Origin of the sequence: Thiohalocapsa sp. ML1 (assembly GCF_001469165.1) — a bacterium.
Lineage (GTDB): Bacteria > Pseudomonadota > Gammaproteobacteria > Chromatiales > Chromatiaceae > Thiohalocapsa.
The window spans coordinates 1-114,821 of the sequence record NZ_JABX01000012.1 but is presented as its reverse complement, the minus strand read 5'-3'; the positions used below and the strand labels follow the sequence as shown (position 1 = coordinate 114,821).

Sequence of the window (114,821 nt, the reverse complement as noted above, 5' to 3'; positions counted from 1 at the left end):
TCGGCAAGCTGGAAGAGGTCTATCACGACTGCCTGTGCTCGCGTTGCTTAAAGGAGATCGCCGGGAAGGCGCGCGAGGGTGACGTGGTTGTGACGGAGGGCACGCTCTGAGCCGCCGAGTCGGCTCCGGGCGACCCGGCTGCATGCATGTCGCCGCAGTCGGGCAACACGCCCGGCGCTAGGACGCGACGACGCCCCGCCATCGCACCCGCACCGCCTCCTCCCGCTCCAGTTCCTCCAGCGCGTTGTCGATGACATCGATGCGCGCGTCCATCTCCGGCAGCAGCACATCCTCCAGCGCGCGGGCGCGGCGCGAGGTGCGCAAGTATTCCACCCGCAGCCGCTCCAGGTTGCCGGTCAGCACCGCGAGCCGCGCCGCAATCGGCAGCAGCGCCGCGAAGGCCGCGCGGCAAGCGTCGGCCTCCGGGCTCTGATTGGCCGGCGGCGGTGCATCCTGCTGCTGCTCGTCGTCGGTCGGGCGTTCCGGCAAGGGCTCCTCGATACGCACGCCGAGCACGATGCGGCTTCGGGTCGCGAGCCCGCAGTCGATGCGCCCCGGCGGATACAGCCCCAGCTCATCGAGCCCGTGGCGGCCGACGGCGGCGCGCAGGGCCTCGCGGGCGGCGGCCTCGGCCTCCCGCCAGCGGGCGTGGGCCAGCGCGTAGTCCCGCATGTTGGTCATGATCTCGCCGGCCAGGATCAGGCGCTTCTCGTCCAGAAAGCGATAGCCCTCCAGCATGCCGGCACGCTCGGCCTTCGCCTCCAGGAAGGCGCTCATGGTCGGGACCAGCTCGCGGTCGGTCATCGCACTGCCCCCGCGCCGGCGTTAAACCGCGGCGCCGGCCGGCTCGGGCGCCGACGCGGTGTCCGGTGCCACGCTGCTGTAGTCCGCGGCGGGCTTCGCGCTCGGCGCCAGGTGGGCCGCGATCTGCGCATCCGACAGCCGCGTCAGCTCGGTCTGCGGCAGCCCGCGCAGGGCCTGCCAGCCCACTTCCATGCTCTGCGCCAGGGTCCGGCGGCCGTTCTGGGCCACGACCTGCGTCTCGAAGCGCTCGCCGAAGGCGAGATACAGCCGGTCGGTCGGGGACAGCCCCTCCTCGCCGACGACGCTCGCCAGGATGCGCGTCTGCTGCGCCTGTGCGTAGGCCGCGTAGAGCTGCGCGGAGAGCGCCGGGTGGTCGGCGTCGGTCAGGCCCTTGCCGATGCCGTCCTTCATCAGCCGCGACAGGCTCGGCAGCACCTTGATGGGCGGATACAGATCGCGCCGGTGCAGCTCGCGGTCCAGCACCAACTGGCCCTCGGTGATGTAGCCGGTCAGGTCCGGGATCGGGTGCGTGATGTCGTCGTTCGGCATGGTCAAGAGCGGCACCTGCGTCACCGATCCGGGCACGCCGCGGATGCGCCCGGCGCGCTCGTACAGCGTCGCCAGGTCCGAGTACATGTAGCCCGGGTAACCCTTGCGGCTCGGCACCTCGCCGCGGCTCGCCGACACCTCGCGCAGCGCCTCGCAGTAATTGGTCAGGTCGGTCAGGATGACCAGCACATGCTTGCCTTCCTCAAAGGCGAGGTACTCGGCGGCGGTCAGCGCAAAGCGCGGCGTGAGCAACCGCTGCGCGCTGGCATCGGAGGCCAGGTTCAGGAACAGCACGGTGCGCGCGAGCGCCCCGCTCTGCTCCAGCGAGCTTCTAAAGAACTCCGCGCTCGCGTGCGGGATGCCGATGCCGGCAAACACAATGGCGAAGTCGTCGTCGGCCCGCGCGTCCGTGGCGGGGCGCTCCCGCCCGCTGCCGGGCAGGCGCGCGTTGCAGGCGATGTCCACGGCGATGCGATCATGCGGCAGGCCGCCGCCGGAGAAGAGCGGCAGCTTCTGCCCGCGCACCAGCGAGCTCATGAGGTCGATGGCCGTGAAGCCCGTCTCCAACAGCTCGCTCGGTGCCTGCCGTGCCGACGGCTTGAGCGGCAGCCCGTCCACCGGGAACGCGCGCTCCGCCGCCAGCGGCGGCCCGCCGTCGAGCGGCTTGCCGACCCCGTTGAAGATGCGCCCCAGAAGCCCCGGGCCGACGTGGAAGCGCAGCGGCTCACCGAAGAAGCGCACGCGCGCGCCATCGATGCGAAGCCCGGCGGTGTCATCGAGCATCTCCACCGTGACGCTGTCCGGGTCGAGCGCCGCGATGCGCCCGAGCCGCACCGCGCCGCTTACGTCCTCCACCTCCACGGCCTCGTTCAGCCCCACATCCACGGTGCGCCGCAGAAAGAGCAGCGGCCCGTCTACCCGGTTGGCGATGTCCTCGCCGGTCAGTCGTGCATACATCGTTGCCTGCCAAGCCTTGCGGTTGCCGCGCGTGCCGAAGGGGTCGGAAACCCCGCTGCCGGCAAGCAAAGGGTAGTCCATCAGCAAAGACTTATCTTGATGGCGTTCGGCTCCGGCGACATCAGCACGCCGCCGACGCGCCGGCCCCTACATCGCCGCCGACAGGTACAGCCCCATCTTCATGTCCGCGCCGTAGATGTGCTCCACGAGCCAGCGCTCCAGAAACTCGACATCCGTGCTCGCGACCGTCTCCCCGGCCGCGACGAGCCGCTGCTGGAGCGCCTGAGCGTCGGCCATTAGCTCCGCGTGCTCGGCCTTGTGCTCGGCCAGGCCCGGGTAGCCGTGTTTCAGCATCAGCCGCTCCTCGTGGCGGAAGTGCCAGAGGGTGCAGGCGATGAGCTCGTCCGTGACGGCCGCGATGTACTCGGCGGACTCCCCCTCCGCCACCGCGTGGCTCAGGATGTTGTACAGGTCCACGAGCCGACGATGGTCCTCGTCGATCTCGGGCACCTCGACGCTCAGGGTTCTGTCCCAAGTCAGCTCTTTCATGGTCGTCTCTCCGGATGCGGCTGGGTGGGCGCCTTGGCTACGCCGCGGCGCGGCGCTTGGCGATGCTTACGATAGCGCACCGCCGCGCGGGCGGTGCCCTCGCCGTGCGCCCAGCCGGCAACACAGACGCACCGGCGCCACGCGAACCCGGCTAGAATCCACCCATCGCACCACAGGCCCGCCCATCGCGGCGCCGGTTCGCGAGCCCGGGGCGCCCAAGGCGAGGCCAGATGCGAGTCTTCATTTCCTGCGTATCCCAAGAGCTCCGCGGCTATCGCACCGAGCTGCCGAGGCCGAGCACCATGGCGACCCTACCCGGCCGTCGGCCCTGAGCCTCAGCCCGGACAACCATCGGGCGACGCGGACAGCCCCGTAACACCGGATTGCTCCACTCCTAGCCTTGCGACCTGGCAACGGCAGACGATATGACCACCACGAGCATCCGCCGCCCGGACGACCTGAAGCAGCGCATGACGCAGGCGGCGGAGCACGCCGGGCAGACTCCGCACGCCTTCATGCTGGAGGCCATCGCGGAGCGCGTCGCGGCGGAGGAGCGGCGGCGCGACTTTCATGCACTCGCCGAGCAGCGCTACGCGCGCATCGTCAACTCCGGCGAGACCATCCCCTGGCCCGCCCTGCGGGACTACCTCAAGCGGCGGCTCGCGGGCGAGACGCTCGCCCGCGCCAAGCCCGCGCGGCGTGCCTCCGACTAGATTGCTTGACGGCGCCAATTGCTTGCAGATGAGTCAAGTTTCACGACGACACGGCGCTTGCAGGCAAAAGGGCCGAGGGCCAAGGGCCAAGGGAGCCCGCCTCGGCCCTTGGCCCTTGGCCCAATGCGCCGACGAGCGGGCTGCGCAAGACGAGGCGCCGTGCCCTGGTCGGTCTGAGGCTCTGCCTCGCTAGTGCTGCGCTGCCGAAATCCCGAGACCGTGGTTTCGTCGTTGTCGTTGTCGTTGTCCTAATGGTAGTCGCCATCGAACGTGCGCGGCGTTGACCGGCGTTGACTGGAGTGTTGACCTCCAGGTCAACACGACCGACAGAGCGGGATGCACTGATATCGCGAGTGCGGAGCCGACCGGGAGGTCGGCTCTCCGGCCTGGCTCTGGCTCGGCTAAGGACGGGCTAGTGGTTCGCTGCCGTGCCGAGTACTCGCCCTTCCCGCGCCCACCTGTCCCGCGGCGCAGAGCGACCTTCGCGGCACCCCACCGCTGGAGCGGTAGCGCGAGTGGACCCGCCCGCGACGACCCGAACCATTGAGACTTCCGCGCCGCTCCATCAACCCGCCGCGCGCCCGCGCGCGCTCATCGCCCGCGCCGCTGCGGCCGACCCGCCGGCAAGCGCAGGCGCACCTCAAGGCCCGGCGCGGCGTCGGCCAGCTCGACGCTGCCGCCCATGGCGCGCATCAGCCGCTCCACCAGCGCGAGGCCGATGCCGGTGCCCCGGGTCGCGCGGGTGGCCTCGTTTTCCAGCCGCTGAAACAACGCCAGCGCGCGCCGGCGCTGCCGCTTCGGGATGCCGGGGCCGTGGTCGCGGACGCGGATGATGGCGCCCGGCCCGGCCGCGGCGCAGCGGATCTCGATGCGGCGAGCCTGCGCCGGCGCGTCGCGGCCGGTGAACTTGATGGCGTTGTCCACCAGGTTGATCAGCACCTGGGTCACGGCATCCGGGTCCGCGCGGACCTCGCAGTCGCCGTCGGCCTCCGCGTCGCAGTCCAGCACCAGCGCGAAGCCGGCCTGCTCCGCGAGGTTGGCGAGCGTCGGGCGGGCCTGCGCCAGCAGGTCGGACAGCGCGATGGGCCGCGGCTCCACGCGCAGCCCGTCGCGGCTCATGCGCGCGAGCTGGAGCACGTTGCCGACGAGGCGCGAGAGCCGCTCCGCCTCGTCGTGGATGTAGCGGTAGTAGCCGGGGCGCTTGTCCTCTGCCGCCCAGCCCTCGCGCAGCATCTCGCTGTAGAGGCGAATCGCCGTCAGCGGCGTGCGCAGCTCGTGGCTCACGGCGGCGATGAAGTCCCGCTGCTGGCGCGACAGCGCGAGCTGCGCGAGCCCCAGCCGATACAGCAGCCAGCCGCCGGCCGACAGCACCAGCGCCAGCAGGGCGCCGAGCCAATAGATGACGGCGGCACCGGGCGGGCTCGGCAGCCGCGCCGCGTCGAAGCGCAGTTGGAGCGCGCCGAAGGGCTCGGTGAGGCGGGCGCGGTAGACGACGGTGCCGGCGGGCAGATCGTTGACGCGGGCGCGGGACAGGGCCTCGTAGCCGGCGCTCGCTGCGGCGAAGTGCGCGAGCGGCTGCGCCGCGCCGTCCGCCGCGCCCTCGCCCCAGGCGACGTGCAGGCTCACCGCCCGGGCGAGCGCGGAGGCCGCAAAGGGCGCTTCGAGCATCCCGGCGAGGAAGGCCGGCGTGTCCACCAGCGCGCCCTGCACGTAGCGGGCACCGTCGCGCCAGGCCCAACGGTAGAGCACGGCGTGGCCGCTGTTGAGCCGGTCGAAGCGAAAGGGGCCGAGCTCGCTCTCGAAGGTGCGGATGACGGGGCGCGCCTGCTCGGGCTGAGCCGGCTGCGGCAGCGCGGTCTGCGCCATCGGTTCGAGCGCCTCGGGGGCAACGGCAACGGTATCGGCCCGGGCTCGCCGCGTCTCCGCGGCAGCGCCGGCGCCGGCGCCCGCCGCGCTGCGCGACGCCGCGCCCAGGGATGTCTTCGCGGCGGCGACCTTCGGTGCGGGCGCCGGCATGGGCTCCGGCAGCACGGCCTGCTCGCGCCGCACGCCGCGGCGCGCCTCAGCCGCGGGTGCGAGCGCAGTGCGCGCCGACGGCGCGGACTGCGCCAAGCTGCCCGCCGGCGCCGGCGCCGGCGCGCTCGGTGCCTCCCGCACGGCCTGCCGCGCGACCTCGGCGCCACCCGGCCGCGCCGACTCCGCCTGCGGCTGCCCGCGGAAGAAGAGCTGCTCGAAGAGCGCTTGGCCCTCGGCGGCGGCGGACTTGCTGCGGCTGGCCGCGTACTCGGCGGGTGCCGCCGGCGACTCGGCCTCGGGGCGGTCGTCGCGATACTGGGGTGCTGCTGCCGGTGCCGGGCGCTCGGCCAGCGCGTCGGCCGGCGGCGCCTCTGCCCGCTCATCGGCCGGCTCGGCGTCGTCCCGCCCGGCGGGCTCGCCGCGGCCCGCCAGCGCGTTGGTCGCGAGGATGTCGGCGATCTGCTGCGCGAGCCGCTGCCGGCCCGCGAGCTCCGCGGCATCGATGCCGAGCGCCGCGGCATCGGCCCCGGCAGCGGGCAGCAGCGGCGTGCTGAGGCCGCCGTCGGCGTCGATCTGGAACCAGCCGATGAGCCCCGGCAGCACCTGCTCCACCGGATAGGCGGCGAGGGGCGAGCGCTGCAGGAAGCCCGCCGCCGGGTCGCCGGCCACGGTCAGGAACGCAAGCTCGGCGAAGGAGCGCCGGTCCTGCGTGCGGATGAGCGCGCTCAGGTGCTCGTCGATGGCCAGCGTCAGCGCCTCGGCCGCGAGCTGGGTCTGGCGCAGCGCCTCCCATTTGAGCTGATCCAGCGCCTTCTCCAGCAGCAGCCCGGACGGCAGCGCCACGGCGAGCACGAAGGCGCCGATCCGCCAGCGCAGCCGACGGCGCTCGCGCCGTTCCAGCCGGTCGGTCATCGCGGCGCCGGCGCGGCCGGTACCAGCAGCAGCCGGTAGCCGGCGCCGCGCACGGTGAGCAGCAGGGCGGGCTCGGTGCGGTCGGGCTCCAGCTTGCGGCGCAGCTTGGCGATGTGGATGGCCACGGTGCGGGTCTCCGGATTGGCCTGTTTCGGATAGCCCCAGACCTGCTGCAGCAGCTCCTCCGCCGGCACGGGGCGCTCCGCGTGGGCGGCGAGGTATTGCAGCGTCTCCATCTCGCGGCGGGTCAGCTCGGCGACCGGGCCGCCATGCCGGCGGGCGGTGAGATTGGCCGCGTCGATGTCGGTGCCGTCCGCGAGCCGAAAGCGCGCCGGCAGCGCCGCGAGTGGCCGTGCCCGGCGCAGCACCGCCTGCACCCGCAGCACCAGCTCGGCGACGGAGAAGGGCTTGGTCACGTAGTCGTCGGCGCCGAGCTTGAGGCCGCGGATGATGTCCTCATCGGTGCCGCGGGCGGTGAGCATGATGATGGGCTGCTCCGGGTCGCGGGCGCGCACGCGCTCGCAGATCTCGCGGCCGTCCAGGCCGGGCAGCATCAGGTCCAGCAGGAGCAGGTCGAAACCGCCGGTGAGGGCCTGGTGCAGGCCGTCGCGGCCGTCCGCGGCGGCGCCGACGTCGAAGCCGTGAAACACGAGCACGTCGACGAGCCCGACGCGGATCGGCTCCTCGTCCTCGATGACCAGGATGCTGTGCTTGTGGGACATGGGCTCTGCTCTGCTCCGTGGACCCCGGTAACGCTAGCAGCTCGGGGCCGGGGCCGCGGGTAAATTTCGGGTAAATCCTGACGCACGTTGTTTACCACGTCGTGTCTACAGGGCGGCAGCGGGTCTGCCTAGACTGCACCTGCAGTCCACCCACGGAGACCCGACCATGGCACTGATGACCCGTCTGTCCCGCCTGCTGCGGGCCGATCTGCACGCGCTGCTCGATCGGCTGGAGGCACCCGACATCCTGCTCGCCCAGGGCCTGCGCGACATGGAAGACGCGCTCGCCGCGGACGCGGCGACCCTCGCGACCCTGCGCCGCCGCCAGGAGGCGCTTGCCGAGCAGGAGTCCGCCCTCGCCCGCGCCGCCGACGCCGACGCGGACCAACTGGATGTCTGCCTCGACGCGGGCGAGGACGACCTCGCCCGCGGCCTGCTGCGCCGCCGGCTGGAGCGCGAGCGCCTCGCGACCCGCCTCGCGCAGGCGAGCGGCACGCTCACGACCCGCATCCGGGCGCTGGAGGCCGCGCTCGACGAGCGCCGGCAGCGCCTGGAGATGCTGCGCGCCGAGGCCACGCGCTTCGCCGTGCCGGCCGACGACGGCACCGATCGACAGGCGCCATCAGACCCGCTCGGCGGCTGGGACGCGCTCGCGCCGGAGCCCGCGGCGGTGCGCGACGCCGATGTGGAGGTGGCGCTGCTGGCCGCGAAGCGGCGGAGGCCGGCATGAGCACGTCAAGGCGCCTGCCCGGTTTCCTCGAAGGCGTCGGCGTGGCCGCGGCGGCGAGCATCGCCACCGGCGCGCTGGCGGCGCTGCTCGCGCCGCTGCTCGGCCGCGCCGACGCCGCGCTGCTCGCGCTCGCCGGCATCGGCATCGGCTATGGGCTCTATCTCGCCTGGCGCAGCCCGGCGGCGGGCGGCCGGCTGCTGCTGCCGCTGGCGCTGGCGGCGGCGACGTTGCTCGGGCTCCTGCTCGCGCCGCGCTGGGTGCTGCCGGCACAGCTCGCACTGCTCTGGCTCGGCCGCACGCTGCTGTTCCCGTGCGGGCCACTCGCGGCGCTGGCCGACCTCGGCCTCGTGCTGCTCGGGCTCGGCGGCGCGCTCTGGGCCATCGCGGCCACCGGCAGCCCGGCGGCGGCGGTCTGGAGCTTCTTGCTGGTGCAGGCGCTGTTTCCGGCGCTGCCCGCGGGCGTGCGTCGCCTGCAACCGCCCGGGGCCGCGGCCGGCGACGCACCCGACACCGACCCGCGCTTCGAGCCGGCGGCACGCAGCGCCGCGACGAGCCTGCGTCGGCTCGCGGCGAGCCGTTAGCGCCGACGCGTCGCTTTCCATCACCCAACGTCCATCCCCAACGGAGGTCACTCCCATGCACGTCCAGCCACGCAGCAGCATCCTCATCGGTATCGCGCTCTTCGCCGCCACCGCCGGCGCGCTCGCCTTTCTGCCGGGCCAGCAACCGCAGCCCGATCCCAGCGACCATCCCGTCGTCATTGCGCCCAAGCAAGGCCAGCGCCCGGTGGTGGAGGCCGTCTTCGTCCTCGACACCACCGGCAGCATGGGCGGGCTGATCCAGGCCGCGAAGGACAAGGTCTGGTCCATCGCCAGCACGCTGGCGGCGGCGGAGCCAGCGCCGGAGATCCGCATGGGCCTCGTCGCCTACCGCGACCGCGGCGACGCCTATGTCACGCGCGTCACCGACCTGACGCCGGACCTGGACGCGCTGCACGCGGCGCTGTTCCAGCTCGAGGCCCAGGGTGGCGGCGACGCGCCGGAGAGCGTGAACCAGGCCCTGCACGAGGCCGTGGACGACATAAGCTGGGGAAAGGCGCCGAACGCCTATCGCGTCGTGTTCCTGGTCGGCGACGCCCCGCCGCACATGGACTATCAAGACGACGTGCCCTACCCCGAGACGCTGGCCATCGCCCGCGAGCGCGGCATCCGCGTCAACGCCATCCAAGTCGGCAACGGCACGGACACGCGGGGCATCTGGCAGCAGGTCGCGCAGCTCGGCGACGGGGCCTACCTGCACCTCGCCCAAGACGGCAACGCCGTGGCCATCGCGACGCCCTACGACAAGAAGCTCGCCAAGCTCTCCGCCGAGCTCGACGACACCCGCCTCTACTACGGCAGCGCGGCGGAGCGCGAAGCGCGCGCCGAGGGGCTGGCCGCGAGCAAGGCCGTGCGCGATGCCGCCCCGGCGCCGGTGCTGGCGCGGCGGGCGACCTTCGCGGCCAGCGGCAGCGGCAAGGCCGCGCTGCTTGGCGACAAGGAGCTGGTGGACGCCGTGACCACGGGCAGCGTCGCGCTGGAGGAGATCGCCCCGGAGGCGCTGCCGGAGCCGTTGCAGGGCCTCTCGGCGGACGCGCAGCGCAGCGTCATCGCGGAGCAGGCCGGGCGTCGCGAGGCCATCCGGCAGCAGATCGAGGCGACCGCCCGTCGGCGCACCGAGTATCTGCGCGAGAAGGTGGCCGCGGACGCGGGCGCCGCAGATAGCCTGGACCAGAAGCTGTTCGAGACCGTGCGCGAGCAGGCGCGGTCGCTGGGGCTGCGCTACAACGCGGATGCGCCGGCCTATTGACGGCACCGGCGAGCGCGCGGGAGCCATGGGCGCCTTGATGGCGGGACATGCGCGGCGACAGGGCCGAGGGCCGAGGGCCGAGGAGCCCGCCTCGACCCTCGGTTCACTTGCGGTAAACGGCCCAGTCGCGCAAGACTGCGCTGCCTGAGCTTGTCGGTCCGCGGCGGCGGGCCACTGGCCACTCGCTCGCTGGAGGTCCCTATGATCGAGCTGAAGGTCGAAGGCATGAACTGCATGCACTGCGTGAAGGCCGTCACCGCGGCGCTGTCCGGCGTCCCGGGCGTGACGGCGGTCGAGGAGGTCAGCCTGGAGCAGGGAACGGCCAGGGTGGCGGGCTCGCCGGAGCCGGAGGCCTTGGTCGCGGCGTTGCAGGAGGCCGGCTACGCCGCAGAGCTGCGGGCATGACCCGCCCGCTGGCGCCGCGCGCCGCGTACCCGCCTACGCCGCCGTGTACAGAAGCATCCATTCGCTGTCGGCGTCGCTATCGTAAGCGAATGTCCGCGGTGTTGACGGGTGTTGACTGGAGTGTTGACCTCCAGGTCAACACGTCGCCTGAGCGGGATGCACTGCTATCGGGAGTGCGGAGCCGACCTGGAGGTCGGCTCTCCGGCCCGGCCCGGCCCGGCTCGGCTCGGCTCGGCTCGGCGCCGGACTGATGAGTCAAGTTTCGACGGGGCGTCCGACCGGCCAGGCGCGTCCGGATGGGGATCGCTATCGAAATCGAAATCTAACCGAGTGCCAACCGATCCCGATCCGATCCCGATAGCGATTTCGATGAGCACGACTCGTCGGTCTGGGGCGAAGCCTCGTCAGAAGTCCAGCCGCACGCCGGCGTTGACGCTCTGCTCCATGTAGTCGGTGAGCCCGACCGCGGCCTCGTAGCTGATGAAGGCGGTGCGGCCTTGACCGAACTGCGCGCCGAGGCCGAGGCCGACGCGGAAGAAGTCCGAGTCGAAGCGATCGGTGGCCAGCGCGAAGGCGATGCGGTTCGGGTCGTTGGCAAACACGCCCGACACCTCGTCGTCGCCGTCTTCAAACTCGTGCGACCACTCGATCCAGCCCTGCGGCAGCAGTACCGCCCATGGCACGCTGATCGGCCGCGTGTACTGGGCACCGAGCACGCTGCTGAAGGACGTCGAGGTCTGGTCCTCGATGACGAGATCGAGCCCCTCTGCGCCGCGCTCCCGGTAGCCGTCGAGGTCGACGTTGACGTAGTTGAGCCGGCCGTAGAAATCGACGATGTTCGCCCCGCGGGTGATGTCGTAGCCGGCGCCGAGCATGAGCGCATATTGATTGCCGTCGAAGTCCGCCTTGGCCTCGCGCGTGCCGCCGAGGATGCTGTAGTCGATGTTGCGGTTTTGGTCGTAGCTGCCCCAGCCCCAGCTCGCCGAGCCTTCGAGATAGAGGTTGTCGGTGGCGTAGTAGGTGCTGTAGAGCGTCGCGCTCCAGGCGGTGGCGTCGAGGTCGCCGCCGTTGGCATCGATGTCCACATCGCTGCTGCCGTAGCCGAGCGCAAAGCCGACGACCAGGCCCTCCAAGAAGCGGTAATCGACGCCCGCAGTGATGCCGACGCTGTTGAAGTCGAAGCCGTCCTCGTTGCCGGTGCGGTCCTTGCTGCCCCAGTCGACATTGCCGTTGACGAAGACGCCCAGGCGCTCGAATTGGTAACCGTCGTCGGCGCTCGCGGCACCGCCGCGCAGACCGCCGTCGCCGAGCATGGCCGTCAGCAGGTCCGCATTGAGGCGCTGGCCGTCGATGTTGAAGGTGAGCCCGCTCAGGTTCACCCCGCGCGCACCACCACGCAGTCCCGACAGGCGGGCGGCGACGTTGTCCTGCTGCGCACCGGTAAGGCGGTTGGTGAGTCGGCGCGGTGCACTCGCCTGCTCCGGCGTCAGTGCCGCGACGCCCTGCGCGGCGTCGGTTTCACTGGAAGCATTCAGCAGCGCGGTGCATTGCTCGAACAGGTCCTGCTCACCGGGGTTGCGATTCGACCGTCCGTCGAGGCCCTGGCAGACAGTGGTGATGGTGCCGCCCATGGTCCGCTGGTTGCCGGTGAGGCCGGGCAGGCCGGCGAGGTCGAGGGGCTCGGGCTCGGGCTCGGGTGTCGGCTCGGGTCCTTGGATCGTGAGCGCGGCGCTGGCGCCCGGCAGGCACGGCTCCGTAGAGTCCTCTTCCATACAACGGACCACCGTGAGACTGAGCGTTCGCGATTCCCCCGCCGGCACGGCATCCGCAATGGCGGTGATGGTCGCCGTGCCCAGTTGGTCCGCGCCGGATGCGACGAAGACCGTCATGGTGTTGCCGACCCGCTCGGAATCCATTTCCGAACCCGCGAGGTCGGTGATGCTGTAGTCCGCGTCCAGCACGGCGGTGCCGCCGAGCTCGATTGCAATGGTGGCACCGGGGTGCTCACCCGCCACGGACAAGGTCGCGGTGGCGGTCTCGCCGCCGCTGATATTACCGGGCGATATTCCCAAGGTCACGTTGGTGATCTCGGCCTGCCCCATGGCCGGCAGCAATCCCAAGCTCGCGAGCAGCAACGCGAGCCACAGCCCGCCGCCCCGATGCCGCCGCCGGCAGTTCCCTTGCCGCGAGGCGGCGCCCGATGCGCCCTCTCGCCGGGACGGCACGGACGCCGCCGTCGTCATGTCACTGATAGTCGTCATGGCCGCTGCCCCTGTCGCGATGCTGCGTCGAGGATGCTATCCGCACTTGCCGCAAATGGAACCGCGAACCAGCGCGAACCGCGATAACCGGGGCGTCAACTCCGCTGAGCGGCGCCGACCGGGAAGTCGGCGCTCCGGCCTTTCACTCAGTCCAGAGCGCCAGCTCCCGCAGCAGGGACGTGGCATAGCTGCCGGCGGGCAGTGTGAAGCAGAGCCGCAGCTCGTCCGGCGCCAGCCATTCGAGGCACAGGTCTTCCGGGTTCAGCACCAGCGGCCGACGTTCCTGTGCCAAGCCCGCGTCGGCGAGACCCTCGATCCAGGCGGCAAAGGGCGCCGAGACGCCGGCCTCCAGTGCGGCAACCTCGCCGGTGGTGAGCGGCTCACCAGCGCCGAACAGTGGTCCGGTGGGCAGCGCGTCGCCGCTGACCACGCGCTCGTGGATACGCTCGTCGATGACCTCCGCCAGAAAGTGCGAATGGCAGCCGAAGAGCTGCAGCCGCTCGCCCGGCAAGGCCCGGTGCCAATCCTCGCGCTCGACGCGCAGCGCCAGAACCTCGTTGAAGAGCTGCGAGCGCGCCGCGGACAGGTAGAGCCCTTGCAGATGGCGCCCGGCGCGGCGCCCACGGTCGTCCGCGGCGGGCGTGCCGGCGAACATGGCCGCAGCCCGGTGCAGGTTGCCGCCGCCGCGCCCGAAGCGCTGTGGGCCGAAGTAGTTGGGCACGCCGCCGCGGGCGATGGTCTGCATGCGCCGCTCCAGCGCGTCTCGGTCACCGACCACGTCGCGCAGCCGCAGCTCGAAGGCGTTGGCGGCGAGGAGCCCGCGGCGCAGCTTGCGCTTGTGGGCGTGGGATTCGAGCACCTCGATGCCCTCGGCAGCCAGCGGCGCCCAGTCCGGCTCCGGGCGCGGGCCCAGGTGCACCGAGAACCACTGCGTGGTCACCGCATGGCGGTCCTTGAGCCCGGCGTAGCCGACGACCTTGTGCGGCACGCCGGCGAGGGCCGCGATGCGGCGCGCCACCCAGTCGGTGTTGCAGTCGGTCTTCTGCACCCGCAGCAACCGGTGCTCACCGGCGCCGTCTGGGCCGAAGGCAAGGATCTCATCGACCGTGAAGTCCGCGGGCTCGGCGCGCAGCCGGCAGGTGATCGGCGGCTCGCCGAAGGCGCGCGGCAGCGCGTCGAAGCTCCGCCACCCGCCGTCGGGCGCGGTCTCCTCACCGGCTGCCGTTGACGCATTCACGATTCGTCGAGCAGGACCACCGCAAAGGCGGCGATCCCCTCGCCCCGACCCGTGAAGCCCATGCGTTCGGTGGTGGTGGCCTTGACGTTGACCCGGGCCGGCGCGCAGCCCAGATCCGCTGCCAGCACCGCGCGCATGGCGTCGACATGGGGTGCGAGCCTCGGTGCCTGCGCGGCAATCGTCAGGTCCGCATTGCGCACCACGAGCCCGCGCTCGCTGAGCGACGCCATGACCCGCCGCAGCAGGATGCGGCTGTCGATGCCGGCATAGGCCGCATCGGTGTCCGGAAAGTGCCGGCCAATGTCGCCCAGCCCGGCGGCGCCGAGCAGCGCATCGCACAGCGCATGGATCACGACATCGCCGTCCGAATGGGCGGCGAGGCCCTGGTCGTGCGGCACGCTGACGCCGCCCAGCACCAGCGGGCGGCCCGCCCCGAAGCGATGGGCGTCGACGCCCTGTCCAATCAGCATGTTGCCTGGTCCTGTGCCTGTCGGTTCAAGAAGAACGCCGCGAGCGGCAGGTCCTCCGGCCGGGTGATTTTGATGTTGTCGGTGCTGCCCTCGATCAGCGCCGGGCGGTGGCCGAGCAGCTCGACCGCGCTCGCGTCGTCGGTGACGATCAGGTCCTGCTGCTCGGCATGCGCCAGCGCGGAGCGCAGCAGCCCGAGCGGGAAGGCCTGCGGCGTGTAGGCCCGCCACAGGGCACTGCGCGGCAGCGTCGCCGCGACGCGCCCGGCCTGCGCCTGCTTGACGGTGTCGGCGATGGGCACGGCGAGCAGCGCGCCCACCGGCTCATCCGCCAGCGCCGCGAGCAGCCGGTCCAGATCCGAGCGGCGCAGGCACGGCCGCGCCGCATCGTGCACCAGCACCCAGTCGTCGTCGGCGGCCTGCCCCGCGAGGGCGTCCAGGCCGTTGCGCACCGAGTGGCAACGCTCGGCGCCGCCCGGTGCCCGCAGCACACGTGCATTGCCGGCATAGCGGCTCGTCTCGTCCCACCAGCCGTCGTCGCTGCCGAGCACCACGACACAGCCGGCGATGGCCGGATGACCGATGAAGGCGCCGATGGCGTAGTCGATGACCGGGCGCCCGGCAAGCTCTAGGTACTGCTTCGGCACCGCGGCGCCAAAGCGCTTGCCGACGCCGGCGGCCGGGATGAGCACCCAGTGTCTTCTGTGGCTCACGGGCGTGCGGGCGGGGCGCTGCGCCGCCGCTGGTCGGTCATGGCTTGGCCTCCGGCTCGGGTTTCTCGATGACCTGCAGGAAGACCTCGCCGCGCTGGATCATGCCGAGCTCGCTGCGCGCACGGTCCTCGATGGCCTCGAGCCCGATGCGCAGGTCCTCGACCTCCGCGGCCAGCGCTCGGTTGCGCGCCTCCAACTGCGCGAGCTCCTCGCGGTAGCCCGCGATCTGCGCCCGCAGCGCATGTAGCTCGGCGAGGCTGCCCTCGCCGAGCCAGAGGCGGTATTGCAGCAGACCGAGCAACAGCAAGAGCCCCAGAATGATCCAGCGCGTCATGCCTCTGTCCCCGACCCTGCCGCCCGCTGCCCGCGCGTGCCTGTATCAAAGGTGCCGAAATGCGGATCGGCCCGGATACACGGCCGCGTCGCCGAGCTGATCCTCGATGCGCATGAGCTGGTTGTACTTCGCAACGCGGTCGGAGCGGGACAGGGAGCCGGTCTTGATCTGACCGGTGCCGGCGGCGACGACGAGATCGGCAATCGTCGTGTCCTCGGTCTCGCCGGAACGGTGCGAGACCACCGCCGTGTAGCCCGCCTGCTCGGCCATGCGGATGGCCGCGAGCGTCTCGGTGAGGGAGCCGATCTGGTTGACCTTGATCAGGATCGAGTTGGCGATGCCCTTGTCGATGCCTTCCTGCAGGATCTTGGTATTCGTCACGAACAGGTCGTCGCCCACGAGCTGCACCTTGCCGCCGAGGCGCTCGGTGTGGTCCTTCCAGCCGTCCCAGTCGCCCTCGGCGAGGCCGTCCTCGATGCTGATGATGGGGTACTTGCCGCACCAGTCGAGCAAGAGATCGGTCATGCCGGCGCTGTCGAGCGAGCGGCCCTCGCCCTTGAGGTGGTACATGCCGTCCTCGAAGAACTCCGACGCGGCCACGTCCATGCCCAGGAAGATGTCCTGCCCCGCCTTGTAGCCGGCCTTGTGGATAGCCTCCAGGATCACCTCGATGGCGGCCTCGTTGCTCGGCAGGTCCGGCGCGAAGCCGCCCTCGTCGCCCACCGCGGTGGCCAGCCCGCGGGCATGCAGCACCGCCTTGAGCGCGTGAAACACCTCGGCGCCGTAACGCACCGCCTCGCGCAGGCTGGCGGCGCCGACGGGCAGAATCATGAACTCCTGGAAGTCCACGCTGTTATCCGCGTGCTCGCCGCCGTTGATGATGTTCATCATCGGCACCGGCAGCTTCACGGCGTCGTCGCCGAGGTACTGATACAGCGGCAGCGACTGCTCCTGCGCCGCGGCATGCGCCGTGGCCATGGACACGCCCAGGATCGCATTGGCGCCGAGTCGGCCTTTGTTCTCGGTGCCGTCGAGGTCGATCATCTTGCGATCGATGGCCTCCTGGTCGGCCGCGTCCATGCCGAGCACGGCCCCGCGCAGCTCGCCGTTGACGTTGCCGCAGGCGGTGAGCACGCCCTTGCCGCCGTAGCGGGCCTTGTCGCCGTCGCGCAGCTCCAGCGCCTCGCGGGAGCCGGTGGAGGCACCGGACGGCACCGCGGCGCGGCCGATGGCGCCGTCGGCGGTGATGACATCCACCTCGACGGTGGGATTGCCGCGCGAGTCGAGCACCTCGCGGGCGCGGACATCGACGATCTCGGACATGATGGAATCCTCCGGCTTGAAGTCGCGGTTACGGCAGAGCGATGAACAGAGTCGGGACGTGAGTCGGGAAATGCGTCGGGAAGCGAGTCGGCGCGATGACCAACGCGGCGCCGCGCAAGGCGCGCCGGAGCCGTGTCTGTCCGGCGGCACCGCGGCGTGCGTTCAGGCGACGTCGTCCTGCGCCCGGCGCTGCTGTTCGGCCAGCGCCGCCTCGACGAAGCTGCGGAACAGCGGATGGCCATCGCGAGGTGTGGATGTGAACTCCGGGTGGAACTGGCAGCCGACAAACCAGGGATGATCCGGGATTTCGATGATCTCCACCAGCTTGGAATCCAGCGACCAACCGGAAAAGCGCAGGCCCGCGTCCTTCAGCACGTCGCAGTAGCGGTTGTTGAACTCGTAGCGGTGCCGATGGCGCTCGCGAATCTTGTGCTGGCCGTAGACGGCGCGCGCCAGGCTGCCCGGCTCCAGCCGGCAGTTCTGCCCGCCCAAGCGCATGCTGCCGCCCTTGTCGCTGGTGACCGCGCGGGTCTCGACGCGACCGTCCTCGGCCTGCCACTCGGTGATGAGCGCGATGACCGGGTGCGGCGTCTGCGGGTCGAGCTCGGTGCTGTGCGCGCCCTCGAGACCGGCGACGTTGCGCGCGTACTCGACCACGGCTACCTGCATGCCGAGACAGATGCCGAGGTACGGCACCCGGTGCTCGCGGGCGTAGCGCACGGCCGCGATCTTGCCCTCAATGCCGCGCTCGCCGAAGCCGCCGGGGACCAGGATCGCATCCATGCCCTCAAGGCAGCCGGTGCCGGCGCGCTCGATCTCCTCGGAATCCAGGTATTGGATATTGATCCGCGTGCCGGTGTGCACGCCGGCATGGGCCAAGGCCTCTGACAGGGACTTGTACGCCTCAGTGAGGTCCATGTACTTGCCGACCATGCCGATGGTGACCGCGTCATGCGGATGCTCGAAGCCCTCCAGCACCCGCTGCCACTCCGACAGGTCCGCCGCCGGCACGTCGAGGCCGAACTGCTCCACCGCCAGCGCGTCCAGCCCCTGCGCGTGCAGCAGCATCGGGATGCGGTAGATGTTGTCGGCGTCCACCGCGGAGATGACGGCGTTTTCGGGCACGTTGGTGAAGAGCGCGATCTTGCGCCGCTCCTCGTCGGGTAGATGCTGCTCCGCCCGGCACAGCAGCACGTCGGGCTGGATGCCGATCGAGCGCAGCTCCTTGACCGAGTGCTGGGTCGGCTTGGTCTTGATCTCGCCGGCGGTGCGGATGTAGGGCACCAGCGTGAGGTGTATGAACATGGCACTGCGCGGGCCGAGCTCGACGCGCATCTGGCGGATGGCCTCCAGGAACGGCAGCGACTCGATGTCGCCGACGGTGCCGCCGATCTCCACCAGCGCGATGTCGGCGTCGCCGGCGCCGAGTCGGATGCTGTCCTTGATCTGGTCGGTGATGTGCGGGATCACCTGCACGGTGCGGCCCAGATAGTCGCCGCGACGCTCCTTGCGGATCACGCTCTCGTAGATCTGGCCGGTGGTGTAGTTGTTGTTGCGGCCCATGCGCGTGCGCAGGAAGCGCTCGTAGTGGCCGAGGTCGAGGTCGGTCTCGGCGCCGTCGTCGGTGACGTAGACCTCGCCGTGCTGGAACGGGCTCATGGTCCCCGGATCCACGTTGATGTACGGATCCAGCTTGATCATCGTGACCTTGAGACCGCGGGCCTCGAGCAGCGCGCCCAGAGAGGCCGAGGCGATGCCCTTGCCCAGTGAGGACACCACGCCGCCGGTGACGAAAATGAACTTGGTCATGGTTTCCTTGGTAGCGACCGGACTGCGCCGCCGGTGGGCCCGAGCTCGCGCGGAAGGCCGCCGAAGTTAGCAAATTACGGGCCCTGCCTCAATTGGCGCGCGCCCGGGCGGCGCTGGCGGATCGCGCTGAATTGTGCCTAGAAACCGGTTATTAGCGCCCTTCACAACAGGGAATCTGGCACGTATACTCCACCGCGGCCGTATCCCACGGACCACCGGGGGCCACCGTCGGAATCTCCTTCCGCACGCCCCTGCAGTGCTGAAACTCAAATGAAACCCCTTTGGAGCGTCAGATCATGCAAAAGCTTGCCAAGATCTTCGGCATCGCCGCCATCGCCGGCGCCGCGACCTTCTCGATGAGCGCCGCGCAGGCCTGGTGGGGTCCCGGCTACGGTGGCCCCGGCTACGGCGGCCCCGGCTACGGGTCCGGCTGGGGCGACGGCTTCGGCGACATGCTGGGCGACATGTTCGGCGACGGCTACGGCGACTTCAACATGAACATGTCCGGCGGCGGCCGCGGCTACGGGCGCGGCCGCGGCTCCGGCTATGGCCGCGGCTACGGCTACGGCTACGGCCAGCCGTACGGTGGCTACTACGGCTATCCGGGCTACGGCTATCCGGGCTACGGCTACGGCGGTCCGGTCATGCCTTACGGCGCGCCCTACGGCGTACCGGCAGCACCTGCCGCGCCGGCCGCTGAGCAGCAGAAGTAACCCCCGGCCGGCCGAGGCTGACCACCGCCGCCAGGTGGGCGCCCCGGCGCCTCGCCTGGCTGCGATCACGGCGACTGACTGACAGTCGTCCCCTCGGCCAGAAGCCGCGTCCTCGGGCGCGGCTTTTTTTGTCGCCCCGGCCCGCGAGCACCGGCGGTCGCCTGCGGCGCCATGCTCGGACGTTTTGCATTGGGGTGGAGCGAGACCCGGGCCGCACCGGGAAAGCACCGACAGCACCGGTACATAGGGCACCTCGGCCCGCTCGCTGACGGCCCCGACGACAGCCACCGCAGATCCCCGTAACCCTGCCGAACATCGGCGGCATGACCGCATGGCCCTAGCCGCATCGGCAATTTCACCAACAAGGGCGCGTGAAAAGAACAAATTGCGCCTTGATGCATATCAATCGGGGTTGCAGAATAGAGGCGTCAATCAGCCGAGTACATTGCCTTGACTCAACGTAAAGTTATCTCCTTCGAGACCATCCGCGTCGCCTGCAAGAACTGCACGCTGTCGCAGCTGTGCCTTCCCATGGGCATGTCGCCGGAGGACGTGGACCGGCTCGACAGCATCGTCAAGCGCTCCCGACCGCTGCACCGGGGCGACCACCTGTTCCGTAGCGGCGAGCGTTTCCGCTCCCTGTACGTCGTCAAAACGGGCTCGGTGAAGACGTACACACCCAGCGAGGAAGGCGGCGAGCAGGTGCTCGGCTTCCACCTGCCGGGGGAGATCATCGGGCTCGACGCCATCGATCAGGACATGCACGCCTGTTCTGCCAAAGTGCTGGAGACCTCCGCCATCTGCGAGATCCCCTTCCAGCGCTTCGAAGAGCTCTCGTCCAGCATTCCGAGCCTGCAGCACCAGATGTTCCGGCTGTTGAGCAAGGAGATCAGCCACGACGCCGAGATGCTGCTGCTGCTCGGCAAGAAGAACGCCGAGGAGCGCCTCGCGGCCTTCCTGGCCAGCATGTCCAAGCGGCTCAGCAAGCGCGGGCTCTCGCCGACGGACTTCTACCTCAGCATGTCGCGCCACGAGATCGGCAACTACCTGGGCCTCGCGGTGGAAACGGTGAGCCGCCTGTTCACCCGCTTCCAGGACGAGGGGCTCGTCAAGGTGGACCGCAAGCACGTGGAAATCCTGGATCTGCACACGATGGAATCCCTCGCCGGCGTCGCACAGGCAATGGACAGCCGCCAGCACTCCAACTGACGCGCCAGCCAACCCCGTATCCTTGAGCGGCGCGTCTGCTGTTCGCGTGCCGCCGAGGCCGAGACGCGCCCGGCCCCTTCCAGCCGGCTTGGCGTCCCGCTAGCACAACTCCGGGACGGGTATGCAACGCCCGCCTCCGCTCAGCAACACAGGGGGCTGTCTCGGGGCTCGCCCCGGCCGGCACACCGGCGCTTCCCCAAGCCCCGCTCGGCTAAGCGAGCGAAAGCCACTAGAATGGCGCCCTTTGCGATTGCGCCGCGCCCCGGCCGACACCGGTCCAGCGGCGTCATGAGCCAACCCCCGGGGTGGAACTGATCCCCTCCAAGGAGCTTGCATGCATCACTCGGCGGTCAAAGCGGTACTGGCCGTGCTGCTGTTGTTGGTCCCCGCGCTGGCGCTCGCCAGCGACGGCGGCAATCGTCTCGACCTGACCACCGAATGGGTCGGTTACTCGGCACTCCTGATCTTCGTCATCGCCTACGCGCTGGTGATGGCGGAGGAGTTCACGCACCTGCGCAAATCCAAGCCGGTGGTGCTCGCGGCGGGCGTCATCTGGCTCCTGATCGCGTACTACTACACGAGCCACCACGGCGACCCCCACGCCGCCGAAGAGGCGGTGCGGCACAACATCATGGAGTTCGCCGAGCTGTTCCTGTTCCTGCTCGCGGCCATGACCTACATCAACGCGATGGAGGAGCGCCTGGTCTTCGAGCGGCTGCGGGCCTGGCTCGTGGCCAGCGGCTGGAGCTATCGCACGCTGTTCTGGATGACGGGCTTCATCGCCTTCTTCATCTCGCCGGTGGCGGACAACCTCACCACGGCGCTCTTGATGTGTGCGGTGGTGATGGCCGTGGGTGCGGACAGCCCCCGGTTCGTCGCGCTCGGCTGCATCAACATCGTCGTCGCGGCCAACGCCGGCGGCGCCTTCAGCCCCTTCGGCGACATCACCACGCTGATGGTGTGGCAAAAGGGCATCCTGGAGTTCCAGGCCTTCTTCCTGCTCTTCATCCCGGCGCTGGTGAACTATCTCGTCCCCGCCTACTTCATGCACAAGGCAGTCCCGGACGGCACACCGCCGCCGAGCGACGATGTGGTGAAGATGAAGCGCGGCGCCCGGCGCATCGTGCTGCTGTTCCTGTTGACGATCACCACCGCCGTCAGCGCCCACAGCTTCTTCCACCTGCCGCCCGTGCTGGGCATGATGACCGGGCTCGCGTATCTGAAGTTCTTCGCCTACTACCTATTCAAGACCCACGAGGAGCAGACGGTCAAGGTCGGCACGCTGGAGGACAGCATGCCCTTCGACATCTTCAATAAGGTGGCGCGGGCGGAGTGGGACACCCTGCTCTTCTTCTACGGCGTCATCCTGTGCGTCGGCGGCCTGGGCTTCATCGGCTACCTGGAGCTGGTGTCGCAGTTCGCGTACGGGGACGTGGGACCGACCTTCGCCAACACGCTGGTGGGGCTGCTGTCGGCGGTCATCGACAACATTCCGGTGATGTTCGCGGTGCTGACGATGAACCCGGACATGTCCCAGGGCCAGTGGCTGCTCGTCACACTGACGGCCGGTGTTGGTGGCAGCTTGCTGTCCATCGGCTCGGCGGCCGGTGTGGCGCTGATGGGCCAAGCGAAGGGGATCTACACCTTCTTCGAGCACATGAAGTGGTCCAAGTACATCGCGCTCGGCTACATCGCGAGCGTCCTCACCCACTTCATCGTGAACTTCTGGACCTTCTCGAAGCCGGTTGCGGGCTGATCCTTGGGAGCGGCGTCAGGCGACCCCGGCTGCCGGGGCTGTGCCGTCTGCGCCGGCCTCCTCCGCGAGCCAAACACAGCCGCCGCTGGCCTTGTGGATGGCCGCAAGCCGGGCTTCATGGGCGGCGACCTCGGCCGCACTCGCCCGCACGACGCGCAGCGCGCCGCGCGCGATGTTGAGCGGACGCACCGCCTCGCGCGTGAGCCCGGTCTCGACCTGCTCCTCGCCGGCGAGGTGCAGGCTGACCTGCCCGCCGGTCATGGCGAGATACACCTCGGCGAGAATCTGGGCGTCCAGCAACGCGCCGTGCAGCTCGCGCTGAGTGTTGTCGATGCCGTAGCGCTTGCACAACGCATCCAGGCTGTTGCGCTGCCCCGGGTGCATGCGCCGGGCGAGCACAAGGCTGTCCGCCACGGTGCAGATGTGCTCGATGGCGGGCGCGTCATCGCGCCAGCCTTTGAGCTCGTGGTTCAGAAAGCCGACATCGAAGGGGGCGTTGTGGATCACCAGCTCCGCGCCGCGGCAGTAGTCCAGGAGCTCGTCCGCGATGTCCGCAAAGCGCGGCTTGTCCGCGAGAAAAGCGTTGGTGATGCCGTGCACGGCCTCGGCGCCGGCGTCGATCGCACGGTCCGGTTGGATGTAGCGGTGGAAGTCGTTGCCGGTGAGCCCCCGCTCCACCACCTCCACACAGCCGATTTCGATAATGCGATGGCCCTCGGACGGCTCCAGGCCCGTGGTCTCGGTGTCCAGCACGATTTGACGCATGACGGTTCTTGTTCCCCTGCGACCCCAATGTCTAGCCCTGTCGTCGGCGTGGGCCTAGCCGCCGACGAAACGATTTGCTGCGCAAACTGCGTACTTCGCACTTCGCACTTCGCACTCCGCACTCCGCACTCCGCACTCCGCACTTCGCACTCCGCACTTCGTACTTCGCACTCCGCACTCCGCACTTCGCACTCCGCACTCCGCACTTCGCACTCCGCACTTCGTACTTCGCACTCCGCACTCCGCACTTCGCACTCCGCACTTCGCACTTCGCACTTCGCACTTCGCACTTCGCACTTCGCACTTCGCACTTCGCCCCGCAGCTTACCCAACCCACTCCCCCAACGAACAGCCCGGCCCCGCAAAATGACCGCAACCGCCCCCAGCATCGACCTCGTGCTGCCGCCCCTGGCAGACCACGGCCCGCGCCGCGCACGCACGCTGATGATCCAGGGCACGGCCTCCGACGTCGGCAAGAGCCTGCTCGTCGCCGGGCTCTGCCGCGCCTACGCCCGCCGCGGGCTCGTCGTGCGGCCATTCAAGGCGCAGAACATGAGCAACAACGCCGCCGTCACCGCGGACAGCGACGCCCCGCCCGGCGCCGACGGCGAGCAGCCGCGCGGCGAGATCGGCCGCGCGCAGGCCCTGCAGGCCAAGGCCTGCGGCGTGCCGCCGTCCATCCACATGAACCCCGTGCTGCTCAAGCCCCAGACCAACGTGGGCTCCCAGGTGGTGCTGCGCGGGCGCGCGCTCGGCAACTGCCCAGCGCGGGTTTACCACGAGATGCGCCAGGGCATGATGCCGGCCATCCTCGACAGCTTCGAGCGCCTGTGTGCCGAGGCCGACCTGGTGCTGGTGGAGGGCGCCGGCAGCGGCGCCGAGATCTATCTGCGCGCGAGCGACATCACCAACATGTTCTTCGCCGAGCGCGCGGGCGTGCCGGTGGTCATCGTCGGCGACCTCGACAAGGGCGGCACCATGTCACATCTGGTCGGCACCTGGCTGCTGCTGGACCCGGCGGATCGGGAGCGCGTCGTCGGCTACATGGTGAACAAGTTCCGCGGCGACTTCTCGCTGTTCGAGCCCGCCTGCGAGACCATCACCGCCCACACCGGCTGGCCCTTCCTCGGCGTCGTGCGCTGGTTCGAGGGGGCGTCGCGGCTGCCGGCGGAGGACTCGCTAGCGCTGGAGCGCCCGGCCGAGCAGAGCTGGGGCGGCGGCACGCTCAACGTCGCCGTGCCCCGGCTGTCGCGGGTCGCGAACTTCGACGACATGGACCCGCTCGCCGCCGAACCCGCGGTGAATCTCCGCTGGCTCATGCCGGGCCAAGCGCTGCCGGCGGACACCGATGTCGTGATCCTGCCCGGCTCCAAGGCCACGCGGGCGGATCTAGATGTCCTGCGCAAAGAGGGCTGGGACATCGACATCCTCGCCCACGTGCGCCGCGGTGGGCGCGTGGTCGGGCTCTGCGCCGGCTTTCAGATGCTCGGGCGCGTGGTGCGCGATCCCCAAGGCATCGAGGGCGCGCCCGGCGACACGCACGGGCTCGGGCTGCTCGACATCGAGACCGAGATCGGCGGCGACAAACGCCTCGTCGATCTGGCCGCCACCGATGGCCTGAGCGGCTGCCCGGTCACGGGCTACGAGATGCATATGGGCCGCACCACCGGGCTCGGCCTGGCGCAGCCCTGGCTCTTGCTCCAGGGCGCCGACGGCAGCGCGCGCCCGGAAGGCGCCGTCAGCCACCACGGCCGCGTCATGGGCGGCTACCTGCACGGCATCTTCTCAGGCGACGCCTTCCGCGCGCATTGGCTGGAGGAGATGGGCGCCAAGGCCGCCCGGCTCGACTTCGACGCCCGCATCGAGCAGGCGCTCGACGATCTGGCCGACCACATCGAGGCGAATCTGGACCTGGATGCGCTGCTGGCGCTGGCGCGTTGATGGGGGTTGGGGGACGAGGGCGGAGGGCTGAGGAAGGCTCCCGTGGCTCCTGCTGAAAGTTCAGAAATAACCGGTACACTCGTCGCAGCGGAACCAACGCCGGCTATCGCGAGACACCGCTTGAGCCGAATGCGGTTAGGGGCTGAGGTGTCCCCACAAATCGGCCTGGACAGCGAGCCGTCACGCACTGGGATCGCCGGCTTTCAGCCGGCTTCCCGCGCCGGGGGCTCGATGCCCCCGGCGCGCGATCGACTGCGCTGGAGCAGGGCTACTGCCCATGCCGCGCCGCCGGGCGGGCGACTGCGCTTGTGCCCTTGTGCCAGTCCGGGCGACGCCGACGCGGCATCGAGCCGCGACGGCGCCGAGCCGGCTGGAAAGCCGGCGCTCCCAGTCAGCCGCGCGTCGGCGAGACGGCTGGGATTCCGGTCCCGATTGCAGGTCGGAAGGATGCACTAAGCCGCTGCTTTTTGGTTCTAGAATCGGGGGATAGCCCAGGGTTAGGGGTAGAATTTCGATGTCGATTTCGATTTCGATGCCGATTCCGACGAACGGCGGGCGGAACATAGGTGTCGGAGATGAGGGTATATCCGTTGTTTTTGACCGGTTCGTCGGAGCCTGGCCCTTGGACCTCGGCCCTTCCCCCTAGCATCATCCCCGGCAGCGCATGCAGCATCATGGAGGCTGACCCAGCAACCGACATGGCCACGCACAATCCGCAGTTGGAGCTGGCGCACGAGTTCGTCCGCGCCACCGGCCACAGCATCTTCCTCACCGGCAAGGCCGGCACCGGCAAGACCACGTTTCTGCACGCGCTGAAGGCGGACAGCCCCAAGCGCATGATAGTCACCGCGCCCACCGGCGTGGCGGCGATCAACGCCGGCGGCGTCACGCTGCACTCGTTCTTTCAGCTCCCGTTCGGCCCCTTCGTGCCCGGCGGCGACTCGGAGCACCAGGCTGCGGCGCACCGGCTGAACCGGCAGAAGCGCGACATCATCCGGAGCCTCGATCTGCTCGTCATCGACGAGATCAGCATGGTCCGCGCCGATCTGCTCGACGCCGTGGACTTCGTGCTGCGCCGAGAGCGGCGCACGACCCTCCCCTTCGGCGGCGTGCAGCTCCTGATGATCGGCGATCTGCACCAGCTCCCGCCGGTGGTGCGCGACGACGACTGGGCCATCTTGCGGGACTTCTACGACTCCGGCTACTTCTTCAGCAGCCGCGCCTTACAGGCGATGGAGTTGGTGCAGATCGCGCTCGAGCACATCTACCGCCAGTCCGACGCGGACTTCATCGAGCTGCTGAACCGCGTGCGCGACAACCGGCTGGACGAGGCCGCGCTCACGGAGCTCAACTCCCGCCACCTACCCGGCTTCCGGCCGGATGATGCAGACGGCTGGATCACGCTGACCACGCACAACCGCAGCGCCGATCGGATCAACGACGCCCGCCTGCGCGCGCTCGGCACCAAGCCGCAGCAGTTCACGGCGCGCATTGAGCGCGACTACCCCGCGCACAGCTATCCCACCGCCGAGACGCTGACCCTCAAGCAGGGCGCGCAGGTCATGTTCGTGCGCAACGACGGCTCCGCCGACAAGCGCTGGTTCAACGGCAAGATCGGCACCGTCACGGCGCTCGCGCGCGATCGCATCGTGGTGCGTTGCCCGGGCGACGACGCCGACATCGAGGTCGAGCCCGCCACCTGGGAGAACATCCAGTACAGCATCAATAAAGACACCAAGGCGATCAGCGAGGAGGTCATCGGCAGCTTCACCCAGTATCCGCTGCGCCTCGCCTGGGCCATCACCATCCACAAGAGCCAGGGGCTGACCTTCGAGCGCGCCATCATCGATGCCGGCGCGGCCTTCTCCCACGGGCAGGTCTATGTCGCCTTGAGCCGCTGCAAGACCTTCGAGGGCATGGTGCTCTCGAGCCCGATCCCGCGCCGCGCGGTGATGACCGACCAGGTCGTCACGCACTACGTCGGCGAGGCCGCCCGCCACCCGCCCGGTCGCGAGCAGCTCGACCACGCCCGCATCGCCTACCAGCAGCGGCTGCTGCAGGAATGCTGGGACTTCGACGGCCTCGGTGCCCGGCTACGGCGGCTGTTCGGGCTGCTGCGCGAGAACGAGCGGGTCATCGACGCCCGCGGCCTGGACGCCATGGACGCGCTCAGCCGACAGGTCATGGACGAGATCGTGAAGGTCAGCGACAGCTTCCGCCGCCAGCTCCGCACGCTGTACCGCGCAGACGGGGTGCCGGAAGAGGATGCCGCGGTGCAGGAGCGCGTGCAGAAGGCCTCCGCCTACTTTGCCGACAAGCTCACGGCGGGGCTGATGCCGTGGCTCGGCGCCTTCAGCGTAGACGCCGACAACAAGGCGCTGGCCAAGTTACTGCGCCAGGCCGAGGACGATCTGCGCAAGCTGCTCGCCGTCAAGCGCGCCGCCGTCGAGAGCTGCCGGGACGGCTTCTCGTGCAGCGCGTACCTTGGCGCCGTCGCCAAGGCCCAGCTCGACGCCGAACGCCCGCCCCCCGCTCTGCCCGGCGTCGGCAGTGCCGCCAAGCAGGCCGGCGGCGACAGCGCGCATCCGGAGCTGCTTGCGGCGCTGCGGCGCTGGCGCGCCGAGAAAGCAGATGCAGAGGAGCGCAACGGCGAGACCCGCTACCGCATCCTGACCAGAGCCGTGCTGCGCCAGATCGCGGACCTGCTGCCGGACAGCCCGGAGGCGCTGCTCGGCGTCGGGCGCATCGGCAAGCAGACCGTCACGCGCTATGGGGAGGAGATCCTCGCGCTGGTAGCCGAGCACTGCCGGAGCCACGGCATCGACCCGGCCTCGATCCCGCGCCCGGCAAACCCGCCCAAGGCAGCCGGCGACGACATCGACACCAAGCTCGCCAGCTATCGACTGCACCAGCAGGGACTGCGCATTCAGGACATCGCCGAGCGCCGCGGGCTCAAGCCCAGCACCATCGAGGGCCACCTTGCCCACTACATCGGCACCGGCGAGCTCGCCATCGCGGCGCTCATCGACGACGACAAGCGCGCCCGCATCGAGGCCGTGCTCGCCGAGACCGGCACCGAACAGCTCGGCGCTGCCAAGCAGGCCCTAGGCGACGACTGCTCCTACGGCGAGCTCAAGATGGTGCTGGCGCATCTGGGGCGGAATCGGCGATGACGCCGGGATCGAGTCAACGCAGCGAAACTATCGAAATCGCGCCTGGAATCGACGCGACATGACTGGGCAGGTGAACCGAGGGCCAAGGGCCAAGGGCCGAGGAGGGCTCCCTCGGCCCTCGGCCCTCGGCCCGCGGCCCTCGGACTGCACCACTGGTTTTCGAAGCCTGCCTTAGGCCCCGGGTACGCCGACTTCAGTCGGCCGCATCCGACCCGGGCTTGCGCCCCGCAATTGTCGCCGACACCACGTAGTCCTCGACGCCTCGCCCAGGTGCCCAGTCGCGGATGAACGCCCGCGACTCGTCCTTCGGCGCGATGACCACGTCCACAAAGCCCGCCGCGACCAGCATCCGCTCCAGCTCATCCACCAACGACGCCCCGGCGACACAGGCCGAATGCAGGTACGGATCATCGCGGATCTCCGCCGGCAGCTCCGCGCTCGCCACGACATCCGACATCGCGAGCCGCCCGCCCGGCCGCAGCACGCGAAAGGCCTCGCGGAACACCTGCGGCTTGTCCGGGGACAGATTCACCACGCAGTTGGACAGGATCACGTCCACGCTCGCATCCGCCACCGGCAGGTGCTCGATCTCGCCGAGCCGGAATTCCACATTGCCGAAGCCGCCGCGCACCGCGTTCGCCCGCGCCTTGCTCAGCATGTCCGGTGTCATATCGACACCGATGACGCGCCCCGCCGGCCCCACCTCCGCCGCGGCCAGAAAGCAATCGAAGCCGCCGCCGGCGCCCAGGTCCAGCACCACCTCGCCCGGCTTAAGCGACGCAATCGCCCGCGGATTGCCGCAGCCGAGCCCCATGTCCGCGCCCTCCGGCACCGCCAGCAGATCCGCCGCCGTGTAGCCGAGCCGCAGCGAGATCAGCCGGTTGATCTCTTGCTCCTCCGACACGCCGCAGCAGCTCGCCGCCTCGCCGCAGCAATCGCCGCCGTCGCTCGCCTGCGCGACGCGGGCATAGTCGCTGCGCACGCGGCTGCGGGTGGCATCGGCGGATGACGCCGCCGCCGGGCTCGTCGTCCCGGTCGTGACGTGCAGTTCAGGGAAGTCGGTCATGCTCCGGTGCCTATGCAGATGATGTTTGCTGTCAGATGCTATCGTCGCGACGGCTGCCGCGCCAACCGGCGCGGCGCGCCGAGACCGCTGGGTCACACGGCAAGGGACTCGATCAATCGGTCGAAGGTCTGCACTTGGACCCGTTGCACCTGGGCCATAGAGCGGTCCCAGTCCCAGGCGCCAGGCTATATAAAGTCATGGCTGAGCACTGGGCGGCGCGATCCGCCGCCCGCCCGCGGCATAGCAGCCGCCATCTGCTCAAAGCACCCGACCTGTTGCTGTTGGACGCCCATTGCGGGCTGATAGTGGACCATCGCTGCCACGGTGTTCGCGCCAATCGGCTCGCAGCCATGTCCCGTCTGCCGAGCATTGTGGCTGGCACCTGAGTTGCTTACAGCGGTGCAGCAGCCGTTCTGAACCTTCTGTCGGACAGCTATCGGCGATGCTGTGCTCGCTGTCCGCGGCCTTCGTTCTCACACTCGGGCTCGCCCGCCCCACCGAGCCGGACCAGCGAGTCCAGGCCGACTCAGGAGACACCGATTGATTGTGCATCCTGCCCAACAATCGGACGGAGCCGGAAGACGCGGTCTCCCCGCTCCTCCATTTTCAGGGCCTTAACGGCACTGAGAATGGCCGGGCATCCTGCCCGGCGGGAAACGCCGAATACTTCGGCGTTTCCCTTAGCCTTTGATCGAGCGAGCCCTAACCCAGCGAGCGTTACCGATGAGTCATCCCTACCTGCTGTTCCACCTCAGCGACATCCATTTCGGGCTTGAGGACAATCACGCGCTTGATTGGGTGAAGCAGGAAATCGCCGACAAGCGCCCCGATGCCGTGGCCATCACGGGCGATCTGACCATGCGCGCAAGGCAGCACGAATTCGACGCTGCATGCGCCTGGATCCGCTCGCTGGATGCCCCGATCACGGTCGAGGTGGGCAATCACGACTTGCCCTATTTCAATCCGATCGAGCGCATCTTCGATCCTTACAAGCGGATGCGGGCCATCGCCGACAAGGTGGAGGTGGACATCGATCTGCCCGGGCTTGCGATCGTGCCGCTCAAGACCGCGGCCCGCTGGCAGCCGCGCCTGAACTGGTCAAAGGGGTGGGTCACCGATGCGGCGCTTGCGCGATGCCTCCACGGGCTCGACGCGCTGCCCGCGGGCACGCGCGCACTGGTGGCGGCCCACCATCCCCTGCGCGAAGCGGGCACGCGGGGCACAGCGCTGACCAGAAACGGACAGAAGGCGATGATGGAATTGGCCAAGCGGAACGTGCTCGCCGTGCTCTCGGGCCATGTCCACGACGCCTTCGACCTCACGCACGAAACGGTGCATGGATCCGTCCGCATGATCGGCGCCGGAACCCTATCGAAGCGCGTACGCTCAACGCCGCCGAGTTTCAACGAGCTGCGCTGGGACGGCGAGCATCTCGCATTGCGTGTGCGCAACCTCGATGGTTACGCCACGCAGGACATGCTGATCGACGACATTCCCGAGGACGCGACACCCCCGCGCAAGCCTGGCGAGCCAGTCGCTCCAGCCGATCAGGTCCCCCGCACCGATCCGCCCGTGCACTGATCCTTCATCGCCTACCGGGGCCAAGGGGCGCCGTCTCTGCAGGCCGGGGCTGGACATCTCTAGCGAGACAGAGCCTCAGACCGGCCACGGCGCCGAGCGCTTTCTTGCGCAATCCGGTCGTCACCGCAGATGAACCGGGCCGAGGGCCGAGGAGGGCTCCCTTGGCCCTCGGCCCTTTTGCCTGCAAGCGCCGTGTCGTCGTCAACTTGACTCATTTGCAATCCTTCGGCGCCGTCAAGCAATCTAGGCCGGCGTACGCACGATCGTCAGACGCTGGTCCATACTGCTGTTGACACTGTTACCCCGGCGCGGTTGCGGATGGCGCCCCGGCCTTGATCGATCTCCCGACCAACGCCGAGGGTTTCCTGCGCAGTCAGGGCTTCCAGCCCTGCCGGGGTCAGGACGGCATGGCCTGACTACGCGGTCGACAACCGCACTGGTCGCAGTGATGATCAAGTGCCTCAACCCAGGACATCCCCCAACGCGCTTGGAGAACGGTGATGAACGAGTCGCAGCCGAGCCTCAATCCGCTCAACTACGTGAATGTCGGCCCCCATGGAAGCTTCGGCAGCAGCGGAGCCCTCGGCACAACCCCGGACGACATTCGCATACTCTTCAGCCACCTGCGCACTGCGGACGCGGACCGCATGATCGTCCACTTCCACGGCGGGCTCGTCCCCGAAGAGCGCGGCGCCGACAGCGCAGAACGCATCCTGCACGACTATTACGGCACCACGAACGCTCACCCGGTCTTTTTCATCTGGGAGACGGGCGCCCTCGAAACTCTGTGGCGCAATCTGGCGGACATTCACGGCACGAAGCTGTTCCAGCAGATCCTCAGGTTGTTGGTGAAGAAGCTCGCCAAGTACGCGGGCGTCCGCGTCGGCGCCCGCGGCGCGGGCCTGGAGCCCGCCGACGCCGACATCGAGGCCGAGCTGCATAAGAAGCGCCCGTTCGAAGACATGGATGCGACGCCCGCGCAGGGGGCCAAGGGCGGGGCGCTGCCGCCGCAGCGGCAGCTCGAGCAGCAACTGGAGGCCGAGATGGAGGAGGCGCTGAGCGCCGAGCCGGAGCTGCGCGACATGCTCCAGCGTCGCGACCGGGGTGCCGAGCGCTTGCCCGAGGATCTCGCGGAGCGGCCCGTGCCGGGTGCTAAAGGCCCCATCAGCACGCTGACGCTCGCCGCCGCCTTGGCGCGCATCGTCGTCCGCTGCCTGAAGCGCCGTCATCTGGGGCGGGATCACGGCTTCTATCCGACCCTGATAGAAGAAGCCGTGCGCGAGCTCTACCTCGACGATTTCGGCGTCTGGATGTGGGGCAACATGAAGGACGTCGCCCGGCAGATGTGGCTGCCGAACGGCCCGGACCTCGACCCCGACAGTCATCCGGGCCGTCTGTTTTTGGAAGAGCTCGCCGCTTTGCAGCGGGAGCGACCCGGCTTTACGGTGGATCTGGTCGGCCATAGCGCCGGCTCCATCGCGATCTGCCACCTGCTGGAGGCCAATGCCGCGGACGCCATCGGCGTTGCGATTCGCAACCTGATCTTCCTGGCCCCCGCCGTGCGCAGCGATCTCTTCCACGAGACCCTGCTGGCGGCACCCGACCGCTGCGAGCGCCTGCGCGTGCTGACGATGGACGATTCGCACGAGTGCCGGGACACCCTGGTCGATTACGTCTACACCCGCTCGCTCCTGTACCTGATCTCCGGCGTGCTGGAAGCAAACGAGCCGGACTGCCCGATCCTCGGCATGGAACGCTTCCTGACGGCCGCGGCCCCGTTCGACGACGCTCGCCTGGTCGCCATCGCCCAGTGGCTCAAGGCGCCGGGCGCGGACCGGCTGGTGTTGTCGGTGACCAAGCCCGAGGCGGCCCCCGGCATGCGCTCCGAGGCCGTCGAGCATGGCGGCTTCACCGAAGACGACGAGACGATGCGCAGCGTCTGTCGGCTCATCACGGCGTAAAGCGCGGACGGCGAGGCACGGAGCATGAGCGAGCAGCCGAACGACTTCGCCTTGGTCATCGGCATCAACGACTATCCGCAGTACGGGGTCGGCGGTGCCAACCTGCAAGGGGCGGTGGACGACGCCCGCGACTTCGCCGCCTGGCTGACCGCGCCTGACGGGGGCGGCCTGCCGGCTGCGCAGTGCGAGACCATCCTGTCCACCGCCGCGCCGCTGCACCCCGAGCGCGGTGCCGTGGATGCCGCGCTGGAGCGGCTCATGGATGCCGCCGAGCCGGTTGCGGAGCCGCGTCGGTTCTATTTCTACTTCAGCGGCCACGGCCACGCCGACGAGATCGACGACGTATCCCTGTGCATGGCCAATTGGTCCTTCCGACGCCGCCAAGCGGCGCTCAGCAGCGGCGCCTATCGGCGCTTCATCCACAAGTGTCTGCGTTTTCGCGAGGTGGTCGTCATTCTGGACTGCTGCCGGCTGCGGGAGATCGCCGCCACGGGCTTCGGCAGCGAACTCAACTGCCCGCGCCCGGAGTCCGCGGCCGGCAGCAGCCGCTACTTCATCGCCTACGCCACGGAGTTTCAGCAGGCCGCCTTCGAGCATGGTGGCGACGGCGATCGCGTCCGCGGCCACCTGACTCGGGCACTGCTCGAAGGCCTGCGCGGCGCGGCGCCGCGGCAGCCGGGCGGCGGCGTGGCTGCGGCGGACCTGAAGGCCTACCTGGAGCGCCGCGTGCCGGAGATGGCCGGCGACCACGGACAGCGACAGCAAGTCGAGGTCGCCTCCAGCCTGCCGGCGCACCCGCCGGCGCTATTCGGCTCGCAGACGCCGGGGCCGGGAGCGGGACCGACCGCCGAGCGCGAGGCCGTGACCGCTTCCGAGCCCCGCACCGCGTATCCCTTCCGCGTCCAGGTGAAGCTCGGCAACGCCATCGACGGGCTGAGCCGCATCCAGGTCAGCGACGGTTTCGACCGGCCGCTCGACGCGGCGGACGGCAGTTTCCAGCGCGACCTGCCGCCTGGCCTCTACGCGGTGCGCGTCGAGCGCGGCGGCCTCATCGCCGAGGAGCTGCTGCGCCACAGCGCCGAGGCGCCGGTGGACCGGGACATCCCGGCACCGAAACGCCGCTCCGCGCTGCCCAGCAGCGATAGCAGCACCGCCCCGGACTACTACCGCAAGCCCGCCCGCCGCTGGAGCATCGCGGATACCGGCAGCGGACCGCTGGCGATCACCGGCCGCGACGATGATCCGCGGCTCTTCATCTTCGTGCGCGCCGCCTCCCGCAAGGCCGCCGCCGGCGTCTGGGTCGGCAACGGGCTGGAGCTTTGCGACCGCGACGGCGCCATCCTGTCCCTGTTCGGCGAAGAGCACGCCGAGGCGGACGCCGCCGACGGCTGGCTCGCCTTCTCCCGCCGGCTGCCCGCGGGCTTCTACCGGCTGCGCTGGCTGGACCCCGCCGGCAGCCGCGCCATCGCGCTGACCCTGTTCAAGCGCTGGGACACGCAGGTCTTCCTCCCCTTCGACGGCCGGCCCATGGTGGAGCGCGCGAGCATTTTGCTGCCGCGCCGCGGCACGCCCTTCGACCCGAGCAGCCGCGACGCCCAGAGCACCGACATGGGCCTGCTCGGCCTGCGCCTGGGCCGCGATCTGGTGCCCGCCGAGGTGCACCGGGAGCTGCTCTACGGCAAGTTCGACAACCCCATGCTCGGGCTCATCGGCGCGCACCTGCTGCTGATGGCCCGCGAGCCGAACCGCGATACCGTGGACCTGGTGCTCGGCAACCTGCGCGACAACCTGCTCGGCGACGTGCCCGACGTGCGCGCGCTCGCCTGGCGCGCCTGGCAGCGTCTGGGCGGCGACCGGCCGGCGCCGACGCCCTTCGACGCGCCGCCGATGCTGCGCGCGGGGCTGCGCGCGGTCATCGACGCGGACGCCGAGGTCGGCGGCCTGGTGCCCGCGGACGGCATCCTGAGCTGGATCAGCCGCCATCAGCGCGCCGACACCGCCTGGACCAGTTGGAGCCCGCCCGTGCAGACCCGCGCCCGGCCGCAGCCGGAGCACACCGCGCGGCCCTACCTGCTGCCGGAGCAACAGGACGTGGTGTTCGTGCAGACCGCCGAGGATCTGGACCTGTCGGAGGTTCCGTACGACCTACAGCGTGCAGACCGCTCGCGCAACCGGGAGTTGGATCTCACGTTCGACGCACTCCGCGGCACCGATGCCTTCGCCGGGCTCGGCGCGTCCATCGCCCACCCCGCCGTCGAGCGCCCGCTGGACGCACTGCGCGACCGACTGGACCGGCTGAACCTGGACCCGCTCATCACCAAGTCCTTGTCGCGACCGCCCGCGACCGTCCATGCGCCGCCTGCTCCGCCCGCGGCCCAAGCCGGGACGCCGACGCCGCCGTCCGGCCCCGCGCTCGGGCCCAGCCTCTCCGTCGCCGTCGCGCAAGACAACGCCTCCCCGGCCGAGGACAGCGCCCCCGTCTGGATCGACAACCTGGTCAAGGACGCCCTGGACAGCGCCCGCCGCGCCGGACGCGACCTCGACGTGCCGGCGCTCGCGCGTGCGGCGAATCTGCCGCGGGCGGTGATCGAAGAGCGGGCGGCGGCGCTGAGCGAGCTGGTGCGGTAGGTGGAGCGGCCGAGAAACCCATCACGCTTGACCCGTCGGCGACCCCACTCCTATGCTTCTTGCCCATGGCTGCGATCACCTTCGACACCCACAGGTTCATCCGCAGACTGGAAGCGGCCGGTTTCGATCCGAAGCAGGCCGAGGCCGTCGCCGATGCCTTCATGGAGGCCCAAGGCGAAGCGGAGCTCGTAACCAAGCGCGATCTGGAACGTCTGGAAGCCAAGCTGGAAACCCGGTTTGAGCGCGTGGACGGCGAGCTGCGCCTCAGCCGCTGGATGCTTGGGCTCATGCTGGCCAGCATCGTTTCCCTGATCCTCAAGGCATTCTTCTAGCGCGGCGGAGCCTTCAGACCGGCAAGGGCCGGTGGACCGCCTTGCGCAACCCGCTCGTTGGGGCAAGTAAACCCAAAGCTCCCGAACAAAGACACGAGCCGCGTTGTCGAGAACTGGCGACGAACCGAGAGGCACGAATCATGACCGGCTTCCTGGAGCGCTGGGCAAACGAGAGCCCGGAAAATGCAAGACGCGTTGCGCAAGAACTGCTCATCACAGAGGTGACGGAATCTCTTTGGGAGGCGATGGAGCAAGCTGGTGTCAAGAAGTCCGAGCTTGCCAATCGTATGGGCGCTACCAAGGGGTACGTTTCGCGACCCCTCCACAAGAGCGGAACCGCCGGAGATTGCTCTGCGGCCGGACCAGCGACAGCAAACGGCCCGCCGCATCCTGGGCAGGCGGACTGAAGTCGCTTGCGCCGGGGCCGGATGAATCCGGCGCACTCGGGATCGGGCCGCGGCAACGAGCTGTTCTCGGCGAGCACTGCCGACCTACGCCTCACAGAAATCCAAGAAGCGTAGGCACTCCTCCACGTCGATGCCGACGGCTTGCAACAGCGCCAGCGGCGCGCGGAAGTCGCCGGGGTCTCTGTTGCACTCGACGCAGCAGCTTGCCAACCACCAGGGGTCCAGCCGGTTGATGTGCCGCACCCAGCGGCTGCGCGATGCGCTGACGCAGCCGCGTGGCGGGGTTGTCCTTCAGCATCAGCGCGAGCGGGTCGCCGCCGCGGCCGGTGCATTGCAGCTCGCCTTGGGTCGCGCTCTGGTGCTTGGCCAGGGGCCGCAGCGCCGCGTCCAGGCGTGTCTGCACGGCATCGCGCAGCTCGCCGAGGGTGCTCAGCTCGTCGTCCGCGGTCAGTGCCTCGCACAGCGCGCGGGTGAAGCAGCTCATGGCCTCCTCGCCGTCGGTGGCGTGGCTGACCTCGCCCGCAGCGCAGCTAAACAGGAAGGCGATGCTCGGCGTCTCGGCGTCCGGACCAGGCCCCGCGGGCGATGGCGACGGCGCGGCCTTGGCGAGCAAGCTTGGCGCCGGCGGTGCGTCGTTCCGGCAGGCGTCGATGATGAAGATAACCGCGTCGGCCCGGCATGCCTCGGACCGGGCGAGCTGGTAGAGCTCCGTGTCCTGGATCAGTTGTGTCGGGTCCGCGGGCTGGCTTGCGTCGAAGTCCTGCGGCAGCAGCAAGCGCCGCCCCGACTGCTCGATGCCGTGCCCGGAGAAATAGATGACCAGCTCGTCGCCGCGCCGGGCATCGTCGAGCACGGCCTTGATGCGCTTGCGCAGATTCGCGGTGCTGAGATAAGCGCCCGGGCCGCCGACGACTGCCTGCACCTCGGCCGGTGCGAATCCCGCGAGCACGAGCGCCTTCTCAAGCTCCCGAACGTCCGCGGTTGCAGCGCTCAGCCGAAGCTGGTCCTCTTCGTAAGCATCAATGCCGAGCAGCAGGGCCTTGCGCGTCATGATCGGGTGCTCCCGCTTTGTGTGCGCGGTGGATTCTGCGCCCATGCGCCGCTGGACTCAAGGCAGCCGGCAGTCCCTGCTCGACAACTTACCGAACAACGCGCTCGGGATCGCGCGCGGCGGCGCCGATTCGCTCGACCCGGTAGTCCACCCGCGTTGCTCACCAAACGTCATTGGACGTACCGGCAACGGGGGCAGCATCGGCGGTCACGATGGGCCGGAATACGCAGGGCAGCATTCCGATCCCGATGCCGATCCCGCGGCGGCGGCTGAACGGGCGCGTCGGGAGATGGGTACGTCGCAACTGTGCTTGAGCGGTTACCTCGCGCAGCACATGAGCCGATAGGTGCCCGCCGCGAGCAGCCCGCAGAGGGCCATGCCGAGCAGGAGCGGCAGCGCCGAGCCGTCGTGCAGCAGGCTCGCCACGGAGCCCGCGAGCGCGCCGAAGCCGAAGCGCCCGGCCCCGGCCAGTGCGGAGGCGGTGCCCGCCATGCGCGGAAAGTAGGCCATGTAGCCCGCCATGGCGTTGCCCATGACGACACCGGCCATCGCGATGTAGCAGCCGGCGCCGAGCGCGATGAGCCAGAGCGGTGGTGCCGTGCCCAGCATCAGCAGCACCGCCACCGCGAGCAGCCCGAGCGCAGCAGCGCCCTGCACCAAGAGCCCGACGCGCAACAGCCGCTCCACCCCGAACCGCGGTACCAGCCGCGCGTTGAGTGACGAGAACAGCATGGCCGCCGCGATGTTGATGCCGAAGAGCGGGCCGAACCAGCCCTCCGGCACGTCGTGCAGCGTGATGTAGATGAAGGGCGAGGTGACGATGAACACCATCATGCCGCCGAAGCTCGCCATGCCCGTGAGCAGATACCCGAGCGCCTCCCGGTGGCGGAGCAGCGCGCCATAGTTGCCGAGCACCTGCCCGAGGTGCGGCCGGTGCCGACGCTCGGGCGGCAGCGTTTCCGGCAGAAGCCGCAGGAACGACAGCGCCGTCACCGCCGAGATCACCAGCAGCACCGCAAACACCCAGCGCCAGCTCGCGTAGAGCACGATGAGCCCGCCGACGGTGGGCGCGAGCAGCGGCGCCAGGCCCATCACCAGCATCACCAGGCCCATGACACGGGCGTAGTCTTCCCGCTCGAACAGATCGCGCACCAGCGCCGGCACCGTTACTGCCACCGCAGCACCGCCGAGGGCCTGCACGGCCCGGGCCGCGAGCATCGCGTCCATGCTCGGCGCCAGCGCGCAGGCCACATCCGCGAGCGCGAACACCATCAGCCCCGCCGCCACCGGCAGCCGCCGCCCGAGCACGTCCGACAGCGGCCCGAGCAGGAGCTGTGCCGCCGCGAACACGCCGATGTAGACCGTCACGCTCAACTGCACCAGCGCCACCGGCGCATCCAGATCCCGCGCGATGGCCGGGATGCTCGGCAGGTACATGTCGATCGCGAACGGCGTCAGCGCGGACAAAAGCCCGAGCGTCAGCAGGAGCGAGGGGGTAATGGGCATTGTGAATTTACGGAGACAAACGGTTGCAGGGCGCCATCCTGACGGCCACGGCCAGCCGCGTTCGCATCCGCAGCGGTCATCAAGTCTGAATCGACTCGGTTTGGTCCGCATACCGGCCAGGCGACGACGGTCCCGCCTCCTCCCGCTCGCGCTGCTGCAGCTCCCACATCGCCGCGTAGATGCCGCCGTCGGCCAGCAGCCGGGCGTGGCTGCCCTGCTCCAGCACGCGCCCGGCGTCCATGACCAGAATCCGGTCGGCGTCGACGATGGTGGACAGCCGATGCGCGATGGCGAGCGTGGTGTGGTGCTCCGCCACCTCGGCGAGGGTCTGCTGGATGGCCTGCTCGGTGTGACTGTCCAGCGACGACGTGGCCTCATCGAAGACCATGATGCGCGGGCGCTTAACAATGGCCCGGGCGATGGCGACGCGCTGCTTCTCGCCGCCGGAGAGCTTCAAGCCCCGTTCGCCGACGACGGTGTCCCAGCCATCCGGCAGGCCCTCGATGAAGCTCAGGATGTGCGCCTGGGCGGCGGCGCGCTCCAACTCCTCGAAGCCCGCCCCCGGCCGACCATAGGCGAGGTTGTAGCGGATGCTGTCGTTGAACAGCACCGTGTCCTGCGGGACGATGCCGATGGCCGCACGCAGGCTCTGCTGGGCCACGTCGCGGATATCCTGCCCGTCGATGAGAATCCGGCCCGCCGTCACGTCGTAGGAGCGGAACAGGAGCCGCGCGAGCGTGGACTTGCCCGCGCCGCTGTGGCCGACCACGGCGACCTTCTCGCCGGGCTCGACGGCGAAATCCACGTCGCGCAGGATCTCGCGCTCCGGCTGGTAATGAAAGCCGACCCGCTCGAAGCGCACGGCGCCGCGCTTGAGCTTGAGCGCCGGCGCGCCGGGCTTGTCTTGGATCTCGGGCTCGCGCTCTAGGAGCTTGAACACGAGGTCCATGTCCGCCAGCGCGTACTTGATCTGCCGATAGACGATGCCGAGAAAACCAAGCGGAATAAACAATTGCAGCATGAAGGCGTTGACGAGCACGAGATCGCCGATGCTCATGTCGCCCGCGACAACGCCCCGGGCCGCGAAGAACATGATCAGCGTGACGCCGAGGGCGATGATGCTGCCTTGGCCGAAGTTCAACACGGACATGGAGCTCTGGCTCTTCGTAGCCATGTCCTCCCATTCGCTCAGCGTGTTGTCGTAGCGGTCGAGCTCCATTTGCTCGTTGCCGAAGTATTTGACCGTCTCATAGTTCAGCAGGCTGTCGAAGGCCTGGGAATTTGCCTGGCTATCGAGCACGTTCATCTGCCGGCGATAGTCCATGCGCCATTCGGTGATGGCGAAGGTGAAGGCGACGTAAATGGCCACGGTGCCGAAGGTCACCAGCGTGAACACGAGCGCGTATTTGGTCAGCAGCACCAGCGCGACGAGCGTGAACTCCACCAGCACCGGGATGACGCTGAAGACCAGATAGTTGAGAATCGTGGACACCGAGCGCGTCCCCCGCTCCAGGTCCCGGCTCACGGCGCCGCTCTGGCGCTCCAGGTGATAGCGCAACGACAACCGATGCAGATGCTCCAACACGCGCGTGGACAGCCGACGCATGGCGCGAAAGCGCACCCGCGCAAAGATCACGTCCCGCAGCTCATTGAACAGCGAGCCGGAGAGCTTGAGCGCGCCGTAGGCCAAGAGCAGCGACCCCGGCAGCACCAGCATCTGCGCATTGGCGTTCTCGAAGGCATCGACGATGTCTTTTAGCACCAGCGGCACGCCGACGTTGGCCAGCTTGGCCAGCACCAGGCAGCCCAGCGCAAACAGCGCCCGCCCGCGGAATTCCCACAGGTACGGCAGCATGCCGCGCAGGTTGCGCCAATCGCGGCGGTCGTTGTGGATGGCTTCGGTGGCGTGGATGCGCGGGATCATAGGTTGGCTGGCTCGTACGGCTGGCTCGGAGGCTGGCGCTGGTTGCGCGGCGTGCCGGCTAGTATCGAGTGTCACAGCGCAAGTTTCGAGCACCTAGCGGTTGGCGCCGCCAAGACGCCCCCATGCCGACGGGCGCAATTATCCCGCGCTCTACCCGCGAGCTGCCGCGCCCAGGCGTACCGGCGACCGCAAGCTGCCGGCGATTGACACCCCCGCCCGCCAACCCAAACTCTGCGGACCATCGCAAGACCGAGCAGACATCATGGCCAGAGACACCCAAGAACCCACGCCCGACGGCGGCGGCTGCGCGCTGCAGGAGCCCTTTGCGCTGCAGGTGCTCGGGCCGGACATGGAGCCCGAGTTCCCGGACAAATGCATCGTCATCGTCGAGCCAACGGGCTTCTGCCGCAGCGGCATGTACGTGTTCGCGGAGGTGGAAGGCGTGCGCTGGTTTCGGCAGTACCTCCGCGACGAGCAGGGCCGCGAATGGCTGCACTCCCTGAATGAGCGCTTCCCCGACATCGCGCTGACGGGTCTGGAATGGCAGGTGCTCGGCGTCATCATCCAACGCAACATCCGCCGCCAGATCAAGCACTACGACTACGCGGACGCGCCGGTCGGCGACGTCAACGCCGTCGACATCACCGCGACGTGAGCCCCTCGATCCGCGCTCGCGCGCCGCGACCGACCGATGCGCGAGCCGCAGAGCCGCGGCGCAAGCGTCGCTGCCACGGGCTGCTGTCTCCGGCGCTGGCCTGCGCGGTCCTGCTGCTGCTCGCCGGCTGTCAGCAGCAGCCCGGCAACGGCACTGCGAGCGATGGGGATGCACCGGCGACGCCCCGCCGCGGCCACCTGGTCACCACCTTCCTCACCGAGCGCGAGCCCGTCTCCACCCAACACGAGCGCCCCGGCACGCTGCGCTTGCGCCGGCTCGTGCGCCTGCACGCGCAAGAAGAAGGCCGCATCGAGCAGTTGGACGTCTTTGAAGGGGACGCCGTTGCTGAGGGCCAGCTCCTGGTGCGGATAGCAGACGATGTCCTGCGCGCCGAGCTGGACAAGACCCGCGCGACGCTGGACCAGAAGCGGCTCGATCTCAAACGCTTTCAGGACCTCGCCGCGCGCAACGCCGCCTCCCAGGACGACCTGGCTCAGGCCCGCACCGCCGTCGCGTTGGCCGAGGCGGATCTCAGGCTGCTCGACATCCGCCTCGACGATACCCGCATCACCGCGCCCTTCGCCGGCATCGTCACCGAGCGACTGGCCGAGCCCGGCGATTTCGTCACCAAGAGCACGCACCTGCTCACCGTCGCCGACCCGGCCTCGCTGGTGGCGGAGGCCTACGTGTCGGAGCTGCTGCTGCCGCACATCGCCAAGGGCGAGCCAGCGCGCATCCGCATCGACGCCCTCGGCGGGGAACTGTTCGACGGCCACATCCTGCGCATCCACCCCACCCTGTCCGAGACCAACCGCCAGGCCCGGGTCGAGATCCGCTTCGAGCGCATCCCGGACGCTGCCCGCGCCGGCCAGTTCGTGCGCGCAGAGCTCAGCACCGCCGCCGTCGCCCGGCTGCTGGTGCCCTTCCGCGCGCTGCGGCAGGACCGCGACGGGCAATTCGTCTGGGTCATCCGCGACGGCAACGCGGAGCGCGAGCGCGTGCGCACCGGCCTGCGCATCGCCGATCAGGTGGAGATCCTGGACGGCCTCGAACCCGGCCAACGCATCATCACCCGCGGCTTCCTGGGCCTTGCCGAGGGCACAGCGGTGGAGCGCGTCGATGATGACGCAGGACCATCACTGGCCACACCGGAAGCAACCACGGAGCGGCTGGACAACATGCCCTAGCCGGCCAAGCGGCCCGCGCCGAGCGGCGCCGACGAACCGGGGAGCGCCGGCGACGGCGGCATACCGGGAAGGCTGGCGACACCGCTCCGGCGGTGTCGCCCGTCTGCCGGCGCGCTGCGCCACGGGCCGCCCGGGCGACCGCCGGGCCGGGCCGGAGAGCCGACCTCCTGGTCGGCTCCGAAGTCGCGACACCGGGCATCCCGGTCTGTGGCCGTGTTGACCTGGAGGTCAACACTCCAGTCAACGCCCGTCAACACCGCGCACGTTCGATTACGATCATGATTACGACAACGACAACGACGAACCACACTCGCGGGGTTTCGGCAGCCAAGCACTAGCGAGGCCGAGCCTCAGACCAACCAGGGCACGGAGCCTAGGCTTGCGCCGCCCGCTCGTTGCCGCGATAGACTGAGGGTCCATCCGAAACTCAAGACGCGGAGGCCATCGTGGCAGCGGTACAGATCGAGATCCCCGAGGACGTCTTGGATTCGGCTCGTCTGACGCCGGCTGAGGCGAAACGTGGGGAATTTAGGGACAGACCACGAATACGTGGGGAATTTAGGGACAGACCACGAATACGCATGCTGGCGGGACGATTCGTCAGCCGTCAGCCCTCCGCCGCGCGCATCTCCGCGGCACGCACGCAGCGGAGCACGGGATACGAATAGCGCCCTTCCAGCGCCTCGAACACGGGCTTGAGCGGCATGCCGGGGGCGTCGGCGAGCTGATTGAGCGCGTCGCGGATGCATTTCAGGTCCGCGGGGGCCAGGTCGAGCACGGCGTCTAGGTCCGCTCCGCCGGCCTCGATGCACTGGGCGACGTGGGTCCAGACGGTGCTCTCGGCCATGCGCCGGCGCGCGGCGATCTCGGGCACCTTGAGCCCCTGGCGCAGCAGTGCGAGCGTCGCGAGCAGCGAGTCGCCGAGGCCGTCGTCGTGCGGCACGGCCGACGCCGGCGGCGGCAGGCCCTGGCCGCCGCGCACCGGCAGCGGCGGGACCGCCGCCGGCCTGCCGTGCTCGGCCGCATGGGCGGCCAGCTCGGCGAGGAAGACCTCCGCGTACTGTTCGAGCTTCTTCACGCCGACGCCGGTGAGCGCGCCGAATTCGCCGCTGTTGCGCGGCCGGTACGTGACCATCTCGGCGAGCGTCGCGTCGCCGAAGATGACGTAGGGCGGCACGTTCTGCGCGGCGGCAAGCTCGCGCCGACGTGCGCGCAGGCGCTCCCACAGCGCCAACGCCTCGGGGTCCGTGGGCCGGAGCGCCGCCGGGCGCTCGCCGCGGGGCTGCTTTGCCTGGCGCTCCGGGTCGCGGCGCAGGCGCACCGGCTGCTCGCCGCGCAGCACCGGGCGCGCCTGCTCCGTGAGCTTGAGCCCGCCGTGGCCTTCCACGTCCACCGCCGCATAGCCGGCCGCGACGAGCTGTCGAAACACGGACTTCCACTGGTTCGCATCCAGCTCCTTGCCGATGCCGTAGGTGCTCACCTGCTCATGGCGGAAGCGCTTGATGCGGGCGTTGTCCTTGCCGAGCAGCACGTCGGTGAGGTGCACGGCGCCGAACTTCTGCCCGGTGCGAAAGATGCACGACAGCGCCTTTTGCGCGGCGACGCTGGCGTCCCAGGTGGCCACCGGCGTCAGGCAGGTGTCGCAGTTGCCGCAGGGCTCGGGCTGGCGCTCGCCGAAGTAGGTGAGCAGGATGCGGCGGCGGCACTCGGTGGTCTCGCACAGGCCGATCAGGGCGTCGAGCTTGTGGTGCTCGACGCGCTTGAAGCGCTCCTCCGCCTCGCCTTTGTCGATGAACTGGCGCAGCGTCACGACATCGCCGAGCCCGTAGCAGAGCCAGGCATCCGCCGGCAGGCCGTCGCGGCCGGCGCGGCCCGTCTCCTGGTAGTAGGCCTCGATGCTCTTGGGCAGGTCCAGGTGCGCGACAAAGCGCACGTCCGGCTTGTCGATGCCCATGCCGAAGGCGATGGTCGCAACGACAATGACCTTCTCGCCTTGGATGAACCTGGTCTGCCGCGCTCGGCGCTCCTCCGCCGATAGCCCCGCGTGATAGCCGATGGCATCGAAGCCCTGCGCGCGCAGCACCTCCGCCGTGTCGTCCACCTTGCGCCGCGACAGGCAGTAGACGATGCCACAGTCCTCAGGGTGCTCCTCGCGCAGAAAGGCCAGGAGCTGCCGGCGCGGCTCGGTCTTCTCGACGATGCGATAGCGGATGTTCGGCCGGTCGAAGCTGGAGACGAACTGCGCCGCCCGGCCCAGCTCCAAGCGCGTGACGATCTCGTTGCGGGTCGGTGCGTCGGCGGTCGCCGTCAGTGCGATGCGCGGGATCTCGGGCCAGCGCTGGTGCAGGCGGTCGAGCTGGATGTACTCGGGCCGGAAGTCGTGCCCCCACTGGGACACGCAGTGCGCCTCGTCGATGGCGAACAGCGCCGGCCGCGCGCGCTCCAGCAACGCCATGAAGCGCTCCGTGACCAGCCGCTCCGGCGCCACGTAGAGCAGATCGAGCGCGCCGTCGAGCAGCGCCTGCTCCACCCGCTGCTGCGCGCCCGGCAGCAGCGAGGAGTTCAAGAACGCCGCCCGCACGCCGAGCTGCATCAGCGCGTCCACTTGGTCCTGCATCAGCGCGATGAGCGGCGACACCACGATGCCGGTGCCGGGGCGCAGCAACGCCGGAATCTGATAGCACAGCGACTTGCCGCCGCCGGTGGGCATCAGCACCAGCGCGTCGCCGCCGCCCAACACGTGCTCGATGATCTGCTGCTGCGCGCCGCGGAAGCTCGCGTAGCCGAAGACGCGGTTCAGGATGTCGAGGGGGGTGTCGGGCATGGCTTAAGTCCTTCGCAGCGCTGAGCGAACCCCAAGGATTCCACGCAACGGCGCCACGGTGCAACCGGACGCGCACCCGGTCAGCATCCGCTACTCAACCGACACGCACCCCGTCCATGCTCACCACCGGCTCCTCGCCGACCACCTCCGCCGTGTGCATCACGTGTTTTGGCACCAGCAGCAGGTCGCCTGCCTCCAGCACCGCCTCCTGGCCGCTCATGGTCAGGCGAAGGCGCCCGGACACGACGCCGTCGATCTTGTCGACGCCATGATCGTGCGCCGGGAAGAAGGTGCCGGGCGGATAGACATAGCGGCTGACGGAAAAGCCGCGGCTCGCGATCTTGTCCCGCAACGCCCGCTCCGTGAGGGGACCGTCGCGCTCTTCGTGCCAGTGTTCGACCTGCATCCTGGCCTCCCGTTTTGGCTGTACCTGATCCAATCTTAGCCAAACAGGGGCAGACAGCGGTGCGCGGCGGCACATTCTGGCGCCTCCGGCCGCGTCTCAAGCAAGGTCGGCACAGAAGCCGAGCACCGCCGCCGCCGCGGCGTCCAGGTTCTGCGCCCAAGTGCGCCCCGATGCGACCCGCGGCTTGAAGCTGTGCTCCCCGTCCGGTATCCAGGCCATCTGCACCGCGGCGCAGAGCCCATAGCCCGCGACCTCCGCACGGTGACCAAAGGGGTCCCGCTCGCCCTGGCAGATGAGCGTAGGGGTGCTGAGCGCCGAGAGGGCATCAAGCCTGGTGCGCTCCGGCTTGCCTGGCGGATGAAACGGAAAGCCCAGACAGACGAGCCCCGCCACGCCGAGCTCGTCCGCGAGCGTCGCCGCGACCCGCCCGCCCATGGACTTGCCGCCGATGACGAGCCACGCACCGCTGCCCCGCTCGGCCGCGACCACCTCGCGCAACGCCGCGCACAGCACCGGCAGCCGATCCGGCGGGCGCCGGCGGCCGTCGGCGGCGGACTTGGCCATGTACGGAAACCAGGGCCGCACCACGCGCACACCACCCGCGGCAATCCGCCGTGCCATCTCCGCCATGAACGGCGCATCCGGCCCCTGCCCCGCGCCATGGGCCAAAATCAGCAGCAGACCGGTGTCGGCCGGGCCGTCCAGTAGCGAGGGAGTGGTCTTGCTCTCCCGAGAAATTGCCGTCATGTGTCCGTCTCCGGAATGACAGTTCCGTAGAGTCGTGACACCGCGCCCGTGCAGAGAAGGTTCGTTGACGACGCACGCTCGGACACCTAGACTCCCGGCCAACAACCTGACCAAGTAGGCAACCCGGTCGTGATCCAGCTCAACCTCCACGAGGCCAAGGCCAAGCTCTCCGAGTGCATCGAGGCTGCGCTACGCGGCGAACGCGTGGTCATCGCACGCCGCAACGTGCCCGCCGTCGAGCTGGCGCCGATTCCGCAGCGTACCGCCGGACCGCGCAAACTCGGGCAGGGGCCGACACAAACCGGCTATGCGCTGCCCGACAGCTTCTGGGATCCGCTGCCGGATGAGTTAATCGCCGCCTTCAACGGCGCCTCCCAGGATCAACCCCAAGCCTCCCCGGCCCGCCCAAATACGCCCGACGCAGGCGCATGAAGCTGATCGTCGACACTTGCACCTTCCTGTGGCTCGCCAGCGCGGAACAGAAGCTTTCGGCCAACGCACGAACCCTGTTACAGGACAGCGGCAATATCCTGCTCCTCTCGGCTGCTTCGGTCTGGGAAATCGGCGTCAAGCACGCACTGGGCCGCTTGCCGCTTCCGCACGATCTGACACCCGCGGAATTCGTTCCCGAGGCGCGCTCGCGCAACGGTGTCGACACGCTGCCGATCACCGAGATCGATACCCTTGCGCTCGCCAAGCTGCCCGATCTTCACCAAGACCCCTTCGACCGGATGCTGATCTGCCAGGCGATTGCCAATCAAGCCGTCATCGTCACACCAGATCCGCTGATCGCGCGTTATCCGATCTCCGTCCACTGGTGAGAACCGCCCTGGCCCCGCATGCTGCTGTCGCCGCCATCACAACACCCACCAGGCGCCTGCGATGTGGCAGGCGGCGGCTTCGCGGCGGTCGCGCCGAGGACGGCGCTCCTGCCGCCGTGAACGAAACCATGCGAAATGCCCGCATGCCTCACCACTGAATTGGTGGCACATCCCCTCTTCCAAAGGCCAAGCCTATTCGGCCGATAAGGCAAACGTGGTCTGTCCCGAATGGCGCTGTCCCGAATGGCGCTGTCCCGAATGGCGCTGTCCCGAATGGCGCTGTCCCGAATGGCGCTAACTTCAGCCGCTTATCCTTACCAATCAAATCTTTGCGGGGTAGGGAAACTTGGGCGGCGGGCCGCCTTTGGCGCCGTTCCCGCCCGATTCCTCTCCCTGAGCGTCCTGCAATCTCGCGGTTTCTCGACGCAGGCAATCCTGATGACCAATCACGCTGCGTGTTCCCGAGTCCCTGTTCGCCTATGCCCGCAAGGTCGCGGAAGAGGAGAACGTGTCCATGCACCAGTTCTTTGTCACCGCCATCGCCGAGAAGGTCTCGGCGCTGAAGACCGAGGCGTATTTCCGCGAGCGCCGCGAGCGCGGCCACCTGGCGGAGCTCGATGCCTGGCTCGCCGCGAGTCCGGAGCGGGAGCCGGAGGCGCGGGACGAGCTGCCGTAGTCGGTGGGAGGCCAAGCGCATGACGCTGATCTGCTCCGGAGCGGATCAGCTTGTTCAGGAATGGGCCTCAATGAGTCCGTCCACCGCACCGGGCGCGCCGCCCTCGGCGCGACGGGTGCCGGTTCGCGGCGGAGACGCCGCTCCCACGGGGCACGCGCCTGGTCGGCGTCATGATCAAGCCCGTCTTCGTGGCCGCCGGACACCCAGGCGATGCCCACGGTTGACAAAATCGCCGACCTGCCGCGACTAGATCGCGGCTAGAATTGGCGGACGCCTTCTAAACCTGGTCGAAACGACATCGCACCTTGACGACATCGCACCTTGCTCGCCACCGACGATGCAAGGCGCCCGATGTATTCGCTGACCGTCCGCTGTGTGATGTTGCCATCGCCGATCGATTCCATATCCGGAGCCCGCTCATGAACGCCGTCGATCTGATCGCCCGGGAAGCGAGCGAACTGCCCGAAGCCTTGCAGGCCGAGGTTCTGGACTTCATCGGCTATCTCAAGACGCGCCACCCAAGCCCCGCTGCGGTGACCACCAGCGACGCCAGGCTGGCCGGTTTGATGGCCTTTTTTGCGCCCTACCGAAAGGATTTCGGCGGCTTTGTCTTCGATCGGGACGAAGCCAATGCCCGGTAGCTTCATCGACTCCAACGTCGTCCTTTATAGTTTGAGCAAGGACGAATCCAAGCAGCTCAGGGCACTGGAACTGCTGGCCAGCGGCGGTCTGATCTCCACCCAAGTCTTAGGGGAGGTGGCCAACGTCATGCGCCGCAAGCTCGGCTACGAGCTCCCGGCGATCCGCGATGTCCTCCTGCGGCTCATCGCCGACTGCCGTCTCCATCCGTTGTCACCCGCGACGGTCCTGCGCGCGCTCGATGTCGCAGAGCGTTTCGGCTTCTCGTACTACGACAGTCTGATCGTCGCCGCGGCCCAAGAAGCCGGCTGCGATACCGTCTATTCCGAGGACTTGCAGCACGGGCAGGTCGTCGGCCCCGGCCTGACCGTCGTCAACCCGTTTCTCACGCCAGTCGATCGATGAGCCACCGCGATTTCGGGTAGAGTAGAAAGCAGGCGTCCTGCGCCCTTAGGCCCAGCCTATCTGTTGCCGCCCCTTTCGTCTGGCGGTGCCTCAATAGCCGGACCCTAGCCACAGTAGCCTGCCCTCCCTCATCAAACCGTGCGAGCGGTTCTCCCGCACACGGCTTTCCGATGTGCTTCACGCCGAGGCATGCGCCGAGCGCCAGCCTGCGGTCAAGCGCAATGCCGGCTCTTGCTTGGCCTTGGGCGTAGAGCTTCCTCTGCAACGTCCTGATCTGATTCGGAGTTACTAGCGACATGGTCGCAATCTCCCGATCCTCCGCGCTTTGGTTGCGTGCACAAAGCAGGGTCCCTTCCCTCGGGCCGGGTTATGTTGTCCCAAGCCCTCGAACGGTACTATGGACCCCTCCGACTCCCGCGGCGACCGGCGACGACTTCGGACTGGCCTTATACGTCACCGTTGGCAGCTCTCACCTGCCGTCACAGCGGGTCTCCCGCACTGGGACCGATCAACCTCCACCACATGCCACCCCTGCTACCCCGGAAGACTCGGCGGGACGCTCTCGTTCTCCGATCCCGTCGGCGGCGGCCTTCCCGGACTGTCCACCCGGTCGGCGTCTTCGATTAGTTCACGAGGCTACGTCTAGGTTCGCTTGCGCTGCGGCCTGCGGTTTTGTATCTACGGAACTTACGACCCCCGGTCACCCGGACGCCGCTCCGCAACACTACAAAGGTGTACGAGCAACTCCTTTGACGGGACTCAAACCCGCAAGTTAATCCGCCTGTTACGGCGTACGGACATTTTACTCAATCGCGGCTGGCTCGATGGTGAATTAGGTAAACTGTCGTCGGAAATCAGATCACGCCCGCGCGCGGCCCCCCGGCCTGGGGCGATGCTCCCGAGCCGATGCCGGACTGGGCCCTCCTCCAAACAACGCGAGTCCGATTTCGCGTTTGATCAGCGCATTGCGTGGTAGCCACCGTCTCTCGCAAGTGACGGTGCAGCCCCACCCGTCTCCCGCCGGCACGCTGCACCGCAGTTGCAAGCCCCAGCTCCCTCAACGCGCGCGCCTGCACCGCCCCCGACACCCGTCAGCCCCGCTGCTCGGTGTTGACCACACATCCCGCCCGCGCTAACGTCCTCTCCCGAGCCCACCTGGACGCTCGGGGCGGCTTTGATTTCCTATCCATCTGACTACAAAGACCTTTTTGGAACGAATGGACCTCGAAGACCTAGCAAAGCAATGCCAGAGCTGCGCACAGAAAAACCCGGTGATCGTGCTGGGCAGCGGTGCATCGATTCCGCATGACATTCGCGGCATGGGGGACTTGGCCGTTTGGCTTCGTGATGAAGTGCAGGCCGACGACGGACCGGAAGTCGATGCCTGGACGCTGGTCAGGACCGCCTTGGCGTCGGGAGATCACCTCGAAGCAGCACTAGAAAACAAGGCTTTGCCTGACTCCCTGGTTGTCAAGATTGTCCGCAGTACTTGGGATTTCATTGCTCAGGATGACTACAACTTGCTCAAATCAGCGATCAAAACGGAAACCGTATTTCCGCTCCGCTCCCTATTCGCGGGACTATTCCGCAGCACAAATCGTAACATCCATGTCGTGACCACAAACTATGACCGTGTTGCAGAGTATGCCGCCGACTCTGGCGGCTACATCCACAACACGGGGTTTCTCCCGGGCTATCTACGAAGCGCCGATGGGGCTGAGAATCTGATTTTCAAACAGGGAGCGAATCTGGCGCGGACTGTGACAGTCTGGAAGGTCCACGGATCTCTCGACTGGTTTTTAGACCCAAACGGGGGTGTGATGTCGCTGCCGATGACGAGCGAACTGCCGGATGGCTTGGTTCCGCTGATCGTCACGCCCGGCGTCAGCAAATATCAGCGAACGCATGATGAGCCCTTTCGGAGCGCGATTCAGGGAGCCGATCGTGTATTGAGCGCCGCAAGTGCATTCATATGTATAGGTTACGGCTTCCGCGACAGCCATATTCATCCGAAGTTGATGACTCGGTGCCGTGTGCATAACGCTCCGATCTTGGTTGCAGCGCGCACTCTGACGCCCGAAGCGAAGGATTTTCTGAAGCACAACGCCGGGCGTCACTACCTCGCGCTCGAAAACCACCATGATGGGACCATAGTCTACAACCGTGATAACCCTGACGGCGTTGTGCTTAATGGCGGCAAGTATTGGGAGTTGCCTGCGTTGAACGAATTAATTGGGTTTTAGGAGGATGAAATGGGCATTCTCGATTTCAAAGATGATGAAAGTCTTGGCAAGATCATTGCCGTGGATACTGCCACAGTGACGGTGCGCGTCGATGAACTCGAACGCCTCAAGCGGATTCAGGTCAATCGGCTGACGGCGATCAGAAGCTCGAAAGCCGGGCAGCACCTGATAGGTATTGTCTCGCGCATTACGCGCAAGGCAGGCGACGAAGCGACCATAGACGGAACTGAGGAAGACCCGGAAGCCGCGCTTCCCGAGAACAACCTTGTGCGGGTCGCTCTGATTGGAACGCTCGTAGACAAGGAAGGGCTGAAAGAGAACGTCTTCAAGCGTACCCTAGAGACTGTGCCCGAAATCGATGCGGATTGCTTTTCCCTGGAAGGTCAGCGCCTGACTAACTTTATGCAGGTCATTTCGCAGGTTTCGGGCGATGGCCCGCAGCTCGATCTTGGCCGCTACGCGCTGGATGAGGATGCACGGGCGTTTTTGAACGGCAACCGTCTGTTCCAGCGTCATGCCATCGTGGTTGGTAGCACGGGCAGCGGCAAATCATACACGACCGCGCGGCTTCTGGATCAGATTGCCGAACTTCCGCAAGCAAACGTCATTTTGTTTGATATCCATGGCGAGTATCAGACCCTGGATAGCGATGAGTTCCGGCATCTGCGGATTGCCGGGCCGGGGGACATTGGACAGGATCGCGGACTGGCCAATGGTGTTCTACACCTTCCGTTCTGGCTTCTCGGCTACGAGGCTTTGGTCGCATTGTTTGTTGATCGGTCCGATCAGAATGCCCCGAACCAGGCCATGCTGATGACGCGCTGCATCACCGATGCGAAGCGAGCGATGCTCGATCCGGCACAACACGCCGATATTCTGGCGAACTTCACCATTGATAGCCCGGTGCCGTTCAATATCGAGAATGTTCATGCGGAGCTTGCGAGACTGAACCAGGAAATGGTTCAGGGTGCGCGCAGCGAGAAACAGGGGCCGTACTTCGACAAGCTGAGCCGCTTGATCGCCCGATTTGACGCCAAACGAAATGACCGCCGTCTCGGGTTCATATTTCAGCCGCCAGCGGCGTGCATGGAGATGGCTTGGCTGTCGGAGGTCACGCATTTCCTGATCGACGGGCGCGGGGCGCAAGAAGACGGCAAGGGCGGAATCAAGATCATCAATTTCTCGGAAGTGCCGTCTGATATTCTGCCGCTTATGGTCAGCTTGATCGCTCGTCTCATTTTCACCGTTAGTCAGTGGACGCCGCCGGACAACCGTCACCCCATCGCATTGTTTTGCGATGAGGCGCACTTGTATATCCCAGAGCGTGCATCATCGGCATCAGCTGATGAGATATCGGTTGGGATTTTCGAGCGTATCGCCAAGGAGGGGCGAAAATACGGGGTCGGGCTGGTGGTAATCAGTCAAAGGCCTTCCGAGGTCAACCGCACCGTTCTCAGCCAATGTAACAACGTTATTGCGATGCGGCTGACAAACGGTGACGATCAATCCGTCATCAAGCGGTTGCTGCCTGACAGTCTCGGCGGTTTCGGTGATCTCTTGCCGGTCCTCGACATCGGTGAGGCCCTGGTGGTTGGCGATGCTAGCCTGCTTCCGACTAGGGTTGTCGTGTCGGAGCCGCGATTCAAGCCGAACAGCGCGACGGTCGATTTCTGGGATCGTTGGCGTGATGCAGAGCCTGTGGCCGACACCGCCAACGCCGTGCGCTCATGGCGTCGGCAAAGTAACCAGTGAGCGAAACATGCGCATCCAAGGCCGCTCGCGTTGGTCGGGGTCTTGGGGCAGATCACCCCAAGTCGTGAAAACCGGGGACGCGTGAAAACCGGGGACGTGAAAACCGGGGACGGACCACGAATAAAGCGGATAAGCCAGGAGAGACCACGAGCACCCCAGGCCTTGATCAGTTCTTCCAGGTCGTAGTTGGTCGCCCTGGTGTTCATCGGTGCTTCTGCTGGAAAAGGGGTCAGAGCCCTTTTGGGGTCGGAAAAGGGGTCCGGAAAAGGGGTCAGAGCCCTTTTGACCGGTAGACCCACATCCACGCGGCGCAAATCAGCATGCCCTCCCGCTCACGGCACCGGGGCGCAGAGCGCCCTTGGAGGCGCGGCACCGCTGGAGCGGTGTCGCGAGCGGGCCTCGACCAAGAGCAGACGCGGCGGGCGGAAGATCTCCGCCAAGGCGTCAGAGGGCCATCGCCCGCCGTCGGCGCTTACAATCGCCATGGCAACCTCCGACGGACCTGGCCCATGAAGACCGACCAAGCCATCTACACTTACCTGCGAACGAACCTGCGCAAGGGCGCCGAGGCGTTCCGCATCCTGACCGGGGGCTGCGGCTGTCGGGTCCGTACCGGTTCCGCTCCATCACCTTCAAGGCCATCGAGCGCCGAGCGGATGGCGTCTGCGAGCCCGACGCGGGCAATCCCGGCTCAAGCTACGTCGTCGAATTCCAAGCCCAGCCCAAAGATACGGCCTGGTACAACCTGATGACCAAGGTCGGTCTGATCGGCGAGGAGCTCGGCGGCGGCGAGATCGTCGGCATCTTGGTCTTTCTGCACGAGGGCGACGAGCCCCCGCACCCGACGGGCATCACCACACGAGCGAGGCAGAGCCTCAGTCCGACCAAAGCGCGGAGCGCTTTCTTCCGCAATCCGGTCGTCGCTTAGGTGAACCAAGGGCCAAGGGCCGAGGGCCGAGGGCCGAGGGCCGAGGATGGCTCCCTTGGCCCTCGGCCCTCGGCCCTTTTCCCTGCAACTGATGCTGCATCAGCTCACCCCGCTGGAAGAGACCCGCGCCTACAAGATCATCTTTGGCCGAGGCGAGAGCAAGGGCAAGGCCGAGGGCATAGCCGAGGGCAAGGCCGAAGGCATGGCCGACGGCAAGGCCGACTCCCTGGAGCGCCTCCTGCGCCACCGCTTCGGCCCCTTGCCCGACCGGGCGTCGGCGCGTATCTCAGCCGCCGAGCTGTCGCAGCTCGACGCCTGGCTGGACGCGGTACTGGACATCGACGGCATCGAGGAGCTGCTCGGCCCGGCGCCCTAGGCCGCCTGCGCTCAAGCCGCGGGCCGCATTCGCCGAGGCGCTCGCTGCATCACCGCGCAGGCTTTTCGGCATAGACTGGACGCGACGTGCAAGAGGCCCTGTTATGTCTATGACCAACTACGACCGGGACTTCCATGCATGGAGCCGCGAACAGGCCGAGCTGCTGCGCGAAAGGCAGTTTGCCGCGCTGGATGTCGAGCATCTGGTGGAGGAGCTGGAAAGCATGGGGAGCAGAGAACGACGCGAGCTGACCAGCCGGCTCAAGGTGCTGCTCTCGCACCTGCTCACGTGGCAGTGCCAGCCGGAGCGCCGCTCTCCAAGCTGGAACGCCACGATCAAGGAGCAGCGTTTGTCGCTGGAAGACCTGCTCGACGACAACCCGAGCCTGCGCCCGACGCTGCCGGAGCAGGTGACGAAGGCCTATCGGCTCGCCCGCCTGCTGGCCGTGAAGGAGACGAACCTCCCCGAGAGCGCCTTCCCCGCCGCCTGCCCGTACGCACCGGAGCAGGTGACCAATCCCGACTTCTACCCCGGCTGAGCCGGCCCAGCCGGCGCGCATTGCCGGTTGCAGCCGGGGGTTCGGGAAGCTCGGCCGGCCTTGACCATTAAGTCGCGCGACGCGGGCGCGCCGATGGCGTCGTCAGGCCATCCTGGCCGGACCGAGCCAGGGCTGGAGGCCCTGGCTACGCGACCCGCGCGAGCAAAGTGATTGGGCCTTGTCGACCATGACCTGGGAGGGTGCCCGGAGCCCGTTCTGCTGCGTTGGCGTGATGTCGATTCGAAAAAGCGGGGTGGGACGCAAATCGGTGGTGAGCGGCAGCACGGTCACCGAGGGATGCGTATCGAACAGGTTCGACTGGATGACCAACGCCGGCCTGGGTTTGCCGTAGTCCCGAGACAGCACCACGGTCACAACGTCGAAATCCTGCCGCGGGAGACGGTGCAGCGCAGGGCTTCGTCCCGGTCGCGACGCCGGAAGGGTCATGCGGTCAGTTGGATTCCCACGCTCGCGGGGTTGATGGGTAGCAGCCGCGGAGCTTGCCCCGTTTTCACTTGCATTTTTGCACGTACGGTACTTTTTGTAGCCATCAACCATTCAAGCTGCTAGTTTTTTACCGTACGGTAGCTTCTTGGATACAAGGCCATGACGGAGCACAACATCCCTTACGGCGCGGTTCAGACCGCCGAAGAGATCGGCCGCCTGGCGCGCGCCCATCGCAGGCAGCGGCGCCTGACGCTGGAGACGGTCTCCGGGCTCGGCAACCTGAGCACGCGCTTTCTGTCGGAGCTCGAGCGCGGCAAAGAGACGGCCGAGATCGGCAAGGTCCTAAAGGCGCTGCGCACCCTGGGGCTGGATGTCATCATCCAGCCGCGCGGGCGATCGGTGCCGAGCGGCCGTCCCGGCAACACCGATGACGCAGCCCCGTGAGCCAGCCAGATAGCCTAAATCTCTGGCACGAGCAGCAGCTCGTTGGTCAGCTCTGGCGCAATCCCACCGGGACCATCGGCTTTCGCTACGATCGGGCATGGATCGCTGGCGGCGGCTTTGCCGTGTCACGCTCCCTGCCGCTGGCGGCTGGCGAATTCGCGCCGGAGGCAGGGATCAGCCATCACTTCTTTGCCAACCTGTTGCCCGAGGCGGCGGTGCGCGAACACATCGTCCGCGACCTCAAGCTGCCGAATACGGATTTCGACCTGCTGCGCGCCATCGGTGGCGAATGCGCCGGCGCCCTATCGATCCTGCCCCTGGACCGGCGGCTGTCAGCCCAGCGGCAGTACCGTCCACTGACGGAAATGGACCTGGCCAACCTGGCAGCGCGGCGCGGTCGGATCGATGCGGCCTGGCCGGCGGAGGAGCGTCCGCGGCTGTCGCTCGCCGGCGCACAGGACAAATGCCCGGTTCTGGTGCGCGATGATCGGTACTTCCTGTCGCAAGGTGAAGCACCCTCCAGCCATATCCTGAAGTTCGAGCTGGCGGACTACCGTCATCTGCCCGCCTATGAGACCTTCACCACCCGGCTCGCGGCCGCCATCGGCTTGCCGGTGGTGGACATCACCCTGCGCTCGATCGGCCGGACCCGTTATGCGCAAATCGCCCGCTACGACCGTGTGCAGGATGACCAAGGCGAACCGCGGCGGCTCCATCAGGAGGATTTCTGCCAAGCCCTCGGTTACGGACATGAGAACAAATACCAGGAACACGGCGGACCGTCCTTCGCCCAGTGTTTCCGCTTGGTGCAGGACGCCTCCAGCGAGCCGGCCATCGACACACAACACCTGCTGCGCTGGCAGGTCTTCAACGTGCTGGCGGGCAACTCGGACGGTCACGCCAAGAACCTCGCCCTGTTGCACCTTGGCGATGGCACGACTCGCCTGGCGCCGCTCTATGATCTCGTCTGCACCCGCGCCATCGCGCGCATTGATGTCCATCTCGCCTTCGAGGTCGGCGGCGAGCGCAATCCCAGCCTGGTCGCCCCCAGCCACTGGGAGACGCTTGCCAGGCAATGTGACGTGCGACCGCAATTTCTGCGTCATCTGGTCCAACAGAGCGCGGCTGCCCTGCTGAAGAGGCTCGGCCAGGTGCGCGAGGCATTCGACGCAGACTACGGCGCCTATCCAGCGCTGCAACGCATCGAACAGGTTGTCATCGCACAGTGCCGACGGATCACGCAGCGCTGAGATCGCGTGTAACATCCCCTCGCCCTCCCCCCAAGCAGCGCGGCTGATTTCAGCCACGGCAGTGGTCAAGGACCCTCCGCCGGCGTTACCCGGGAGGCCCCGTCCGCGCGACCCCAGTCAGGATGCCCTGCCCTCTCTTCCGTCCCCGGCCCTGCCAGCAGCATGCCGCCAAGGCTCGCGCCGCTCCTCAAGCCTTCTCCGAGCGCCCCGCCCCCCGCCCGGGCACCGAAGCGCCAATGCTCATAATTCCAAGCTTCAAACTTGACCCTTCACCCTTCACACTTCAAAGCCCTTCAAACTTCAAACGGAGACAGCGATGAAGGCAATCCTGATGCGCCGGCCCGGCGGCCCCGACGTGCTCACCGAGACGGAGCTGGAACGCCCGGCGCTGCGCGGTCCGACGGACGTCCTGGTGCGGCTGCATGCCGCCGGCATCAACCCCGTGGACACCAAGATCCGCAGCAAAGGCCCGCTGTTGCCGGAGACGCTGACGGCCGTGCTCGGCTGCGACGGCGCCGGCACCGTCGAGGCGGTCGGCGATGCGGTGACGCGCTTTCGGCCCGGTGATGCGGTCTGGTACTGCCACGGCGGGCTCGGCGGGCCGCATGGCAGCTATGCCGAGTATGCCGTCGTGGATGAGGCCATTGCGCAACCGAAGCCAGACTCCCTGAGCTTCGTCGAGGCCGCGGCGGCGCCGCTGGTGCTCATCACGGCCTGGGAGGCGCTCCACGACCGCGCCCGCATCCAGCCCGAGCAGACCGTGCTGATCCATGGCGGCGCCGGCGGCGTCGGCCACGTGGCCATCCAGCTCGCCAAGCGCGCCGGCGCCCGCGTCGCCACCACCGTGAGCAGCGCGGACAAGGCGGACTTCGTGCATGTGCTCGGCGCCGAGTTCGCCATCGACTATCGGCAGGAGGACCTGCGCGGGGCCATCGCGGACTGGACCGAGGGCCGCGGCGTGGACGTCTGCTTCGACACCGTCGGACCCGAGGTCTTCGCCCGCAGTATCGAGGTGATGGCGGTGTACGGGGACCTCGTGACCATCCTGGACCCCGGCCCGGTGGACCTAAAGGAGGCGCGCAACAGAAACCTCCGCATCTCGTTCACGCTGATGCTGACCCCGCAACTGAAGGGCCTGCCCGATGCGCTGGCCCATCAGGGCGAGATCCTGCGCCGCTGCGGGGAGCTCTTCGACACCGGCAAGCTCACCATCGACGTCGCGGACACCTATCCGCTCGCCCACGCCGCCGACGCGCACATGCGGCTGGAGGCGGGCGGCATGCGCGGCAAGCTCGTCCTGACCATGCCGGGTGCGTGACGGCGACATGGGCGCTGTCGAGCTCCGGGTCGCGATCCTTTCGGACACCCATGGCCGGCTCGACCCGCGCATCGCCGACATCGTGGCCGATTGCGACATCGCTGTACACGGTGGCGACATCGGCAGCGCCGGCGTGCTGGCGGCGCTGACGCCGCGCTCCGGGCGGGTCGCCGCCGTGCTCGGCAACAACGACGTGCCGCACAAGTGGCCGGCGGGGGAGCAGCACCTGCTCGCGAGTCTGCCGCAGCAATGGTCGGAGGAGCTGCCGGGCGGGCGCCTCGTCGTTTTGCACGGCCATCGCATGCCGGCGAAGGACCGGCACCTGAGGCTGCGCCGCCGCTTTCCTGACGCCCGCGCCATCGTCTACGGCCACAGCCATCGGCTGGTGCTGGACCAGGACGCCGAGCCCTGGGTGCTGAACCCGGGCGCCGCCGGTCGCGAGCGCACGTACGGCGGACCGTCCTGCCTGGTGCTAAGCGCCAGCCGCGAGTGCTGGTCCGTTGCCGTTCATCGATTCCCGTTCGCTGCCGCGCGCGCGGATGCGCGCACAAGACGCAACAGCTCAATCTGATTGACGGCCCTGCTTGAGCGGATTGACGGTGAGCGCCAAGGCTCGGCTACCGCTCGTCGGTTTGTCGGCGGAAACCGCGCAGGATCAGTGCAAAGCCGAGAATCTCTACTAGGCTCTGAACTAACACAGACCTCACGCCAGTGAGACCAACCCGCCCTCATCCAGGGCGTGCGCGCCCGGGGCGCTTCCCCCCGGGACAAGGCCGGCTCCAAGCCGGCCTTTGCTTGTGCGGGCAAACAAAAGGGCCGAGGGCTCAGGGCCGCGGAAGCCCCCTCGGCCCTTCGGTTCACTTGCGCTAACAAGCGGGCTGCGCAAGACGACGCTCCGTGCCCTGGTCGGTCTGAGGCTCTGCCTCGCTAGATCGTGCACGAGTCCGTCCCCGGCGTCGGGCTTCGCGGACTGCGGAGTCCAGCATCGCGCATCCCATCTCCCCCTTCGCGGGCACGCCCGCTACACTCCCGCGCATGGAGACACGCAACCCCGCCCGTGCTGCGGACGCCGTCGGCGCGCAAACCTCGCCGCAGCCGAAACCGCCGAAGTCGCTGCTGCGGGCCGTCGGCCGCGCCATCGTCGAGCACGACATGATCCGCGACGGCGACCGCATCCTGCTCGGCGTGTCGGGCGGCAAGGATTCGCTGTCGCTGCTCGCGATCCTCAGGCATCTGCAGACCTACGCGCCGGTACGCTTCGAGCTCGCCGCCGTCACCGTGGACCCGCAGGTGCCGGGCTTCGAGCCGGCACGGCTTGCCGGTCACATGCAAGCGCTCGGCGTGCGCTGGTTCCTGGAGGCGCAGCCCATCATGGAAGAGGCCAAGACGCGCATGGACGGTGACTCCTACTGCGCCTACTGCGCGCGCATGAAGCGCGGCATCATGTACCGGCTCTGCCGCGAGCACGGCTGCAATGTGCTCGCGCTGGCGCAGCACCTGGACGACCTCGCCGAGAGCCTGCTGATGTCGCTGTTTCGCGGCGGCCAGCTCCGCACCATGAAGGCCCACTACCGCAATGACGCCGGGGATCTGCGCATCATCCGGCCGCTGGTGTACGCCCGCGAGCGCCAGACCGCCGCCTTCGCCGCGGCGGCAGACCTGCCGGTGGTGCCGGACAGTTGCCCCGCCTGCTTCGACATGCCCACGGAGCGCGAGCGCATCAAGCGCCTGCTCGCCGCCGAGGAAGCAGAGAACCCGCACGTTTTCGCGAGCATGCTCCGCGCGATGCAGCCGTTGCTGCGCGCGGGCGATCTTGCGGATTGAATCCGCCGCGCACCACATCCGCGGCGGCAGGGTCGTGCCGCGCGTCGCAATGCCCTGCGTCATCGACATCCCGCAGATGGACTAGGCTTTAGGCATCTAGCCCCGGCGGGCCACAAGCGCGCCGGAACCGAGCGGGTATTGCCGCGCGAAGCCCGATCCCGCGGCGCGCTCGCGGTCTTGCAGCGGATGAGGCAGATGAGCATGCATCGGCGCTGTTGCGTCCTCATGCAGACCACGGGCGGTATCGCGGCCGTGATCCCGGATGGCATCGACACCTGCCTGGCCCTGCCCCGGCTCACGGCGCTGGAGCAGACGGAGCCCTGGGTGCTCGGGGCCTTTGATCTGCGGGGCGAGCTGGTGCCCGTGATCAGTATCGAGATGTTGTGCGGCGAGGGCGCACCGCGGGCCGCCGCGACCGACCTCGTGGTGGTGGCGGCCGCTGGCGGCTTCCCTATGGGCATCCATGCCAGCCGGCCCGTCTGCATCGAGGCGCTGGCGCCCCATCGCGTCGCCGCCCGGGTGCGCCGATGCATTCACCTGAACCGCTTGTGCCTTACGGCCGCCACCAGCGCGGGCGCCGCGGAGGCGCGGCTCGCGCGCTTCGAGTGCCAACTGTCGCAGCAGGCGCTGCGGCGCCTGGAGCTGCGCGCACACCATTACGGCGATTTCACCGGACTGCGGCGCCCCCCGGCACCGGCGGCAGCGCCGGGCCGGTGGTGATGGGCGGGCTCGCGGCCGGATCGCGCGCCGCCGTGGACAGCCGGTGCTCAGGCCGCGTCGCCGGGAGGTTCCGGGTGCGCGAGCGCGGCCTGGGTAATGGCAATGATCTGGGCGCGCTCCAGGGGCTTGCGCAGCAGCTCGAAGGCGAGGCCGTCGCCGCGCGCCGTCACCAGGGCATCGAAATAATCCCGCCGATAGGCCGTCACGATGTAGACCGGCGGCGCCGGCTGCACGGCGCGGAGGCGCCGGAGCGTCTCCACCCCGTCAATACCGGGCATCCGCAGATCGAGGAATACAAGATCGAAGGGCAGCGTCGCGGCCAGCGCTACGCCGCGCTCGCCGTCCTCGGCTTCGATCACTTCGTAGGGCAGGCCGTCGAGGGCGAGCCGGAACGCCTCGCGCACGGCGGCATCGTCGTCGACGACTAGAATTCGCTGCGTCATCCTAGATTGCTTGGCGGCGCCGGCTGTTTGCAGATGAGTCAAGTTTCCCGACGCCACGGCGCTAGCAGGCAAAAGCGCCGAGGGCAAAGGGCAAAGGGAGCCCGCCTCGGCCCTCGGCCCTTGGTTCACCAACGCTGAGCCTCATGCGCGCCAGCCCTCGAGCATGCCGATGCAGATGCGGTTCATCTCGCGGGCGCGCTCGGCCGTGCCGGCCTCGGTGTAGGCGCGCAGCTCCGGGGCATTGCCCGATGGGCGCAGGTGCGCCACCTCGCCGCTCGCGAAGGTGATGCGCACGCCGTCGGTGTGGTCCACCTCTGCCACGGGGCCAAACACGGGCGCGAACACCCGGGCGACCGCAGCCCGGTCCGCTGCCGCATCGCCGGTGGCGAAGGCGGCGAGCCGTGCCTGGCTCAGCTCGGTCGGAAAATCCTTGATGCGGTCGCTGTCGGTGAACCGCGGCGGCAGCTCGCCGGTGAGCTCTGCCACCGGCACCGCGTGCCGGCGCGCGGTGGCGAGAATCGTCACGGCAACGATCACCGCATCCCGGGTCGGCAAGGCGCTGAGCCGGCGGCCATCGCGCAGGATGTCGGTCTCGAGCAGAAAACCACCGTTGGCCTCGTAGCCCACCACGGGCATGATGCCCCGCGCCCGCAGCGACTGCATGCCGGCGATGACGTACGGCGAGCCGATGCGCGTGCGCAGCACGGCGTCGAACCAGCCCGAGCGCTCCAGCGCGGTGTTGGAGCTGACGGGCGTCACGACGCCGACGGCGCCGAGCTCCCGCGCACACAGAATGCCGGCGATGTCGCCGCGCAGCCAACGCCCGGAGCCGTCGGCCACCAGCGGGCGGTCGCCGTCGCCATCGGCAGAGACGAGCGCATCGAAACGGCCGTCCGCCGCCCAGCCCTCGGCGAGCGCCACGTCCTCCGGGCGAATCGCCTCGGTATCCACGGGAACGAAGTGCTCGGAATAGCCGAGCCGAGTGACCTCCGCACCGAGCCCCGTCAGCACGTCATGGAAGGCATCCCGGGCGACACTCGAATGCTCGTACAGCCCCACCCGCACGCCCGCCAGCGCATCGGCCGGAAAGAACCCGAGGTAACGGGCGACATAGGCCTCGTAGGCGGCGCGCTCCTCCGGCGGCAGCGGCGCCGGCGTCGCCAAGCTGCCGTCGGCGGCGAGATCGACGACGGCGAGATCCACGACCTGCGCACGGATTGCGGCCTCGTCGTCCTTCAGAATCTCGCCCGTGGGCAGGTTGAACTTGATACCGTTGCGATCGTCCGGGATGTGCGAGCCGGTCACCATCAGCGTCGGCATGCCCTCTGCGATGCCGAAGGCCGCGAGCGCCGGCGCCGGAATCCTGCCGAAGTTGCGTGGCCGACAGCCCATGGCCGTCACTGCCGCCGCGCAGGCGGCCATGATGCGGGGGCTGCTCGGGCGATAGTCGCCGGCGATGCCGACGTCGCCGCCTGCTTTCAGCACGCCCGCGGCGCGCAGATGTTGCAGGAAGCCCAACGTGTAGGCGCAGCAGACGCGATCGGTCATGTCCACGACCCGCCCGCGTGCGCCGCTGGTGCCGAATTTGACACCGCTCTCGTCCATCAGCTCGTCGATCTTCACCAGGCGATCCCTTATTTCATGGAATGATTTGGCCGCAGGGGCCGCAAGACCGCGATTCTAGCAAGCCGCGCGGCTGCGGCCGGCATCCATGAGCGGCTGACACACGGGCCGAACACAGGGACAATGGCCGCAGGCGCGGCCAACGGTTCGACGGCACCGGCCCGATTCACTCCCCCGAGGCTCGGACCATCGGCATGAGCGAAGCTCCAGGAACACCCATCACCCACCCGGCGCATGCCCCACCGAGCAGCCCGGGCGAGCGCGTGCCCCCATGCATCCTGCTCGTGGACGACATCCCGGCGAACCTCCGCGTGCTCTACGAGAGTCTGAACGGCCGCGACTACCGCCTGCTGGTGGCCAATGGCGGGGCGCAGGCGCTGGACATCGCCCGGCGCGCGCACCCCGACCTGATGTTGCTCGACATCATGATGCCCGACATGGACGGCTTCGAGGTCTGCGGGCGACTGAAGGCGGACTGCGAGACGGCGGACATCGCCGTGATCTTTCTGTCCGCGCTGGACGACGCGACGGACAAGATCCACGGCCTCGAGCTCGGCGCCGTCGACTACGTGACCAAGCCCTTTCACCCCGACGAGGTGGCGGCGCGCGTCGACGCGCACTGTAAGATCCTGCGCCTGGAGCGCGAGCTCGCGCAACGCAACCGCCAACTGGAGCTGGTGCGCGACCGCATCCTGAACTCCATGGTCGAGGGCGTCGTCGGCCTCGATGCCGAGGGGCGCGTCAGCTTCGTGAACCCCGCCGCGGAGCGCATCCTCGGCCTTGATGCGCAGCGCATCCTGACGCGCGAGCTCGGCGACTGGGAGCCCGCCCGGCTGCGCGAGACCGCCGCCCGGGTGCTCGTGGAACAGCGCGAGGCGAGCATGGACGAGCTGGAGCTGCCGCGCGGCGACGGCAGCAGCATTCCGGTGGAGCTGCGTGCCGCGCCCGTGTCCGACCCCGCCTACCCGGCCGGCGTGGTGCTGGTGCTGCGCGATCTCAGCGAGCGCCGGCGCGTCGAGGCCACGCTCAATCGCACCAACGACGAGCTGACACGCTCCCATCGCGAGCTGCGCGTGGCGCAGATGCAGTTGGTGCAGGCAGCGAAGCTCGAATCCGTCGGCCGGCTCGCCGCCGGCGTCGCGCACGAGGTCAAGAACCCGCTCGCCATCGTCCAGCTCGGACTCGACTACCTGGAGCAGGTCACGGCCTTCGATGAGATCTCCCGCGAGGTCTTGCAGGACATGCAGCACGCGCTGTCGCGGGCCGATACCGTTGTGCGCGGGCTGCTCGACTTTTCCCGCGAGCGCGGGCTGGACCTAAAGCCCTGCGCCATCAACGATGCCATTGCGCAAAGCCTCCAACTGGTGCGTCACGAGCTGACCCAACGCAACATCGATGTGCTGACCAATCTCGCCGGCGATATCCCCGAGCGGCCCTTCGACACGGACAAGCTCCAGCAGGTGTTCCTGAACCTGTTCATGAACGCGATGCACGCGATGGAGCGCGACGGCACGCTTGTCATCCGCAGCGACTGCGCCAGCGTTGCCGCGGACCAGATCGGACCCCACGCCGCCGACGCCGGGTTCCTGCCCGGCGACCGGCTGATCCGCATCGCCATCGAGGACACCGGCCCCGGCATTGAGCCCAAGGACTTGGGACGCCTGTTCGACCCCTATTTCACCACCAAGCGCCAGGGCGAAGGGACCGGGCTGGGATTGTCGGTCACCCGCAACATCGTTACGCTCCACGCCGGCAGCATCGACCTCGCGAACCTCCCACAGGGTGGCGCCCGGGCGCTGCTGCTGTTCCAACCGCAGGCGGCGAGCGCAGACAACCCCGCGGGCGCCGCCTCTCCCCTGTTCCGCAACACTGCCCGCCGCCAGGCCTAGCGCCTGGGTGCGTAGGCGACTTCTCGTGCAGACATGAGCAAGAAAAAGATCCTTTTGGTGGATGACGAGCCGGCGCTAACGCGGATGCTCCGACTCAACCTCGAGCAGACCGGGCGCTACGAGGTCCGTGAAGAGAATCGGGGCGCGGACGCGTTGCGCGCCGCGCGTGAGTTCCGCCCCGACCTGATCTTTCTCGACGTCATGATGCCGGACATGGGCGGGGACGAGATTGCGGAGCAGCTCAAGCAGGACCCGGAGCTCAGCAAGATCAAGTACGCCTTCCTGACGGCCATCGTCACCAAGCGCGAGACCGGCGCCGGGGCCGCCCAAATCTCCGGCGAGATCTTTATCGCCAAGCCGGTGAAGCGCGACGAGCTGCTCGCGGCGGTGCAAGAGCTGCTCGGCGAGTGACCGACCCGGCGCCGCACAGTCGCGGAGTCGATGTCCGCGCACCCTCTGGACCGCGCAGCGATATCGATCGGCCGCCGGCTCGGTGCGTTCTTTCCACGCGGCAACCGTGGTATGGTCGGCGTCGCCCGCGGTCGCGGCGAGGCCCCGTGCGGACAGCCTGTCCGCGGGTGCAAGGCATCTCTTAGGTTGCCGCATGGCCCGAGGCATTGCGGACCACTGAAACCACCGACAAGGGAGCGATCCAAATGATTCGAACCAATCGCCAACTCCTCTGCGTATCTGCCGCGGTACTTGGTCTTGCCATCGCGCCCGCGATGGCACAAGACCAGGGCGCGCCGGCAACCCCGCCAGCACCGGCTGCGGCACCCGCACCCGCTGCCGCCCCGGCCGCGGCACCCGCTGCCGCCCCGGCCGAGGCTGCCGCACCAGCCGCGGCTGAGGCCCCCGCCACTGCGGCAGCCCCGGCCGCGGATGCCGGTGCAGATGCCCGCGCCGACATGGAGAAGCGCTTCGAGGCCGCGATGGCCGAGCGCAACAAGCGCTACGAGGAGCTGCGCACGCGCGCCCAAGAGGTCGGCCTCGACCTGCCGGAGACCCCGCCCTGGGCCCAGCCCGAGCCGCCGGCCATGCCGGAGGGCATGAGCCAGCGCGAGCCGATGACACGCGAAGAGTTCGAGGCGATGCGCCTGGAGCGCTGGGAAGCCATGCGTGAGCGCGCCGCCGAGATGGGCAGGGAACTGCCTGAGACCCCGCCGTGGGTGGCCGCCGAGCAGCGCCGCGAAGAGATGTTGAAGAAGTACGAAGAGTACCGCTCCACCATCGAGGCAATGAGCGACGAGCAGAAAGAGGCCATCGCCGCGCTGTTCGGCGGCGGCGCCTCGCGCGAAGCACCGCCCATGCCGCCGCAGGGCATGATGGAAGGCTGTCCGCCCTACTGCGGCCCGCACGGCATGCCCTACGGCAGGGGGCCCATGATGGGACCCGGCATGGGACCGGGCATGATGATGCCGCCGGCACCCGGCGATGACACCGGCGCCGCACCGGCAGAGCCGGCCCCCGAGGGTGGCGCAGAAGCCGCACCGGCAGCGCCCGCCCCGGCGGGTGGCGCAGAAGCCGCACCGCCGGCGCCCGCCCCGGCCGGCTGAGTGATACCGGTGCCCGGCCGCCCTGCGGCCGGGCACCGGCTTGCGTTGTGCCGTCCGCCATCGGGCCGCGACGCGGACGGCGGCCACGGGTGCTGCTCGGCATACCCGACCTCGGCCCTGTGTCAAAGAGCGGCGTCGTTGCGAAGCCGGGCGCGTCCGCGAGGCCTTTGCGGCACCAAGCCTGCTCACCGCGGCAGGCAGCACAAGAACAATAGACACGCACCCCGAACCCCGGGGCCACCGGGAGGCTTGCATGAACCTGATCCGCAACCTGCTGGCCCTGTTCGGGCTGGTGGCCCTCGTCGCGCTGATCATCGGCGCGGCCTGGCTGGGGCCGAAGCTCGCCGGCTTCGACCCGGGCTTTTCAAAAGCCTACGCGACCTTCGCCGGGCGCCTCATCGAGACCGGCGACCCGGGCGTCGCCATGATGTGGTCCGAGCCGGTGCAGGAGGACCTCACCGTCGAGGACGTTGTGACATCGCTGAAGAGCCTCGCGACATCGAGCGGCTTGCTCTTCGTCGGCGAATCTCCCTTCTACACGCAGATCGAGGCCATCACCGGCGAGGACTACCGGTACGTGAACTTCCTGTCGTTCTGCGACGCGCAGGTCGGCAAGCTGATGCTCGAGTACCGGGACCACTACAGCGGCTTCATGCCCTGCCGCATTGCGCTGGTGGAGGACAGGGCCGGCAACCTTGCGCTCTATTCGATGAACCTGGATCTCATGATTCACGGTGGCAAGTCACTGCCGCCGGAGCTGAAAGCCGAGGCCATCAAGGTCCGCGACACGATCCGCAGCATGATGAAGGGCGCCGCGGCCGGCGAGTTCTGACACGATCGGCAAGAGTCCGGCCAGCATTCATCGGGAACCGACATCAAGCTTGAGATCGAAGTGCTGCCCTGAGCTCGCGTCCGCCTCAAGCGACAGTGTCCGGCTGCGATTTCGCGTCAGCGGCCGCTCAAGGCTTGGCTTCCAACTCCCGTGCGGGCAGTGCCAGCCACTCCGCGAGCCGTGTCTGCACGCCCTCGACGCCGAGCCCCGTCTCGGCGGAGAACATCTCCACCGTCACGTCGCCGGGCTCCGCGGCCAACGCCCGGCGCACGTCCGCGAGCTGGCGCATGGCCGGGCCGCGCTTGAGCTTGTCCGCCTTCGTCAGCAACACCAGCATCGGCAGCGCAGCCGCGCGGCCCCAGGTGAGCATGTGCCGGTCGATGTCCGTCAGCGGATGGCGGATGTCCATGACCACGACCAGCGACCGCAGGCATTCGCGACGACGCAGATAATCCTCCATCAGACCCTGCCAGCCGGCCTTGATGGCCAGCGACACCTTTGCAAAGCCGTACCCCGGCAGGTCCACGAGCCGGCGCTCGTCATCGAGGCGGAAGAACACGAGCTGCTGCGTGCGCCCGGGGGTCCGGCTGGTACGTGCGAGGCTCCGCTGGTGGCAAATGCGATTGATGGCGCTGGATTTGCCGGAGTTGGAACGCCCGGCGAAGGCCACCTCGAAGCCCTCGTCCGGCGGTGTGCTGGCACGATTGACCGCGGCGGTGAGGAAGCTCGCGCGCTGAAAGTCGGGATGCATGGCGAGATTAAGTCCGTGGTGAGGGCTGCTCAGCGGCCGAGCAGCCGGTCCCGCCAGCTCGGCGCGTGAGTCGGGATTCAGGTGATGCAAGGGCTGCGGCGTAGGGCATTAAGCTCCGCGGTTAGGACCCCTTGCCGCCTCCATCGAAATCGAAATCGGTATCGACATCGAAATCGCGTCTCTCATCGCCGTACATGATCTGACCCTATCGAACCTGGTATCCGATCGAGAGAAGGTAGACCTCAAGCTTTGCGTGGCTCGGTGTCATATTGTGTCGATCCCGATAGCGATTTCGATTTCGATGCGGCACGGGTCCTATGCTGCGCCCTCCTCCTCGTGGCCGCGGGCCTCAGTGCCGCGGCGCCAGTGCCCGGAACGCCCGCCGGACTTCTCGCAAAGCTGCACGGCGGCGATGACCATGCCCCGGTCCACGGCCTTGCACATGTCATAGATGGTCAGCAGCGCCACCTGCACCGCGCAGAGCGCCTCCATCTCGACGCCGGTGCGCCCGGTGGTCTCCACCCGCGCGGTGCAGCGCACGCCGGGCAGCGCCGCGTCGGGCTCAAGCCCGATCTCGACGCGCGACAGCGGCAACGGATGGCACAGCGGCACCAGATCCGCCGTGCGCTTGGCACCCATGATGGCGGCGATGCGCGCGACGCCGAGCACGTCGCCCTTCGCATGACCGCCGGCGACGATCATCGCGAGGGTGGCGGGCTGCATCCGAATCAGGCCTTCGGCCACGGCGACGCGGTGCGTAACCTCCTTGTGGCCGACATCCACCATGCGGGCGGCGCCGTCGGCGTCGAAATGGGTCAGGTCGGGCATAGCGGTCTCGCAGTTGCGTGTGACGCTGCGGGCGCTGGCGGACTTGAAAGGGCCAAGGGCCTAGGGCCAACAGGCCGCCTCAGCCCTTGGCCCTTGGCCCTTCGCGGTCGAGGCGAAACTTCGCTAGTCCACGTCCTGCTGCCCACTCGGGGCGCGGCGACGGGCCATGTTGCCACGTCCGGCACGCGGCTGTCGCAGTGCTGTGCAGGAGCGGCGCTCACGTCGGCGCCGCGGCCCGGCGCAGCCGGCGCGCGCGCTCGATGGCGTCGTAATCGCCGAGACCCCCGACATAGACCTTCGGCTCCCCGGGCGGGCGACGACGGAAGCGCCGGTAGGCCCACAGGTACTGCTCCGGGCAGACGTCGATGCAGCGCTCGATGCCGAGATTCAACGCCGCGGCGGCGGTGACGTCGTCGTCGCTGTCGATGCCATCGGGTGCCGGCAGGCAGTGGATGCGGTAGCCGCGCGCCCGGGCCAGCCGCTCCGCGAACATGAAGATCACACGCGCGCCGCTTTTCCTGGCCAGGCGGTTCACCAAGACCATGGTCCACGCGGGCACCCCGAACAGCGGCGCAAAGGCCGCGCCCTTATCCGCACGCGGCTCCTGATCGGGCAGGATGCCGGCGTAGCCGCCCGCCGCCAAGGCGTCCACCAGCGCGCGGATGCCGCGGGCGGTGATGGGGGCAAGCGTCGCACCGCTGCGCCGGCGCGCGGCGACGATGACGTCGTCCAGGCGCTTCTGCGGCTTGTAGAAGATCGCCGTCGGCCCCTGCGCCGCCAGGTACAGCCCCGCCAGCTCCCAGGCGCCGAGGTGCGGCGACAGCACGATCAGGCCGCGGCCGTCGTCGCGGCGCAGCAGCTCACCGCCCCGCACCTCGCGGATCAGCCCGAGCACCTCCTCCGGCGGCCCCAGCCACAACCGGCCCATCTCGGCATAGGTGCGCCCGAAGGCGGCGAAGCTCCGGTTGCGCAGGCGGATCTTGGCGCGGGTGTCGAGCTCCGGGCGGTACAGCGCGATGTTGATCAGCGCGTTGCGGCGCTGGCGGTTCGGCGTGTGCGCGATCCACCAGCCCACAAAAGCACCGAGCGCGTGCGCCACGCCGAGCGGAACCCGCGCAAGGAGCCTGAGCAGCGCCCTGAGGTAGGGCTCATCCGCGGTGCCTGCATGGGCCTGCGTCCTGCCGGGCGGCGGCGGCGATAGGCCTGCGATCGGCTGCACCTCCGCAGGCCCCGGAGCCTGGTCCTTCGACGCCATCACCGCCGCCCCACTGCTAAACTCGGACGCCGGCCCGAAGCATTCCAGAGCCCTCGCCACACCGCCCGGAGAGCGCCCGCATGACCGAGCACCACCCCGAAAACCAAAGCGAACCACGCCCGCTGTCGCCGCAGGACGCCTACGATCTGCTGCATGAGAAGCCGCAGGCGGTGCTGGTGGACATCCGCTCGACCATGGAATTCCTGTTCGTCGGCCACCCCAAGGGCGCCGTGCACGTGCCCTGGATCGATGAGCCCGACTGGACCGTGAATCCGCAGTTTGTCACCGAAATCCGCAAGCTCCTGCTCGGCGGCGCCACCTGCGCGCCGGAGGGACCCTGCGCCCCGGTGGTGCTGATCTGTCGCAGCGGCAAGCGCTCGCTGGAAGCGGGCAAGGCACTGCTGGCGGCCGGGCTGGGGAATGTCTTTCACGTGGACGAGGGCTTCGAAGGGGACTTGGACGAGGACCATCACCGCAGCACCCAGGGCGGCTGGCGCTTCCGTGGCCTGCCCTGGGAGCAATGCTGACCCAGGCCGCGCCGGTGCGCCCGCGCGCTCAGGCGGGCTTATCTCAGGACTGGGCGCCGGCAGCGCGTGCGCGGGCGGCGGCAGTCAACGGCACCGTCGCGGCGTCGGCCACTCCGGCGCGGGTCGAGCACTTGCCGGTCTGCTCCGGGCGCCGATCGACCAAGTCCTGGAGGCTGATGTTAGTGAGGTAGCCGTGGATGCGCTCGCTCAGATCCATCCAAAGGTCGTGGGTGAGACAGGGGCCGCCGTCCTTGCAATTGCCGTTGCCGCCGCAGCGGGTGGTGTCCAGATGCTCGTCCACGGCGGTGATGACCTCCGCGACATGGATGGTGCGCGCCTCGCGTGCCAGGTGGTAGCCGCCGCCCGGCCCACGCACGCTGGAGACGACGCCGCACTTGCGGAGCTTCGCGAACAACTGTTCCAGGTACGACAACGAGATGCCCTGGCGCTCGGCGATATCCGCGAGCGCGATGGGGCCGCGGCCCTCGTTGATGGCCAGATCGAGCACCGCGGTGACCGCATAGCGGCCTTTGGTAGTCAAGCGCACGGGTTATCCTCCAGATTCAAGACATGGCGCGAATCCTACGATAACCTAGTTTGACCATCAATTTTTTGTGGCATTGGCGTTCTTCGCGTTGGACCTAGAACGGCGCCTTCGGGGGGCAGGGCCGAGGGCCAAGGACCGAGAGAGCCGCCCTTGGCCCTCGGCCCTTGGTTTCAGTGCGCCGACGACCGGGCTCCCACTCAACGTTCGCCGTCGGCGACGGTGTCGGCAGTAGGCGCCGTCCGAGCGGCCACGGCGGGCGACGGCTGGCGCGGCCCGGAACCGGCGGCGGTCTGTGCCGCCTCCTCGGATGGCGCATCGGGCATCGCCGGGTCTATGGTGCAGCCTTCCAGATCGCTGAGGTGCTCAAAGTGCCGCGTGATGCCGTGCTCCTCCAGCGCCCGCGACATGGCCTCCATGCGCCGGTCCATGATGTGGATGTGGTCCAGCATCCGGTTGATGGCGTTGGCCACCGGGTCCGGTGCATCGCGCACGGCACCATAGGCATCGAAGCCGATGCGCTTGGCCGTGTCGGCGCGGCGCTTGCTTGTCGCATCGCCCACGCGCTCGATGACCCGACCCGGCACGCCAACCACGGTACCGCCGGCCGGCACCGACTTGACCACGACGGCGTTGGAGCCGATGCGCGCGCCGTCGCCGATGTCGATGGGGCCGAGCACCTTGGCGCCCGCCCCCACCACGACGTCGCAACCAAGCGTCGGATGCCGCTTGCCCTTCTGCCAGCTCGTGCCGCCGAGGGTCACGCCGTGGTAGAGCGTGCAGTCGTCGCCGATGACTGCGGTCTCGCCGATGACCACGCCCATGCCGTGGTCGATGAAGAAGCGCCGGCCGATGACCGCACCCGGGTGGATCTCGATGCCGGTGAATAGCCGCGCGACATTGGACAGCAGCCGCGCCGGCCATTTGAAGTCGCGCTGCCACAACTTGTGCCCGAGCCGATGCATCATCACCGCGTGCAGGCCGGGATAGGTGGTCAGGATCTCGAAGGTATTGCGTGCCGCCGGGTCGCGGTCGAACACGCAGTTGATATCTTCCCGAAGCCTGTCGAACATCATGATGCTCCGTTGAGGAACCGCGGCGCTTGCGCATGCGCTGCGAGCGTTTCGCTTTGCAAGCACCAAGCATGCCGGTCAGGCGCAGAGACTAGCGCAAGCCGATACCCGGAGGAGACGATTACGCGCAACCGGCAACGCGTACTCCCGCAAGGCAAACGCGGACGTCACAACAACGATGCGAAGGTCCGAGCACCTGCCAAACTTGCACCGAGCCGATGACGATGACCGAAGAGACCATGCCGAGCCAGCCGCCCTTCCTGCACAAGGGCTTCGACGTGACCCGGCTGCGCACGCGTCAGGCCAAGCTGGAGGCCGAGCGCGCCGCCGAGGCCGCGCGCCTGCGCGCGCAAGTGCTCGCGGTGGTTCCCCCCATCGTCGCCCGCCACGGCGCCGCGGCGGCCTACCTGTTCGGCAGCATCCCGGCGGGCAGCGCCCACGCCCGTTCCGATGTGGACCTGGTCGTGCTCGGCATCGGCCCCGCCGCGTACTGGGAGCTGCGCCGGGAGCTGGAGGAGGCCCTTCGCCGCCCGCTGGACCTGCACACGCAGGATGACGATCCGACCTTTGTCGCCAAAGCCATCGCGCGCGGGGAGTGTATCGAGCTGGGCGGCGCCTCAGACCGACAAGAACAGGGTGAGCCGTGTTGCGAAACCCGCTCGTTGTCGCAAGAGAAGCAAGGGCCGAGAGCCGCGGAGGGCTCCTTTGGCAATCGGCCCTCGGCCCTTGGCCCTCGGCCCTTCGCTCGCGTGCCGTGGCGTAACTCGACTCATCTGCACGCATTTGATGCCGTCAAGGAGTCTGCGGCCAACCCCCCCGGGCTGCTGCTGGCGGACATCCGCGACGAGTTGGCGAAGCTCAAGCGGCTGGAGTCCGCTTTCGCGGCCGTGGAACCGATGCTGAGCCAACCGCCGGAAGCCGTGAGCGACTACGACCGCGGCGCCGTCGGCTACCTGTTGCACAACTTCTACAACGGCTGCGAGAACATCTTCCGTGCCATCGCCGCCTACTTCGAGAACGACATCGGCACCGACACCTGGCACGCGGATCTGCTACGGCGCATGCGCCTGGAGATCCCGAGCCATCGCCCGGCTGTCATCGACGACGAGCTGTACCGCCTGCTGAACGACTTCCGCGGCTTCCGGCACGTCTTCCGCAGCGCCTACTCCTTCGAGCTGGACTGGGAGCGAGAACGGCTCGTGGGCGGGCGGCTGCCCCGGGCCGCGGCGCTGCTGCACCGGCAGGTCAACGCCTTTCTAGCCTGGGTCGAGGGCCTTGAACCCGGCGCCTGATCATCGATCAGCGCCCAGCCCGTCGATGTCATAGCCGTGCGGATAGGTGCGGCTGCGCAGCCGCGTCAGGAGCCGCGGGCGCCGCCGCGGCGGCAGCCGGCGCAGCAGCAGCCGACGCAGGTCCATGCTGCCCAGCACCAGCGTGCGCACCGGTGCCGGCGCCGGGTCGAAGCCCACAGCCTGCAGCATCGGCGCGTCCAGCAGCGCGTGCAGGAAGGGCGCGGCCAGGGGCCACAGTGGCCGCGGCAGGAACCAGCCGAGCATCAGGTTGCGGGTCGCGACGGCCAGCGCGTGGTTGTGCTCCGAGTAGTGGAAGTTGGCCCGCTCGAAGTCGATGTTGAAGCGCTCCAGCTCGGCGTAATCATCGGGGATGTCGCGGATGCCCATGCGCGCGCCGATGCGCCGCCAGACATGAAAGGTCGCGAGCCGCTCGCCCTCGGTCATGCGCCGCCAGCCGAAGCGCGCGTTCCAGCGGATCGGCTCGAAGACGAAGGTGGTCAGCGTGTAGAGGTATTCATCCTGCGGGATCGCGTAACGCCCGTGCTGCTGGTTCATGCGGCGCAACGCCGCTCGCCCGCGCGGATGATCCACGCCGTTCTCCTGGATCTCGGCCAGGATCAGGGCCGTATCGTCGTAGCGCTTCTGGGTGCGGCGGATCAGCTCGCCGGTGTCCACGAGCAGCGGCGTGCCCTTGGCGACGCCGAAGGTGCGCAGGAGCGCCAGCTCCAGCGCGCGCTGCGTGTCCCATGGAAACTCGCAGCTTCCGAGCAGGAAGCCGATCTGCTCGCAATCGCGCTCCGGGTCGAGTGTTTGGATATAGCGGGCGCGGGCGAGACGGTCTTTGGGCGCCAGGATTTCGGGCGGGATCAGCGTCTGCAGGTAGGCTGGCTCGGTCACGGGCATGGCATCTGCGCTGTCTCGGCGCCGGTCAGCGAGGGGAAACCGCCCCAGCCGCCGGCGAATCGCCGGCTATCAGAGCTTGACGGCGGCGACGATCAGTGCGCCGACGGTGCTGATGAAGCCGATGAGCCACAGAAAGTGGCGATCATGGCGGCGGATCATCTCGTCGAAGCGGTCGTCGACGCGCTCGAAGCGCTTGTCCACTTGCTCGAAGCGCTTATCCACCTGCTCGAAGCGCTTATCCACCTGCTCGAAGCGCTTATCCACCTGCTCGAAGCGCGCCATCATGTCCTGGCGCAGCTCCAGGTGGCGCTGATCGGCCTGCTCGAAGCGCTTGTCCACCTGCGCGAAGCGCGCCAGCATGTCCTGGCGCAGCTCTTGGCGGTGCTGATCGGCCTGCTCGAAGCGCGCCATCATGTCCTGGCGCAGCTCCACGTGGCGCTGATCGGCCTGCTCGAAGCGCTTGTCCATCTGCGCGAAGCCCTCGCGCATCAGCTCGAGCTGGTGCTTCAGCGCCTCCTCGACGCGCACCATGCGCTCGCGCAGCTCGATCTCGTACACAGCCGTCGGCCTGCCGAGGCTCTGCTCGATGAGCCAGTCAGCCATGTTGGCCTTGATGAAGTCGATGTCTTCTTGCGTCAGCGTCATGGTGGTGGGCTCGGATGGCCGGTCGCGGGACCAGTCTAGCAGGCGCGAGCACGCGCGCGTCCCAACCGATCGGCGGCTGGCTCGACGCGGCTCACAGCCCGAGCTCCCGCCAACGTGCCTCGATGCGCTTCACCGAGACCGGACCGGCAGTGCCGAGCTGCTGCGCGAACAGCGACACGCGCAGCTCCTCCAGCAGCCAGCGAATCTCATCGAGCCTGGGGTCGTCGCGCGCCGCGGCGCGGGCGGCGGCCTGGCGCTCGCGCAGCTTGCCGAGCAGCGGCGCCAGCTCGGCCAAGCGCTGCTGGTCGCGCCCTGCGGCTTGCGACAGCTTCTCGGCGCGCTGCTCGGCGGCCTTCAGATAGCGCGGATACTCGCGCAGCCGCTCGAAGGGCACCTGCTGCAAAAAGCCCCGGAACACCAGCGCATCGAGCTGCGCGCGCAGATCGAGCACCGACGGCATCCAGTTCACCTGCGTGATGCCGTCGAGGCGCCTGCGCAACTGCTGGTAGGCCTCGAGGATGCGCGCCGCCAGCGCGCAGACCTCGCCCGCCGTCGGCAGGAGCCGGCCCTTGCAGGCGCCGATGCGGGCCTCAAAGCTCGCCTGATCGCGCAGCGGCGGCTGTCCCTCGGTAAAGGTGAGATCCAGGATCAGTGCGACCAGCTCGTCGGCGAGGTCCGGCGGCGTGCCGTCCCGTTCCGCGGCCGGCGCGGGCCTGGGCGCCTTGGCATATTGCAGGCGCATGCGATCGAGCCCCGGCAGATTGCGCCGCAGATAACGCATATCCTGCGCCAGCGTCAGCATGATGAGCCGCCTAAGCCCCGCGCGCATGGCCGCAGCCGCGGTGTGCTCGGCGTCCAGCACGCGGATCGCGACGCACTCGCCCCGGTCCACCAGCGTCGGCCAGCCGCGCAGCCGAATGCCGCCATGCGAGCGGTCCACGTGCTCCGGCAGGCTGCCGAAGTCCCAGCGCGTGATGCCGTCGCGCTCGATGCCATCGCGCTGCTGATCGGCTGCCGCCGGCATTGTCGAGCCCGCACCGCCGTGCCCGCGCTTCAGCGCGACCAGATCCTCGCCCGTCGCGACGGCGCGCCCGTCGGCATCCACCAGCCGTACCTTCATGCGCAGATGCGCGGGCAGCGCGGACAGGTCCCAGGCGTCCTCCGGCACCTGCACGCCGGTCTGCGCCCTCAGCTCCTCGGCGACGGCCTGAATCAGCGGCCGGTCGGAGGGCTTGAGCCGCGCCGCAACGCGCGCCGCCGTCTCCGGGATCGGCACAAAGGCCTTGCGGATGGACTTGGGCAAGCCCCGCAGCATGGCCGTGATGCGCTCGGCCAGCAGCCCCGGCACCAGCCAATCGAGCCGCTCCGGGGCAACTTGATTCACCAGCGCGAGCGGCACCACCAGCGTCACGCCGTCCGCACCCTGACCGGGGTCGAACTGATACTCCAGCGGCAGGTCCGTGGCGCCGACCCGCAGGCTGTCCGGATAGCGCTCCCGGGTCACCTCGGCGGCATCGCGGGCGAGCACGTCCGACAGGCGCATGTGCAGAAGCTTGGGCTCCTGACGGGTCGCCTTGCGCAGCCATTGCTCGAGCTGCGGCTTGGAACAGATGCCGCTCGGCACCCGCGCCGCGTAGAAGGCGTAGATCGCCTCCTCGTCCACCAGAATATCCCGCCGTCGGGACTTGGCCTCCAGCGCATGCACGGACTCGATCAGCTCCCGGTTGTGCCGCCAGAAGGGCGCGCGGGTGTCGAAGTCGCCCGCCACCAGAGCGAAGCGCAGGAACACCTCGCGCGACTCCGCCGGGTTGATGGGCCCGTAGTTGACCCGCCGCCGGCTCGCCAAGGTCACGCCGAACAGCGTCACGGTTTCGAAGGCGCCCACATAGCCGCGCTCGGACTGCCAGTGCGGCTCGGCGTAGCTGCGCTTGATCAGATGCGCGCCGGCCTGCTCGATCCAGCCCGGCTGCACCTTCGCCACCACGCGCCCGTAGTCGCGGGTGGTCTCGACACGCTCGGCGCAGACGATCCACTTCGGGCTGTCCCGGTACAGACCGGAGCTCGGGTGGATGAGGAAGCGCCCGCCACGGGCGCCGAGGTACTCGCGCTGCTCGTCCTTCACGCCGATATTGCCGAGCAAGCCGGTCAAGAGCGCGCGGTGGATCTCCTCCACGGTGCCCTCGGCAGCGTTCTCCTTGAAGCCGAGCTCCTGCATCTGCTCTTTCAACTGCGCATGCACGTCGTGCCACTCCTGCACGCGGGTCCAGGACAGAAAATGCTGCCGGCAAAGCTGCTGGAACTTGCGGCGAGACAGACGCTTGCGCTCTTCCTCCAGGAACCGCCAAAGGTTCAGGAAGGCCAGAAAGTCGGACTCCGGATGGTTGAACGTCGCGTGGATCTCATCGGCGGCCTGGCGCTGCTCCAGCGGGCGCTCGCGCGGGTCCTGCGCGCTCAGTGCGGCGGCGATGACGAGCATCTCCTTGACACACCGGTGCTCCGCCGCCGCGAGCAGCATGCGCCCGATGCGCGGGTCCACCGGCAGCCGCGCGAGCTGGTTGCCCAAGGCCGTCAGCGCGCCGTCGCGGCCGAGCGCGGCCAGTTCCTCCAGCGTGCGATAGCCGTCCGAGATCAGCCTGGGGTCCGGCGGGTCAATGAACGGAAACCGCTCGATATCGCCGAAGCCGAGCAGCTTCATCTGCAGAATCACCGCCGCGAGGTTGGTGCGGCGGATCTCGGGCTCGGTGAATTCCGCGCGGGACGCGAAGCTGTCCTCGTCGTAGAGGCGGATGCAGACGCCGGCGGCGACGCGCCCGCAGCGGCCCTTGCGCTGGTCGGCGCTGGCCTGGCTCACGCGCTCCACCGGCAGGCGCTGGACCTTGCTGCGATGGCTGTAGCGGCTGATGCGGGCAAAGCCCGGATCGACCACGTAGTGGATACCGGGCACCGTCAGCGAGGTCTCGGCCACGTTCGTCGCCAGCACCACGCGCCGCCTGCCGTGCTGCTGGAACACCTGCGCCTGCTCCGCTGGCCCCTGGCGGGCATACAGCGGCAGGATCTCCGTGCTCGGCGGGTGGTGCTTGCGCAGCGTCTCCGCGGTCTCGCGGATCTCGCGCTCGCCGGACAGGAACACCAGCACGTCGCCGCGGCCTGCGCGCGCCAGCTCGGCGACGGCGTCCGAGATGGCGAGCTGCATCGCGTCGTCGCGCTCGCCGGCGGACGGCTCCTCCGGCGGGCGATACCTGACCTCGACGGGATAGGTCCGGCCGCTGATCTCGATGATGGGCGCGGCGACGCCGTTCGCATCCGCAAAGTGCCGGGCAAAGCGCTCCGGGTCGATGGTCGCCGACGTGACGATGAGCTTGAGATCCGGGCGCTTCGGCAGGAGCTGCTTCAGGTAGCCGAGCAGAAAATCGATGTTGAGGCTCCGCTCGTGGGCCTCGTCGATGATCAGCGTGTCGTACTCCGTCAGCAGCCGGTCATGCGCCAGCTCCGCGAGCAGGATGCCGTCGGTCATCAGCTTGATGGACGTCTCCGGGCGCACCCGGTCGTGAAAGCGCACCTTGTAGCCGACCGTGGTGCCCAGCTCCGTGCCAAGCTCCTGCGACACCCGGCTCGCCAGGCTGCGCGCGGCAATGCGCCGCGGCTGGGTGTGGCCGATGCGCCCGAACACGCCGCGCCCGGCGCCGCCCTCGGCCAGTTCCCGACCTAGCCCCCGACCTAGCCCCATCGCCGGGTCCAAGCACAGCTTCGGCAACTGCGTGGACTTGCCGGAGCCGGTCTCGCCGCACAGGATCACGACCTGGTGCGCGCGAATCAGCCGCGCCACGTCGTCCCGGCGCTCGCTCACCGGCAGCTCCGGCGGATACTGCACCGCCGGCACCGCGGCGCGACGGCGCTCCGCCAGCGCGCGGGACTCGGCCATGGTCTCGACCATGCGCGCGAGCCCGCGATCCACCGGCAGCCCCTGCCCCGCCCGGCGCTTGAGTCCGCGCAGCCGCGCGCCCAGCGCGTAGCGCTCGCGCAGCAAGCAGCCGGCCAGGTCGGCGTCGGTGGGCAGCGTCGCTGCGGGCGCCGCGGTCGCGCGCACGGGCGCGGCGGCGGTCTGATCAGTCGTAGTCATACGGTGGAAAGTGGGGATGGCGCGGCGTCTTCCGCAGGCATCCTAACCCGGCAAAGCCGGAACCAAGAATCTTCGAGACGACCGAAGAGGAACTACGAAACACGCGAAAAGCGCGAAAAATGCTCGGCCGACGACCGTTCTTTTCGCGTGTTTCGTGTATTTCGTAGTTGAAAAATTCGCAATTGAAAAAAAACTGTTGAACAACCGTCATCGACGGTTAGTTCGACGCGCTCGCCATACTCCCCGCCAACGAACAAGAGCAGCAAGGCCATGCATATCATCCGCTTCGTGGCGCCGGACGGCCGCACCCTGTGGGGCGAGCCGCTGGACGAGCACGCCGCAACGGTGCTGGCCGGCGCTCCGTTCGGCTCGCTCACCGCCACCGACGAGACGGCCGAGATTAAGCACCTGCTCGCACCGATCACGCCCGTCAACATCTTCTGCATCGGGCTCAACTATCGCGCCCATGCCGCCGAGACTGGCGCACCGATCCCCGCCCACCCGGTGGTCTTCATGAAGCCAACCACGGCCGTCATCGGCCCCGGCGCGCCGATCCCGCTGCCCGCCGCCTGCGAGCATGGGCCGGAGGTGGACTACGAGGCGGAGCTCGCCGTCGTCATCGGCCGCACGGCGCGCAACGTGCCCGCCGCGCGGGCCTTGGAATATGTGCTTGGCTACACCTGCGCCAACGACGTCTCCGCCCGGCGCTGGCAGAAGCAGGGCGGCGGCGGCCAATGGGTGCGCGGCAAGGGCTTCGACGGCTTCTGCCCGCTCGGCCCGGCGCTGGTGACGGCCGACGCGCTGCCGGACCCGCAGCGGCTCGCCGTCCGCTGCACGCTGAACGGGCGCGAGATGCAGCGCGGCAGCACGGCGGACATGATCTTTCCGGTGGCGGAGCTGATCGCCTTCCTGTCGCGCGACACCACGCTCCTGCGCGGCACGCTGATCCTCACCGGCACGCCGCCCGGCGTCGGCTTCGCGCGGCAGCCGCCGGTGTTTCTGGCCAACGGCGACCATGTGGAGGTCGGCATCGAGGGCATCGGCCGGCTTGCGAACCCGGTGCAGGACGCTGCTTGAGGAGGGCCGAGGGCCGAGGGAGCCAACCTCGGCCCTGCCCGCCGCAACGACTGTACCGGTTATTTTTGAAGCTTCCCTCAGCTCGTCTGCGGCCCCGCGCCGCTACAGCGAGCGCTCCGCCGCATCCTCCTCAACCTCGGCGACGAGCCAGTCATCAAGCGCATAACCGGGCGCGAAGCCGCGCGCCTCTGCCATGAAATAGGCCCGCACCTCGATACGCCGATGCCGCTCGGCGGCGAGCCGCGTGGCCATTGTTTTTCCATCCAGCGCCGGCTCCAGCACCATGCCGGGATGCCCGCCGGACGGCTCGGCGTGATTGCGCCCCTCGTGAGATCGGTCCATAGCGTTCTGCCTCCCGAATCTGCCTCCCGAAGCCCGACCGACCGCCGTCGGCGATCGGCCCATGGCCAAAAAATCCACCTTTCGTGTCGGTGGCGATCCCGCAGCGCGACACCGCGGCCCCATGCCGGACGACCGGAACAGGCCGACGGTCAAGACCATCGCGAGCCGTTGGCGCGCCCGTGTCGGACGCCCTGGAGCTCGCAGAGGCAGCGAACCGCGCCTGTACGCCTTTAACCTACATTTAACCTACAACTTCGTCCTTCAAGTATGGTGCGCGGGCGTGCTGTCCGTGATCCGGCGCAGGCGCGCCGCATCATCGGGGCCATACCGAAGCCCTTGTACGGCTTGCCTCTAGGGCGCGTCCAGCCCAATCCGCCCGCGGCGAATTCCGCGCCGTCCGTCAGCAAATAGTGCACAACGGTGAACTTGAACCTTGTCACAATTTCCCGGTTCGGGCTTCATCTGTTCCAACAACGAGGGAGCGGCAATTCCTGACCGTGGGGCCGCACAGGATCGCACAAACGGTCCGGCGCGGATGGGGGCACCGATCGCAACAGACCCGCGGTTGACCCCGTCTCGGCAACACCTGGTCGTCACCCAAGAGACACAAAACGTAGAAAAGGGAATCGCCGGCCCACGCGCCTGACGCCAGCAGCCAATCTGCAGTTCGTGCGGCACTGTTGCCGCAGTGTGACGGGCGCCGAACCGCGCCGTGCAGGACAGGATCAACGCCGTGACGGCAGCGGAGTCCACACGGCTCTGATCAGCAATCAGCCCCCGGGTATCGCCCCGGAGTCAGTCAGAGGAAAGAGGAGCGACGAAGTTCATGGCAAGTCAGAGTCAACCCGCCCGTATTCTCATCGTCGATGATCACCCGCTCGTGCGCGCGGGCCTGCGGAGCCTGTTCGCCGAGGTGCCCGAGCTCAGCATCTGTGCGGAGGTCGGCAACGTCCGCGACGCCATCGACGTCGCGCGCAAGTTGGAGCCCGATCTCGCGCTGATCGACATCTCCCTCGACGACGGCAGCGGCATCGAGCTGATCAAGCGGCTCAAGGTGCACATGCCGCAGCTCAAGATGCTGGTCTGCTCCATGCACGACGAGTCCCTGTTCGCCGAGCGCGCCATCAACGCCGGCGCCCGCGGCTACGTCAACAAGCACCAAGTCACAGAGCAGATCCTCGATGCCATCCAGCAGGTGCTCGCCGGGCGCATCTACCTCAGCGAGAAGATGGTCGAGCGCGTCATCAACGGCTTCGCGAAGAAGAAGGACGCCGGCACCTCCAGCATCGAGGACCTCAGCGACCGCGAGCTTGAGGTCTTCGGCCTCATCGGCCAAGGCATGTCCACGTCCAAGATCGCCGAGCGCCTGCACTTGAGCGTCAAAACCGTCGAGACCCACCGCGAAAAGATCAAGCGCAAGCTCCAGCTCGCCACGGGCGGCGAGCTGGTGCGCCACGCGGTGCAGTGGCACATCGAGCAGGCGTAACCGTCCACGGCCCGGCAGGCGCCGACAGCGGCGCCCTTGTGCCGGGCCTCCCTCCTCACGCCCGTGCGCAGGCGCAAGCATCCTTGCCGCAAACACCAGCCCCGACTCTGACTCCCGACTCTGAGACTTAAGACGCGGCCGTCACGCCACAGGAACTGCAATCTATGCCGCAGCCGCCGACGGATCGCCGAAACACCGAGCCGGCAGCGCCGCAAGCACCCAACCCGGACACGACGCAGGCGGACGCCGGCATCCTTCCGCCGACCGCAGCCACCACCGACGCCGCACTGCCGTCAGCGCATCCGCCCGACGCCCTCGCGCTCGGCGCCGACACCGGCAACGACACGCAGGTGCCGCCGTCGCTGATCGACGACGCAGCGTACACACCGCCGACCGAGCCGCCCCCGCCCGGGCCTGACGTGCCCCCCGTGGTCGGCATCGTCTGCTCCGCCGGCGGCCTCAAGGCGTTGGAGGAGCTCTTCGCCGCCGTGCCGCCGGACAGCGGCCTCGCCTGGCTGGTGATGCCGCACCTGGCCCCGGACCAGCCGAGCCTGCTGGCCGAGCTGCTCCGCAAGCATTCGACCATCCCGGTCGGCGCCGCCATCGACGGCGTTGTTCCCGCCAAGAACCGTGCTTACATCGCACAGCCCGGCGCGCGCGTCACGCTGCGCGGCGGGCGCATCCGCATCGAGCAGTTGCAGGGCACCGCCGGCCGGCGTGCCGCGCTCGATGCCGTACTCGTCTCGCTCGCGGAGGATCTCGGCGCCGCCGCACTCGGTGTGGTGCTGTCGGGCTCCGGCGATGCCGGCGTCAAGGGGCTGCGCGCCATCGTCAACGCCGGCGGCCTGGGCGTCGTGCAGCAGCCGGCGACGGCGGACTACCCCGATATGCCGCAGGCGGCCATCGACGCCGGCCTTGCCGACCTGGCGCTGCCGCCGGCACAGATTCCGATCGCGCTGGTGGAGCACACGCGCCCCGGCGGCGAGGCGGTGCTGAAGGACTTCTCGCCGGAACCCTCGGAGCAGAACGCGCTGCGCCGCCTGCTCGCGCTGCTGCGCGTGCGCACCCGCTACGACTTTCGCGACTATCGCCCCAGCATGGTCAGCCGACGCATCCGCCGGCGCATGGACCAGCTCGGCATCGGCCGTACCGAGGACTACCTGGCGCGCCTGCGCGGCGAGACCGACGAGCTCAAGCATCTGAACCAAGACCTGATGATCGGCGTCACCGGCTTCTTCCGCGACGAGGAGGCCTTCGCGGAGCTGCGGGACCACGTCATCGAGCCCCTGGTACACCGCCACTCCGGCGAGACGCCGCTGCGCATCTGGGTTCCGGGCTGCGCCACCGGGGAGGAGGCCTACAGCATCGCTATGCTGGCCATCGAGACCTTCAGCGCCGGCGGTCGCGCCGCCAACGTGCAGGTGTTCGCCACCGACATCGACGAGACCGCGCTGGAGCGTGCCCGCCACGGCGTCTATACCGAGGCGGCCATGCAGGGGCTGAGCCGGGAGCGGCGCGCGCGCTTCTTCACCAATCTCGGCGGCGGTCGCCAGCAGGTGAGCAAGGCGCTGCGGGAATGCGTGGTGTTCGCGGTGCAGAACCTGCTCCGCGACCCGCCCTTCTCGCGCATTGACCTCGTCAGTTGCCGGAACGTGCTGATTTACCTCAAGCCGGAGGCCCAGGAGCAGGTCATCGCGCGGTTTCACTTTGCGCTGAGCCCGGGCGGGTTTCTGTTCCTCGGCAACGCGGAGGCGGTGGGCAGACACACCGACCTGTTCGAGACCATCTCCAAGCGCTGGCGCATCTTCGTGCGGATCGGCAGCAGCCGCGGCGACATCTTCGGCGCCGCCACGGCCGGCGTGTTGGCGCCCACCCTGCCGCCGGAGCCGCTGAGCGGGACGAATCATGCCCTCGGCCGCTTCAAGGACACCGCGCGCCGGGCGCTGTGCGAGCTGTACGCGCCCGCCGCCGTGCTCATCAACGCCGGCTACGAGATCCTCTACTACCAGGGTCCGACCACGGATTACCTGGAGCTGCCCACCGGCGAGCCGACACGCTCGCTGGTGGAGATGCTGCGCAAGGGGCTGGTGACACCGGTGCGCGGTGCCTGCCAAGCAGCCCTGACCCACGGCAAGGCCAGCCGGGTCCGCGACGCCAAGGTGCTGCGCGGCACCACCCGGGTGCCGGTGGAGGTGCTGGTGCATCCGGTGCGCGAGAGCCGGCTGGCGGAGCGGCTCTTGCTCGTCACCTTCCGCGACCGCGACCCGGCACCGGCGGCGTCGAGCGAGGCGGCCGAAGACGCCGACGGCGCGGAGCTTACCGCCATCGAGCAGTTGGAATTCGAGCTCCGTGCCACCCGCGACGACCTGCACAGCACCATCGAGGAGCTGCAGACCGCCAACGAGCAGCTCAAGGCCGCCAACGAGGAGATGGCCTCCACCAACGAGGAGATGCAGACCGCCAAGGAGGAGCTGCAATCGGTGAACGAGGAGCTCGCGACCGTCAACAGCCAGATGCAGGAGAAGGTCGCGGAGGTCGAGCAGCGCAACGACGACATCACCAATCTGCTCGCCAGCTCCAACACCATCACCGTGTTCCTCGACCGGGAGCTGCGGGTCAAGCTGTTCACGCCCGCCTGCAAGGATCTCCTGAACCTGCGCCCGGGCGACATCGGACGCCCCTTCACCGAGATCAAGTTCCGCATCAACGACGCGGACCTGCTCACGGACTGCGCCGCGGTGCTGGAGACGCTGACCCCCGTCGAGCGCCAGTTGGACGACGGCGCCGGTCGGCGCTGGCTGCGCCGCGTGCTGCCTTACCGCAGCCAGGAGAACCGCATCGACGGTGTTGTGCTGACGCTCGTGGACGTCACCGTGCAGACCGCCGCGGAGCTGGCGGTGCGGGCCAGCGAGCGGCACTACCGACGGCTGTTCGAGGACGCCCCGCTGACCATGCTGGAGCAGGACTGGTCCGCGGTCGCGAAGCTCCTGCGCGGCGCCGGGCCGGGCGCCGCGGACCCGCGCTTCTTCGCCGCGCAACCGGACCTGCTCGCCGCCTGCCGGGACGGGATTCGCATCACGGCCGTCAACGGCGCCGCCAGGGCGCTGCTCGGCATCGCCGACGACGCGGACGCGGGCCAGCTACGCCCGCACCTGTGCTGCACGGACAAGCTCGCCGAGCTGCTCGCGGCCTTCGCCTCCGGCCGGCGCGTCGCGCTGTGCGAGGACCTGGTGAGCACCGCCAACGGCCGCCGGCTGCCCATGCTCTGCCAGTTTGCGCTGATGCCGGGCAATGAGGCAGCCATGGACCGGGTGCTGGTGATGCTGCTCGACCTGACCGCGCAGAAGGCGCTGGAGCAGCAGCTCGCCGACAGCGAGCTCAGGCTGCGCCGGGCGCTGCGCGTGGTGCACGAGGCGGTGTGGGAATACGACTTCACGCACCGCGAGCTCTGGTGGAGCGACGAGTACGAGCGCCAGTTCGGCAAGCCGGCGCCGATGGGCGAGTCCTTGCCGGACTGGTGGGCCGCCGGCATCCACCCGGACGACCGGGCCGGCGCGCTGGCGCGGCTCCAGGGGGCCATCGACGGGGACGCCGACGCATGGCAGGCGGAGTACCGTCGTCAAGACGTCGACAGGCGCTGGGTGCCGGTGCTCGCGCGCGGCGCCATCGACCGCGACAGCAACGGCCAGGTCGTGCGCATGCTGGGCTGCATGCTCGACGTCGGCGACCTCAAGGACGCCCAGCGTGCGCTGGCGGAGCGCGAGCTGCGGCTGCGCTCCATCCTGGAGGCCGCCGCCGAGGCCATCATCACCACCGATGCCGACGGCCGCATCGAGAGCTTCAACCGCGCCGCGGAGGCGATGTTCCGCTGCACCGTCGCGGACGTGGCCGGCCAGCCCATCGACGCCCTCCTCGCCCGCATCGACGGCCGCCCGGCCGATGTGCTCACGGACTCCCGAGACGGCGCGCCGCGGCTGCTGCACGGCCGCCGCGGCCAGGGCGAGTGGTTTCCGCTGGAGCTGTCCGCGCGCTTCGTCGCCGAGCAGAACCTCTGGGTGCTGGTGGGCCGCGACGTGAGCGAGCAGCGCCGCCTGGAGCGCGATGTCATCGAGCTCAGCACGCGCCAGCAAGAGGAGGTCGGCCGCGAGATCCACGACGGCCTGGGCCAAGAGCTGACCGCGCTGGTCATGCTCGCGCACAGCATGCGCCAGCAGCTCAAGCGCAGCGGCGCCGACGCCGCAGGCGATGCCTTCACGCAGATGGAGGACTACCTGCGCCACGCGCTGGACACCTGCCGCAGCATCGCCCGCGGGCTGTCGGCCGAGGTCTCCGCGCCCGGCCTCGAAAACGCCCTCGCCGAGCTCGCCGCCGGCATGGAGCGCGCCGCCGGCATCGACTGCCGGTTCAGCCACACCGGGCACATCGGCGCGCTCGGCGAGCAGCAGGCGGCGCACCTCTACCGCATCGCGCAGGAGGCGCTCAGCAACGCCATGCGCCACGCCCAGCCCACGCGCGTAGACATCAGCCTGGAGGCCGGCGACGACGAGCTGGTGCTGCGCATCCGCGACGACGGCCACGGCATCCCGCCCGGCGCCAAGCGCGGACTCGGACTGCGGCTGATGGTCTATCGCGCGGGCATGCTCGGTGGCACCTGCACCGTCACCCAGCCCGACGGCGGCGGCACGCTGGTGGAATGCCGGGTGCCGAATCCGCGCTGAGCGTCCAGCCCGGCAGTCGCTCTCCCCCGCGGCCAAAGCCTAGGGTCCGCTCCGCGGACCATCCCCCATGCGTAGCGTCCGCTCCGCGGACCATCCGCGCTGCTCGAAGTCATGCTCGAAGCCGGCCGCGAGCCCCGCGTGCCGCGCGCGTTGCCATTCCCCGTGCAATGCACGTCTTGAACCCCGCCTTGCGCCTCCGGAAGCGTCATACAGACCAGCGCACCCGCGCAGTGTCAGGATTCTTTACAGCAACAAACGTCAACTAAAACAAAGCGCTCATTGCTTTTATTGACGTAGTTCCGGGTCCCTCCCCTGACCCGCGCCTCGGTCTTTCACACGCCGGCCTATCGGTTGTCGCCCCTGCATTCACGGGCAACTGTAAAAAACGCAAACACCCGCAGGCACGGCCTGCTCCGCCGGAGCGTCGACAACCGGCCGAAACGCCGCCGCACGGGCACGGCGATGACCCGCTTTTGTTATACAAATCCATGCTTTATTGACACAAGTGCATCCCCTATCCATGTTTCAGGACAAGCCGACGCGCTTACGGCACGAGAACTGTATCAATGAAACTGTTCACTCGTCTGCATCGGCGCGACGCCCCCGGGCGCATGGTCGCTCCCCGAACGCAGGAGCAACACTCCGCAACCCGCAACAAACCGATCGGTTTAGGGAATGTCCACATGAAGATTCAACAGTTGATCGTGCTCGGCGCCCTCTTGAGCGCCGGCGATGCAGCCCTTGCCGGCGTTACGATCAAGATCACCGACTTCGCCGCTCCAGGGACGCCGGAAACCTATGCCTCCCCGAGCAACATCCTGGTCGTGACGACGGGTACCAGCCCCATCCTAGACAAGTATTTCGGGACATCCGTCAACACCGGCAACTCCAACGCTGGCGTAAGCATGGACTTTGCCTCCGCAATCGCCACGACGAGCAACCTGACCGCCACACAAGCGCTGGTGAATGCGACGAACACGTACGGCGCCGGCCTCGAGATCGAGTTTCTTTTCGAGGACTTCATCGGCCCAACGGGTCTGGTTGAATGGTCGTCTCGGGTCAACGCGTCGAGGTTCGAAAACGCCTTCTACAGCGCGCAGTCCCTCGTGAATGGCAACCTCATTCTCCAAACCCTCGGCAACGTCTCCGGCTCCCAAACCACCGAGGGATCGCTAACCTTCGACACGGCACTGCCTATCGAGATCTTGAAGCGCCTGCAAATCGGAGCCACCGCTGTCGGCGGTGCGCTTGCCCTCGACTTCACCACCGACGGCGTGCAGATTCCGATTCCGCTGCCGGGCTCCCTCGCCCTGCTCGGCATCGGGCTTGCCGGCTTGGGAGTCGCGGGTGTGCGCCCGCATCGGAAGGCCGCCCAATAACCGCTGCGGCCGCACGTCGAAGGCACCGCTTCGATCCCGTCTCAACGTCCCGCACCGCTCGCCGGCGGCGGCCCATGGCGCCGCCGGCGACTCGCACCGCCCGCCCGAGCGCGCCAGGCTCGGCGCTGCCGGCGCCATTCCGCTCGGCGCGATGCCGGCTCCCCTCCCCGCCTCATTCTGCGCCACGTCCGGGCAGATCGCTTCGGCTGAGCACGCCCTCCGGCGCTCCAAGGCCTGCACGCCGATGGCGACGTCCATGGCCCCGCCCGCGCGCCATGGAATTCCACCTGTGCTTGGATCGCACGCCTACGAACGCTTCAAACACGAGGGGTACAGTCCGCGGCCTCGCCTACGGTAGGGCTCCATCCCGTCTTCATCGAAATCGAAATCGGTATCGAAATCGGCATCGAAATCGCGCCGCTCATCGCCACAGATGCGCTGACCAACCGATCGAAAGACGGTAGACATCAAGCTTCCCGTAGCCCCGTGTCATGTCGTGTCGATCCCGATAGCGATCCCGATAGCGATTTCGCTGCCCTGGACGCCGGGTTTCGCGGCGCTCACTCGATCCGAATCAAAGGGCCGAGGACCAAAAGCGGGCTCCCTTGGCCGCTCAGCCCTCGGCTCTCTTGCCCTCAAGCGCCTTATCACCAAGAAACTTGGCTCATCTGCAAGCCTTTGGCGCCGTTGCGGCATCACGTAACCGGGAGTCCCTCGGCGCTCGGTGCTTTCCCGATGACCTCGCTCACGAAATGCGGCATTCCCTGAGCGACGCCCGGACCGACCCGCATGTGTCAGCTTTTTTTACAGTCCGAAAACCCTGCCTGTTCAATCCGCTCATTGTCTTACTCAGAGCCGGAGAGGCGTTTCCCCTATGCCGCCTATCTCGCTGTCACTGACAGCTTGCATATATCCAGGGCTTTAGAATGCTCACGAAAGGGGCCGCTGTAAAACGGGCATTACACCTGACTTGCGTTGACGCCCGCGGGTGAGGAGTGATCGACGGATTCAGGCACCTCGCTCGACCCAAACCACGCGCATGAACAGTCTATTTTTCAGGGACATAAGCAATTATCGAGAATCCCCCATGCGCGTTTAGTGGAGACACTCACAGGCGCTGGCACGAGAACTGTATTCCCTTGTGGCGTGCGAGGAATGGGCGTCGCGGGCAGCAGCGGAAGCGCCGCCACGTGAGTCCGGCGCCGAAAGGCGCCGGCAACTGGGTGCTTCCTAAGGAGAGGCTTCAGCGCACGGACGCATCCCCCGCAGGGAGACCGCGCCGACCATGCCCGCATCACCGCCACGCGGCCCGACAGAGCCGGGCGCGTGACAGAAGCATTGGATCTATTTCGAATCTCAATGAGGTAAGACATGAACACGATGACGAAATTCACCGCGCTCGGCATTCTGCTTGCGGGCAGCTTGAGCGGCATGCAGATGGCACACGCCTTCTCGGACCCTAACGACACGGATTGCTATAACGAAGTAAATGGCACCCCAGCGCTTTTCAGCATGTGGGACTGGTTTCAACGTGGTGATAGCGGCTGCCTTGTTAACGACAAGGTATGGACGCTTAAGTCGATCGATAACGATCTTACCCAAGCCGTCGCGGAAGGGATCCAAGTCTCCTTCAACGCGACTGGCCCAGGGCTGCTGACACAGCAGATCAATCTGTCGCCGCCGGTTCAACCGTTCCCCGGTACTGGTTTCTTTACGTTCGACTATACCGGAGTGATCCTCGACGAAGACAAGGTCTTCACGAAGGTAGATTTGGACGTCGACAAACCGGATGCGGACACCGACACATCAGTAACTAAGCGCGTCTACGAGTACGATCCCTTGGGTGACGATGCGCCGGGGGACTTGCTCGCGACGCTGACCTCAAGCGGCGGCGGGGTGGACGCCCCCCTCGTGCCAAATCCGCGCGCGATTTGGGTGAGTGAGGAAGTGAATGTGACTGATGCGGATAGCATCAACAGCGTGACCAATGTTTTCGAGCAAACGCGAATTCCGGAGCCCATCTCGACTACGCTGATCGGGGCGGGCCTGATCGGTCTCGCGGCGCTCCGTCGCCGCCGCAGCACGAAGGCGTAAGCGCTCACGGCGAGTCAGCCGGCAAGCGCTCATGGACGGAGCGGCTGGCGAGCGGGGCAGGATGCCCCGCATTTTTTTTGATTGCGCAGCGCGCGGTGTTTTAGAGGGATTCTTACTCGCTTGCATTCCGACAGTCGCGACGGCGAAGAGCGTCTCGCTTTGGTAATCGCTGTCGTCAGCGGGTGCCGTGCGAGTACGACAGCGACATCAAGCACCAGACAGCCCGGCCAATCGACTAGACCCTATAGACCCTGGAGTCCCGGCATGAAGGCCACAGCAGAGTTCAACACATACCCGCTCTCGGCAACGCCGTCGGCGCGGCGGCGCAGCGCCTTGTCCTGCAGCATCGCCGCCCTGCTGCTGCTGACCGCGACCGCCACCCCGGCAATTGCGGCAGAGCCCGGCACCGGCGCGACTCCCGAAATCATCAAGGCCGAGTCGTATCGCGACAAGGGCAACCTGAACGGCGCGGTGGTGGTGCTGAAGCAGGCGATACAGGAGCGCCCGAATGATCCGGACCTGCGCTATGCACTGGGCCTGCTGTATCTCGACGCCGGGGAGGGCGCGGCGGCCATCTCGGCCCTCGACAGGGCGCTCGCACTCGGCACGGATGGCTTCGAGATCCGACTGGCACAGGCGCGCGCACGGCTGCTGCTCGGTCAGTTCGATGACGTGCTCGCCAATCTGGACTCGGCGCAGGCCCCCGCCGCGGCGGCGAAGGCCGCGGCCGAGACCTTGCGCGCACAGGCGCACCTCGGGCACGGCGAGCCGGAGACGGCGCGGGCAGCATTGGGCGCGGCGCTGACGGCGCAACCCGGGTACGCCCCGGCGCTCGCGAAGCTGGCGCTGCTGAGCCTGAGCGAGCAGGATCTCGATGCCGCCGAGGGCTTCCTGCGCGACGCCGATGCCGGCGGCGTGGCGGCCGATGAGAGCGAGCTGCTCTGGGTGCAGGGACTGGTCCATCTGCAACGGGCGGACACCGCCGCTGCCGTGGCGGCGCTGCAGGCATCGGTGGACCTTGAGCCCTGGCAGACGCGGCGGCGGCTGTACTTGGCGGGAGCCCAGCTCGCGGAGGGCAGCTCGGAGGCCGGCAAAGAGAACCTCCGGCAAGTGCTGCAGGTGCTGCCCGACGACGCCCAGGCGCTGCAGATTCAGAGCATCGTCGCCTACCGCGATGGCGATCTGGCAGCAGCGCAGACGCTCGCCCGCAAGGTCGCCGCGGCCACCGGCAGTGCGCCGGCGCTGCTCGTCGCCGGCGCGGCGAGCCATCGGCTCGGCGCCGACGAGGAGGCGGTTTCGCACCTCACCAAATATGTCAACGCGATGCCGGAGGATCTGGCCGGGCGTGCTTATCTCGCCCGCAGCCTGTTGCGCATGGGCGATGCGGCTGCGGCCTACGCCGCGCTGACCCCCGTCATGGAGCAGGCCGCAGCAGACCCGGCCCTGCTCGCGCTGCTCGGCCAGGCTGCCATGCGGTCCGAGCGGATCGGCGAGGGCGTCGGCTACCTGCGTCAGGCCGTCGACCTGCGCCCGGACAGTGCCGCACTGCGGGCACAGCTCGCGGCCGCGGAGCTGTTCACCGCGGACCGCGCCCAGGCCATCACGGAGCTGGAACGGCTGGCGCAGGAGGCGCCGCAGTTGGGCGAGATTCCCTGGCTCCTGGCTCAGGCCCACATCGCCGCGGGGGACGCGGGCAAGGCCGTCGCCCGGATCGAGCAGGCGCAGGCCGGCGGCAGCCCGCGTACGCCCGATGCGGCGCTGATCGCGGGGCTCGGCTATCTCGGCAATGGCGAGCTGGACGCCGCCGAGCAAGCCTTGCAAGAGGTGCTGGAAGCCCGCCCCGATGATCCGAACGCCCTCACCGGACTCGCCGAGGTGCGCTTGCGCAAGCAGGACGTAGACGGCGCACGCCGCATCATCGAGTCGCTGCGCGAGCGCTACCCCAACGATGCCGTGCGGCTCGCCAACCTGGCCGCGCTGGAGGCGGCGAGCGGCAATCCGTACAAGGCCGTTCACCTGCTGGAAGACGAGCTCAGGAGCAACCCGCAAAACGGGCCGGTGAAGGCGGCGCTGGCCAGGATTCACCTTCAGCTCGCTCAGCCGATGAAGGCGCTCGCCTACCTCGACCCGCTGGCGGCGATGGAGGCGCCTGAGACCATCGCGCTGCGCGGGCAGGCGGAGCTCATGGCCGACCGACCCGCCGCCGCCATCGAGACCTTTCGCCGCCTCGTGGAGCTCCGTCCGGACGCGCCCGACGCACAGGCGGCGCTGGCCAAGGCCTATGAGCGGAACAACGACTACGCCAATGCAGCCAGCGCCATCGAAGCCGCCCTGGTCCTAGCGCCGGAGCGCTTGGACCTGCGCGCAACGCGCAACCGGCTGGCCCTGGTCCGGCCGGGCGCGACCGCCGAGACGGCGCAAGCGGAGATAAAGGACATTCTGAGCCTCATCGAGTCAGACCCTCTCGACCCCCGCGTGGTGGAGCTGCGCGCTTTGCTGGCGTCGCGGCTTGGCAAGCAGCAGGAGGCGATCGAGATGCTCGCAGCAGCGCACGCGGCAGCGGGCAGCGCCGACTCCGCCGCAACGCTCGCACGGCTCCAATGGGATGCAGGAGAGCGCCCGGCGGCGCTCGAAACGCTGTCCGAGTGGTCGCGGCAACATCCGAACGACAACTTCGCGCGGTTCCAACTGGGCACCCTGCAACTGTTCGGCGGCGATATGGAAAGCGCCGCGGCCACGCTGTCCGCGGCGCTGCAGAACGGCGCACAGCGCTCACCGGTGCTGGAAGCCGGCACGGCCTGGAGCCTCGTGCAAACGGGCCGGGTGGCGGAGGCGAAGCGCTACGCGCGCGACGCCTACGCCGTGGCCCCGGACAACCCGAAGATCCAGTACGTCATGGGCCGCGTTCGCCAGGATGAGGGCGACCTCCCGGGCGCTATCGACCTGCTTCGCAAAGCCGCCGAGGCCTTGCCGCAGGACCCCGCCGTGCAGATGGGCTACGCCCGCGCGCTGACGGCCGGCGGGCGGCATGACGAGGCGCGCGTCGTGCTGGATCAGTTGCTCGGCTCCAGCGACGCCTTCGAAGGGCGCACCGAAGCCGCCGGGATGCGGGCCGGCTTGCCACGCTGACGGCAGCTCGTGCGGTGCGCCGCATGGCTGCGGCGCGTCACATCGCGCGCTGCGGGGATGCTCTCCGGCAACCACCCGCCCGGGCATGGACGCCCTCATCATCCACCGCGCGCCGGTGCCGGACGTCAACTGGCCTGGCGGGGAGATCGCCCGGTCCGGCGGCGGACCCGGCGGTTTCTGGTTGGTGAGCGACGCCGGCCTGGAGCCGGCAAGACACCGGTGCCGGCATATCGCGCAGGCGCAATCATGCCGGCACCGCGGCGGCGCAATCGCAGAGGATGCGGGTCCTCGGGGGTATTCCGGGACAGACCATGAATAAGTCAGCGGAAGAACCTCACGTCCGCGACGACCTTTCTCTGGTGACACCGCTCCCGCGGTGTCACCGCCTCCCGGCGCTCCGCGCCCACCCGCCGCGCTCGCTGTTCCAAGGCCGGTGCCGACCTCGTCGCCCCGTCACACCCCGCGGGGCGCAGAGCGCCGAAGAAGGCGTGACACGCAGGAGCGGTGTCACGAGCAGGACCTCGGGTCATGGCGGCCAGAACGATGATCAAGGCCCACGGCGAGACGGACTCCCCTATACGAGAGCATGTCAACCCGCGCTGAACAGAGCGCCGGCCACTGGTCCATCTACCCAGATCAGTTGGAGCAAGCGCAGATCGGGGCGGATCGGCGCCGGCGGCAGTGGAACTGCGCGGGGAGCGGTTTGTGCCGGCGATTGCGCCGAGGCTAATCGTCGTCCCGGGCCGAGCCCCGGCCGGGTCTGCCCTGCGGGCGGCCCCAAAGGTTGCGGCCGCCGGGGGCGCGCTTTCGGCCCGGCAGCGGCGGCAGGCCGGCGATGGCGAGCAGCCCGTCTAGCTCTTCCGGCGTCAGCTCGCGCCATTGTCCGGGCAGGGGGCGGGCACCGAGGATGACGTTGCCGTAGCGCACGCGCTTGAGGCGGCTCACCGTGCAGCCGACGGCCTCCCAGAGCCGGCGCACCTCGCGGTTGCGGCCCTCCAGCAGCAGCACGTGGTACCAGCGGTTTTGGCCGCTGCCGCCGGATTCGACGATCTCCTCGAAGCGCGCCGGGCCGTCGTCCAGCTCCACGCCCTGCACCAGGCGCTCCAGGGCATGGTCGGGCACGTCGCCATGGATGCGCACGGCGTACTCGCGCTCCACCTGGCGGGCGGGGTGCATGAGGCGGTTCGCGAGCTCGCCGTGGTTGGTGACGAGCAGGAGCCCGGCGGTGTTGAGGTCGAGCCGGCCGACGGTGATCCAGCGCCCGTCGCGGATGCCGGGCAGGCTGCGGAAGATGGTGGGGCGACCGTCCGGATCGCGGCGGGTGACGACCTCGCCCTCGGGCTTGTGGTAGGCGAGCACGCGAATCTCCGCCCGGCGCGGGGAGCGGCGCTTCAACGGCTCTCCGTCTACGCTGATGCGGTCGCTGGGCAGCACGCGGTCGCCGAGCTTGGCGACGTGGCCGTTGACGCGCACGCGCCCGTCGCTGATCCAGACCTCCAGCGTGCGCCGGCTGCCGAGGCCGGCCTCGGCGAGCACCTTCTGCAGGCGCACGGGCTCCGCGGGCGCGGGCCGCTGATTGCCCGAGCGTGGCGCGGGGCGCTCCGGCGGCCCCGCGCCTTTGTTCGCCGTGCGGGTGGTGCCGGGCCGTGGCGGCCGGCGGCCGGGTCTATCGTTGTTCATCGGCTTGCATCTTGAGGTGCTGCGGCGGCGCTGCCGGACGCCGGCGCCGCTGCTGCGTCCGGCAGCGCCGCGGTGACGCCGGCCTCGGCGGCGGCGGACGCCACGGCGGCGTCGAACGCGGCGTCCAACTGCTCGCCGAAGAAGGCCGGGTCGCGCAGCTCGGCGAGCGGCGGCAGGTCGTTCAGCGAGCGCAGGCCGAAATAGTCGAGAAAGCGGCGCGTGGTCGCGAACAGCGCCGGGCGGCCCGGCACGTCGCGGTGGCCGACGACGCGGACCCACTCGCGCTCGGTCAGGGTCTTGACGATCTGGGTGCTGACGGCGACGCCGCGGATGTCCTCGATCTCGCCGCGGGTGATGGGCTGACGATAGGCGATGAGCGCGAGGGTCTCCAGCAGCGCGCGGGAATAGCGCTGCGGCTTCTCGTCCCAGAGCCGCGCGACCCAGGGCGCCACCAGGCGGCGCACCTGGATGCGCCAGCCGCCCGCGACCTCCACCAGCTCGATGCCGCGGCCGGCGTAGTCGTCCATCAGCTCGGCGACGGCGGTCTTGATCTCGTCGCGGGCCGGGCGGCGCTCCTCCGGGTAGAGGGCCAGGATCTGGTCCAGCGTCAGCGGCGCACCGGCCGCCATCAGCGCCCCTTCGACGACGAGCTTCACGTCCGGCGCGGCGAGCGTCAGCGCGTTCAGCCGCGCGATGTCGCCGTCGTCGTCCTCAAGTCCGGACTGCTCCCAGTCGCCGCCGCTCATGCCTCGCCCCCGCGCAGGCGCACGTGGATCGGGGCGTAGGCCTCCGCCTGCACCAGCTCCAGCACGGAGGATTTCACCAGCTCGAGCACGGCGAGGAAGCTGACGACGACGCCGGCGCGGCCCTCGGTGACGTCGAACAGGGCCTCGAAGGCGACGAAGCCGCCGTGCTGGAGCACCACCAGCACCCGGGACATGCGCTCGCGCAGGGACAGGGATTCGCGCTCGACGCGATGGCTGCTGAACAGGTCCGCCCGGCGCAGCACATCGCGCAGGGCCGAGAGCACCTCCGCGAGATCCACCGTCGGCGGCGTGCGGCGGATGTGCTCGGGCGAGAGCTCCGCATACACGGGAAAGGTGTCGCGCCCCTCCCGCGGCAGGCCGTCCAGGTCTTGGGCGGCCTGCTTGAAGCGCTCGTACTCCATGAGTCGGCGCACCAGCTCGGCGCGCGGGTCGGCATGCTCATCCTCCGCCGTCTCCGGGCGCGGCAGCAGCATGCGGGATTTGATCTCGCAGAGCATCGCGGCCATGACCAGATACTCCGCCGCAAGCTCCAGCTTGATCTCCTTCATCAGCTCCACGTACTCCATGTACTGGGTGGTGATCTGCGCGATGGGGATGTCCAGGATGTCGAGGTTCTGCTTGCGGATCAGGTACAGGAGCAGATCCAGCGGCCCCTCGAAGGCGTCGAGAAACACCTCCAGCGCATCCGGCGGTATGTACAGGTCCTCGGGCAGCTTCAACAGCGGCGCGCCGCGGACCAAGGCGTAGCGGGTCTCGGCCTCGGGCGCCGTCGGTGCGAGCACGAGCACATCGGCGCCGTCCGCCGCCGCCGCCGTGCCCTCGGTATCTGCCGTCGGCTCCGCCACTGCCGCGCCCTCAGCCCTGTAACAGCGACATGGCGCGGCGGACCTCGTCCATGGTCTCGCGGGCCACATCGCGGGCACGCTCGCAGCCCTCGTTGATGAAGCTCCGCACCATGTCAGGCTCCGCCTCCAACTGCGCGGCGCGCGCCTGCATGGGCTTGAGCTCCGCCAGCACCGCGTCGATGACCGGCTGCTTGCATTCGATGCAGCCGATGCCGGCGGAGCGGCAGCCCTGCTGCACCCAATCGCGCACGTCGTCCGGCGAATAGACCAGGTGGAACTGCCAGACCGGGCAGATGTCCGGGTTGCCCGGGTCGGTGCGGCGCACCCGCGCCGGGTCGGTGGGCATGGTACGGAGCTTCTGCGCCACCAGGTCCGGGTCGTCGCGCAGCGCAATGGTGTTGCCGTAGGACTTGGACATCTTCTGCCCGTCGAGCCCCGGCATTTTCGCCGCCCGGGTGAGCAGCGGCTGCGGCTCGGGCAGGATCACGCGCCCGCCGCCTTCCAGGTAGCCCAGCAGCCGCTCGCGGTCGCCGACGGTGATGTTGGACTGGTTCTCCAGCAGCGCATGGGCGCGGCCGAGCGCCTCCTGGTCGCCCTGCTCCTGATAGCTGCGGCGAAGCTGGTCGAACAGCTTCGCGTTCTTCTTGCCCATCTTGCGCTTCGCCTGCTCGGCCTTCTCCTCGAAGTCCGGCTCGCGCCCGTAGATGTGGTTGAAGCGCCGGGCGATCTCACGCGTCATCTCGACGTGCGCGACCTGGTCCTCGCCCACCGGCACCTGGCCGGCCTTGTAGATCAGGATGTCCGCGCTCTGCAGCAGCGGATAGCCCAGGAAGCCGTAGGTGGCGAGGTCCCGCCCCTTGAGCTTCTCCTGCTGGTCTTTGTAGGTCGGCACCCGCTCCAACCAGCCGAGCGGGGTGATCATGGACAGCAGCAGATGCAGCTCGGCGTGCTCCGGCACCCGCGACTGGATGAAGATGGTCGATGAGCCGGCGCTGACGCCGGCGGCGAGCCAGTCCACGACCATGTCGAAGCTGGCCTGCGGGATGCCGGTGGGATCGTCGTAGTCGGTGGTGAGCGCGTGCCAGTCGGCGACGAAGAAGAAGCACTCCAGCTCGTGCTGGAGCTCCACCCAGTTCTTGAGGACACCATGATAGTGACCGAGATGCAGTCGCCCGGTGGGGCGCATCCCGGACAGGACACGGGGGTTCGCGGCGGTTACGGGGATCACGCGTGATGGCCTTGCTGTCGGCGGGGCGCCTCGGCCCCTGCAAGACGCCGACGCCGGGCCTTTTACAGCGGCCCGGCCTGCCGGGCGTCAAATGGGAAAGCGATCGCGCACCAATGCGGAGGCGGGCATCGCGGTCAGGGCGCCGCTCACCACCGGGCGCAGCACGGTGCCGAGCAGCCCCGGCGGCTGGCCGTTGGGCGCGAACAGCAGCACGAGCAGGATCAGGATCCCGTACGGCTCCATGCGCGCATAGCGCCACGCCAACGGCGGCGGCAGCAGCGCATGCAGGATACGGCCCCCGTCCAGCGGCAGCAACGGAAACAGATTGAGCGCCATCAGCACCAAGTTGATCAGGATGCCGACCACGCACATCTCGACATAGAGTTGGAGCAGCACCGTCGGCACCGGCACGACGATGACGATGAGCGCCATGAGCTTGATCGCGAGCCCCCAGGCGAAGGCCATGAGCAGGTTCACGAGCGGCCCCGCCACGGCCACCCGCGCCATGTCCCAGCGCGGGTCGCGCAGCCGCCGCCAATCCACCGGCACCGGCTTGGCCCAGCCGAACAGAAACGGCACGCCCACCAGCGTCTTGGACAACAGAAAGATGCCGGCCGGCACCAGCACCGTGCCGACCGGGTCGATGTGCTTGAGCGGATTGAAGGTGACCCGCCCCATCAGATACGCCGTCGGGTCGCCGCGGCGGTGCGCGACCCAGCCGTGGGCCGCCTCGTGCACCGTGATGGCGAGCAGCACCGGCGGTGCAATGAGCGCCAGCAGCAGGAGGGCTTGGAGTACGTCGTTCATGCAGATTCGCAGGGGCGCGCATCAGGCCCCGAACACGGAGGTATCGCCGCGCCCGTGCCGCAACACGGCGGGCGGGTCGGCCGTCATGTCGACCACGGTCGTCGGCTCGGTGCCGCAGTGGCCGCCGTCGATAATGAGGTCCACGCAGTGATCCATGAGGGAGCGGATGTCGTACATATCGTCCAGCGGTTGCTCGTCCCCCGGCAGGATCAGCGTCGTGCTGAGAATGGGCTGATCCAGCTCCGCAAGCAAGTCGCGCACGATAGGTGTATCAGGGACTCGGATGCCGATAGCGCGCCGTTTCGGGTGCAGCAGGCGTCTCGGCACCTGTTTCGTGGCCTCGGTGATAAAGGTGTACGGCCCCGGCGTCAGTGACTTGAGCAGCCGATAGGCGGCGTTGTCGATCCGAGCATAGGTAGCGATCTCGGACAGGTCACGGCACACCAGCGTGAAGTTGTGCTTATCGTCCACGCGCCGGATCATGCGGATGCGATCGAGCGCCGCCTTCTCGCCGAGCCGGCAGCCGAGCGCATAGCAGGAGTCCGTCGGGTAGACGACAACGCCGCCGTCGCGCAGCACGGCGGCGGCCCGGCTGATGAGCCGCGGCTGCGGGTTCTTGGGATGAATCTCGATGTGCTCGGCCATGGTCGGCGGCGCGGCTGGCTGCGGCAGGCGGGGCACCGCAGAGCGGTCGCCCCGCGTTGCCCGCAACGCAGGCACTTGCTGGTGGTAGGGATAGGGAGCAGTCCCTGCGGTGCGCTAGGCGGCGGCCAGCCGGGCGGCGCCGCCGAAGCCGTGCGCGGTCCAGATGGGGGTGCAGCCGTCCGGCAGCGCCGGCAGGCGGCCGAGCTCGATCCAGGGCTTTTCCGGGCCGTGGTAGTCCGAGCCCGCGGAGGCATACAGGCCCTGCTCCGTCGCGTGCCGGGCAAAGACGAAGTAATCGTCCCGACTGTGGCTGCCCGAGACGACCTCCAGCCCCCGCCCGCCGCAGTCGCGAAACTCACCCAGCAGCCGGCGCATCTTGGTGCGCGTGAAATCATAGCGGGCCGGATGCGCGATGACAGCGAGCCCGCCGGCGGCGCGGATCCAACCGACGGCCTCCTCCAGCGTCGTCCACTCGCCGGGCACATGGCCGGGCTTGCCGGACACGAGGAAGCGCTTGAACACGTCGCGAATGTCCGCCGCCGCGCCCCGCTCGACCAGAAAGCGCGCAAAGTGCGTGCGCCCGATGAGCGTGCCGGCGGCATGGCCGCGAGCCCCCTCCAGGGCGCCGTCGTAGCCCGCCTGCGCCAACCGCCGGCCGATCTCCTCGGCCCGCCAGAGGCGGTATTCCTCCAGGCTGGCGAGGCCGGCGAGCAGCGCACGGCAGTCGGTGTCCACGCCGAGCCCGACGATGTGCACGGTGCGACCACCCCAGGTGACGGACACCTCGACGCCGGCAATCAGACGCACGCCGACGCGCGCCGCGGCGGTGCGCGCCTCGGCGATGCCGGCGACGGTGTCGTGGTCCGTCAGTGCCAGGGTCTCGACGCCGGCGGCGGCGGCGCGCTCTAGGAGCGCCGTCGGGGTGAGCGTGCCGTCGGAGGCGGTGGAATGGGTATGGAGGTCGGGAATCTTGAGCATCGGCGTAGTGTAATCGATCCACGCCCCGCCGGGCCGGCGTCCGACGGACATCCCGCAGCTTCATTACCGCACGCGCCTGCCGCACGCGCCTGCTGCACGCGGGCCGGTGCGGCTGCTATGCTCCCGCGCCATGCTGCCACCCTGCGAACCTGTCGCCATTCGGGACGAGATCCAGCGCATCCTCGATGCGCTGTCCGAGCACGTGCCGCCCCCGAGCGCGCTCACCGACCCCGGCGCCGACGACACGGCGCTCGCCGCCCTGGCGCAGGCGCTCAACGACGCACTCGATGCCCTGGCGCAATGCCTCCAGGCGCCGGCGTCGGCGTTGCGCGGGGCCTCGGGCGCGGACCTCGACCGGCTCGGCGACCACGCCGTGGACCTGCTCGCCCGCCTCGCCGAGGCCGCCTTCGAGGCCGGCCACGCCGAGCATGCGCGCGACCTGCGCTGCATGATTCTCGCCCTCGCCTGCTGTGTCGTGCGCGGCGATGGCGAGATCTCGCACCTGCAACCCGTGGTGGATGCCGCGGCCGATCTCGCGAGCCGCGAGGGCGAGCCCGCCCGCATCCGGGTGCTGCACCAGATGACCGACGACATCGTGCGCGGTCTTGAGGCCCGCCTCAGCGGCGCGGCGCCGGACAGCGCGCGGTTTCAGCTCTGGCGGGGGCTGTTGATCAACCGCGCCATCATCGCCACGCGCACGCTGGAGCCCGAGCTGATGGTCCCGGCCTTCGACGCCCTGCTGGAGGAGCTGCCGGCGGATGCGCCGGCCTTCTTCCGCGAGGGTATGCGGCGAATGGACGCACAGCAGTACCCCCCCGCCGTCCGCGAGGTCATGCGCCTTTATCACGACGTCCGCGGCGCCGGCGAGCGGCTGCACTGATCCTGATCCTGATTCCGCTCCCGCCCGCCCGCCGAGCGCGCGGCGGCGACGGCCAAACCCCCGCGCTTCGCCATAGGGAACCCAAGCACCATGAAGCTGTTGTTCGATCTGTTTCCGGTCATCCTGTTCTTCATCGCCTACAAGCTCTTCGGCATCTATGCCGCGACCCTGGTCGCCATCATCGCGGCAGCGCTGCAGGTGGCCTGGATGCGGCTGCGCCACGGGCGCACCGAGCGCGTGCACCTGGTGACACTCGGGCTCCTGGTGCTGTTCGGCGGCATGACGCTCGCGTTCAAGGACCCGACCTTCGTCATGTGGAAGCCGACCATCGTCAACTGGCTGTTCGCGCTCGTGTTCTTGGGCACCCAATTCATCGGCGAGAAGCCCTTGGCGCAGCGCATGATGGGCCAGGCAGTGGACGCGCCGGACCCGATCTGGCGCCGGCTCAACCTAAGCTGGGTGGCGTTTTTCTTCCTGTCCGGGCTCGTGAACCTGTATGTGGTCTACGTCGGCAGCGGCTTCTACGAGGCGAAGCAGGCCCTGATCGCCGCGACCGGCACGAGCGCCATGGACCTTAGCCACTGCGCGAGCCTCTTCTCCGGCAACGTGCTCGCCCTGTGTGAGCGCGCGCACCACAGCGAGTCCACCTGGGTCGACTTCAAGCTGTTCGGTATGATGGGCATGACCATGGTCTTCGTGCTCGCGCAGGGGCTGTACCTGGCCCGCCATATCCGCGACTACGACACCAATCCAGCACAACCGCAGCAGGGCGCAGCACCGGCCGCAGCCGCCGGACAGGCCGACGCCGGGAGTCAATAGCGTGCTCTACGCCATCATCGCCACCGATCATGCCGACAGCCTCGCCGCGCGCCGGGGTGCGCGCCCCGCCCACCTTGCGCGCCTCGAGGCCCTGCAGGCCGAGGGGCGGCTCGTGCTCGCCGGCCCCCACCCCGGCGTCGACGCGGCCGACCCCGGCGAGGCCGGCTTTACCGGCTCGTTGGTCGTGGCGGAGTTCGAGGATCTCGCCGCCGCCCGCGCTTGGGCCGACGCCGACCCCTACGTCGCGGCAGGCGTGTATCGAAATGTGGAGATCAAGCCGTTCATTCAGGTGTTTCCACGCTGAGCCTGCCGCGTCGTCTCGCCCGTTGGCAAGCACGCAACGCGGCGCACCACCGGCGCGCCGCCAGCTTCGGCCCCGCCGCTCGGGCGCGCCGCCCAACAGGTTTCCAAGCCCCGTTCATCACCAACCCTGAGGACCATCAAATGCCTTCGACCAACACCCCACGACGCCTGCTCGGCGTCGCCCTCGCCGCCGTCCTCGGCAGCGCCGCGCTGCCCGCGCTGGCGCAGGATGCCGCCGCCGACCCCAACACCCTGATCGCCACCGTCAACGGCGAGCCCTACAAGCTCGACCTGTTCCGCGTCTTCTACGCCCAGCGCCTGCAGCAGGCCGGCGGCGAGAACACGCCGGAGCTGCAGGAACGCGCCTTCAACGAGTTCATGGGCCTCGTCGTCGCCGCCCAGGATGCGCAAAAGCGCAACCTCGCGGAGCGCAGCGACGTGCAGGCGGCCATGGAGCTGCAGCGGCTCATGGTCCTGTCCACCGCCACGGTGCAGGCGATCACGGCCGAGACCGCGGTCAGCGACGACGAGCTGAAGCAGGCCTACGAGCAGTTCAAGGAACAGGCCCAGCGCACCGAGTTCAAGGCCCGCCACATCCTCGTGGACGAGCAGAAAAAGGCCGAGGACCTCATCAAGCAGGTCAACAAGAAGAAGGCCAAGAACTTCGAGGACCTGGCCAAGGAGAATTCCCTCGGCCCCACCGCCGAAAAGGGCGGCGACCTCGGCTGGTTCGACGCACGCCAGATGGTGAAGCCCTTCGCCGACGCCTTGGCGGACCTCAAGCCGGGCGAATGGACCAAGCAGCCTGTGCAGACCCAGTTCGGCTGGCACGTGATCCTGCTCGAAGAGACCCGCGACGCGGAACCGCCGTCGTTCGAGGACGCAAAGCCCACGCTGGACGCGGCCGTGAAGCGGCAGAAGGTCGCCGAGAAGCTTGCCGAGCTGCGCAACAACGCAATGGTCGACCTGAACGAAGACGTCGTGAAGGTCAAGGAAAAGGAAGGCGAGTAAGCCTCGGCCCACCGCCCTCCCGCGTGCCGGCCGGAGGCGCCATCGGCGCCTTCGGGCCGGCGCGTCCGCGACTCGTAGCGGCCGGACCGCGTTCAAGCCCCCGCCGCCGGCCGCCCTCCCCTCATCGATACGCCCGCATCTGCCCCACCACGACGCCCTGGATCTGCACCTCGTCCGGGTGGTACGCCTGCGGCTGCATGTCGCTGTTCTCGGGGCACAGCAGCACGCGGCCGGGCGCCTGGCGAATGCGCTTTAGCGTCACCTCCTCGCCGTTGATCAGCGCCACCACGATCTCGCCGTTGCGGGCCTGCTCGCGGTGCTCGATGACCACATAGTCGCCGTCCAGGATGCCGGCCTCGCATAGCGAATCGCCCACGACCTGCAGCACGTAGCAGGGCCGGCCGGTACGCAGGTGCGCCGGCACCTCAATCCGGTCGAGCGCGGCAATGGCCTCGATGGGACTGCCGGCGGCGATCCTCCCCAGCAGCGGCAGCAGATCCTCACGCATCGGCTCCGCGTCCGGCCCCGGCCGCGGCACCAAGCGCACGCCGCGATGCTGACCACGCAGCGGCTCCACCAGACCGGCCGCCACCAAGGCCCGGATGTGCTTGTGCAGCGAGCCCCGCGAGCGCAGTCCGAGCAGCCCGCAGAGCTCATCGAGGGTCGGCGGCGGCTCTGCGGCATCCGCGCGCATGCGCAGACGGTCGAGGATGTCCTGTTGTCGCCGCGTCAAGGCCGTCATAATGTTTTCCGTTTGTTCTCTACGTCGATACTAGGTCTATACTAGCCAGGCAAAGCCTCAGACGGACCAGGGCACGGCGCCTCGTCTTGCGCAGTCCGCTCGGTCGGCGCATTGGGCCAAGGGCCAAGGGCCGAGGCGGGCTCCCTTGGCCCTCGGCCCTTTTGCCTGCAAGCGCCTTGTCGTCGTGAAACTTGACTCATCTGCAAACGTTCGGCGCCGTCCAGCAATCCAGGGAAAGCAAACGTACACTCCACGTTCCGCGCCAACCCACCCCACAGGCCGAGACCCTTGCCATGCACACCGTCGCCTACCTCTGTCCCAAGCACAGCCACCCGACCTGGAGCCCGGCCCTGGAACCCCTGGACCTCGCCCTGGACACCGGTATTGAACTGCCGTTGCTCGGCTATGTCACCGCCGGGCAGCCCATCGAGACCCCGGAAGATCGCGACACCGTACGGGTGCCCCGCGACCTCCTGCACCGGCGCGTCATCAAGAACAGCTACGCCCTGCGCGTGCGCGGCCATTCCATGATCGACGATCAGATCCAGGACGGCGACATCATCATCGTCGAGCAGCGGGAGACCGCCGAGAACGGCGAGTCCGTGGTCGCGATGATCAACGGCGAGCGCGTCACCCTGAAGCGCTTCTTCATCGAGCCCGACGGCATCCGACTACAGCCCGCCAACCCCGACATGGACCCGATCTATCTCCGGCACGACGAGCTGCAGATCCTCGGCATCGTCGCCGGCGTGATCCGTCAGGGATGAGCCGGCGCCGACAGCACAGCGCCACATCGGCGGGTCACGTTTCATATACAGCCGGTGAACCGAGGGCCAAGGGCCAAGGGCCAAGGAGTGACCCTCTAGCCCTCGGCCCTTGGCCGCTTTCCCGGGTGTCTTTGTAAAACTTGACTCATTAGCCCGTACTTGGCGCCGTCAAGCAGTGTCGTGTAACGAGGGGCCGCTCCAGAGCATCAGGCGAGCCGGATGACGTTTTCGCGGCCCTCGAACAGGCGCCCCACCGGCGTGATGAGATAGTCATGATGTGTGAGGAAGATGACCTGGGTGTGGGTCGACAGTCGCGCCAGGGCGGCGAGCCCGGCGCTGGCGCGGGCTCCGTCCCAGTTAATGAAGAGGTCATCCGCGATGAAGGGCATTGGCGGGGACTGGTCCAGGTGCAGTTCCAGGGCGGCGAGCCGCAACGCAAGATACAACTGGTCCCGGGTGCCGTCGCTCAGGCCCTCGATGCTCACCCGCTCCCCGTCCGGGCGCTGGCCGTGTAGGGCCGGGGGGTCCTTGTCGTAGTCCACCACCAGGCGCTCGAAAGAGTTTAAGGTCAGCTCGGCGAAGATCTCCCCGGCGCGACCGAGCATGGGCCCCTGGCGCTGCTCGCGGTAGCGCTCGATGGCCCAGCGCAGCAGGCGGGCGGCCGTGTAGGTGCGCAGATAGCGCTCCACGGCGTTGGCCATGCGCGCGAGTGCCTCCTGGCGCTCGGCCTCGGCGCGGGCGGCGTCGTCCTGGCCGGCGATACGCTCGCGGGCGGTTTCGGCGCTGCGCAGATTCGCGGCGTTCTCGCGCTGCTGCTCGACCAGCGCTTCGAGGTCCTGATTCAGTACCGCGAGGTCGGCGGGCAGGGTGCCGATGTCCAAGTCCGCCAGCTCCGCCTCCAGCCGCTCCCGCGGCAGCCCGTCGGCGCCTTCGCTCAGGCGTCGCTTCAGATCGTCCATGGCCTTGTCGAGGGCGCGTGCCTGGTCGGACGCCAGGATCGCCTCGCGCAGGGCGTCGTTGTCGGCGACGCCCGCCGCGTCGAGCAAGGGTGCGAGCGCGGCTTGGGCCGCCGCGATGCTGCCGGCCTCGGACTCCGCCTGCCGGCGGGCGGTTTCGATCTCCGCGGTGAGGCGCGCATGATCGCGGGCGTCTTGCCGCGCCTGCGCCAAACGCGCCGCGAGGATCCGGACGATGTCCTCGGGCGGGCGCTCGGCCAGCTCAGGGTCGAGGTCTGCCGCCAGGCGTCGGGCCGTGTCCGCGAAGCGTTCAAGGTCCCGCTCCATGGGCCGGATGCGGGCGTCGCGCAGCTCGCGCACGCTGCCGAGGTGAGCGTCCATGTTGGCAAGGATCGACAGCGCCTGCTCCGCCGCCGCGGTGCCGGTGCCGGCGGGCAGGTTCAAAGCGTCCAGGGAGCGAGCCCAGTCCGCGTCCCAGGCGGCGAGGTCCGCCGTGACCTTGGTCAGGCGAGCGTCGAGGGATTCAAGGGCCGCCTCCGCGGCCGAGCGCTGCTGCAGCAGCGTGGTGCGCCGGGCCTCTGCCTGGCCGACACTGTCGGCCCAATCCGCGGCCCGCTGCACCAGCGACGCGAGTGAATCCTCCGGCCCCGGGGGCGGCGTCAGGGCGGCCAGGGCGGCGGCAAGGGCTTCGCGGGCGTCGGCGGACCGCCGGCGCAGTCCCTCCAGTTGGTCCCGCGCCTCGGTGAGCGCGGCGTCCGCGGACAGCAGCGCCAGGCGGGCGTCGCACCAGGGCCCGAGCCGGTCCAGGGACATGCCGGGCAGGCCGAGGGCCTCCGTGCGCGCCGTCCAGTCCGCGGCGGCCTTGTCCTGACGCGCTTGGATCGCCGCGGCGCTGTTGCGGTCGCGGTCGAGCTGAAGCTGAAAGCGCTCGCGCTCGTCCAGCTTGGACTGCAAGGTCGCCGCCTCGCGGGCCTTGTCGTGGCGACGATCCGCGAGCAGGTCGGCCTCGGCGACGAGCCCTTCATAAGGAACTGCGGCGGCCGCCAAGGGCTCGCTGCCGGCGCGGATCTCGCGCCACAGCGCGTCGCGCCGCTCCCGGGCGCCATGCAGCTCGTCCAGGGACACGGGCTGATGGGCCGCCTGGTAGTGGGAGATCGCGAGGTCCAGGTCGCTGATCCTGGCCTCATGTCCCTGAATGTCGCGCTCGAGCCGCTCGGCCTCCAACTGAAGCCTGTTGCGGGCTTCCTTCAGCGCGTGCAGCTCCTCGCTGCCGGGCGGATGCAGCCCGCGCAAGCGCGCCGCGTCCGCCTGCCAGGTGCCGAGCTCGGCACGGGCGTTGTCGAAGGCACGCTCGGCTTGCGCCGCCCGGGCGGCCAGGTTGCGCTCCTGCGCCGCAACGTCGCCCAATGCGCGCGCCTCTTGCAGCGCACCGGGCAGCGACGGCGGCAGACCCGAAGACGGCAGCCGGGCCAATTCCTTGTCGACCTCCTTGATCTCCTGCTGCTTGAGCGTCCGCGTCTCGCGGGCGCTGTCCAGGGCCAGGCTCAGGGTCTTGTGGCGGCCGATGAGCAGGGCGGCATCGGCGCGAACCACCTGCGGCGGCATGCGCGCCGCGAGGGCTTCCTCGCCGAGGGGCGGCCAGCCCAGGTCGCGGACCAACACCTCCAGCGTCTTCCAATGCGCCCTGGCCTCCTCCCGGCGCTTGTCCCGGTCCGCCGGATGCTTGCGCACCTGCTCGCGCTGGGCAGCAAGGGCTTCGATGTCGTCGGCACGAGCGAGCAGCGGCCAGTCCGGACGGATGCCCGCCTGCGCCTTGGCCTTCTCCTCCAGCTGAGTCTCGTGCAGTTGCAGCGCGCTGGCGGCGACGGCCTTGTGCTTCTCGGCCTCCGCGAGCCGCTCGGCGGCATCCGCGGGCAGGAGCCGCACCCGGCCGAGCGCGTCGAGCTCCGCCTCCCGTTCCCGCAGGGCTTGGAGCATCGGGGCGGTGCGGCGCGCGCGCTCCAGGCGGGCGCGGCGCTGCGCCAAGTCGTCGTAACGGGCACGAACGCCCTCCGCCTCCCGCTTCAGCCGCTCGACCTCGTCCCGGGCGGCGACCCAATCGCGTGTGCGCATCGTCGCCAGCTTCAGCTTGTCCTGGGCACGGCCGAGCTCGGCGTCGGCGATGTAATACTCGCGGTCCCCGGCCTTGCGCTTGGCCCAGAGCGAGTCGGCCTCCTTCTCCAGGGCCTCGCGCACCGCGCCGAAGCTCGCGATGCCCGCGGCGGACTGGAACAGTATCTGGCCCACGTCGTTGGCGGCGCGCAGGATGTCCTGGCCCCCCGTCACCAGGCGCTCGTGGTCGAGGCCAAACATCTGCTCGAAAAAGCCGCGCTCGATGCCGCCGAGGAAGGGGGCGAGCGCGGTGTCCGGGAGCACCGCGTCGTCCGGGGCGCGCAGGGTGCGGTTGCGGGCCTTGATGCGCCGGAAGTCCAGTTTCTCGTCCGCGTGCTCGATCAGCGCGCCGAGGCGCATGTCCGAGTAGGCGTGGCGGAAGCTGTACGGGGAGCGCGTCTCGATGCCGAACAGGAGATCGAGGATGGCACTGCGCAGCGTGGACTTGCCGGCCTCGTTGGGGCCGACCAGGAGGTGGAAGTCCTGCTCCCGCCGGGGGAGCTCCAGGACCAGGTCGGTAAAGCGCCCGTAGCGGGCGAGATCCAGCCGGGCGATGCGCATGTCGGACCTCAGCCCTTGCCTGCCAGGTGCGCGACGAGCCCCGGGGCCACCTCGCGCACCAGGTCCGAAAGCTCGCCCGAGCGAATCGCGACCAGCTCGGGCACGGCCTGAAGCAGCTCTGGGGGCGCGCGATCGACTAAAGGGCGAAGCTCGTCGGCCAGGGCCTCAAGCAGATTCGCGTCGTCCGGTGCGTCGGCTAGAAGGTCGGCGAGCTGGGTGACGGCGTCGGAGCGGGCGCGCAGAGCCTCGCCATCCCGCGGCGGGGCCGTCTCTATCCGGACCTTTTCCACCCACAAGCGGTCCTGGCCGATCGCCGCCGCCTGGCCCAGCACCTCCGCGCGCAAATGGGGCTCCCGCCCAAAGAGCTCCCCGTGCGCGGAAGTGTGGCCGGTGATGCGCACCCGCACCGCGAGGTGACGGTCCCCTGCCCCGTCGAGCAGCCCATCGAAGCGCCGGCCGACCTTGCGCACGACATCGTCCAGGTTGCGCGCACCGCTCGCGTCCACCTCCAGCACCTGCCAGCGCAGCACCTCCACCGGCAGGCGCTCCACGCGCTGCACCCGGTCGCCGTCGGCGGTGACCAGGCAGGCACCGCGGGGGCCGCACTCGCGCACGTGACGGCCCTGGAGGTTGCCGGGAAAGACCACCCAAGGGTCCTCCCGCACCAACGCGTGCTCGTGCACGTGGCCGAGGGCCCAGTAGTCGTAGCCCCGGGCGGTCAGCTCCGCCACCGTGCAGGGGGCGTAGGTCGCGTGCGCGGTGTTGCCCTCCAGCGCCGTGTGCAGCACGCCGATATTGAAGGCCCCCGGCACCGGCAGCGGATAGCCCGCGGCCAGATTGTCCGTAGTCGCCGCGTCCCGGAAGCTCTGCCCGTGCAGGGCGACACGCAGGTCGTCTATGTGGAAGGTGGTCGGCCGGCGGGTGTCGAAGCTGTGCACGTTGGGCGGCAGCAGGAGTTGCTTGGTCATCTCGCTCTGGGCGTCGTGGTTGCCGTAGAGGAGATACACGGGGATGCCCGCGGCGCCAAGCCGACCCATCTGCCGGCAGAAGTAGTGCCCTGTGTTGTAGTCCTTCCAAGAGCCGTCGTAGAGGTCGCCCGCAATCACCATGAAGGAGACCGCCTCGCCGATGGCCTCGTCCACGAGACGGGTGAAGGCCCGACGGGTCGCAGTGCGCAGCAGCTCGACCGGGGCATCCGGATAGGCCGTTAGGCCCGAGAGCGGGCTGTCGAGATGGATGTCGGCGGCGTGGACGAACTTCATCACACTCCCTGGCACTGGCCCCAAGAACGCGATCGGCGTGTGCACCAATAGTTGCACTTATCAACGCACAGGGGAAGTGCCCATGGCCGGGCCGGGCGAGCGCGTCGTGCTGTTCGGGGCCGAGCCGTTCGGCGAGCGTCGTGCGAGGTGTCGGCGCGGGCCGGGCATCAGCGCCACCGCCGTCGCGCCGCGCGGGGCGCGAGCCGATCGGCTGCCCGGTCGGGCTCAAGCGGCGAAGGTGTGGGCCTTTTGGCTCGCGATGACGCGGCCGTCGCGCACGGCTTCAATGGGCGGCGTCGGCCAGAGGCCGTCCTTGCGCAGCGGATTGGTGCCGAAGCCCGAGCGGTCATCGGCGGGCTCCAGCGAGCCGTCCTGCTTGACCAGATACAGCCCCTCCCCGCCGGCGGCATCGCTGCGCACGATGATGCGCGCCACGGCCGCCTCTTCGCCGTAGTCCACCTGATACAGATAGGTGTGGCCCTTGACGTATCTCGAGTACATGCTGCCTCCCCGGCCTTTGGCCCCAGCGGTTGTCATATTGCTGTAACAATAAGCCTAGCAGGCCGGTGCGAAAGAATCGTGACCGGGCGCAAGCGACACGCGCGCGATGCGGGCCGATGCGCTGCATAACCAGCCCAAGCCGTTGCCGCCGGGCATGTGGTCGCGGATGATGCGCGGCAGACGCCACCGTCACGGAGCCTCCGACCATGGCCGCCTTCGTTCGCATCACCACCCTGGTGCTCGCCATCTGCGCGCTGGTCTGGGCCCTGTCCACGGACGAGCAGCGCCGGCGGCTCTTGGTGCAGTTCGGCATTGCGGAATCGGTAGAAGAGGCGGAGCGCGCCGGCTTCAGCCTCATTATCGCGGGCCGTGAGCTGGAGCTGCTGGCACCGCGGCGGCCCGCGCCCTACCCTGCCCCGGACCTGCCGCCGGCGCCGGCGCCGCCGGCTCAGGCCAGCTTCGCGACGGCGCCGCGGGCACCGCCAACGCCGACACCGCCGAGCCTCGGCCGCGGCATCGGGCATGGCGCGGACCCCTGCGCGGTGGGCATCGCCCGCAACCCGAGCCGCGCGCGGGCGAGCGCGGTGCATCGCTATGTCGACGCCGACGGCCGCGTGGTGTTTGCGGACCGTGCGCCCACCGGCGTTGCCGCCGAGCAGGTGCAGGTGTCGGATGAGGCCGGCGTCGGGCGCTTCTCGGCCGAGTACGACTTCGACGGCCTGACACCGCCGCTCGGCTTCCAGCACCAGTTGGAGATCGACCTCGACGGCGTGTTCCACTTTCTGGCCGATGACCTCGACCTGCGCGGCGTCGAGCCCGTGCACCTGCGCCTGCGCATCGTCGCGGGCACCGCCCGCTTCGCGCAGCACGCGCGCGGCACCGGGCTCAGCACCAACAGCGGCTTCTACACCCATCGCGACAACCTCGCCGTGGTGCGCTGGATGGGCGAGCACCGGACCCGCGCCGTGGCAAGACACGAGATCGCGCACCTCGCGCTCGGCAACTGGCTCGGGCGCACGCCGCTGTGGCTGAACGAGGGGCTGGCGGAGGTGGTGGAGCGCATGCGCTTCCAGCAGAGCTTCGCCATCGCCGACGCACCGGCGCATCAAGTCGCCGAGCTGCGCCGGCTCGCGCGCGCCGGCCGGCTGCCGGCGCTGCGCACCTTCCTCAAGAGCGAGCGCGCGGACTGGGAGCGCTGGGGCAACGACCTCGCCTATCCCTACGCCTGGTCGTTGGTGCACTTTCTGTTGCAGGAGCCGGCCCGGCAGCAGCGGGTCTCCGGGCTGTTGAATGCGCTTGCGGCGCACCGCTGCCGGCCCTTCGACCACCTGGCCTACCTGGATCGGGACTACCCCGGCGGCCTCGACGGGCTGCACCGGGATTGGCGGCGCTGGCTTGATGGCGAGGCGGCGCCGCTGCATTTCTGACGGACCACACCCGCGGTGCGCCCGGCAGCCGCCGACGAACGAGGAGGTTACTCATGTCAGATGCCGCCAAGACTTTGCAGAGCATCAACCCCGCCGACGGCAAGCCGATCGCGCGCTATCCGGCGCTGGACGACGCGGCCCTTGCCGAGCGTCTCGACGCCGCCGCCGACGCCGCGCCCCGCTGGGCCGGCACGCCGCTGGCCGAGCGCTGCGCGCTGCTGACCCGCGTCGCCGCGCTGCTGCGCGAGCGCAAGGCCGAGCTGGCCGCAGGCATGACCCGCGAGATGGGCAAGCTCATCGGCGAGGCCGAGGCCGAGGCAGAAAAATGCGCCTGGGTCTGCGAGCACTACGCCGAGCATGCGGCGGTCTACCTCGCCGACGAGCCGATCCCCACCGACGCGAGCAAGAGCCTCGTCGCCTGCCGCCCGCTCGGCACGGTGCTGGCCGTGATGCCCTGGAACTTCCCGTTCTGGCAGCTCTTCCGCTGCGCGGCACCGGCGCTCGCCGCCGGCAACCCGGTGCTGTTGAAGCACGCGTCCAACGTGCCGGGCTGCGCGCTCGCCATCGATGCACTGTTGGGCGACGCCGGCGCGCCGGACGGGGTGTTCGCGACGCTCTTGATCGGCGCCGACCGCGTCGAGGACGTCATCGCGCATCCGGCGGTGCGCGCCGTGAGCCTGACGGGCAGCGATGCGGCGGGCCGCAAGGTCGCGGCAGCCGCGGGCGGCGCGCTCAAGAAGACGGTGCTGGAGCTCGGCGGCGCCGATGCCTTCGTCGTGCTCGACGACGCGGACCTGGACCTGGCCGCCGAGGTCGCGGTGAAGTCTCGCTTCATGAACGCGGGCCAGAGCTGCATCGCGGCGAAGCGCTTCATTGTCGTCGAGTCCGTGGCGGCGGATTTCGTGCAACGGCTGCGCGCCGGCATCGAGGCGTTGCGCACCGGCGACCCGATGGACCGCTCGACCACGCTGGCCCCCATGGCCCGAGCGGACCTGCGGGACACGCTGCACGCGCAGGTGCAGGCGAGCGTGAACGCCGGCGCCGTGCCGGTCATGGGCGGCGCGCCGCAGGACGGCCCCGGCTTCTTCTACGCGCCGACGCTCATCGACCACGTCGGCCCCGGCATGCCGGCCTATGCGGACGAGCTGTTCGGGCCGGTGGCCGCGGTGCTGCGGGCCGTGGATGAGGCCGACGCGCTGCGCATCGCCAACGACAGCCGCTTTGGCTTGGGCGGCAGCGTGTGGACCCGGGACAGCGCCCGCGGCGAGGCCTTCGCGCGGCGCATGGCCTGTGGCGCGGCCTTCGTCAACGGATTGGTGAAAAGCGACCCGCGGCTGCCCTTCGGCGGCATCGGCGACTCGGGCTACGGGCGGGAGCTCTCAAGGCTCGGCATCCGCGAATTTGTGAACGAGCAGACGCTGTGGGTGCGGTGATGGCGGCCCGCCGTCGGAGCGGGCCCCAGGTCGCCCGGGTTGTCGCTGTGCCTGTCGCGCGAAGCTCGCGGACGACAACGCCAACGACACCGGGCGAGGCCGTTGCGGCTTACTCGAAGATCCAGGCGTCCGTCGCGCGCTCCCAGGACACCAGCTCCTCCGGCTTGAACCAGAGCGCGACCTCGCGGGCGCCGTTCTCGGGCGAGTCCGAGCCGTGGGTCAGGTTGCGGCCCACATCCAGGCCGAAGTCGTGGCGGATGGTGCCGGGCGCGGCCTCGGACGGACGCGTGGCGCCGAGGGTCTGGCGCACGGCGGCGACGGCGTTCTTGCCCTCCCAGGCCATGGCCAGCACCGGCGAGCTGGTGATGTAGTCCACCAGGCCGGGATAGAAGGGCTTGTCCTTGAGCTCGGCGTAGTGCTCGCCGGCCAGCTCCTGCGGCACGCGCATGAGCTTGGCACCGACGAGCTTGAGGCCGCGGCGCTCCAGGCGCGCGACGATCTCGCCGACGAGGCCGCGCTGGACGCCGTCGGGCTTCACCATGACAAAGGTCTGTTCCAAGGGATTGCTCCTGTTCGGATGGGCTGAGTGCCGGCCGCGAGGACCGGCCTGGAAAAGGCAAGCGCGACCGCACGGCCGCTTGGGTCGCGGATGATAGCGGTCGGGCCGGCTGCTGTCGCGCGGCAGGTCCGGCCGGATGGGCCGTAGCTTGCTTGACGGCTGCCTTGAGGGCCGAGGGCCGAGGGCCAAGGACGCCCTGCTCGGCCATAGGCCCTTGCTGCTCCCCGACCTTCGCCCAAGCTCGACAGCAGCCGGCGCGGTCCCGCCCTTCCGGATTCCCCGTCCACCCCGCACAATGCGCCCCCAGGCGCCGGCACCGGCCGCGCCGCAATCGTTTGGAGTTTGTGGACGATGCGCATCAAGGTCTGGGATCTGCCGACCCGTTTGTTTCACTGGCTGTTGTTCCTCGCCGTCGCCGCCGCGCTCTGGACCGGCTGGGTCGGCGGGAGCTGGATCGACTGGCACGCGCGCCTGGGCCTCCTGGTGCTGGGGCTCCTGGTGTTTCGGATCATCTGGGGTTTTCTCGGCTCCACCTATGCCCGCTTCGCGCAGTTCGCGCCGACGCCGGGCCGGGTGCTGGCCTATCTGCGCGGGCGCTGGCGCGGTGAGGGGCACAACCCGCTCGGCGCGCTGTCGGTATTTGCGCTGCTGGGCGTGCTCACCTGGCAGGCTGTGAGCGGGCTCTTCAGCAACGACGACATCGCCTTCAAGGCGCCTCTCGCGAGCCTGGTGAGCAGCGACACCAGCACCTGGCTGTCCGGCCTGCACCGGCAGGGGTTGTGGATCATCCTGGGCCTGGTCGCGCTGCACCTCGCGGCCATCGCCGTCTACGCGCTGCGGGGCAAGAACCTAGTCAAGCCCATGCTGGTGGGCTGGAAGGAAGCGGATGACTTGAACATCAAATCGGCCAAAGGCGGCAAGCTCTGGGCACTGCTGCTGGCCCTGGCGCTGGCCGTAGGCACCGTCTGGGTCGCCAACGGCGGGCTGTTGCCGCCGCCACCGCCGCCGCCCCCGGCACCGGCCTGGTAGCAGCGCGCGGGCTGGGCTTCCGGCGGCGGACCCCACCTCGCTCTCGCCGGTCGTGGTTATCGTGATCGTGGTCGTAATCGAACGTCCGCGGTGTTGGCGGGTGTTGACTGGAGTGTTGACTGGAGTGTTGACTGGAGTGTTGACTGGAGTGTTGACCTCAAGGTCAACACCGCGGCAGAGCGGGATGCACGGACATCGCGAGCGCCGAGCCGACCTGGAGGTCGGCTCTCCGGCCCGGCCCGGCCCGGCAAAGCTCGGCTCGGCTCGGCTCCGGCCCGGCAAGTGCTTCGCTGCCGACCTCCCGAAACCGGGCTTCCGTCGTTGTAGTTGTCGTAATCGTGGTCTGAACCGAATACCCGATGCGTTGCCGGGTGTTGACTGGAGTGTTGACCGGAGTGTTGA

At 68.9% G+C, this 114,821-nt stretch carries 100 protein-coding genes and 1 pseudogene (1 of these 101 running past the window's edge); 56 read left to right on the top strand and 45 right to left on the bottom strand.

The genetic code is table 11. The annotated features are described in order from the left end of the window. A protein-coding gene (locus ML01_RS09995) for a cysteine-rich CWC family protein (protein WP_058555250.1) crosses the window boundary here: on the top strand, positions 1 to 110 show its 3' end. It extends 142 nt beyond the left edge of the window; 110 of the gene's 252 nt are visible here — the last part of the coding sequence; its start codon lies beyond the left edge, outside the window; it ends in the stop codon at positions 108 to 110. A 67-nt stretch (positions 111 to 177) separates the two neighbouring features. Here ML01_RS09995 and ML01_RS09990 read toward each other — a convergent pair whose 3' ends face one another. The 3 genes from ML01_RS09990 to ML01_RS09980 all read right to left on the bottom strand — a co-directional run bounded on the left by ML01_RS09990 (position 178) and on the right by ML01_RS09980 (position 2,859). Continuing rightward, on the bottom strand, positions 178 to 804 hold the full coding sequence (locus ML01_RS09990) for a V-type ATP synthase subunit D (RefSeq protein ID WP_058555249.1): 627 nt from the start codon (positions 802 to 804) through the stop codon (positions 178 to 180). Positions 805 to 825: 21 nt separating this feature from the next. Continuing rightward, the gene (locus ML01_RS09985; protein WP_082674139.1) at positions 826 to 2,310 is read right to left on the bottom strand and encodes a V-type ATP synthase subunit B; all 1,485 of its coding nucleotides are present in this window, start codon (positions 2,308 to 2,310) and stop codon (positions 826 to 828) included. 147 nt (positions 2,311 to 2,457) lie between these two features. Further along, positions 2,458 to 2,859, bottom strand: coding sequence for a bacteriohemerythrin (locus ML01_RS09980; protein ID WP_058555248.1), 402 nt, complete (start codon positions 2,857 to 2,859; stop codon positions 2,458 to 2,460). Positions 2,860 to 3,284: 425 nt separating this feature from the next. Between ML01_RS09980 and ML01_RS09975 the strand changes: the two genes are divergently transcribed. Beyond that, positions 3,285 to 3,572 (top strand): CopG family ribbon-helix-helix protein, encoded by a 288-nt coding sequence (locus ML01_RS09975; protein WP_058555247.1) that lies wholly within the window; start codon positions 3,285 to 3,287, stop codon positions 3,570 to 3,572. A 591-nt stretch (positions 3,573 to 4,163) separates the two neighbouring features. Here ML01_RS09975 and ML01_RS09970 read toward each other — a convergent pair. Then, positions 4,164 to 6,500 carry a HAMP domain-containing sensor histidine kinase gene (locus ML01_RS09970; protein WP_058555246.1) on the bottom strand — a complete coding sequence of 779 codons (2,337 nt, stop codon included), beginning with the start codon at positions 6,498 to 6,500 and terminating at the stop codon, positions 4,164 to 4,166. Then, positions 6,497 to 7,222, bottom strand: a complete 726-nt coding sequence (locus tag ML01_RS09965; RefSeq protein WP_058555245.1) for a response regulator transcription factor — start codon at positions 7,220 to 7,222, stop codon at positions 6,497 to 6,499. Before ML01_RS09965 ends, ML01_RS09970 begins: the two co-directional genes overlap by 4 nt. 166 nt (positions 7,223 to 7,388) lie before the next feature. Between ML01_RS09965 and ML01_RS09960 the strand changes: the two genes are divergently transcribed. The 4 genes from ML01_RS09960 to ML01_RS09945 all read left to right on the top strand — a co-directional run bounded on the left by ML01_RS09960 (position 7,389) and on the right by ML01_RS09945 (position 10,205). Next, entirely contained in the window at positions 7,389 to 7,952 is a 564-nt protein-coding gene (locus ML01_RS09960) for a PspA/IM30 family protein (RefSeq protein WP_058555244.1), read from the top strand. Continuing rightward, positions 7,949 to 8,533 (top strand): hypothetical protein, encoded by a 585-nt coding sequence (locus tag ML01_RS09955; RefSeq protein ID WP_058555243.1) that lies wholly within the window; start codon positions 7,949 to 7,951, stop codon positions 8,531 to 8,533. Before ML01_RS09960 ends, ML01_RS09955 begins: the two co-directional genes overlap by 4 nt. 55 nt (positions 8,534 to 8,588) lie before the next feature. After that, entirely contained in the window at positions 8,589 to 9,800 is a 1,212-nt protein-coding gene (locus tag ML01_RS09950; protein WP_058555242.1) for a vWA domain-containing protein, read from the top strand. Positions 9,801 to 10,001: 201 nt separating this feature from the next. Beyond that, positions 10,002 to 10,205 (top strand): heavy-metal-associated domain-containing protein, encoded by a 204-nt coding sequence (locus ML01_RS09945; RefSeq protein WP_058555241.1) that lies wholly within the window; start codon positions 10,002 to 10,004, stop codon positions 10,203 to 10,205. Between the two features lie 404 nt (positions 10,206 to 10,609). Here the strand turns inward: ML01_RS09945 and ML01_RS09940 are convergent, their stop codons facing one another. The 7 genes from ML01_RS09940 to ML01_RS09910 form a co-directional block, all read right to left on the bottom strand. Continuing rightward, complete coding sequence (locus tag ML01_RS09940; RefSeq protein ID WP_082674131.1) at positions 10,610 to 12,466, bottom strand: autotransporter outer membrane beta-barrel domain-containing protein; 1,857 nt, start codon at positions 12,464 to 12,466, stop codon at positions 10,610 to 10,612. A 142-nt stretch (positions 12,467 to 12,608) separates the two neighbouring features. Then, a complete protein-coding gene (gene truD / locus ML01_RS09935; protein ID WP_254045201.1) occupies positions 12,609 to 13,703 on the bottom strand; it encodes a tRNA pseudouridine(13) synthase TruD in 1,095 nt (364 codons plus the stop codon). After that, entirely contained in the window at positions 13,700 to 14,173 is a 474-nt protein-coding gene (gene ispF / locus ML01_RS09930) for a 2-C-methyl-D-erythritol 2,4-cyclodiphosphate synthase (RefSeq protein ID WP_058555239.1), read from the bottom strand. The genes truD and ispF overlap by 4 nt, the downstream gene beginning before the upstream one ends. Beyond that, positions 14,167 to 14,883, bottom strand: coding sequence for a 2-C-methyl-D-erythritol 4-phosphate cytidylyltransferase (ispD, locus tag ML01_RS09925; RefSeq protein WP_082674130.1), 717 nt, complete (start codon positions 14,881 to 14,883; stop codon positions 14,167 to 14,169). Before ispD ends, ispF begins: the two co-directional genes overlap by 7 nt. Before the next feature lie 37 nt (positions 14,884 to 14,920). Then, positions 14,921 to 15,217 (bottom strand): cell division protein FtsB, encoded by a 297-nt coding sequence (gene ftsB, locus ML01_RS09920; protein ID WP_058555237.1) that lies wholly within the window; start codon positions 15,215 to 15,217, stop codon positions 14,921 to 14,923. A gap of 45 nt (positions 15,218 to 15,262) precedes the next feature. Continuing rightward, positions 15,263 to 16,540: a phosphopyruvate hydratase gene (gene eno / locus ML01_RS09915; RefSeq protein ID WP_058555236.1), complete on the bottom strand. Its 1,278-nt coding sequence runs from the start codon at positions 16,538 to 16,540 to the stop codon at positions 15,263 to 15,265. Between the two features lie 162 nt (positions 16,541 to 16,702). Next, the gene (locus tag ML01_RS09910; RefSeq protein WP_173865164.1) at positions 16,703 to 18,349 is read right to left on the bottom strand and encodes a CTP synthase; all 1,647 of its coding nucleotides are present in this window, start codon (positions 18,347 to 18,349) and stop codon (positions 16,703 to 16,705) included. A 296-nt stretch (positions 18,350 to 18,645) separates the two neighbouring features. Here ML01_RS09910 and ML01_RS09905 point away from each other — a divergent pair, with 296 nt between their 5' ends. The 3 genes from ML01_RS09905 to nhaD all read left to right on the top strand — a co-directional run bounded on the left by ML01_RS09905 (position 18,646) and on the right by nhaD (position 22,027). Next, the gene (locus tag ML01_RS09905; RefSeq protein WP_058555283.1) at positions 18,646 to 19,062 is read left to right on the top strand and encodes a sulfur globule family protein; all 417 of its coding nucleotides are present in this window, start codon (positions 18,646 to 18,648) and stop codon (positions 19,060 to 19,062) included. Positions 19,063 to 19,512: 450 nt separating this feature from the next. Continuing rightward, positions 19,513 to 20,271, top strand: coding sequence for a fumarate/nitrate reduction transcriptional regulator Fnr (fnr, locus tag ML01_RS09900; protein ID WP_058555235.1), 759 nt, complete (start codon positions 19,513 to 19,515; stop codon positions 20,269 to 20,271). 334 nt (positions 20,272 to 20,605) lie between these two features. After that, the gene (nhaD, locus tag ML01_RS09895) at positions 20,606 to 22,027 is read left to right on the top strand and encodes a sodium:proton antiporter NhaD (RefSeq protein ID WP_058555234.1); all 1,422 of its coding nucleotides are present in this window, start codon (positions 20,606 to 20,608) and stop codon (positions 22,025 to 22,027) included. Between the two features lie 15 nt (positions 22,028 to 22,042). Here the strand turns inward: nhaD and dnaQ are convergent, their stop codons facing one another. Beyond that, positions 22,043 to 22,792: a DNA polymerase III subunit epsilon gene (dnaQ, locus tag ML01_RS09890; RefSeq protein ID WP_058555233.1), complete on the bottom strand. Its 750-nt coding sequence runs from the start codon at positions 22,790 to 22,792 to the stop codon at positions 22,043 to 22,045. A gap of 366 nt (positions 22,793 to 23,158) precedes the next feature. Between dnaQ and ML01_RS09885 the strand changes: the two genes are divergently transcribed. After that, the gene (locus tag ML01_RS09885; protein ID WP_058555232.1) at positions 23,159 to 24,733 is read left to right on the top strand and encodes a cobyric acid synthase; all 1,575 of its coding nucleotides are present in this window, start codon (positions 23,159 to 23,161) and stop codon (positions 24,731 to 24,733) included. 698 nt (positions 24,734 to 25,431) lie between these two features. Further along, positions 25,432 to 27,906, top strand: coding sequence for a helix-turn-helix domain-containing protein (locus tag ML01_RS09880; RefSeq protein WP_058555231.1), 2,475 nt, complete (start codon positions 25,432 to 25,434; stop codon positions 27,904 to 27,906). Between the two features lie 193 nt (positions 27,907 to 28,099). On the opposite strand, the gene ML01_RS09875 is transcribed toward ML01_RS09880, so the two are convergent. After that, the gene (locus ML01_RS09875; protein ID WP_082674128.1) at positions 28,100 to 28,972 is read right to left on the bottom strand and encodes an arsenite methyltransferase; all 873 of its coding nucleotides are present in this window, start codon (positions 28,970 to 28,972) and stop codon (positions 28,100 to 28,102) included. Between the two features lie 723 nt (positions 28,973 to 29,695). Here ML01_RS09875 and ML01_RS09870 point away from each other — a divergent pair. The 5 genes from ML01_RS09870 (at position 29,696) to ML01_RS28545 (ending at position 35,881) form a co-directional block, all read left to right on the top strand. After that, on the top strand, positions 29,696 to 30,553 hold the full coding sequence (locus ML01_RS09870; protein ID WP_058555230.1) for a metallophosphoesterase: 858 nt from the start codon (positions 29,696 to 29,698) through the stop codon (positions 30,551 to 30,553). A gap of 500 nt (positions 30,554 to 31,053) precedes the next feature. Further along, complete coding sequence (locus tag ML01_RS09865; protein ID WP_058555229.1) at positions 31,054 to 32,514, top strand: alpha/beta hydrolase; 1,461 nt, start codon at positions 31,054 to 31,056, stop codon at positions 32,512 to 32,514. A 24-nt stretch (positions 32,515 to 32,538) separates the two neighbouring features. Beyond that, positions 32,539 to 35,142: a caspase family protein gene (locus ML01_RS09860; RefSeq protein WP_058555228.1), complete on the top strand. Its 2,604-nt coding sequence runs from the start codon at positions 32,539 to 32,541 to the stop codon at positions 35,140 to 35,142. Between the two features lie 65 nt (positions 35,143 to 35,207). After that, positions 35,208 to 35,474 carry a DUF1640 domain-containing protein gene (locus tag ML01_RS09855; protein WP_058555227.1) on the top strand — a complete coding sequence of 89 codons (267 nt, stop codon included), beginning with the start codon at positions 35,208 to 35,210 and terminating at the stop codon, positions 35,472 to 35,474. A gap of 140 nt (positions 35,475 to 35,614) precedes the next feature. After that, positions 35,615 to 35,881 (top strand): hypothetical protein, encoded by a 267-nt coding sequence (locus ML01_RS28545; RefSeq protein ID WP_156427635.1) that lies wholly within the window; start codon positions 35,615 to 35,617, stop codon positions 35,879 to 35,881. A 91-nt stretch (positions 35,882 to 35,972) separates the two neighbouring features. Here the strand turns inward: ML01_RS28545 and ML01_RS09850 are convergent, their stop codons facing one another. Continuing rightward, positions 35,973 to 36,932 (bottom strand): caspase family protein, encoded by a 960-nt coding sequence (locus ML01_RS09850; RefSeq protein ID WP_162267992.1) that lies wholly within the window; start codon positions 36,930 to 36,932, stop codon positions 35,973 to 35,975. Here ML01_RS09850 and ML01_RS28540 point away from each other — a divergent pair. Beyond that, positions 36,922 to 37,278: a hypothetical protein gene (locus ML01_RS28540; RefSeq protein WP_162267991.1), complete on the top strand. Its 357-nt coding sequence runs from the start codon at positions 36,922 to 36,924 to the stop codon at positions 37,276 to 37,278. The genes ML01_RS09850 and ML01_RS28540 overlap by 11 nt on opposite strands. On the opposite strand, the gene ML01_RS09845 is transcribed toward ML01_RS28540, so the two are convergent. Then, on the bottom strand, positions 37,251 to 38,438 hold the full coding sequence (locus ML01_RS09845; protein WP_058555225.1) for a Bcr/CflA family multidrug efflux MFS transporter: 1,188 nt from the start codon (positions 38,436 to 38,438) through the stop codon (positions 37,251 to 37,253). The two genes, ML01_RS28540 and ML01_RS09845, sit on opposite strands and share 28 nt — an antisense overlap. A 79-nt stretch (positions 38,439 to 38,517) precedes the next feature. Next, on the bottom strand, positions 38,518 to 40,362 hold the full coding sequence (locus ML01_RS09840) for an ABC transporter ATP-binding protein/permease (RefSeq protein WP_058555224.1): 1,845 nt from the start codon (positions 40,360 to 40,362) through the stop codon (positions 38,518 to 38,520). Between the two features lie 262 nt (positions 40,363 to 40,624). Between ML01_RS09840 and ML01_RS09835 the strand changes: the two genes are divergently transcribed. Together ML01_RS09835 and ML01_RS09830 are read left to right on the top strand one after the other, a co-directional pair. Further along, positions 40,625 to 41,017, top strand: coding sequence for a S24 family peptidase (locus tag ML01_RS09835; RefSeq protein WP_058555223.1), 393 nt, complete (start codon positions 40,625 to 40,627; stop codon positions 41,015 to 41,017). Continuing rightward, entirely contained in the window at positions 41,014 to 42,204 is a 1,191-nt protein-coding gene (locus ML01_RS09830; RefSeq protein WP_058555222.1) for an efflux RND transporter periplasmic adaptor subunit, read from the top strand. The genes ML01_RS09835 and ML01_RS09830 overlap by 4 nt, the downstream gene beginning before the upstream one ends. Before the next feature lie 607 nt (positions 42,205 to 42,811). On the opposite strand, the gene recQ is transcribed toward ML01_RS09830, so the two are convergent. The 3 genes from recQ to ML01_RS09815 form a co-directional block, all read right to left on the bottom strand. Then, positions 42,812 to 45,028, bottom strand: a complete 2,217-nt coding sequence (recQ, locus tag ML01_RS09825) for a DNA helicase RecQ (protein WP_058555221.1) — start codon at positions 45,026 to 45,028, stop codon at positions 42,812 to 42,814. A gap of 94 nt (positions 45,029 to 45,122) precedes the next feature. Then, positions 45,123 to 45,434, bottom strand: coding sequence for a cupin domain-containing protein (locus ML01_RS09820; protein ID WP_058555220.1), 312 nt, complete (start codon positions 45,432 to 45,434; stop codon positions 45,123 to 45,125). A gap of 96 nt (positions 45,435 to 45,530) precedes the next feature. Beyond that, entirely contained in the window at positions 45,531 to 46,181 is a 651-nt protein-coding gene (locus ML01_RS09815) for an alpha/beta family hydrolase (protein WP_058555219.1), read from the bottom strand. 129 nt (positions 46,182 to 46,310) lie between these two features. On the opposite strand from ML01_RS09815, the gene ML01_RS09810 reads away from it, so the two are divergent. From ML01_RS09810 to ML01_RS09765, 10 genes are all read left to right on the top strand, one after another. After that, positions 46,311 to 46,613, top strand: coding sequence for a type II toxin-antitoxin system Phd/YefM family antitoxin (locus ML01_RS09810; protein WP_082674125.1), 303 nt, complete (start codon positions 46,311 to 46,313; stop codon positions 46,611 to 46,613). After that, positions 46,610 to 47,002 (top strand): type II toxin-antitoxin system VapC family toxin, encoded by a 393-nt coding sequence (locus ML01_RS09805; protein ID WP_058555218.1) that lies wholly within the window; start codon positions 46,610 to 46,612, stop codon positions 47,000 to 47,002. Before ML01_RS09810 ends, ML01_RS09805 begins: the two co-directional genes overlap by 4 nt. Before the next feature lie 514 nt (positions 47,003 to 47,516). Beyond that, positions 47,517 to 47,678: a hypothetical protein gene (locus ML01_RS09800; protein ID WP_254045200.1), complete on the top strand. Its 162-nt coding sequence runs from the start codon at positions 47,517 to 47,519 to the stop codon at positions 47,676 to 47,678. 419 nt (positions 47,679 to 48,097) lie between these two features. Next, positions 48,098 to 48,319: a DUF2281 domain-containing protein gene (locus ML01_RS09795; protein WP_058555216.1), complete on the top strand. Its 222-nt coding sequence runs from the start codon at positions 48,098 to 48,100 to the stop codon at positions 48,317 to 48,319. Next, positions 48,309 to 48,722 (top strand): PIN domain-containing protein, encoded by a 414-nt coding sequence (locus ML01_RS09790; protein ID WP_058555215.1) that lies wholly within the window; start codon positions 48,309 to 48,311, stop codon positions 48,720 to 48,722. Before ML01_RS09795 ends, ML01_RS09790 begins: the two co-directional genes overlap by 11 nt. A 1,217-nt stretch (positions 48,723 to 49,939) precedes the next feature. Continuing rightward, entirely contained in the window at positions 49,940 to 50,965 is a 1,026-nt protein-coding gene (locus ML01_RS09785; protein WP_058555214.1) for an SIR2 family protein, read from the top strand. Positions 50,966 to 50,974: 9 nt separating this feature from the next. Next, positions 50,975 to 52,717, top strand: a complete 1,743-nt coding sequence (locus ML01_RS09780) for an ATP-binding protein (protein ID WP_058555213.1) — start codon at positions 50,975 to 50,977, stop codon at positions 52,715 to 52,717. Positions 52,718 to 53,075: 358 nt separating this feature from the next. Further along, positions 53,076 to 53,645 (top strand): DUF2887 domain-containing protein, encoded by a 570-nt coding sequence (locus tag ML01_RS27085; RefSeq protein WP_082674124.1) that lies wholly within the window; start codon positions 53,076 to 53,078, stop codon positions 53,643 to 53,645. A gap of 55 nt (positions 53,646 to 53,700) precedes the next feature. Continuing rightward, positions 53,701 to 54,021, top strand: coding sequence for a DUF4351 domain-containing protein (locus ML01_RS09770; protein WP_162267990.1), 321 nt, complete (start codon positions 53,701 to 53,703; stop codon positions 54,019 to 54,021). A 103-nt stretch (positions 54,022 to 54,124) separates the two neighbouring features. Then, complete coding sequence (locus ML01_RS09765; RefSeq protein ID WP_058555210.1) at positions 54,125 to 54,559, top strand: DUF29 domain-containing protein; 435 nt, start codon at positions 54,125 to 54,127, stop codon at positions 54,557 to 54,559. Between the two features lie 102 nt (positions 54,560 to 54,661). Here ML01_RS09765 and ML01_RS09760 read toward each other — a convergent pair whose 3' ends face one another. Then, positions 54,662 to 54,934: a type II toxin-antitoxin system PemK/MazF family toxin gene (locus tag ML01_RS09760; RefSeq protein ID WP_254045199.1), complete on the bottom strand. Its 273-nt coding sequence runs from the start codon at positions 54,932 to 54,934 to the stop codon at positions 54,662 to 54,664. A gap of 231 nt (positions 54,935 to 55,165) precedes the next feature. Here ML01_RS09760 and ML01_RS09755 point away from each other — a divergent pair, with 231 nt between their 5' ends. From ML01_RS09755 to ML01_RS09730, 6 genes are all read left to right on the top strand, one after another. Next, a complete protein-coding gene (locus tag ML01_RS09755; protein WP_058555208.1) occupies positions 55,166 to 55,450 on the top strand; it encodes a helix-turn-helix domain-containing protein in 285 nt (94 codons plus the stop codon). Beyond that, entirely contained in the window at positions 55,447 to 56,700 is a 1,254-nt protein-coding gene (locus ML01_RS09750; RefSeq protein ID WP_058555207.1) for a type II toxin-antitoxin system HipA family toxin, read from the top strand. Before ML01_RS09755 ends, ML01_RS09750 begins: the two co-directional genes overlap by 4 nt. Positions 56,701 to 57,016: 316 nt before the next feature. Continuing rightward, positions 57,017 to 58,018 carry a zinc-dependent alcohol dehydrogenase family protein gene (locus ML01_RS09745; RefSeq protein WP_058555206.1) on the top strand — a complete coding sequence of 334 codons (1,002 nt, stop codon included), beginning with the start codon at positions 57,017 to 57,019 and terminating at the stop codon, positions 58,016 to 58,018. A 7-nt stretch (positions 58,019 to 58,025) separates the two neighbouring features. After that, the gene (locus ML01_RS09740) at positions 58,026 to 58,589 is read left to right on the top strand and encodes a metallophosphoesterase (RefSeq protein ID WP_058555205.1); all 564 of its coding nucleotides are present in this window, start codon (positions 58,026 to 58,028) and stop codon (positions 58,587 to 58,589) included. A 464-nt stretch (positions 58,590 to 59,053) separates the two neighbouring features. After that, positions 59,054 to 59,842, top strand: coding sequence for an ATP-binding protein (locus tag ML01_RS09735; protein WP_058555204.1), 789 nt, complete (start codon positions 59,054 to 59,056; stop codon positions 59,840 to 59,842). Between the two features lie 195 nt (positions 59,843 to 60,037). After that, positions 60,038 to 60,562, top strand: a complete 525-nt coding sequence (locus ML01_RS09730; RefSeq protein ID WP_058555203.1) for a chemotaxis protein CheW — start codon at positions 60,038 to 60,040, stop codon at positions 60,560 to 60,562. Positions 60,563 to 60,609: 47 nt separating this feature from the next. Here ML01_RS09730 and ML01_RS09725 read toward each other — a convergent pair whose 3' ends face one another. Then, positions 60,610 to 61,005 carry a response regulator gene (locus tag ML01_RS09725; protein ID WP_058555202.1) on the bottom strand — a complete coding sequence of 132 codons (396 nt, stop codon included), beginning with the start codon at positions 61,003 to 61,005 and terminating at the stop codon, positions 60,610 to 60,612. Between the two features lie 141 nt (positions 61,006 to 61,146). Then, on the bottom strand, positions 61,147 to 62,628 hold the full coding sequence (locus tag ML01_RS09720) for a phosphomannomutase (RefSeq protein ID WP_058555201.1): 1,482 nt from the start codon (positions 62,626 to 62,628) through the stop codon (positions 61,147 to 61,149). 194 nt (positions 62,629 to 62,822) lie between these two features. Between ML01_RS09720 and ML01_RS31305 the strand changes: the two are divergent. From ML01_RS31305 to ML01_RS09700, 5 genes and pseudogenes are all read left to right on the top strand, one after another. Beyond that, a pseudogene (locus ML01_RS31305) lies at positions 62,823 to 63,243 on the top strand (response regulator); the annotation flags it as partial. Further along, on the top strand, positions 63,225 to 64,517 hold the full coding sequence (locus ML01_RS09715; protein ID WP_371258202.1) for a nitrogen regulation protein NR(II): 1,293 nt from the start codon (positions 63,225 to 63,227) through the stop codon (positions 64,515 to 64,517). The pseudogene ML01_RS31305 and the gene ML01_RS09715, both read left to right, overlap by 19 nt. A 33-nt stretch (positions 64,518 to 64,550) precedes the next feature. After that, positions 64,551 to 64,928: a response regulator gene (locus ML01_RS09710; protein WP_058555199.1), complete on the top strand. Its 378-nt coding sequence runs from the start codon at positions 64,551 to 64,553 to the stop codon at positions 64,926 to 64,928. Between the two features lie 314 nt (positions 64,929 to 65,242). After that, positions 65,243 to 66,073, top strand: coding sequence for a hypothetical protein (locus ML01_RS09705; protein WP_156427632.1), 831 nt, complete (start codon positions 65,243 to 65,245; stop codon positions 66,071 to 66,073). A 253-nt stretch (positions 66,074 to 66,326) separates the two neighbouring features. Beyond that, complete coding sequence (locus ML01_RS09700; protein ID WP_058555197.1) at positions 66,327 to 66,905, top strand: DUF302 domain-containing protein; 579 nt, start codon at positions 66,327 to 66,329, stop codon at positions 66,903 to 66,905. A 127-nt stretch (positions 66,906 to 67,032) separates the two neighbouring features. Here the strand turns inward: ML01_RS09700 and yihA are convergent, their stop codons facing one another. The 3 genes from yihA to ML01_RS09685 form a co-directional block, all read right to left on the bottom strand. Next, positions 67,033 to 67,656, bottom strand: coding sequence for a ribosome biogenesis GTP-binding protein YihA/YsxC (gene yihA / locus ML01_RS09695; protein ID WP_058555196.1), 624 nt, complete (start codon positions 67,654 to 67,656; stop codon positions 67,033 to 67,035). A 315-nt stretch (positions 67,657 to 67,971) separates the two neighbouring features. Then, positions 67,972 to 68,484 carry a cyclic pyranopterin monophosphate synthase MoaC gene (gene moaC / locus ML01_RS09690; RefSeq protein WP_058555195.1) on the bottom strand — a complete coding sequence of 171 codons (513 nt, stop codon included), beginning with the start codon at positions 68,482 to 68,484 and terminating at the stop codon, positions 67,972 to 67,974. Positions 68,485 to 68,701: 217 nt separating this feature from the next. Continuing rightward, positions 68,702 to 69,703, bottom strand: coding sequence for a lysophospholipid acyltransferase family protein (locus ML01_RS09685; protein WP_371258201.1), 1,002 nt, complete (start codon positions 69,701 to 69,703; stop codon positions 68,702 to 68,704). Positions 69,704 to 69,819: 116 nt separating this feature from the next. Here ML01_RS09685 and ML01_RS09680 point away from each other — a divergent pair, with 116 nt between their 5' ends. Next, positions 69,820 to 70,266 (top strand): rhodanese-like domain-containing protein, encoded by a 447-nt coding sequence (locus ML01_RS09680; protein ID WP_058555193.1) that lies wholly within the window; start codon positions 69,820 to 69,822, stop codon positions 70,264 to 70,266. Between the two features lie 43 nt (positions 70,267 to 70,309). Here the strand turns inward: ML01_RS09680 and iscR are convergent, their stop codons facing one another. Both iscR and cysE read right to left on the bottom strand, forming a co-directional pair. Beyond that, positions 70,310 to 70,813: a Fe-S cluster assembly transcriptional regulator IscR gene (iscR, locus tag ML01_RS09675; RefSeq protein WP_058555192.1), complete on the bottom strand. Its 504-nt coding sequence runs from the start codon at positions 70,811 to 70,813 to the stop codon at positions 70,310 to 70,312. Positions 70,814 to 71,010: 197 nt separating this feature from the next. Beyond that, the gene (cysE, locus tag ML01_RS09670) at positions 71,011 to 71,883 is read right to left on the bottom strand and encodes a serine O-acetyltransferase (RefSeq protein ID WP_082674120.1); all 873 of its coding nucleotides are present in this window, start codon (positions 71,881 to 71,883) and stop codon (positions 71,011 to 71,013) included. Positions 71,884 to 72,107: 224 nt separating this feature from the next. Here cysE and ML01_RS30530 point away from each other — a divergent pair, with 224 nt between their 5' ends. Further along, complete coding sequence (locus ML01_RS30530) at positions 72,108 to 73,175, top strand: nucleotidyltransferase family protein (protein ID WP_254045198.1); 1,068 nt, start codon at positions 72,108 to 72,110, stop codon at positions 73,173 to 73,175. On the opposite strand, the gene ML01_RS09655 is transcribed toward ML01_RS30530, so the two are convergent. The 3 genes from ML01_RS09655 to hrpA all read right to left on the bottom strand — a co-directional run bounded on the left by ML01_RS09655 (position 73,176) and on the right by hrpA (position 78,843). Next, complete coding sequence (locus ML01_RS09655) at positions 73,176 to 74,072, bottom strand: oxygenase MpaB family protein (protein ID WP_254045197.1); 897 nt, start codon at positions 74,070 to 74,072, stop codon at positions 73,176 to 73,178. It lies immediately after the preceding gene. Positions 74,073 to 74,147: 75 nt separating this feature from the next. Continuing rightward, positions 74,148 to 74,723: a hypothetical protein gene (locus ML01_RS09650; protein WP_058555191.1), complete on the bottom strand. Its 576-nt coding sequence runs from the start codon at positions 74,721 to 74,723 to the stop codon at positions 74,148 to 74,150. Between the two features lie 91 nt (positions 74,724 to 74,814). Next, entirely contained in the window at positions 74,815 to 78,843 is a 4,029-nt protein-coding gene (hrpA, locus tag ML01_RS09645; RefSeq protein ID WP_082674118.1) for an ATP-dependent RNA helicase HrpA, read from the bottom strand. 270 nt (positions 78,844 to 79,113) lie between these two features. Here hrpA and ML01_RS09640 point away from each other — a divergent pair, with 270 nt between their 5' ends. Continuing rightward, positions 79,114 to 79,920 (top strand): fumarylacetoacetate hydrolase family protein, encoded by an 807-nt coding sequence (locus tag ML01_RS09640; protein ID WP_058555190.1) that lies wholly within the window; start codon positions 79,114 to 79,116, stop codon positions 79,918 to 79,920. Between the two features lie 102 nt (positions 79,921 to 80,022). Here the strand turns inward: ML01_RS09640 and ML01_RS30525 are convergent, their stop codons facing one another. Continuing rightward, positions 80,023 to 80,262, bottom strand: a complete 240-nt coding sequence (locus tag ML01_RS30525; protein ID WP_058555189.1) for a DUF2934 domain-containing protein — start codon at positions 80,260 to 80,262, stop codon at positions 80,023 to 80,025. Between the two features lie 826 nt (positions 80,263 to 81,088). Here ML01_RS30525 and ML01_RS09630 point away from each other — a divergent pair. From ML01_RS09630 to prsT, 5 genes are all read left to right on the top strand, one after another. Next, entirely contained in the window at positions 81,089 to 81,748 is a 660-nt protein-coding gene (locus tag ML01_RS09630; RefSeq protein WP_058555188.1) for a response regulator transcription factor, read from the top strand. Between the two features lie 164 nt (positions 81,749 to 81,912). After that, positions 81,913 to 86,466, top strand: a complete 4,554-nt coding sequence (locus ML01_RS09625) for a CheR family methyltransferase (protein ID WP_058555187.1) — start codon at positions 81,913 to 81,915, stop codon at positions 86,464 to 86,466. Positions 86,467 to 87,032: 566 nt separating this feature from the next. Further along, complete coding sequence (locus tag ML01_RS09620) at positions 87,033 to 87,845, top strand: PEP-CTERM sorting domain-containing protein (protein ID WP_082674116.1); 813 nt, start codon at positions 87,033 to 87,035, stop codon at positions 87,843 to 87,845. 1,371 nt (positions 87,846 to 89,216) lie between these two features. After that, positions 89,217 to 89,939 carry a PEP-CTERM sorting domain-containing protein gene (locus ML01_RS09615; protein WP_058555185.1) on the top strand — a complete coding sequence of 241 codons (723 nt, stop codon included), beginning with the start codon at positions 89,217 to 89,219 and terminating at the stop codon, positions 89,937 to 89,939. Between the two features lie 264 nt (positions 89,940 to 90,203). Continuing rightward, positions 90,204 to 93,068, top strand: a complete 2,865-nt coding sequence (gene prsT / locus ML01_RS09610; RefSeq protein WP_058555184.1) for an XrtA/PEP-CTERM system TPR-repeat protein PrsT — start codon at positions 90,204 to 90,206, stop codon at positions 93,066 to 93,068. 726 nt (positions 93,069 to 93,794) lie between these two features. On the opposite strand, the gene rluB is transcribed toward prsT, so the two are convergent. From rluB to ML01_RS09575, 7 genes are all read right to left on the bottom strand, one after another. Then, a complete protein-coding gene (gene rluB, locus ML01_RS09605) occupies positions 93,795 to 94,748 on the bottom strand; it encodes a 23S rRNA pseudouridine(2605) synthase RluB (RefSeq protein ID WP_082674115.1) in 954 nt (317 codons plus the stop codon). Next, a complete protein-coding gene (scpB, locus tag ML01_RS27075) occupies positions 94,745 to 95,494 on the bottom strand; it encodes an SMC-Scp complex subunit ScpB (RefSeq protein WP_082674114.1) in 750 nt (249 codons plus the stop codon). The genes rluB and scpB overlap by 4 nt, the downstream gene beginning before the upstream one ends. Further along, positions 95,491 to 96,303 carry a ScpA family protein gene (locus ML01_RS09595; RefSeq protein ID WP_058555277.1) on the bottom strand — a complete coding sequence of 271 codons (813 nt, stop codon included), beginning with the start codon at positions 96,301 to 96,303 and terminating at the stop codon, positions 95,491 to 95,493. The genes scpB and ML01_RS09595 overlap by 4 nt, the downstream gene beginning before the upstream one ends. A 67-nt stretch (positions 96,304 to 96,370) precedes the next feature. Further along, positions 96,371 to 97,588 (bottom strand): tryptophan--tRNA ligase, encoded by a 1,218-nt coding sequence (locus ML01_RS09590; RefSeq protein WP_082674112.1) that lies wholly within the window; start codon positions 97,586 to 97,588, stop codon positions 96,371 to 96,373. An 87-nt stretch (positions 97,589 to 97,675) separates the two neighbouring features. After that, entirely contained in the window at positions 97,676 to 98,395 is a 720-nt protein-coding gene (locus ML01_RS09585) for a site-2 protease family protein (RefSeq protein ID WP_058555182.1), read from the bottom strand. A gap of 21 nt (positions 98,396 to 98,416) precedes the next feature. Continuing rightward, positions 98,417 to 99,040, bottom strand: coding sequence for an L-threonylcarbamoyladenylate synthase (locus tag ML01_RS09580; protein ID WP_058555181.1), 624 nt, complete (start codon positions 99,038 to 99,040; stop codon positions 98,417 to 98,419). A 114-nt stretch (positions 99,041 to 99,154) separates the two neighbouring features. Next, positions 99,155 to 100,018, bottom strand: coding sequence for a PHP domain-containing protein (locus tag ML01_RS09575; RefSeq protein WP_058555180.1), 864 nt, complete (start codon positions 100,016 to 100,018; stop codon positions 99,155 to 99,157). Between the two features lie 130 nt (positions 100,019 to 100,148). On the opposite strand from ML01_RS09575, the gene ML01_RS09570 reads away from it, so the two are divergent. From ML01_RS09570 to ML01_RS09555, 4 genes are all read left to right on the top strand, one after another. Continuing rightward, positions 100,149 to 100,898 carry a hypothetical protein gene (locus tag ML01_RS09570; protein ID WP_058555179.1) on the top strand — a complete coding sequence of 250 codons (750 nt, stop codon included), beginning with the start codon at positions 100,149 to 100,151 and terminating at the stop codon, positions 100,896 to 100,898. A gap of 90 nt (positions 100,899 to 100,988) precedes the next feature. Beyond that, positions 100,989 to 101,717, top strand: coding sequence for a septation protein A (locus tag ML01_RS09565; protein WP_082674111.1), 729 nt, complete (start codon positions 100,989 to 100,991; stop codon positions 101,715 to 101,717). Position 101,718: 1 nt separating this feature from the next. Continuing rightward, positions 101,719 to 102,021, top strand: coding sequence for a YciI family protein (locus tag ML01_RS09560; protein WP_058555178.1), 303 nt, complete (start codon positions 101,719 to 101,721; stop codon positions 102,019 to 102,021). Positions 102,022 to 102,161: 140 nt separating this feature from the next. Continuing rightward, entirely contained in the window at positions 102,162 to 103,031 is an 870-nt protein-coding gene (locus ML01_RS09555; protein WP_058555177.1) for a peptidyl-prolyl cis-trans isomerase, read from the top strand. A 121-nt stretch (positions 103,032 to 103,152) separates the two neighbouring features. Here ML01_RS09555 and lexA (ML01_RS09550) read toward each other — a convergent pair whose 3' ends face one another. Beyond that, positions 103,153 to 103,773, bottom strand: coding sequence for a transcriptional repressor LexA (gene lexA / locus ML01_RS09550; RefSeq protein WP_058555176.1), 621 nt, complete (start codon positions 103,771 to 103,773; stop codon positions 103,153 to 103,155). Positions 103,774 to 103,964: 191 nt separating this feature from the next. Here lexA (ML01_RS09550) and lexA (ML01_RS09545) point away from each other — a divergent pair, with 191 nt between their 5' ends. Continuing rightward, on the top strand, positions 103,965 to 104,540 hold the full coding sequence (lexA, locus tag ML01_RS09545; protein WP_254045196.1) for a transcriptional repressor LexA: 576 nt from the start codon (positions 103,965 to 103,967) through the stop codon (positions 104,538 to 104,540). 206 nt (positions 104,541 to 104,746) lie between these two features. Here lexA (ML01_RS09545) and ML01_RS09540 read toward each other — a convergent pair whose 3' ends face one another. The 3 genes from ML01_RS09540 to ML01_RS09530 all read right to left on the bottom strand — a co-directional run bounded on the left by ML01_RS09540 (position 104,747) and on the right by ML01_RS09530 (position 109,971). After that, positions 104,747 to 108,208 carry a YhaN family protein gene (locus ML01_RS09540; RefSeq protein WP_058555174.1) on the bottom strand — a complete coding sequence of 1,154 codons (3,462 nt, stop codon included), beginning with the start codon at positions 108,206 to 108,208 and terminating at the stop codon, positions 104,747 to 104,749. 8 nt (positions 108,209 to 108,216) lie between these two features. Further along, on the bottom strand, positions 108,217 to 109,470 hold the full coding sequence (locus tag ML01_RS09535) for a DNA repair exonuclease (RefSeq protein WP_058555173.1): 1,254 nt from the start codon (positions 109,468 to 109,470) through the stop codon (positions 108,217 to 108,219). Positions 109,471 to 109,695: 225 nt separating this feature from the next. Further along, entirely contained in the window at positions 109,696 to 109,971 is a 276-nt protein-coding gene (locus ML01_RS09530; RefSeq protein WP_058555172.1) for a hypothetical protein, read from the bottom strand. Positions 109,972 to 110,177: 206 nt separating this feature from the next. On the opposite strand from ML01_RS09530, the gene ML01_RS09525 reads away from it, so the two are divergent. Further along, positions 110,178 to 111,398 carry a DUF1570 domain-containing protein gene (locus ML01_RS09525; protein WP_058555171.1) on the top strand — a complete coding sequence of 407 codons (1,221 nt, stop codon included), beginning with the start codon at positions 110,178 to 110,180 and terminating at the stop codon, positions 111,396 to 111,398. 53 nt (positions 111,399 to 111,451) lie between these two features. Next, entirely contained in the window at positions 111,452 to 112,831 is a 1,380-nt protein-coding gene (locus ML01_RS09520; protein WP_173865163.1) for an NAD-dependent succinate-semialdehyde dehydrogenase, read from the top strand. Positions 112,832 to 112,940: 109 nt separating this feature from the next. Here the strand turns inward: ML01_RS09520 and ndk are convergent, their stop codons facing one another. After that, entirely contained in the window at positions 112,941 to 113,390 is a 450-nt protein-coding gene (gene ndk / locus ML01_RS09515; protein ID WP_058555170.1) for a nucleoside-diphosphate kinase, read from the bottom strand. A gap of 351 nt (positions 113,391 to 113,741) precedes the next feature. Between ndk and ML01_RS09510 the strand changes: the two genes are divergently transcribed. Then, entirely contained in the window at positions 113,742 to 114,419 is a 678-nt protein-coding gene (locus ML01_RS09510) for a cytochrome b/b6 domain-containing protein (protein ID WP_173865162.1), read from the top strand. Positions 114,420 to 114,582: 163 nt separating this feature from the next. Here the strand turns inward: ML01_RS09510 and ML01_RS30150 are convergent. Next, the coding region (locus ML01_RS30150; RefSeq protein ID WP_216819151.1) for a hypothetical protein at positions 114,583 to 114,821 on the bottom strand (239 nt) is incomplete at its 5' end.

Coding starts and splice junctions, on each gene's coding strand:
- ML01_RS09800 (WP_254045200.1), top strand. CDS start 47,517: ATGCACCAGTTCTTTGTCACCGCCATCGCCGAGAAGGTCTCGGCGCTG.
- ML01_RS09940 (WP_082674131.1), bottom strand. CDS start 12,466: ATGACGACTATCAGTGACATGACGACGGCGGCGTCCGTGCCGTCCCGG.
- ML01_RS09700 (WP_058555197.1), top strand. CDS start 66,327: ATGAACCTGATCCGCAACCTGCTGGCCCTGTTCGGGCTGGTGGCCCTC.
- ML01_RS09530 (WP_058555172.1), bottom strand. CDS start 109,971: ATGTACTCGAGATACGTCAAGGGCCACACCTATCTGTATCAGGTGGAC.
- ML01_RS09535 (WP_058555173.1), bottom strand. CDS start 109,470: ATGAAGTTCGTCCACGCCGCCGACATCCATCTCGACAGCCCGCTCTCG.
- ML01_RS09990 (WP_058555249.1), bottom strand. CDS start 804: ATGACCGACCGCGAGCTGGTCCCGACCATGAGCGCCTTCCTGGAGGCG.
- ML01_RS09950 (WP_058555242.1), top strand. CDS start 8,589: ATGCACGTCCAGCCACGCAGCAGCATCCTCATCGGTATCGCGCTCTTC.
- ML01_RS09850 (WP_162267992.1), bottom strand. CDS start 36,932: ATGACGCGCAAGGCCCTGCTGCTCGGCATTGATGCTTACGAAGAGGAC.
- ML01_RS09885 (WP_058555232.1), top strand. CDS start 23,159: ATGACCGCAACCGCCCCCAGCATCGACCTCGTGCTGCCGCCCCTGGCA.
- ML01_RS09860 (WP_058555228.1), top strand. CDS start 32,539: ATGAGCGAGCAGCCGAACGACTTCGCCTTGGTCATCGGCATCAACGAC.
- ML01_RS09680 (WP_058555193.1), top strand. CDS start 69,820: ATGACCGAGCACCACCCCGAAAACCAAAGCGAACCACGCCCGCTGTCG.
- ML01_RS09955 (WP_058555243.1), top strand. CDS start 7,949: ATGAGCACGTCAAGGCGCCTGCCCGGTTTCCTCGAAGGCGTCGGCGTG.
- ispF (WP_058555239.1), bottom strand. CDS start 14,173: ATGCTGATTGGACAGGGCGTCGACGCCCATCGCTTCGGGGCGGGCCGC.
- dnaQ (WP_058555233.1), bottom strand. CDS start 22,792: ATGCGTCAAATCGTGCTGGACACCGAGACCACGGGCCTGGAGCCGTCC.
- ML01_RS09615 (WP_058555185.1), top strand. CDS start 89,217: ATGAACACGATGACGAAATTCACCGCGCTCGGCATTCTGCTTGCGGGC.
- yihA (WP_058555196.1), bottom strand. CDS start 67,656: ATGCATCCCGACTTTCAGCGCGCGAGCTTCCTCACCGCCGCGGTCAAT.
- ML01_RS09555 (WP_058555177.1), top strand. CDS start 102,162: ATGCCTTCGACCAACACCCCACGACGCCTGCTCGGCGTCGCCCTCGCC.
- ML01_RS09540 (WP_058555174.1), bottom strand. CDS start 108,208: ATGCGCATCGCCCGGCTGGATCTCGCCCGCTACGGGCGCTTTACCGAC.
- ML01_RS09855 (WP_058555227.1), top strand. CDS start 35,208: ATGGCTGCGATCACCTTCGACACCCACAGGTTCATCCGCAGACTGGAA.
- ML01_RS09965 (WP_058555245.1), bottom strand. CDS start 7,222: ATGTCCCACAAGCACAGCATCCTGGTCATCGAGGACGAGGAGCCGATC.
- ML01_RS09840 (WP_058555224.1), bottom strand. CDS start 40,362: ATGATCCCGCGCATCCACGCCACCGAAGCCATCCACAACGACCGCCGC.
- ML01_RS09630 (WP_058555188.1), top strand. CDS start 81,089: ATGGCAAGTCAGAGTCAACCCGCCCGTATTCTCATCGTCGATGATCAC.
- ML01_RS09790 (WP_058555215.1), top strand. CDS start 48,309: ATGCCCGGTAGCTTCATCGACTCCAACGTCGTCCTTTATAGTTTGAGC.
- prsT (WP_058555184.1), top strand. CDS start 90,204: ATGAAGGCCACAGCAGAGTTCAACACATACCCGCTCTCGGCAACGCCG.
- moaC (WP_058555195.1), bottom strand. CDS start 68,484: ATGCCCGACCTGACCCATTTCGACGCCGACGGCGCCGCCCGCATGGTG.
- ML01_RS09735 (WP_058555204.1), top strand. CDS start 59,054: ATGGAGACACGCAACCCCGCCCGTGCTGCGGACGCCGTCGGCGCGCAA.
- ML01_RS09745 (WP_058555206.1), top strand. CDS start 57,017: ATGAAGGCAATCCTGATGCGCCGGCCCGGCGGCCCCGACGTGCTCACC.
- ML01_RS09980 (WP_058555248.1), bottom strand. CDS start 2,859: ATGAAAGAGCTGACTTGGGACAGAACCCTGAGCGTCGAGGTGCCCGAG.
- ML01_RS09570 (WP_058555179.1), top strand. CDS start 100,149: ATGCTGCCACCCTGCGAACCTGTCGCCATTCGGGACGAGATCCAGCGC.
- ML01_RS09780 (WP_058555213.1), top strand. CDS start 50,975: ATGGGCATTCTCGATTTCAAAGATGATGAAAGTCTTGGCAAGATCATT.
- ML01_RS09640 (WP_058555190.1), top strand. CDS start 79,114: ATGCATATCATCCGCTTCGTGGCGCCGGACGGCCGCACCCTGTGGGGC.
- ML01_RS09880 (WP_058555231.1), top strand. CDS start 25,432: ATGGCCACGCACAATCCGCAGTTGGAGCTGGCGCACGAGTTCGTCCGC.
- ML01_RS09845 (WP_058555225.1), bottom strand. CDS start 38,438: ATGCCCATTACCCCCTCGCTCCTGCTGACGCTCGGGCTTTTGTCCGCG.
- ML01_RS09580 (WP_058555181.1), bottom strand. CDS start 99,040: ATGGCCGAGCACATCGAGATTCATCCCAAGAACCCGCAGCCGCGGCTC.
- ML01_RS09625 (WP_058555187.1), top strand. CDS start 81,913: ATGCCGCAGCCGCCGACGGATCGCCGAAACACCGAGCCGGCAGCGCCG.
- ML01_RS09985 (WP_082674139.1), bottom strand. CDS start 2,310: ATGTATGCACGACTGACCGGCGAGGACATCGCCAACCGGGTAGACGGG.
- ML01_RS09785 (WP_058555214.1), top strand. CDS start 49,940: ATGGACCTCGAAGACCTAGCAAAGCAATGCCAGAGCTGCGCACAGAAA.
- ML01_RS09725 (WP_058555202.1), bottom strand. CDS start 61,005: ATGACGCAGCGAATTCTAGTCGTCGACGACGATGCCGCCGTGCGCGAG.
- nhaD (WP_058555234.1), top strand. CDS start 20,606: ATGCATCACTCGGCGGTCAAAGCGGTACTGGCCGTGCTGCTGTTGTTG.
- ML01_RS09620 (WP_082674116.1), top strand. CDS start 87,033: ATGAAACTGTTCACTCGTCTGCATCGGCGCGACGCCCCCGGGCGCATG.
- ML01_RS09795 (WP_058555216.1), top strand. CDS start 48,098: ATGAACGCCGTCGATCTGATCGCCCGGGAAGCGAGCGAACTGCCCGAA.
- ML01_RS09765 (WP_058555210.1), top strand. CDS start 54,125: ATGTCTATGACCAACTACGACCGGGACTTCCATGCATGGAGCCGCGAA.
- hrpA (WP_082674118.1), bottom strand. CDS start 78,843: ATGACTACGACTGATCAGACCGCCGCCGCGCCCGTGCGCGCGACCGCG.
- ML01_RS09910 (WP_173865164.1), bottom strand. CDS start 18,349: ATGACCAAGTTCATTTTCGTCACCGGCGGCGTGGTGTCCTCACTGGGC.
- ML01_RS09705 (WP_156427632.1), top strand. CDS start 65,243: ATGGCACAAGACCAGGGCGCGCCGGCAACCCCGCCAGCACCGGCTGCG.
- ML01_RS09575 (WP_058555180.1), bottom strand. CDS start 100,018: ATGCTCAAGATTCCCGACCTCCATACCCATTCCACCGCCTCCGACGGC.
- ML01_RS09510 (WP_173865162.1), top strand. CDS start 113,742: ATGCGCATCAAGGTCTGGGATCTGCCGACCCGTTTGTTTCACTGGCTG.
- ML01_RS09710 (WP_058555199.1), top strand. CDS start 64,551: ATGAGCAAGAAAAAGATCCTTTTGGTGGATGACGAGCCGGCGCTAACG.
- ML01_RS09960 (WP_058555244.1), top strand. CDS start 7,389: ATGGCACTGATGACCCGTCTGTCCCGCCTGCTGCGGGCCGATCTGCAC.
- ML01_RS09975 (WP_058555247.1), top strand. CDS start 3,285: ATGACCACCACGAGCATCCGCCGCCCGGACGACCTGAAGCAGCGCATG.
- ML01_RS09730 (WP_058555203.1), top strand. CDS start 60,038: ATGAGCATGCATCGGCGCTGTTGCGTCCTCATGCAGACCACGGGCGGT.
- ML01_RS09520 (WP_173865163.1), top strand. CDS start 111,452: ATGTCAGATGCCGCCAAGACTTTGCAGAGCATCAACCCCGCCGACGGC.
- ML01_RS09740 (WP_058555205.1), top strand. CDS start 58,026: ATGGGCGCTGTCGAGCTCCGGGTCGCGATCCTTTCGGACACCCATGGC.
- ML01_RS09565 (WP_082674111.1), top strand. CDS start 100,989: ATGAAGCTGTTGTTCGATCTGTTTCCGGTCATCCTGTTCTTCATCGCC.
- eno (WP_058555236.1), bottom strand. CDS start 16,540: ATGTCCGAGATCGTCGATGTCCGCGCCCGCGAGGTGCTCGACTCGCGC.
- cysE (WP_082674120.1), bottom strand. CDS start 71,883: ATGTTCGACAGGCTTCGGGAAGATATCAACTGCGTGTTCGACCGCGAC.
- ftsB (WP_058555237.1), bottom strand. CDS start 15,217: ATGACGCGCTGGATCATTCTGGGGCTCTTGCTGTTGCTCGGTCTGCTG.
- ML01_RS09755 (WP_058555208.1), top strand. CDS start 55,166: ATGACGGAGCACAACATCCCTTACGGCGCGGTTCAGACCGCCGAAGAG.
- ML01_RS30525 (WP_058555189.1), bottom strand. CDS start 80,262: ATGGACCGATCTCACGAGGGGCGCAATCACGCCGAGCCGTCCGGCGGG.
- ML01_RS09945 (WP_058555241.1), top strand. CDS start 10,002: ATGATCGAGCTGAAGGTCGAAGGCATGAACTGCATGCACTGCGTGAAG.
- ML01_RS09970 (WP_058555246.1), bottom strand. CDS start 6,500: ATGACCGACCGGCTGGAACGGCGCGAGCGCCGTCGGCTGCGCTGGCGG.
- ML01_RS09805 (WP_058555218.1), top strand. CDS start 46,610: ATGAAGCTGATCGTCGACACTTGCACCTTCCTGTGGCTCGCCAGCGCG.
- ML01_RS09525 (WP_058555171.1), top strand. CDS start 110,178: ATGGCCGCCTTCGTTCGCATCACCACCCTGGTGCTCGCCATCTGCGCG.
- lexA (WP_058555176.1), bottom strand. CDS start 103,773: ATGACGGCCTTGACGCGGCGACAACAGGACATCCTCGACCGTCTGCGC.
- ML01_RS09585 (WP_058555182.1), bottom strand. CDS start 98,395: ATGAACGACGTACTCCAAGCCCTCCTGCTGCTGGCGCTCATTGCACCG.
- ML01_RS09905 (WP_058555283.1), top strand. CDS start 18,646: ATGCAAAAGCTTGCCAAGATCTTCGGCATCGCCGCCATCGCCGGCGCC.
- ML01_RS28545 (WP_156427635.1), top strand. CDS start 35,615: ATGACCGGCTTCCTGGAGCGCTGGGCAAACGAGAGCCCGGAAAATGCA.
- ML01_RS09650 (WP_058555191.1), bottom strand. CDS start 74,723: ATGACGCTGACGCAAGAAGACATCGACTTCATCAAGGCCAACATGGCT.
- ML01_RS09835 (WP_058555223.1), top strand. CDS start 40,625: ATGGCCAGAGACACCCAAGAACCCACGCCCGACGGCGGCGGCTGCGCG.
- ML01_RS30530 (WP_254045198.1), top strand. CDS start 72,108: ATGACCGAAGAGACCATGCCGAGCCAGCCGCCCTTCCTGCACAAGGGC.
- ML01_RS09875 (WP_082674128.1), bottom strand. CDS start 28,972: ATGACCGACTTCCCTGAACTGCACGTCACGACCGGGACGACGAGCCCG.
- ML01_RS09820 (WP_058555220.1), bottom strand. CDS start 45,434: ATGCAGGTCGAACACTGGCACGAAGAGCGCGACGGTCCCCTCACGGAG.
- recQ (WP_058555221.1), bottom strand. CDS start 45,028: ATGCCCGACACCCCCCTCGACATCCTGAACCGCGTCTTCGGCTACGCG.
- scpB (WP_082674114.1), bottom strand. CDS start 95,494: ATGAGCGGCGGCGACTGGGAGCAGTCCGGACTTGAGGACGACGACGGC.
- ML01_RS09815 (WP_058555219.1), bottom strand. CDS start 46,181: ATGACGGCAATTTCTCGGGAGAGCAAGACCACTCCCTCGCTACTGGAC.
- rluB (WP_082674115.1), bottom strand. CDS start 94,748: ATGAACAACGATAGACCCGGCCGCCGGCCGCCACGGCCCGGCACCACC.
- ML01_RS09865 (WP_058555229.1), top strand. CDS start 31,054: ATGAACGAGTCGCAGCCGAGCCTCAATCCGCTCAACTACGTGAATGTC.
- ML01_RS09870 (WP_058555230.1), top strand. CDS start 29,696: ATGAGTCATCCCTACCTGCTGTTCCACCTCAGCGACATCCATTTCGGG.